A 102,040-nucleotide genomic window follows, 5' to 3' on the forward strand; every position below is an offset into this window, starting at 1 on the left:
AGAAACCGGGTTTCTTTCTATATTTCTCGTCACCCAACCGAAAAACTCGTAGAAACCCGGTTTCTTGCCATGAGCCTAAATCTGAGAAACCGGGTTTCTCTCTATATTTCTCGTCACACAACCGAAAAACTCGTAGAAACCCGGTTTCTTGCCCCTTGCAAGAGGACAAATACCGTTTCAATCCCCTTGCGGGGGAGTGGTTTGGGAAAGCCAGACATTGACAAGCAAGATCCACACCTTAGTGTTTCAATCCCCTTGCGGGGAAGTCGTTTGGGAAAGTGCACATACTGCTGATCAAGCTGACATTTTCTTCTTGTTTCAATCCCCTTGCGGGGAAGTCGTTTGGGAAAGATAAATTTTTCTTCGGAAGAAACAATCGAGAAAAAGTTGTGTTTCAATCCCCTTGCGGGGAAGTCGTTTGGGAAAGAATAGTAAAAGATACATACGATACATCTTATATCTTGATAGAGTTTCAATCCCCTTGCGGGGAAGTCGTTTGGGAAAGCATTGAATTTTTGGAAGGTTTTGTATGGGATTAGATGTTTTGTTTCAATCCCCTTGCGGGGGAGTGGTTTGGGAAAGTTTCGCTGTATCCTTTATACCCTTTAGGATTCTTAAAACTTTCGTTTCAATCCCCTTGCGGGGGAGTGGTTTGGGAAAGAATCCGTTTATGTCAATCCTCTCTGTAATATCTTTAAGTTTCAATCCCCTTGCGGGGGAGTGGTTTGGGAAAGTACAGTAGCTACAAATCCTGCTCCTGCTGACGAAGCAGTGGTTTCAATCCCCTTGCGGGGGAGTGGTTTGGGAAAGTTTTTCTTGATCAAGCTGCCAAGTTGGATCGTTTAAGTTTCAATCCCCTTGCGGGGGAGTGGTTTGGGAAAGCCAAAAGTAGCCGTTGCTACCTCTTTTCCGGTGGTTTCAATCCCCTTGCGGGGGAGTGGTTTGGGAAAGCTGATGTTAATGATGGATGTAAGATTTTCCTCAAAAAGTTTCAATCCCCTTGCGGGGGAGTGGTTTGGGAAAGTGGATGTAGTTATTGCACCAAAAACCGAGCAGATATGTTTCAATCCCCTTGCGGGGGAGTGGTTTGGGAAAGCCTTTCGCTGCTGCTCAAAAAAACCCCAAGTTGGCTGAAGTTTCAATCCCCTTGCGGGGGAGTGGTTTGGGAAAGTATACCTGAACCTAAATCGGCAAATACACGTTGGGAAAAAGTTTCAATCCCCTTGCGGGGGAGTGGTTTGGGAAAGCAAATTGCCCTTGATGAAGGGCTAACAGCCAATGGGAAGTTTCAATCCCCTTGCGGGGAAGTCGTTTGGGAAAGTGTTATCGAAGCCGTGCATCGAGATGATCTGCCGGTAGATGTTTCAATCCCCTTGCGGGGAAGTCGTTTGGGAAAGGTACTTGTAACAAGACAGTTACGATTTTTACTGAGGAACGGTTTCAATCCCCTTGCGGGGAAGTCGTTTGGGAAAGGCTATACGAAATTCGGAGTACTTTGTACCTCTAAATGTTTCAATCCCCTTGCGGGGAAGTCGTTTGGGAAAGGTTAAAAGACGCATCCCGGTACAATTTCCCAATTGTGTTTCAATCCCCTTGCGGGGAAGTCGTTTGGGAAAGAAGAAAAAGGGGGTAATAGAAGAAAATCAACAAGACGTTTCAATCCCCTTGCGGGGAAGTCGTTTGGGAAAGAAAAGGAGAAAGGCAGATGGGCGTTCAATTAAAGCGTTTCAATCCCCTTGCGGGGAAGTCGTTTGGGAAAGAGTTCGGCTACAAACCCTTACCCAGAGAGCGTTCCAGACGCCAAATCGACGCACCGTTTTTTCACTCTCAATAGATGGGGGGTCATCTTCAACAAGCATAGGATTGAAAACGCTCAACCCCAGACTACAAAGACAATCGACGCACCTCAACGAAAGAATCAGGGTTTCACCGATCGCCCTAGGTGCGTCGAAATCACTTGCGGCAATGAAACCCACCGCAGCCGATCGCCCACCTAGATCAAAATCGCTTGCAGTAATGAAACCAACCGCAGGCGATCGCAAAATCTATTCAATTTTCAAAGTTCCGCGTGAAAAACCCTTGCTTTCCACTACTACAAACAATAGAGACTCAAGAACAGATTGTCAAGTTTTTCCCAGCACTTCGTTTGGAATTAAGCCTCTTGTTGAACAACAGAGTTCAACTGAGCTTTCGACTGAACTTTCGGAAGTGGAATCTGCGGCTTCAATTGTCTGACAACTTCATCAAACGGCAAAATCCGCACTTGATTGTTAAACACATTTACCTGATAAACTCTGCGATAACTCAAGTCAAATCCAGTCAGCCAGCCACTTTTTGGATGATAAGCACCCGTGTCAATATCCAACCACCCTTGGCCCCTGACTAATTCCCCAGGCCTCACACCCTCAAAGGTAAACGTGATCGTGTGACCGGTAATAATTAATTTATCGGGAAAATACGGTTTCGGCATCGCATGAAATTCCTTGCGAATCCAGCACAATTGTTCGATCGACTGTTTGTCAATTGGCATAGTTGGATGGACGCCCGCGTGCACCAGCCAGATATCCCCTAAGTCTAAATGCGTTGGGAGCGATCGCAACCACTCTAAGTGTTTGTACGGCATCATCCCTGTATCCTTGTAACTAGCGACAGTCGCATCCCCACCGCTGTACAGCCAAGACTGCCACGCCCGCATATCCACTGACGGCCCCGACAAAGCATCTAACATCAGTTGTTCGTGGTTTCCCAGCAGCGTTTGATACGGGCTTTGCTGCACAAAATCTAATACCTGAGCGCTTTTCGGCCCGCGATCGATTAAATCTCCTAAAAAATATACGCGATCGTCCGAACTCGGGGCAAGTGCCTCTAGCAAAAGCATTAACCCGTCGTAATGCCCGTGTACGTCCCCAATAACAATGCGCCGCTGGTTCACTGTATTTATCCGCTTTCCTGAATCGAAACCTTAATTACTCGCTTATAGCATCTGATTTAGCTGCTATTTCCTCCGATCTTTCGCTGAGGAGGGGTGTCACCCATTATACTACTTTTATAAACTTTTGGTAAAGTTCACAATTTTATTTGCGTAGTTACAGATCGCAACACTGAGAAGTTATCCCAGCTTTCGGTATAAGTGAAGTACAAAGATACCCTAGAAACACGGGAGTGCCCTCTCCTGCAAGTCTTTCAGAGAATTGATAACCGCTGTTAATTCTGCTGTGGCAATTACTACTATCGAGTCAGTCGATTTTAGATTGACTCAACAATGATTTCACCGAATAGCATGGGTTTGAAGCCCCAGCATGAAGGCAGATTGTGATAATAGCGGAGTTTAAATCTCCGTTCTTATCACTTCGCTGTCAACTGTCAACTGTCAACTGTCAACTGTTTAAGGTGCAGGATGCGCCAGCAATGAGTCGATCGAGCAAATCGAAAATAACTCTAGCTAACGCACTCTACAATACTACTGAGTCAAAGCCTTGAGGAAAGTCTGCATTTCTGCTAACAAACCTTTCTTTTTTAGCGGTTTTGCCGGTGCAGTCGAATCGGGATCGGCGACTCCCATAGCTTTCGCTAAAATTCGTTCTAAATCGTCTCCCACAGGTTTTTGGGCAGTTTCCGAAATTAATTTGTATTCGTCGTTTATTTCCAGCCAGACTTGCCACGGTTGCGGATAGCAGCGGAATAAAGCTGCCGTATCTAGCGGCCTGATGTAATAGCAAGATTCGATTTTGCTCAGGAATCGATCGCGCAACTGACGGCCTGCGTACCCTATACCTATAGTAGCAACATCTTCCAGCCGCGGGTTGAGCAAGATCACAGGGCGGCCCGCCGCAGCTATGTAAAGTTTTTCAACTTGCGACACCTCTACCGCCGCCGGATTCACCAGCAAAAACAGTTCATCTTCCGGTGCTATATTATCTTCAACAGGAGTACGGCTGCTGCCCAAATCACTTATTTTAAAAGGTACTTCTCCCCAATCGCGGCGGGCGAGGGCGGCTGCACCAGCATCGGGAAAAAACACTTTCATCCCGGAGTGGCTTTCCTCAAATTCTGGTAAGAATTGTTGCGTGATCGACTGTGCTTGCAGGGCGATTTCGGGAAAGACTAATTCGACTTGCAGGAGATTCATGCCATCCGAGAGGGCGGCGGCGGTGGCTATGCGCGATTGGGCGATCGCATCATTGAGATCGTTAGGCAGTTCTGTCATTAATCTTATTATTCGTACTCGACTTCTCTCAATCCAATTTTACCGCATTAAGCTAATCAAAATTTAAATTAGACTTAATAAATAATCAAAATCTTGTGGGGTGGGCTTCCAGCCCGCCCGAAATATGCAATTCAAATATGCCACAGCTTAAGCTACAAAAGCTAACACGGACACGGGCGAGCCGGAACCTCCCAAAAGGCGCAATATTCCGATCGCCAAAGTGAAGTCTGCCGCAGGTAAAAAGTGGAGATTTGCCAGATTTTCCAGCACAATTCGCTGCTGTTGCAATACCATTTTATTCACAGCAAAACTTTCATCTTGTCCCGGATCGACTCCGTGAGTGTCAATACCAATTCCCGCAATCGATCGCTCTTCTAGCAAAAATTGAGTCGCAGCTCGACCAAATCCCGGAAAGTGGCAAACTCCGCCTTCGTCAGGATTGAAAAATGCTCGCTCATCATGCCATTTGGCTTGCCATCCAGTATATAATAGAACTAGATTTTCCGGTTCAATAAATTTGTGCTGGCGTTCCCAATTCAATATATCATCTATCGTTAAAGTGTAATCGGGATTGGCAAGACATTGCTCCCGAAGGTCGATCGCAATTCCGGGCAAAACTAGAGACTGGGGCGCATAACTATCAACACTCGCGCCTGCTGGATAGAAGGTATTCGGTGCGTTGATGTGAGTGCCGCTGTGTTCTCCCATGGAGAATTTTCTCAGGAAATAGCCGTTTTTGTCTATTTCAGATACTATTTCAAATTCCGGCGCTGGATCACCCGGCCAGATGGGAATCTGTGGATGAATTGCATGGGTTAAGTCTATAATGTCGCGGTAGGCGATCGTTTTTAAATTATTTGAGTTACTGTTTGAGTTAAAGTTGTTTGTCATCGACACAAAAACTCAGGTTAGCTGATATACCTACAATATTAGGACGGGCAAGATGCCCATCCCACATTTTTTTTTCTTCTTGTGGAATGGGCATCTTGCCCCTTCCAGATGCCCATCCCACATTTTTTTCTTCTTGTGGAATGGGCATCTTGCCCGTTCCAGATTCAAATCAAAATCAACCTAGCTGAATCACTCTAGAATGCGATCGAGCGTCGCTGCCATCACATCCTTTGTTTGCCCGGAAACAGTATACACCAAAGCCTCTCGATAAACTCTTCCAGCCGGGTGCAGCCTACCGTTAGCCGCACCGCTGGAAACCACCACCGCAGCGTGCCCGCACCGCACCGCCAAATCAATAGCTTCCGCTCGGAGCGCTAATTGTTCGGCTTTTGAGCTATGTTGAGATTGTAGGAAATGCTGTTTTAGCCGATCGAGCTTCTGCTCCAATTTTGTGCAAGCCGCCACAATCACAGGCGAATCTTTAACTATCGCCGCCGCTACAATTACATCCAATCCCGCGCGAATACAGCCAAAAGTAACCGGCACAAAATTCAGGATATTTTTGCTGTCATTTTCCGCAATCCAACCGACAGCTTTAACCGAAATTATTTCCGATTCATGCAACAACCAATTATCGAGAGTTGCTGTCACAGTATTAGTCGAATTCATCGCGATTAACGGCATGATTTCGCTGACAGCTATTTTACCAGATTCCCGTTCAATATTAGCAAAAGGCAGCAAACCAAAAACCGCGCGATTGTCTGGAAGTACCGCAGCCACAATAAACTTTTCAAACAAGCCAAAACCAGTAATCCAAGGAACATTCCCCGACAGTAGATAGCCATCTTCTACCGGAGTTGCGGTGACAGTCGGATTGCCCGTTAGCGAAGCCCTCGAAGAGGATCGCCTCAAATGCGAAAACCCAACACCCAAGCGTAACTCTTTTTGGGCGATCGCGCGCAAGTATCTGCCTTTGAGCATTTCATTGTCACTGCTAGCAATCATCGCAGTTGCGCTGTGGTGCTGAGTTTGCAGGAAAGACAAAGCCCCAGAATATCGCGCAGTCAATTCCTGATATTGGTAAAAAAGCTCCGGTGGAATGTCCGCGCCGCCCCATTTTTGGGGAACGCGCAACGCTAAGAGCGATCGATTTTCCAATCCTAAAAGTGCTGTTTTCAGCGCTTCCGAGTCACTGTCGATAATTTCCGCGCGGGGTGCAACGCACTCTTTTAGGTAACTTTCCGCGCTGTTTAGAATATATTGAAAATCCATTTTTTATGATGATTTTATAGAAGACTGGGCGGTTGAAACCGCGTCTATAGAAACAAAACCCACCTCCGTGGGTTGAATCTTCAGACTCGGCGGTTGAAACCGCGTCTACACAAACAAAACCCACCTCCGTGGGTTGAATCTTCAGAAACGGCGGTTGAAACCGCGTCTATAGAAACAAAACCCACCTCCGTGGGTTGAATCTTCAGACTCGGCGGTTGAAACCGCGTCTATAGAAACAAAACCGGCGTTGCTTAATCAGGGTATGAAAAAAATAAGTTAAAAATCCCCAAGCTTTGTCGATACTGGTTTCTATGACTGGCATATTTAGCCTTTCATACCGTAAGTCTGCGGAGGCAGACTTCCTTTGTGTAGACGCGGTTTAAACCGCCGTTTCTTCAGTCTGCGGAGGCAGACTTCCTTTGTGTAGACGCGGTTTAAACCGCCGTTTTCCTGGTTTAAACCGCCGTTTTCCTGGTTTAAACCGCCATCTTAATTAATCATTATTCCCAAACTTTCCAAGGAGCCTTACCTTCATCCCAAAGCTCGTTTAAATACTTATATTCCCGATAAGTATCCATCGCATAAAAGAAGCCTTCATGGCGGTAAGCCATCAACTGTCCATCTGCTGCCAAACGCTGCATTGGCTCCTGTTCTAAAACACAATCATCCTCACCCAAATACTCAAATATCCGGCGGTTAAATATAATATATCCAACACTAATCCAGCCGTCTATTTGAGGTTTTTCAGCAAATTCTCGTACTTGACCTTCACTGTCAACATCCAAAATCCCAAAACGTGAAATCGGGCGAAATGTAGTTACAGTTGCCAGCTTACCGTGAGACTTGTGAAACTCCATCAATTTATCGATATTGACATCAGCAACTCCATCACCATAAGTCACCATAAAATTCTCGCCATCGATATATTTTTCGATCCGTTTTACCCGCCCTCCCGTCATGCTTTCTGCACCAGTATCAGCCAGCGTTACATGAAAATTTTGTTCGCGATGTTCCTGCTGATAAGTGATGGTATTTTTCCGTCCCAGACATATCGTAAAGTCATTGTTCATGGCTTCATAATTCAGGAAATATTCTTTAATCATGTTGCCGCGATAGCCCAAGCAGACAATGAAGTTTTGGAAGCCGTAGTGGGCGTAGATTTTCATGATGTGCCAAATAATCGGGCGCCCGCCGACATCAACTAAAGGCTTGGGGCGAAATTCTGTTTCTTCTCTCAGACGAGTACCAAGACCGCCCGCTAGGATGACTACTTGCATTTTTTCACCTTTTGAAAACTTATCAATTAATCTATCATCAATTATCTGGGATTTTTTCAAAGAATTATTAATAATTTCTCAGATTGAGTGAAGCTTTGTAAACCCTAACAAAATTATATTCTAAATACAATGTAGGGTGCGGACTGTGCATCGCGCACTTAAATGCTGCGTGCAATTCCTAACTCACTCAGTCCCGGACGCATCAACCTCAAAAAAACCTGGTTTTTAACCTAATTTGTGGGTGAGAGCGGGGTGCATCTCAATTTTGAAGAGGGCGAAGCATGACCGCATATAAGTTATTAGTTATAATCCTATATTGACTACGGTCATGCTTCGCCCCTACAAACATATTTTCCTTGCGTGAGATGCACCCTGAGAGCGCATAATTTTCGTAAAAAATTTGGTTTCTAGGCACCTGTGCGTCCAGGACTATCACTAATGCTAAACTAGGAAACAGACAAAAACATTAGACAACTATACTGAACATCAAAAACAACAATGAAAAGTCAACTCGATCGCCTAAAAAGATTTTTAGGTATAATCTGCGCGATCGCCTCAATCACAATCTTATTGCACTCGGCAATATCCGCTGTTGGTGGCGCTGTTTTTGCAGGGGAAATCTCAAATATACCACAAACCACCATAGCCTTTGTCCCTAAGATACCGGGCGGCGGATTGGATGTTCACGAAGCCGCAGGAGGACACACTTTAGAGAGACACGTTGGTAAAACAGAAGGAGAATTAGCACAGCGACTCGGACGAGAAATGGAAATTGCTGCTGCATCTTCCTTTGCTAACCGTTCCGTCGCTGAAGCGGCGATTGCGGAAGCAATGTCCAAAAATCAAAGTGCGATCGCCTCCTGGGTAAAAAAAGGAGGCAATCGTTATACGATCGACTACAACGCCAACAGAACAATTGGCATTACTCTGCGCCGCCGCTCATCCAAAGCAACTCCAGTCTCTCGCCTGAAAATCGTCCTCCAGCGCAGCAATAAATTACCTCCCGGATACTTTATTCTCACAGCTTATCCCCAATGATCGATCAATTTCCTAATTTAACCCAATTTTTCAGTTCCTACTTTCACCAAGAGTGGGCGCTAGAAGCTGACACTCCCAGTGATGTAGTCAATAACTACCTGAACAGCGAACCCCCCGCAAGTATTGAAGCTGCATCGCAAGAACTTAGTCAACTGCTAGAAATGTCGATTTCCGAACCAGATTTAGAAACCTTCGTCCTGGATGAATTAGGCTGTTACTATGACCCACAATCGAAAAATCAAACTGTCAGAGAATGGCTGGAATCCGTGCAGCAATCGTTGATAAATCTCCGATGATTCGGCGGTTGGAAACCGCTACTACACAAGCCAAGTCTGCCTCCGCAGACTAAGAGATAGAGGAGTATTTAAGCCTGATTTTTTTGTAGATACTGCCTACTATTTAGTCTCGCGTTGCGCGGACTTCGTTTGTGTAGTCGCGGTTTCCAACCCCCGGGTTTCTAACCACCTCGGATTTAAAATTAGATCGCACATTTCTCTCAAATCCCATCCATATTTCTTCGTCCGCGGAGGCGGACATCGTTTGTGTAGTCGCGGTTTCCAACCGCCGACTCTTGAGTGATTTTACTTGGTAATAGTCAACAAATAACCTTCATGAACTTTGACATTAGGAACAACATAAGTCAAATTATTTCCACCAACCGAAATACTTTCTTCTTTAACCGTAACCAGCTTTTGCACAGCGCCTTCGAGATTGTTAGGAATCTTCTCTAATTTGAGACTAACTTTTTGACCGTTTTTAATCCCAAGCTGCTGCAAATTTACAAGATTCAAGGTAACGGTTGTGGCTGACGAATAATTGCGATCGAAATAACCTAAAAGTACCTGTGCTTTACCTTCTGGATTTGACTTGCTAGCTAAGGCCACAAGACGATCGCTATCCGATCGACTCAGCACCCGCGAATTCACTCCATCAGCATAAGCTTTGTAAGTCCACCAAGCAGCCCTCGGCTCAAAAGTATTCGGCGTAACCATCCCAGTCAGCGTATTGTTGAAGCAATTACTAACTTTTTTACCTACTGTTGTATCCCAACAAGCTCTGCAAGCACCATCAGCTCTTGCATACTCCAAGTTAGACAAATAACCTAAAATTTCCCCCGGCTGATACTGCGCTAATTCTCCGACAATTTCGTTGACATAAATCTTTTGCAATTTTAGTTCCTTGTAAAAGGGACTTTGTTGAAAATTGCGCTTAGCATCAAATACGTGATCGTCAACAAATAAAATTATGGTATCATTGAGTTCGTGCCAAGCTAGAAAATTTACTTCCAGTTTATTCGCTTTGCAGTAATCCAAAAAAGCGGCGAGATATTCTTTGTTGTAAGTGCTGATGCTCGGCCCGCCAATCATCGCTGACGGCCCCAATTCTTGCCGCAAGATTTTGTAAGCCCTTTTGTAAGTTTCAAAGAATTGTTCTCTGCTTCCCTTCCAAAACGGATTTACTAAATCTGGTTCGTTCCAGATATCCCAAATAATTTTTTTGCCCTTATTCTGTTGGGCTAACTGTCGGATGAAGGCTTCCCACGCGGGGTAATTTTGATAGGGCCAGCCTTTGGGGTTGCTGCCGTAGCCCCAGAGGTCGCTAACTAATAGTTGAAATTCGGCTTTGCTGGCGATTACTCGATCGTAAATATCGAGTCTTCCGGCGCGCCACAGCTTGGGCTGCAAGGGCTTAATGGAGCTATCGGGGGGCTTGCTGGGGTCGATTCCGTGCAAGAAGCCGCTCATGGAGGTGATACCGGTGGCTGGCTGTCCAAAATCGACTGTGACGTTCGATCGCATTTGGGCAATTGTTGGCTGCTGCCCAAAATACGCGATTAACAGGATTGTTACCAAAGCTAAGCAAATTGGCAGCAGCTTATTAATAGGTTTGAACTTGAAGGTGAATTGCATATTGTATGTGGTTGCAAACAGAAAAAGACTTCAATTCAATCAAGGTATGTAGTTGCGCTTCAGCGCTCTTTGTTTATATATTGAAAGAGCGCTTTCATCGCAACAACGTACCTTAAAATGAGTTCTTTCCAAGGTATGTAGTTGCGCTTCAGCGCTCTTTGTTTATATATGAAAGAGCGCTTTCATCGCAACAACGTACCTTAAAATTTAACGAGACAAGGCGAGTTCAAAACCCTGTACTAATTCCATCAATTCTTGCCAAGCTTCGGAATTAATCAGCGCACAAGTATCGAATTGCTCCCCTTTCTCTGAAGATAAGGCAACAAAATTTACAATCCAACTCAAGATAGTTTCGCTTGTCAACAATGGCGTGCATTTCCAAGCTGACTGCAACTTCTCCACCATCCCGGACATATCCCCGCGCTCCCAAGCTTGCCAAGCCTGCCATACTAGATAATAGTAATGGAGCATACTGTCAACTTTTTCGATCTGCTTTTGGACTTTGGGCGCGATCCTCTTCGAGGGCTTCGCTAACGCAAATTCGTCTCGATTGCCGCTAGCAGATAAGACTTGGGCGACAACTTCTGAGTATTCCAACAGCATCCGTTCTTCCTTAAAAAGCTCTTGGGCTCGCAGTTTGCAAGCTTGTCCTGCCAGCCTCCGCAATTCGGGATTTTGGGCCCATAGTTCTACCGTTGCGGCTAACTCTTGTGCTGTCTGTTGCGCGTCAATTGTCGGATCGGCAATTAACTTTCCGGTATCTCCCAACTCTTCGGGAATTCCGCTGACTGCTGTAGCAATTACGGGCAATCCCTTCGCCATTGCTTCCATCACTGCTAGCGGCATTCCCTCTGCTTTGGATGATAAAATAAAGATGTCGCTGGCATCCAACCAATCGGCAATATCCCACCGCTGGCCGATAAATTTAACTTGTTCGGTGACTCCTAATTCGTTGACAGTTGCTCTCAATTCCGGTTCCATGTTGTCGTGAGTCGTGGAACCGGGGCCGGCCCAAACGAAGTAAATTTGCGGCCAAACAGGCAGATTTTTCAGTTTGGCGATCGCCTGCAATTGATACTGATATCCTTTAATTGGAGTCAGTCTCGCCGCCGTGAAACAAACCACAGCCTCTTCGGGAATGCCTTGTTCTTGGCGCAGGCGTTGGCGGGTTGAGAGATTGGGCGGTTCAAAGTAATTGTTCGGCCTGCCGTAATAAATTACTTTACCCCATTCCCGAGGCATTTTGAACAAACTCTTAAACAAGTTTAAATTCTCGTGGGAAACAGCTATCACCGCTTTAGCTAAATTGTACTGATAGGCCACTGCATCGAAATAGGGAACCTGATCTCCACGGTTAAAAGTCTTATAAGTGCGATCGATATAACCCAGAGTAATTACATAAGGTATGTTCTGTTTGAGTGCAACTTGTTTCGCAGCAAAATTTGCCATCGGCCAGCCATCGCTAAATATAATTAAATCCGGTTTAGCTTCCGCGTAAATTCTTTCAGCATCGCTACAATTGTAGGCAATTCGCAAAAACTCCCTCATCGTATCGAACTCCAGCCAAATATGCTCGATACCTAGTTGTTGCTGTTCGGTAATTAAAGGATTAGAAGCTTTAGTTTGCACGCTAGTAACTCGGTAGCCGTCGGCTGCTAATTTGGAAAGTAGCGAGTGGTTGAACTGCGCCAAACCGCCGATTCCGTGGTCTTCTGCATAGACGAGTACGTGCGGTGCAAGCTGGCGGCCAATTGAACTAGGCTCTGATTTAAATTGATAGGTATTGTTGACTGCCTCCGCCACCATGTCTTGCCATTCTTTTAAATTGGTTAAGGCATAAGCATCAAAGTTGTTCGTGTATTTTTCCGAAGAAACTCTAAAAGTTTCCAACCATTTAAAAACTGTTTCTGTGCCATTATAAGGAGTATAGTACAGGGATTTTCTCAAACACTCGACCATCTCTGGCAAATATCCGTCGCGGTACATCCGCCACGCTATCCACACTAAAGACTTGTAACGTTCTGCCTTTTGTAATTGGCGTATGCGATCGGGCAAATTGGGTTGGGCGAAGAATTGCTCCATTACAATTTCCATGCTTTTCATCACTTTTTCCCCACCGGACATGAGATTGCTATCGTGCTGGCGGTAGCAGGTTAATATCTCTTTTAACCACGCACATTTGCAGCCTTTTAAACCCAAACGCAAAGCAAAATCTAAATCTTCTGTTGGCGGAAAGCGATGGTCAAAACCGCCCAGACGTTCCCACCACTCGCGCCGCACCATCATTGCACTGGGACGCACGCTTTTGTGCAGGACAAAGCTTTCTAAATCTAAGTTGGGCGTGTCTTCCCAAGGCATGACTGGGTAGATGTCTTTTCCGGTTTCATCAACCATCAACCAGCCGTTTTGTACCATCCCTAAAGTGGGGTCAGCTTCAAAACAAGCAATTTGTTTGGCGAGTTTTTCTGGCAGGAAAAAGTCGTCGGCATCCAGAAATGCTAAAAATTCGCCTTTGGCCATTTCGCAAGCGCGGTTTCGAGCTTTTGCTGCTCCTTGATTTTCTTGATATACGTACTGAATCACATCGCGGTACGGCTCTAAAGTTTGCCTCGTATTGTCTGTAGAACCATCATCTACGACGATAATTTCCCAGTTTTGGTAAGTTTGATTTACAGCGCTCTCCACAGCTCTAGTAATGTAGTGTTCGCAGTTGTATGCCGGGATAATTACGCTGACTCGCGGTGTTTTTGAGGTAGGTATGCTAGCCATTATTTTTTTCCATTCTGGTAAGTTTCTTAACGATTGAAAATCGATTGTAACTCCGTAAGTTTGAGCGATCGCACTCAGACGCTTCTGCCAATCGGTGACTGTTGGCCTTAGAGGATAAGGACTGTACTGGATAGATTTTTGGAAAAATTCAACCGCCTCTACTGGATAGTTACTATAGTACAATTGCCAAGCCATCCAAGTCAATGCTTCGTAAAAAGCCGGATTTTCTAACTCGCGGATGTGCTGCGGTAAATCTGGTTTGGCGAAAAATTGCTGTTTTAAGGTAATAAAAAGATTGGCTTGTTTGAGAGCTTTTTTTATTGATACATTTTGATCGTGCTGGCGGTAGGATACTGTCACTTGAGGCAGCCATGCTGCTTCGCAACCCAAGAGGGCTAAACGCAGAACTAAATCTGAATCGTCTACTGAATCAAATTCTGAATTAAATCCGCCTGCAAGTTCCAGCCACTGACGTGAAAACATCATGGCGCTGGGAAGTACGGGCATTTGTACTATCCAAGTTTCTAAGTTCAATTTTGGGAAATATTCCCAAGCTTTGATATCGGAAATTTTGTCGCCTTGCTGGTTGACAATGCGCCAGCCGCTGTTAACAATTCCTAAGGAGAGTTGCTGGCGAAATAGGGATATTTGTGCTGCTAATTTATCTGGCAAAAAGAAGTCATCTTGATCTAAAAAAGCGATGAATTCGCCTTTGGATTCCTGAATTCCTCGGTTGCGGGCTGCTGCTACTCCGGCATTTTCTTGATATACGTAGCGAATTCTGTCGAAATAAGGCTGCAATACCTGATGTGTCTCATCTGTCGAACCGTCGTCTACAACGATTATTTCTAAATCTGTAAAAGTTTGGCACAACACGCTTTCTACCGCTTGTACGATGTAGCGAGATCCGTTGTATGCTGCTATAATTACGCTGACTTGCGGTGTGCGTGTGGCTGCTGACATTGTTTACCTGGTTGTTCAGTAGAAGGAAGAGGGAAGAGGGAAGAGGGAAGAGGGAAAAAGATATACACAACAAGCTTAAGCGCGAGCCGTATTTTGAGTTTTATTAGGTGGGTTTACTTAACTGGTTGCTATCTTAGTTTAATCGAAATATGTGTTTGCTCGACTTGCGTACAAATTAACTTAAACAGTCCTCGACGCACTCCGACAAAGAAACCGGGTTTTTTCCCAAATTTGCGAATCACAGCGCGTCTTCTCAGCAAAAACCCGGTTTCTGGCAACCTGTGCGTAAGTCCTATTAAAGTTCGTTAGCGTAGCCCTCGATGACGATCGCATAAATGCCATCCAGGTACTCGGTATTTACAGTCAGGCTGATGTCGGTGCACGATCTGGAGGATATTAGAGAGGTTTTGCTCTACAATTACACAGGGAATTATTACTAAACAGGAACGTTAAAAGTGAATTCAGAAACAGCCGCGGTTGATTTGCAACAACAGGCAGAAATATATTTAGCTTTAGGGAAGTTGGATCGGACGATCGCACTTTGCCACCAAATTCTCGAATCCCACCCCGATTCCGCCGAGACTTGCAAAACCTTAGGAAAGGCGCTGCAAGCTCAGGGTAAGCTAGAAGACGCTCGGTATTGGTATAAAGTTGCGATCGCCCACAAACCGGATTTTGCCGAAGCTTTTGCTAACCTCGGCACCCTCTGCGCTAGTTTGCAACAATGGCAAGAAGCGATCGACTGTTACCAAAAAGCGATCGCCCTACAACCAGACTTTGCAGGATTTTACCGCAATTTGAGCCGGATATTTACCGAAGTCGGTCAACCTGAGCCAGCAGCCGACTGTTGGTATCAATCACTCAGCGTGGAACCGATCGACATACCGGAAGAATATCTAGATTTGGGCAATACTTTGTTGGCGCAAAACAAGCCACAAAAAGCTCTAGTTTGTTACCACCGCGCTATTTATTTAAACCCTAGTTGTTGTGAAGCTTACACCAAATTAGCCGAAGCTGCTAGCGCCCTAAAACAGTGGGACGAAGCTATTGTTAACTACCGCAAAGCTATCAAGCTGCAACCGGATATTTCGGAGTTTCATTACAAATTAGGCAATGTTTTGCAAGCCAATAAACTCTGGCGCCAAGCCGAAGCTGCCTACCGCGAAAGTATTGAGCTGAATCTGAATTCTTTTTGGTCTTACTACAATTTAGGCAGCGTTCTGCTCGAATTAGAACAATGGCAAGAAGCTATTATTGTCTACCGCACGGCTGTGGCAATTGACCCAAATTTTTCTTGGTCTTACTACAGCCTCGGTGAAGCTTACGGTAAATTAGAAAAATGGTCGGAGTCCGCCGCAGCATACCAGCAAGCTGTTGACTTAGATCCGAATTTTTCTGGTTCTTGTCACAAGTTGGGAGATGCGCTTTTTCAATTAGAAAACTGGTCGGAAGCTGCGACAGCTTACCAGCGGGCGATCGCTCTTAATTCAGATTTTTTTTGGTCTCATTATAATTTAGCATTAACTTTAGTTAAACTCCAGGATTGGTTGGCAGCAATCTTGGCATACCAGCGGGCGATCGAACTCAATCGAGACTTTTCTTGGGCTTACCACAATTTAGGAGAACCGCTGTTAAAAACCCAGCAGTGGAAAGCAGCAGCTACTGCTTATCAGCGCGCTATTGAACTCAACCCGAATTTTTCTTGGTCTTATTATAATTTAGGCGATGCTTTGACTGAGATCCACAACTGGAACGAAGCTGTTTCTGCTTACCTTTGTGCGCTGCAAATCGAACCGGATCTCCCCAACATTTACGCCAAGTTAGGCGATGCTCTCATCAAAAGAGTGCCGTCAGGTTTAGATCCGGCAACGAGTTACTATCACCACGAATTGCAGCCGCTGCACGCTCCTGAATTTTACTGCGAAACAGCCCAAAAGTTTGCCGAGAGCGATCGCCCCGACGCAGCTACAGTCTTGTACTTGATGGCGTTAGAAATTCGGCCGCAAGATGCCGCAATATCCGGGAAATTGGCGGAAATTTTGCAGAAAAAGGACTCTACGGGCGATCGCAGTATATTATCAGAGTTGGAGAATGACGATATTCGCGATCGCTACATTGCCCGAGTCGTCAAAAATCAGACTTTTGCAGAAGTCGGGGGATTGTGGGGTACCGTCAACGAAAAAGTATCTGTAGCAAGCAAATACGGTGCAGTTTCTCTGACAATGATTGATGTCACGCCCGAATCCGCACACATTTGGCAAGATTTTCGCGATCGCATGGCAAGTTTAAATATTGCTAATTATAATTGTATCAGTCAAGATATAACTCACATTCAGCTTGCAGAAATTGGCGAGCCTTACGATGTAGTCCACTGTGCAGGAGTTTTGTACCATCACCCCCACCCTTTGCAAATTTTAATGAGCTTGCGTCAAATAACAGGGCACTATTTAATCTTAACTTCAGCAATTACCCAAGAACTTATAGAAAACGAGCGGGGACGCTACGAAATTCCAGCTTCTGGGGTAATCTTCATTCCAGCTTTGGGCGAAGCCGAACGAGCTATCTTAACAGCTTACTGGCAGCAGTACACCTACGGCACACCAATTCTCGGAGTAATTGATAAAGCAGTTTTTGACATCAACGACTTTGGCCCTTGGTGGTGGCTGCCTACAGCTTCTGCTTTAGAATCTATGTGTAAAGTAGCTGGCTTTAAGGTTTTAGATAAAGGATTGACTTGGTACAACAACGCTCTGACTCTATTGCTGGGGGTTTAAAGATTGTTCATTCAGTTGATAGTTGACAGTTGACAGTTGACAGTTGACAGTTGACAGTTGACAGTTGACAGTTGACAGCTTGAGGGCGACCTCTACCTAGAAGGAAGAGGATTGGAGTAATGAATCGTCTAATTTTAATTTCTTCCAAAAGGGAGAGGATTTAAACCAATTCTTTCTGGTAAACGAACAATTCCAAAAAATCCGCACAAACAAATGATAGAAAATTCTATGTCTGAGATGATTCCTAGTTCTATTTCCCCAATATTCCTACTAGAACCCAGTCTGTTTTTAATTACGAAATAAAATATACGAACCGCACCCGAGGGTTAGGATTTTATTAATTACCGAAATCCTTGCTTTATTGCTTCTGACTTCTCTTCTACATATAGCGGTTCTCAAAAAAGTGAGGTATGCGCTATGCCCTATGCGCTATGCCCTATGCCCTATGCCCTATGCCCTATGCCCTATGCCCTATGCCCAGTCGTACCTCATCTTTCTCAGAAAAGCTATAACTAAGCCTTATTCCATCCGTTACATCTTGTGTTACATAATCCATTGCCGAACTTCCTTCTTCCTTTATATTGGGAAAACACTCAATGAACAATCAGCAACCAGAGACGCCATTAGGAAACATTTTAGTAGTAGACGATACGCCAGAAAATCTGCGCCTGTTGTCTACAATGTTGACTCATCGGGGGTACGCGCCCCGCTGCGTGATTAATGGGCAAATGGCTCTGAGAGCCTGCAATTCTAATCCGCCCGATTTGATTTTACTCGACATAATGATGCCGGAAATGAACGGCTACGAAGTGTGTCAGCATCTGAAATCTGAACCTAAAACTCGCGAAATTCCGGTAATTTTTATCAGCGCTAAAGATGAAGTTTTCGACAAAGTAAACGCATTTGCAGTAGGAGCAGTTGACTACATCAGCAAGCCATTTCAGTTTGAAGAAGTGCTCGCCCGCATCGAAAGTCACCTTACCCTGCGGAACTTACAAAAACAGCTAAAAGAACAAAATGTGCTGCTTCTAGAAGAAATCACCAGCCGTTTAGCCGTTGAAAAAACTCTTTACGAAAAAAACCAGATTTTGCAAGAAGAAATCAGGAACCGCCTCGCCGTTGAAAAAGCCTTGCAAGAGCAAAATTTGCTCCTCCAACAAGAGATATCGAACCGCAAGCGCGCTGAATCTGCCCTCTTAAAATCTAACCAAGAATTGGCGCGGTCGAATGCCGAACTAGAACAATTTGCTTATGTAGCTTCTCACGACTTGCAAGCGCCTTTAGCAACTATTGCCAGCTACGCTCAACTTTTAGAAAAACGCTACAAAGACCAACTCGACAGCCAAGCTATTAAGTTTATCACCAATATCGTTCAGGGCTGCACGAGAATGCAAACTTTAATTGACGATTTGCTCGAATATTCGCGAGTTGGTCGCAGTCAGAAACCCTTTGAATTGGCAGATTGCAATCATGTAGTCCAGCAAGCAATTGCCAACCTACAAGGGGCTATCCGCAACGCTCAAGCAGTTGTTACCTACAGTGAATTGCCAGAGGTAATGGGGGATATTTCTCAACTGGTACAGCTTTTTCAGAATTTACTCGGCAATGCAATTAAATATCGCCACGATGCACCGCCTACGGTTTATATTACCGCTTCCCAACATGAGGAAAACTGGTTGTTTTCTGTGTCGGATAATGGGATTGGGATTGCTCCACAGCATCAAGAACGCATCTTTCAAATTTTCCAGCGCTTGCACACTCAAAGAGAATATTCTGGGACAGGTATTGGTTTAGCAATTTGTCAAAAGATTGTGGAACGTCACGGTGGATCTATGTGGGTGGAGTCGGAACCGGGTCAAGGTTCAACTTTTCACTTTACTCTCCCTTAATCGAGACATCAAGCACGCACTTATAGCGGTTATCGGAAAGATGAGGTATTGACCAATTCATTAACAATTCCCCAATTCCGCAATCCCCGAATCCTCGAATCCTCGAATCTCCTAATCTCAAATCTCAAATCTCAAATCAAATTTGTACCTCATCTTTCGCTCGAAAGGCTATATAGCGGTTCTCAAAAAAGTGAAGTATTCCCGATGCCCTCTTTGCCCCATGCCCGATGCCCTATGCCCTATTCCCGATGCCCTATGCCCTATGCCCATGAGTACCTCATATTTTTGAGAAAGGCTATATCCAGAAGCTAGATGGCAGGAGAAGCTGAATTAAATCCTATATTTTCAGGGCGAAGCTTGAAGGTAGCAGTTAAATTGCAAGTTAGAATAAAACATATTTCGCGTTGACAGCCGAGTGAATTTGTGATATAATTATAACTCTTAAACACAAGTTTTGTAGCGTTCAGTCACACCGCAATCCGATCGCCGATGTATGTGTAGGTGCAATTCGATAACTCCCCCGGAAATAAAAGATAAAATCCAAGTTAGCTTGAGACAACTTTTAATTAATAAATATTATGAAAGCAGTTTTTAACTTAGCTGTACCTCCTACGTGCTTCAAGGTTCTGTTAGTAGAAGACCACCCTCAGGAAGCTGAGCTTATTGAAGATTTGCTGTCAGGAATTAGCGGTCGGCAGTATATATTGCTGACGAAAGTAGAGTGCCTCAGCGAAGCGCAGCAGCGATTGAATCAAGAAAGTTTTGACATAATTTTATTAGACCTTTCACTACCAGACAGTCAGGGCATCGAGACGGTGGCTCGGATACAAGAGTATGGGGTAAATGTGCCGATCGTAGTTTTGACTGCCCAAAACGACGAAGAGCTTGCCCTGCGGTTGATCTCGGTGGGCGTACAGGATTATTTAGTCAAAAGAAAAATCGACGGCGAACTGTTAATGCGATCGCTCCGTTACGCCATAGAACGCCAGAACAGTCAAGATGCTTTGCGAAAAAGCGAAGAAAAATATCGCTCGGTGGTGGAAAATTCCCTGATCGGAATTGCCATCGTCGCTCCAATTATTGACCCCGCAATTGCTGAAAATTGCAATTGGATTGAAGTTAACGACGCTCTGTGCGATTTGCTCTTATACGATCGCGACGAACTCGTGCACAAGCATTGCCTGGAGCTTACTCATCCAGAGGATTTTGAGGCCAATTTTGAAAAATTTTCTCAGATGTTAGCAGGTAAAACCGACGGTTACATCTCAGATAAAAGGTGGTTTAGAAAAGATGGCGAAATAGTTTACACGCGAGTTTCGCTGCGCTGCATCCGCGGCCTAGATGGATCTATTGACCGGATAATTGAAGTGGTGTTGGACGTGAGCGATCGCTACCGCTACGAAGCACAACTGAAAGCATCTGAAGAATTTTTAAACCACACTCTAAATGCGACCCCAGATCCAATTTTTGTCAAAGATGACCAGAACCGGTGGATGATATTAAATGATGCTTTTTGTCAGTTGATAGGGAAATCTCGACAAGAACTGATCGGCAAATCAGAATATGACTTTCTTCCAAAATCAGAAGCGGATGTTTTTTGCAGAAAAGATGAAGAATTATTGGCAAAAGATATCTGTTTGGAAACAGAAGATAAATTCACCGACACTGCGGGAAAAGAATGGATAATTTCTACCAAGAAAAGCGTTTTTAAAAGAGCTGATAACAGTAAAGTAATAGTTGGCACAATCAGAAATTTTACCGAATACAGACGGCAGCAAATAGCTCTGGAACAAAGCGAAGCTCGATTTCAAAAACTCGTAGCCAACCTGCCCGGAGTAATTTATCAATTCCGACTCTCAGCTAGCGGAGAAAAATATTTTCCTTACGTTTCTTCAGGCAGTCGGGAACTTTACGAATTAGAGCCAGAAGCAATAGAGCAAAATGCAGAATTGATTTTCAGCCGAATTCATGCAGACGATCGCTTAGATTTAGAAGCATCGATCGCAATTTCAGCCGCTATGCTGGAACCTTGGCGGCAGCAGTGGCGGCAGATTATGCCATCCGGAAAAGTTAAGTGGCTGCAAGGAGCATCCAGACCGGAAAGGCTCACCAATCAGAGCAAATCTGGGAGCAAAGGCGATATTCTCTGGGACGGTTTAGTGATGGATATCACTGAGTTAAAGCAGGCACAGACAGAGCGCGATCGCTTTTTTACTATATCCTTAGACTTGCTTTGTATTGCTGGTTTCGACGGCTATTTTAAACGATTAAACCCTGCTTGGTCAAATGCTCTGGGCTACAGCAGCGCCGAACTGCTCGCCAAACCATTAATCGAATTTATTCATCCAGACGATCGAGTAGCCACTCTAATCGAAGCGGAAAAGCTAATAAGTGGCACGCCCAGTATTTACTTTGAAAACCGCTATATTTGCCAAGACGGTTCTTACAAATGGTTGCTGTGGACGGCATCGCCTTTTAGCGAAGAAGGTTTGATTTATGCAGTGGCTCGCGATATTACTTCTCGCAAAAAAGCTGAGTCGGAACTTCAGCGACAAGCAGTCGCTATGGGCGCTGCTCATGACGGCATTGCTATTTTTAACGAGCGTAAAGAATGTATTTATTCAAACGACGCTTATCTTAAAATGTACGGCTTGGCTAGCGCTAGCGAACTGTATGGGAAGAAATGGAAAATGCTCTACAGCCGTGCTGAAATTCAATATCTTGAACGTGAAATAATCCCGGTGCTCCAGGAAAAAGGGTACTGCAATATAGAAGCGATCGGTCAGCGGCGCGACGGTACTAAGTTCCCTCAAGAATTGTCGCTGACAATGCTTGCAGGGGGCGAGATAATTTCGATCTTCCGCGATATCACCAAAAGAAAACAAGCAGAATCAGAACTGCAATCTAGCCAGCGCCGCTATCAAACTTTGGCAGAAGCATCGCCGGTTTGCATATTTCACAGTGATGCGTTTGGTAATTGTCTTTATGTGAATCAGCGGTGGAGCGAAATCACGGGATTAAATGCAGAATTAGCAGCCGAAACTGGCTGGATGAATGCCCTACATCCCGATGATGCGGATCGGGTGAAGAATGAATGGTATGGAGCAATTATTCACAAAATTCCTTTTAAATCAGAATACCGCTTTCTGCGTCCAGACGGTCGGGTAATTTGGGCGATCGGTCAGGCGATCGCCGAAATCGGAGACAAGCACGAAGTTAAAGGCTATATCGGCAGCATTACTGATATTAGCGATCGCAAACAAGCCGAATTAGACCTACTGCGGGTGACTCAAGCCGTAGAAAGCACCAGTGATGCGATCGGCATTGCTGACTTGACAGGGCGATCGATCTACCACAATCAAGCCTTTATTCAGCGGTACGGCTACACAGCAGAAGAACTGAACGCAGCGGGTGGAGCAACGGCAATTTATCCGCAAAATTCAGTGCTGCAAGAAATGTTTAAAACGATTCGTAAAGGCAAATCTTGGCAAGGCGAACTCAAAATCAAAACTAAAAGCAAGGAACTGGTAACAACCTTATTTCGCGCTGACTGTATTAAAGATGAAACTGATAATTTAATCGGGTTTGTGGGAGTAATTACCGACATCACAGACCGCAAACAAGCTGAGATGGCGCTGCTAAAGCAATTAAGGCGAGAACGCCTGGTAGTTGCCATGCTCGATCGCATTCGCTCTTCCCTCAATTTAGAAGAAGTTCTCACCGCTGCTGTCGATCAAGTGCGGCAATTATTGCAAACAGACCGCACAGTTATTTACCGCTTTAATCCCGACTGGAGCGGCACTGTAGTTGTCGAATCCGTGGCAAATAATCGAATTTCTCTCCGAGGTTTTAACAATCTTGACCCCTGTTTTAAAGATAAATTTGTTGCTATTTACCAGCAAGGCTGTATTCGAGCTATCGAAGATATTTATGGTGAAAATCTGAGCGAATGCTACATTAAAATTCTTGAAAATTTTGAAGTTAGAGCTAACTTAATAGTGCCAATTTTACAAGCACGAGAAAGCATTTACCCTGCCCAACCCACCGCAGAAAATCAACTTTGGGGACTGCTGATCGCCCACGATTGCAGCGGCCCCCGTGTCTGGGATTCCTCAGAAATAGAATCCCTGCGGCAATTGTGCGTGCAATTGGCGATCGCGATCCAGCAATCGACACTATTTGAACAAGCACAAACCGAAATAGCCGATCGCAAACAAGCAGAAGCAGCCCTAAAATTAGCTAAAGAAGCCGCCGAAACCGCCAACCGCGCCAAAAGCGAATTTCTCGCCAACATGAGCCACGAACTCCGCACGCCTTTAAACGGGGTTTTAGGTTACGCTCAAATCCTCAAAACCGACAGAGACTTAAGCTGCGATCAACAAGAAAGTCTCAGCAATATTCAACAGTGCGGTCAACACCTGCTGATGTTAATCAACGATGTTTTAGACCTTTCTAAAATCGAAGCTAGAAAAATGGAACTCTACCCGGAAGAGTTAAATTTTCTAAATTTTACGAAAAACATTGCGGATCTGTTTCAGATGCGGGCAGATCAAAAAGGAATTTGTTTCAATTACGAACAAGTATCGCCCCTGCCCACCTGCGTCCAAGTCGATCAAAAAAGATTGCGCCAAGTTCTGATAAATTTACTCAGCAATGCCGTTAAATTTACTAACAGCGGCGGAGTAACTTTCAAAGTCGGCTATGTCGGCACAGAGGCCTGGAGTCGCAGCCAAGGAGAAACATACGAATTCTCGCTTTTGAGTTCTGAACTCAAAGAAACTTATCTGCGCTTTTCCCACAATGCGATCGCAGCTAAACACGCTTTAAAAATCCGATTTCAAGTCGAGGATACCGGGACAGGAATAGACAAAAGCAAGTTAGAAGAAATATTTTTGCCGTTCCACCAAGTAGGAGGCAATACCTTTGTTGAAGGTACGGGTCTCGGACTCTCGATCAGCCAGAAATTAGCTAAACTGATGGGCAGCAAAATTCGCGTCAACAGCACTTTCGGAAAAGGCAGCACTTTCTGGCTAGATTTAGAATTGCCCGCAGCCAAACGCTACTTAGAGGTGTCTCCTTTGCGGGAAAAACGCTGGCTGGTCGGTTTTGTGGGCAATAAGCGGAAAGTGCTAATCGTGGACGACAATCAACTAAATCGCGATTTGTTGTGCAGGATGCTGGGGCGTTTGGGATTTGAAGTTGCAGAGGCACAAAATGGTCAAGAATGCCTCTACAAAGCAGTCAAATTTCAACCTGATGTGATTTTAATGGACTTGCAAATGCCTGTAATGGATGGCTTAGAAACTACAAGGAGACTGCGGCAGTTGCCGGAATTAAAAGATGTCGTGTTAATCGCTTTGTCAGCTAGCGTTTTCGAGTCGGCGCAGCAAGAGAGCATCCTTGCAGGGTGCGATGATTTTCTTCCCAAGCCGATCGAAGCAAATCACTTTTTGGAACAGTTGCGCGTGCATTTGGGACTAGAATGGATTTACGAGGAATCTCCGGAAAACCAAAATTGTAAAACTCCCAGTTTGTCACCAGCATCTGATTTTCCTGCTTATGCTGCTCTGTTACCTGCGGCTTCTGAGTCGGTAGCAAAAATTGTGAAACTTGCGGCTATGGGCGACATTGAAGAAATTTTTGAGGAGAGTGCTAAGCTGGAAAGTTTGGAACCAAAATTAGTGCCGTTTGCCACGAAGCTCCGCCAACTTGCTAAGGGATTTCAGCTCAAACAAATTCGGAATATTTTACAGCAGTATATCGATGGTTAGTAGTTATTAGTTATTGGTTATTAGTTATTGGTTATTAGTTATTGGTTGTCAGATCCAATCCCTCCGCTACGCTGGGCCCAATCCCTCCGCTTCGCTTCGCCCAATGCGTAACTCATGTTAGTGAGAAAGGCTATATAATATTCTGTTGTTTCACTGTAACAGCCAACCAAATAAATCTCCTACTGTCAGTTGCAATTCCCTGGCAAAAGATGGCACGGGCAATAACTGTTCCGGTTCGTCAAACACCTCGGTTGATTGAGCCGGCCGATATACAAAAACCGATCGCTCTTCTGGATCGATTAACCAACCCATTTGAGTTCCGTGTTTGAGAGAATGTAAAATATTTTTAGTAACTTTAGTTTGGCTTTGGTCAGGGGAGAGGATTTCAATTGTCCAATCCGGGGCGATCGCAAACACATTTGCCACACCGCCATTTTCGTTACGGGGAATGCGCTCCCAAGTGAATACAGTCACGTCGGGAACGATCGCGCGACCGCCAAAAACACACCGCAGTTCGGGAAATGCTCGCGCCACCTTTTGAGGTTTGAGAGCAGCATTAGCAGCACTTGTCAACTCGCCTTGAATTACACTATGTTCTCCTTGAGGCATGGGTTTTTGAATGATTTTACCGTCAATGTACTCGCTGGCTGGTTTGGTTTCTGACAACTTCAGAAACTCTTCGAGTGTCAAAGATTTTGGCAGGGTTTGTAGCATCCGATTTTACCTCTAAAATAGGAGTTTCATCCGCTATTTTACCAAAAAGTGCCCGACTCGCGCGGGTCTACTTACTTCATTTTTTCTGCTATATAGTAGTTCTCAAAAAAGTGACGTATGCCCAATGCCCTGTTTGGCCGATGCCCTGTTTGCCCGATGATAATATGAGAGACAGTTTTTTGAGAGATTTGGGATTGAAAATACTTTGCCTCAGTAACGGCCACGGAGAAGATGCGATCGCCCTTCGCATCTTGCGAGAACTGCAACAGCACCCGCATCCCCCAGAAATAGCCGTGTTTCCGCTAGTGGGCGAAGGGCAAGCTTTCGCTCAACTAGAAAACGCCTGCATCATCGGCCCGGTGCAGCGGATGCCTTCGGGTGGCTTTATCTACATGGACGGAAGGGAATTTTTGCGCGATGTCAAAGGCGGGTTGCTTCAGTTGACCCTAGCTCAGTTTAAAGCTATCCGCGCTTGGGTGCGATCGCCACAACAGTCTGGAAATCACAAGCCAGCAATCTTAGCTTGCGGAGATATTGTACCGCTGCTGTTTGCTTGGCTGGGCGCCGCGCCCTATGCCTTTGTCGGCACGGCCAAGTCGGAGTATCACGTGCGGGACGAGCAGGGGCCTCTGGCTGGCAAATCCCGCCCGTGGGCTTGGAAGATTTGGTCGCGATCGGTTTATTTCCCTTGGGAGCGCTGGTTGATGACTAGAAAGCTCTGTAAAGCCGTTTTTGTCCGGGACGCCCTCACCGCCGAGACTTTAGAAAAGCTGGGAATTCCCGCCTACAATCTCGGCAATCCCATGATGGACGGACTCGAACCGGAAAACCCCGCCCGTTTTTACGGCCCTGATGCAGAGTTTCGGGAAATGGAGCGATCGCTCGTCATCACCTTACTGCCCGGTTCCCGAGCGCCGGAAGCCTATGCTAATTGGCTGCTAATAGTAGAGGCTGTAGCCGGAATTTTGTCTCTGTTTGGCGATCGCAAATTGTTATTTTTCGGAGCTATTTCTCCCGAGTTAAACTTAGAAGCTTTGCGACCTAGTTTAGAATTTTTCGGCTGGCGTCAAGACGGCGAAACTAAAACCCAGCGGCGAGAAGGCAGTATTTTGCGACCTCCTGTTTCTAGCGCTCAAGAAATTAGGAAAGAATCTCCTAATTTGCTATTGCCCTTGACTTTTGTGCAAAGAAAAGCCACGATGATTTTAACTCAGCAAAGTTTTAACGATTGTTTGTACCAAGCCGATTTAGCGATCGCAATGGCCGGAACCGCTACAGAACAATTTGTCGGTTTAGGAAAACCGGCGATCGCCATTCCCGGAAGCGGCCCGCAATTTACTCCCGCTTTTGCCGAAGCTCAAAGTCGCCTCTTAGGCCCCTCATTAATTTTAGTCAAACATCCCGCCGAAGTTGCCGGCACCATCCAGTCTTTGCTTCGCGATCCCGACAGGTTGCAGCTAATCGCTGAAAATGGCTGGCGCCGCATGGGAGAAGGCGGTGCATCAGCCAGAATTGCCGAGTGTTTAATTCAACGGTTCGGCGAATCCAACAATTCTTAATTGTCTGGAATACACTAGGAATACAACAATATTGTCTCCCTACTCAATATCTTTAATTGCACTTTATTGAAAAAATATTGTTCGCTAATTACTAACTTCCGTCGTTCGTAGTGAGGACTTCAGTCCTCCGATTGGATGCGGACTCGCAGGGAGCATCTCATTTTGGTAAAAAGCATTTTTTCTTTGAGTGCGAGCTTAAGAGCTCGCGAGTATAATACCCGCGAGCTCTTAAGCTCGCACTACAAATGCAAAACTGAGATGCTCCGGGAGCATCGGGAGCATCTCAGTTTTGTAAAAAGCATTTTTTTTATTGTAGTGCGAGCTTAAGAGCTCGCGTATTGTACAATACGCGAGCTCTTAAGCTCGCACTGTTGTAAATGCAAAACTGAGATGCTCCCAGCGTACCTACCAATACTGCACTCGCAGACAATTTCAATTCGCCGTTTCTTCCGAAGATAAAACCCAGAAATCAGCCTAAGAAATTTTAAAATCCGACTTCACCAACACACCCGGTTCTCGCTGCATAGGAAGCACATCTAAAGTATCTAATTGCGCGCAATATTTTAAATCTTCAATCACACCCAAACCCAGGAGGCGCTGGCCGTGACTGGCTTTTTCCAACAATTCATGCAGCCGATCTTGCCAGTGCAGATAAAGAGCGATCGCCCCAAACACTTCATCGTTACCAGCAAAATCGATCGCAGGAATACCGCTTTCTGCTAAAAGACTTTGGGCGATCGCACCAGCACACACCGTATCCTCCAACGAATAACTCCCTTCCCAACCAGAACCCACAATCCAAATACTTTCCGGCTTTTTGCTTAACAGAAACTGCACCACAGATTTGCGGTTGTTCAAAGCCGCCGTCAACACCGTAGCAGCATCTTGCACTCGTTGCAGAGCCCGAGTACCGTTAGTTGTGCTGATAAAAATTCGCTTTCCAGTCACCTTTTCTGGCGGGCAGTCCAGCGGCGAATTCCCCATGTCAAAACCGTCAACTTTCGCGCCACCGCGCTCTCCGGCGCGAATCCGCTTGTCTCCAGGCCATTTTTCGCTCTCGGCCATCAGCTTATCTAAGTCGCTGAAAACTTGCACAGCTTCCGCCCCATTATTCAAGGCCGTCGCCATCGTCGTAGTCGCCCGCAGTACATCAACTGCGATCGCGCAAGCCGGCATCTTGTCTGCTGGCGTAAGTTCCGGGGTATGGTAAATAAAAAGCTTCACTTTTGGGGCTACCTGCAATAAATCCTCATACGTAATAATAATAGAATTTGTACCCTGAGCGTAGTCGAAGGGCTTTCTTCCTTCTTCCTTCTTCCTTCACCGAATAGCCGGGTTTGAAGCCCTTACTCATGAAGGCAGATTGTGATAAAAACGGAGTTTAAATCTCCGTTCTTATCAATTCGCTGTCAACTGTCAACTGTCAACTGTCAACTGTTTAACCATATGTCAAAACAGCTCAATTCAAATCCCGCCCCCGCAGCCATTACCGCTCCCCTTGGACTTTTGGTAGGTTTCACCTATCCTTTTCGAGCTTTCACGCTGATTTTGCAAACTCCCAAGCTGTGGACTTATGTATTAATTCCCGTCGTCCTAAATTTTTTAATTGGTATCGGTCTTTATTTAAGCTTGCTATTTCCTAGTTTGGCAGGCATAGACGTTTTAGTTGCCGATTTGTCAGTCAAATTTAATGATTTAATTGCGAGTTTGCCAGCTTGGCTGAGCTTTCTTGGCGTCTTAACAATCGGTTTCGGCTGGCTGCTGCGCGTACTTTTGGTTTCAGGACTTTTGTTAATAATCGGGTTTTTATTAGTCCAGTTTGGCGTGATTTTAGGTTCGCCCTGGTACGGCAAATTATCCGAACAATTGGAACTTCTGCGGAACGGTCAATTGCCTGCAGAAGCACCAATGAACTTGGCGAGTATTTTTCGGGATCTACAAATGGCGATCGGCTTTGAAATCCGAAAACTACAACTTTTGTTCAGCATCGGGATACCGCTCCTGCTGCTGAATTTTCTCCCCGGCCCCGGCTCTATTCTTAGCAGTTTAGGAGGCGTAGCTTTGGGCGCGACTATTGTCTGTTTGGACTTTTTAAATGCACCTTTGGAGCGTCGGAAGCTACCTTTTCAGGATAAATTTGAGATAATTCGGGCGAGTTTGCCGGCTAGCGGGAGTTTTGGTTTGGTTTGTTTGGGTTTGGTGAGCATTCCCCTGTTGAATCTGTTGGCGATTCCGCTGTGCGTGACGGCGGGGACTTTGTTTTTTTGCGATCGCATTTGGCCCGCCCGCTTCGCCACAGAAGAAACCAACAGCCCGACCGAATCTAACATAACAACTTAGGATCGCAAATTAAATAATTTACACTCTTGAAAGTGGGATGGGCGTCCCGCCCGTCCTTTCTGGACGGGCGGGACGCCCATCCCACAAGAACAATAAAGATTGTAAGTTATTTAATTCTCATTCCTTAAAAACTAGCGAGATGCTTCTACTTTCTGCCGAATGCCTTCTACCTTCCGCTGACTCTGGGAGTTAGAACTCAGAAACGGGCTTAAAAAAATCCAACTAACGAAAAAGAAGGAAGCTGTAAATAGCTGGACAATATCGATCGCGGACAGATATCCGTCAGACAATAGTGCAATACTTCTATCTGTCAGCCCGAATATCCAAGACAGAATCCCAAACAGCCAAATGCCTTTTTGGAGCATTGGCAAAAATGCTGAAACTTCGGAGTTTTGCTGCTTGTTCATTGATTTAGCCCTTGTTTGCGAAGAATCTGGTTAACCGAGCACCCCAAGGGCTTAAGGATTTTTGGTCTCCTCGGATTCCCTTTGTTATCTATATGTTAAGAAATGTTTCCCAATATTGCAATTTGCCCCTGGAGGTATTTGCACATCTATCTCAGGAGGTAGTCGCAGCGTGAAAAATAGGTAAACTTTGCTACACTTTTGCAGGAAGCGCGATCGACCTCTCACCACGAGTCCGCTCTTGGCATTAGTGCCACTCCTTGATATAGTGAGTGATAACTTTTTCGATTTTCGATTTTCGCTTTTTGCATAGAAAATCAAAAAGTTGGAAATGACTTACTATGTATGGGTTTAAAGCTTGCCAACAGTTGCATTATTTTAGGAAAATGGTGTCACAACTTAGGTAAAAAACTCTGAGACGCAGAAACTGGGTTTTTTCACAAAAATCCCACCAGACAACGCGAGGGATATCGGTTGAAAAACCGATGAAAAACCAAAGTAATCAACCCGCTGTCCGTTAGACTTATCAAAGACCGAAATCAAAAGAATATGTTATTTAACAGTATTGAATTTCTAGTATTTTTTGCAATTGTTTTCACCATATATTATTTCCCTCCCTTACAAAAACTGCAAGTTCCCATCCTCATAATTGCCAGCTTCATATTTTACAGTTGGAACGCTCCCGCACTGCTGTCAATCCTGCTCCTCTCAATTGCGATCAACGCTACAGCCAGCTTTCAAATTGCCAGAATTTCAGACAAGAAACAGCGTTTTTTTTGGGCCTTATTAGGAGTAGTTCTGAATGTATTAATTTTGAGCTTGTTTAAATACGCCGGTTTGCTCACTAACTTTGTTGCAGATGTTTTTAATATTGCTCGAACCGAAGGCAGTATTGCTTATTTATTCTTAAAATTACCTCTGCCAATCGGTATTTCTTTCTACACCTTTGAAGGCATAAGTTTAGTGGTAGATGTACTGAGTCAAAAAGATAAAAGCGAAAGCGAAACAGAATCCCACGCTTACGTATCACCCAAATTTAGCCAACACCTGCTCAATACTTCATTTTTTATTAGCTTTTTTCCCAATTTACTCTCAGGCCCTATTTTAAAATCCAAGACATTCTATCCCCAGATTGAGCCTAAATATTTAAAAGACATTTCTTTCAATTTCATTTTTAGATCGCTCACAGTCGGCTACTTCCTAAAAATGGTCGTCGCCGACAACTTAAAAGACTATACCTTCTGGATCAGCTTTCCCTACTACCAAGGATTTGGAACTATTACCAACCTGACGCTGCTGTTCGGCTACTCAATCCAAATCTTTGCCGATTTTGCCGGTTACTCCTTAATTGCGATCGGTTTAGCAGCGGCTTTGGGCTACGCAATTCCCGACAACTTCAACTTTCCCTACATCTCCCGTTCCCTCTCCGAATTCTGGAGAAGGTGGCACATTTCCCTATCAACTTGGCTCAGAGATTATCTATACTTTCCCCTAGGAGGAAACCGTAAAGGAAAAATCAGAACTTATCTTAACTTAATGACAGTAATGACTTTAGGCGGATTGTGGCACGGTGCTGCTTGGAGTTATGCAGTTTGGGGCATTTATCACGGATTTGGTTTAGCAGTAGAACGCTTTTTTGGGTTCGACAAATCCAAAAATAAATCCCCAGAACCCAATTCAGCAGAAACCAAACCAATCTGGCAGCAATTATTATTTGACAGCGTTAGCGTTGTAGGAATTTTCTCTTTTGTTTCCTTCGGATGGCTGCTTTTCAAACTCCCACGATTTGAAGAAGCAGTTGACTTCGTAGTTACTTTAGTTCGCAACTATAAAGTCAAGCCTGGTTGGACTCACATTATTCCGACGCTAACTTTTTCCCTACCAGTAGTAATTTATCACATTCCTCATTTTCCCACTTGGCAAAATCTGATGAAACATGATTCACTTAAAAAAAATCAAAAATTCTGGAGTATTTATCAAGATGTAGCTTTAGGAATTATGCTAGCAATGATATTCCTCAACAGTGGCAGCTCGAAACAATTTATTTATTTCCAATTCTAGAAGGTGTTCAATGTTTATAAAATACAAGTTGCGATCTATTCTGCGCCCGGTACTAATTTTCCTGTTTGTAATAAGTTTTTATCAAGTTCTCGTCAGTGGCGGAGTGTTGCCAGCTTCTGACGGAGTTAGCCTGATTCAAAATAATATTGTCAAAGCTCAAAGGTATGTATATGATGATTCCGATCTGAAAATTGTCATGGTGGGTAGTTCTCTATCTGCCAACCTTCATGTTACAGACATTGGAAAGGGCGTAAAGAGCATAGCTTTGGGGGGAGGATCGAGCCAGACGGGTTTAGAAATAGTTAAAAAAAGTAATAGCAACCCTCCGATTATTTTGGTAGAAATTAACGATACTATTAGTCGCACAATAGATAGGGATTTAGTTGAATCTTTGTACAATCCTGTTTTTTATTGGATGCGCCAGTATTTGCCAATACTGAGAGAAGAATATCGTCCAGTTAGTATTTTTATACATTCGTTAAAAAAACGCTCTAAACAAAATCAAAAAGCAACAAAAGAGGCACTAGATAGCGGAGAGGCTCGCAATCTTACTCCGGAATTATCGCAAAAAGCTATCCAAACAACAGTTGACATTCAAAGCCAACCTTTGTCTAAAAAAGATGCAGAAGATATCAAAAAAGAAGCTGCTGTAATTAGAGCTCAAATCGCTGAAATCAATAAAAATAGCGGGGCAAAAATAATTTTATTTGACATTCCTCAAGAGTCGCGAGTTGACGCTGCAATCAGGAGAAAACAAGTCCGAGAATTGACTAAAAAGCTGTTTCCGTCCGATCGCTTTGAGTGGTTGCCCCCCCCGCCCCCGCGAGAATGGCGCACCAATGACGGCATTCACTTGATCCGCAGCGATGCTAGGGATTTTGCCAAGTTTTTGAGTCATAAATTGTTGGGCTAGTCAGGGCGGGGACTCTTGGCATGGCCCCTCCAAAGGAAAGGTTGTCATTCTATTTGAAGTATGTCATACTACAAATGTCTGTGATGTCAGCTTAAAAATCGTAAGGTTTGCAGCCAGGACTTCAGTCCTCAAAGCCCTAAAAGCCACACGAGAAAGAGTTTGACGATCGCCCTGCAACCATACTCGACGTGACTTCAGCATCAATAATTTAGAACTATGGCACGATTAAATCAGATTATCGCGATCGAGAAAGGCATCAAAAGCTGATCGATCCAAGAACTAGCAGAAGCCCAAAAAGCCCTCCAGAAGCCCGCCGTGCTTTCGGGAATCTCCCGCACGTACCGCCCCAAAGACGAAGAAGGCGAACAACTGCCGCCCGAGTCCAAAAAAGTCGAAGTCAAAGCCGAAGAGATTATCCGCAAAACAACAGAAGTTTTGACCAAACTCTTCGACGTAACCGCAACCAAAGACTGGACAAATTGCAGAGCCCGTGCCGACGTAACTGTAGACGGAAACGTGCTTTTGAGCCAAGTGCCAGTCAGCTATTTACTATTCATTGAAAAGCAACTGTCAGAGTTGCAAGCATTTATCAAAAAACTTCCTGTTTTAGATGCTTCCGAGACTTGGAACTTCGATGCTTCGGCGGACTGTTGGGCAACAGAACCGGTGCAAACTCTCAAGACTTTTAAAACTCCCCGCAATCACGTTAAAGCTGAAGCTACGGAACACCATCCGGCTCAAGTGGATGTCTATTACGAAGATATTACGATCGGCTACTGGCGCACTGTCAAGTTTTCTGGAGCTTTACCAGCGCAGCGGATCAATGAGTTGCTGCAAAGGGTGGAAATATTGCAGAAAGCTGTGATGTTTTCCCGCGAAGAAGCTAACAATTCTGAAGTTGAAGAACAGAGAGTAGGAGAGCGAATTTTTCAATTTATTTTCCGCTAATAGCTTGCTTTTTTGATAGTTATGGTTTAAGATATAAACAGAGTACAAGTTCAATCTCAAACTTCAACTTAAACCGTACAACTGTGACAGTACAGGTTCGACTCCTGTCCCTTCAACCTAATAATGAGGGGTAGCCCAAATTGGCAGAGGCAGCGTTGCGTACAAATTCAATAGCAAGTTATTACTCTAAACTCAGCATTCACCGCCGATCGCCAAAACGAATGTCAGGAACAATCAGGTCATCGAGGTTGCTGGTTCAATTCCAGCCTCCCCAACCAAACACTGGGGAGTAGCTCAATCGGTAGAGCGCGATGATATTAATCTTAAATCCTTGACTTAAATGTGGTAGCGTGTAAAATGGCCGGTAATAGAAACCCAGTAGTAAGGTCAGAACTACTGGGTTTCGCGCTAATAATTGAATCAATCCGTTAAATCCGTCAGTCCAGGACGCATCAAGACAGATGAGTTACTGTATCAATCCTCAATGCGAACAACGGGAAAATACTGCTGCTACTCAAAATTGTCAGGCTTGTGGCACGGCTTTACTAATTGCCGATCGCTATCGTATCATCAAGCCAGTGCGATCGCCCAATCCCGCACGCCCCACAGACATCTTTGAAGTCCAAGATTGGGGAACCGGGGACAATGAATGGGGAACACTCAAGGTGTTAAAAGTCTTGAAACATACACACAATCCCGATTTACTTCGTTTGTTTCAACAAGAAGCGCGGGCATTAATTTGGCTAGCGGGAAAGGGAAGAGTTCCCCAAGTCGAACCAGACGGTTATTTCCAGCTTAAATTCCCCCATAACTCGCAGCAATTGTCTTGTTTGGTGATGGAAAAAATTATTGGCGAAAACTTGGCAGAATTTCTAACTAAACATCAGTACATTTCTCAAACATTAGCTGTTGATTGGCTGCAACAAATGCTCTATATTTTGGAGGCAATTCACAAATATCATTTAGTGCATCGGGATATTAAGCCATCCAACCTGATGCTTGCAGCCGATGGGAAATTGAGATTAATTGACTTTGGGGCTGCAACAGAAGCAGGGATTGATACAACGCCTGTAGGTTCTGCTGGATACTCTGCGCCCGAACAAATTGCAGGTAAAGCTGAAGTGCGATCCTCTTCGAGGGCTTCGCTAACGGACTTTTTCGCTTTGGGCCGTACTTTTGTACATTTATTAACGGGTTTGCAGCCGATCGACTTTCCCGTCAATGTAAAAACTGGTAAAATAAATTGGAGAAATCAAGCTGTAGGCGTTGACGAGTTGTTCGTAAGCTTGATCGACCAATTGATGGAACCGCTACCCGAAAACCGACCTGAAAATACCCAAGTTATTTTAGAAAAACTCAAAAATATTAACCTTTTGATTACCGACGCAGAACCGAAGTAACAATCACCGTGATCGTGGCACTAGCAATCAGAGTAAAAGCAAGCTGCACAACCCATTGAGTCGCTTGCTGGTAGTTGGAAAATCGATCGTTGAACTTCTCGACATCAGTCGCTAGGTTGTCAACACGAGTTGATAGGTGGTCAACACGGGTTGATAGGCTGTCTAATTTTTCGATTACATCTGTCAGTGTTGGTTCGGTGGATGGTGTGTCAATCATCTCTGGTTTCTCAACTCAATAATTCTATGATACCAGATCGGAATTGCCGAGCGTAAAAAATAGTAAGGTGCGCCCCATCTACAATCTGCAAATTTCATCGAACATTTCATAGTGACGCACCCTACAAGTTGATACAACACAGTATAGTCTTTCGATTACCTGCACAGAACCAATGCCCAATTCCCAATGCCCAATTCCCAATGCCCAATTCCCAATTCCCAATTCCCAATTCCCAATTCCCAATTCCCAATTCTCAATGCCCAATGCCCAATTCCCAATTCCCAATTCCCAATTCCCAATTCCCAATTCCCAATTCCCAATTCCCAATTCCCAATTCCCAATTCCCAATTCCCAATTCCCAGTTTTCACCGCCTTTTTCAAATAAATTCTCGCCTTATCCACCTGCTTTTCCCCGATCAAATGCCGTCCCCAGCGCTGATAGGCGATCGCCTGCCACTGTCGCACCTCCCGATCTTCGGGCATCCGCTGGGCCAAACCCTCAATTAGGGCGATCGCCCGCGGGAACCTCTGATATTTCAGCAACTGTTGCAGTTCAAAATAAGCATCTTTTTTTAACTTGTCTTCCGCCGCCGACAGATCCTGCTTATCTTCAGTGGGTTGCTGTTTCCGAGTCACCTTAACTGCTTGCGGTTGAGCTTTCACCGCCTCCGCTGGCGCTGTCGGAGTCGGCGGTACAGTTGAATTGGCAACTTTCGATTCCGCAACATCGGCGGGTGCAATATTCACCAGGAACTTATAAGCCTCAGTAATAGCAATAAACTTATTCTTAGCCTGTTCGTTTCCCGGATTCACATCCGGGTGATACTGTCTGGCTAACTTTCGATAAGAGGCCTTAACTTGCGATAAACTCGCACCAGATCTTAGCCCTAACTGTCGGTAATAATCTGCAATATCCATTTAGCATGAATCAAGTTTTCTAATACCATTAAATATGGCAGAATCCTTAAATGTAAAGATTCTGCCAAAATTTACCGCGAACTATGGTAGTGCGAGGGTTGCCCGCACTACTACACTATCAAAACCACTTACCAGAAAGAATTGGTTTAAAGCCTCTCCCTTAAGCGGGAGAAATTAAAACAAGACTATTCATTACTCAAATCCTCGGACTTGCAGGTCAACTGTCAACTGTCAACTGTCAACTGTCAAGGACGATCTTCTACCACTTTGTCGATCAAGCCGTATTCCTTGGCTTCCTCGGCGGACATGAAATAGTCGCGATCCATGTCTTTCTCGATTTTCTCGATCGGCTTTCCGGTATTTTTAGCATAGATACCGTTGAGTTGGTGGCGCAAGCGCAGAATCTCCTTCGCCTCAATCTGAATATCCGTTGCTTGTCCCCGCGCGCCCCCAGAAGGCTGGTGAATCATGATCCGCGAGTGAGGCAAAGCCAACCGTTTCCCCTTCGTACCAGCAGCCAGCAGGAAAGAACCCATCGAAGCAGCCAAGCCCACACAAATCGTCACCACGTCGGATTTAATGTGCTGCATGGTATCAAAAATAGCCATGCCTGCCGACACCATCCCCCCGGGGGAATTGATGTACAAAATAATATCTTTGCCCGAATCTTCCGAATCGAGATACAGCATCACCGCGATGATTTGATTGGCAATTTCATCGTCAATGTCCTTGCCCAAGAAAATAATCCGTTCCCGGTAAAGGCGATCGTAGATATTAATCCACTGAGTATCATAACCACCCGGCATTTTGTAGGGAACTTTTGGCACACCTATAGGCATAATTCGGAACTCCGTTTAGTTGGTAATTGGTAATTGGGAATTGGGAATTGGGAATTGGGAATCGGTAATTGGGAATCGGTAATTGGGAATTGTTAGTCATAAAAAAACTATTGAATAACTAATTCAGGGTAGAAACTACTAGCCATTAACCCTTAATTTTTACTCATGCCACATTCCCCATTCCCCATTCCCCATTCCCCATTCCCCATTCCCAGTTATACGACGGCCGCAGAAAGGGCTTTCGGCAATTCTTCCGAACTTTCAAGAACGCGATCGATCAAACCGTATTCTTTCGCTTCATAGGGCGTCAGGTACAGCAACCGATCCATATCTTTAGTAATTTTGTCGATCGGTTGGCCAGTACAGCTTGCAAAAATATCGAGCATCGTCGCCTTATTTGCCAGCACTTCCTTCGCCCGAATTTGAATGTCGCTGGCTTGACCTCGCGTGTAAGCCTTGGGTTGGTGCAATACAATCGAAGCGTGGGGCAAACTCGCCCGAAAGCCCTTTGTACCAGCCGCTAACAGCATCGCAGCCATGCCCATTGCCGAACCGAGACAAATAGTCTGCACGGGCGGCTTAATGTACCTGATCGTGTCGCAGATAGCGAAGGCTTCGGTTTCAAAGCCGACGGGTTCGCCACTGTAACCAGAAGTGCCGGTCGAGTTGATATAGATTTTGATCGGCTTATCCGGGTCTTCGTACTGCAAGAACAGCAGTTCAGCGATAATCAGTTCTGTTACCGCAGGCACCAGAGGCATACCCAGATAAACGATCCGCTCCTTCAGCAACAGGGAAGGTAAATCGGGAGGGGGAGTTCGAGAGTTGCCCTCTCCGTAGTATTGCGATTGCACGGCTTTAATGGGTGTGTTCATGTTTGTTTTTGCCTGGGGACACCCACCATACTTCGGCTACGGCTCGCTTGAGCTAAGTCGAAGGGCTCAGCACAAGTATCTGTACTCAGCTTGGTGGGACGAAGAAAGGAGGGCAGAGTGTGTGCCTTTCCTCAAAAGAATGGGGTTGTTGACAACCGAAATGTTGCCTGAACTCATGGAGTTATTCTTAAAGAAATAGTAACGCAATCTTTAGGTATCCCGCATGAAAGTTAGTTTGCTCCCGGTCTTGAACGACCCCAACCTTGATGCTGCTGCGCCATCAACCCAGCGCCAGCTAGCCGTTTCAGTGTCGGCGACGGCAAGCGCGATCGACTCCAGCGTACCTTTAAACCTGTGCCTGATTCTCGATCACAGCGGCTCGATGGGCGGACGCCCCTTGGAAACCGTCAAACAAGCCGCCGGACGGTTGCTGGACAGGTTAAAACCTGGGGATCGCTTTTGTGCGGTGGCTTTCGATCACAAAGCCAAAGTTCTCGTCCCCAATCAAGTTGTGGGAGATCCCGCCAGCATTAAACGGCAAATCGAGCAATTGCGCCCCGCTGGCGGCACAGCAATTGATGAAGGGATTAAGTTAGGTATTGAAGAGTTGGGGAAAGGCAAAAAAGAAGCAATATCTCAGGCGTTTCTGCTGACTGACGGCGAAAACGAACACGGCGACAATAACCGCTGTTTGAAGTTGGCGAAACTGGCCGCTGAGTACAACATGACTTTAAATTCTCTGGGATTTGGGGATAACTGGAACCAGGATATTTTGGAAAAGATTGCTGATGCTGGCGGCGGTGCTCTGGCTCATATTCAGCGGCCGGAAGATGCGGTTGATGAGTTTGGCAAGTTGTTTACTCGCATCCAAGGTGTAGGTTTGACTAATGCTTATTTGCTATTTTCGCTGATGCCAAAAGTGCGGTTAGCCGAACTAAAACCGATCGCGCAAGTTGCCCCGGATACAATCGAATTACCGGTGCAGCAGGATGGCGATCGCTTTATGGTGCGTTTGGGAGATTTAATGAAGGATGTAGAGCGAGTAGTTTTGGCTAATATTTATATTGGACAGTTGCCGGAAGGTACGCAGGCGATCGGGCAATTGCAAATTCGCTACGACGATCCGAGTGTCGGCGAAGGTTTGCTCTCCGATCCAGTTGCAATTTCTACTAATGTTCTGAAAGTTTATCAGCCAGCACTTAACCCGATGGTGCAGCAGCACATTTTAGCTTTGGCTAAGTACCGCCAAACTCAACTCGCAGAAACTAGGTTACAACAGGGCGATCGCGCTGGTGCGGCCACGATGCTACAAACGGCTGCTAAAACTGCTCTGCAAATGGGCGATAAAAGTGCCGCAACTGTGCTGCAAACCTCTGCTACTCGTTTGCAGTCTGGTGCAGAATTGACGGAAGCCGATCGCAAGAAAACCCGTATTGCTTCTAAAACTGTATTGAAGTAATATTATTTTCGCTTAATTGCGATCGGCAGCATTGTTCGTAGTAAGGAATGCAAGTCCTAATTTACTAAAAGCCTTAGAGAGGACTAAAGTCCTTACTACGAACCGGTTTATAATGTTTGTACCACCTATCGAGAGTGCTTGTATGAGCCAGACAATATCTGATAAAGTACGCTGGACTACCGCCGATTTAGAACTCTTACCCGATAACGGCGATCGTTATGAACTTATTGATGGAGAGTTATTTGTGACTAGAGCACCGCATTGGGGTCATCAACAGACTTGTGGCAGATTTTTCTCTGTGCTTGATACTTGGTCGATGTCTGCTGGTTTAGGACGAGCAGCAATCAATCCAGGGCTGATTTTCACAGAGGCCGATAACGTCATTCCTGATGTAGTTTGGGCGAGCAATGAACGCTTGGCCCTCTTGCTAGACGAAGCCGGACATTTAACTGGTGCTCCTGAGTTAGTTGTTGAAGTATTATCTGCTGGTACAGATAATGAAAGAAGGGATAGAGATTTGAAACTCCGACTTTATTCAGTGCGGGGAGTACAAGAATACTGGATTGCTAATTGGCGGTTGCAGCAAATAGAGGTTTATCGCAGGGAACAAGCAAGTTTAAGATTAGTTGCTACGCTGTTGAGAAACGATCAACTTACTTCACCTTTGTTACCTGGTTTTAGTTGCTCTGTAGCTCAGGTTTTTGCTTAGACTTATGAAATATTTGTACAGAGCGATCGCACTTTGCGGATTTGTTACCGTTTTGGGTGGCATATCCCCTGCCATTTCTATTCAACCCTCACCAATACTCATCGTTCAAAATTCGGCTGAAGACTTATTTAACAGCGGTTTAGCCAAGTCAGAGGCTGGAGATATCCCAGGGGCGATCGCCGATTACACCGCAGCCATCCGCCTCAACCCCAACTACGCCAAAGCTTACAACAAACGCGGCATCATTCACGGCCGCTATCTCAAGGACTATCCAGCAGCCAAAGCCGACTTCGATCGCGCCATTGAAATTAACCCGAAGTATGCCGATGCTTACTACAACCGTGCGAAAGTCCGCTATTTATTAAAAGACAAACCGGGCGCGATCGCTGACTATCAAAAAGCCGCCGATTTTTATCAAAAAGACGGCAAGACAGAAGATTATCAAGATGCAATAAAACACCTGCACAGGCTGCTATTATAAATGTTTTGGGAAACAGGGTATAATATAACCACAGCTTTAAAATTTTCAAATTATGACCTTAAGCAAAAGTTACAACTACGCCTCCCATGAAGACTATTTAGAAGGGGAAAAATTTAGCCCGATCAAACACGAATACAGACAAGGAGAAATCTACGCAATGGCGGGAGCAAGCGATGCCCATGAAACAATTTGCATCAACCTCGTCAACTTGCTCACAAGTCACGTTAGAGGTAGAGGTTGCCGCATCTACGCAGGAAACATGAAAGCCAGAATAGAAGAGGCAGATGTATTTTACTATCCCGACATCATGGTTACTTGCGATGAAAGAGATAGAAGCCTTCAATACTTCAAACGCTACCCGCGCTTAATCGTAGAAGTTTTATCTCCCACAACAGCAGCATTCGATCGCGGAAATAAATTTGCCGACTACCGCACCGTAGAAACTTTGCAAGAATACGTAGTGATTAATCAAGAAAGAATCGGTGTAGAATGTTATCGGCGCAATGCAGAAGGGCGCTGGGAACTTTACCCTTACGGTGTTGGCGAAGAAGTTCGCTTGGCTAGCGTAGACTTTCAATGCCCGATCGCACAAATTTATGAAGATGTTTTAGAAATCGGTTAAAATAGTCGATCGCACAAACACCAAACATTCATCTGCGTCCATCTGCGGTTGAACACTCCAAATTCACCCCGTCAAAAAATGTCTGCAACTTCCACCGTCACCGTCAGCGTACCCGCCACAACTGCCAACCTCGGCCCAGGTTTTGACTGCATCGGCGCCGCTTTAAGCCTCTACAACTCCTTCCAATTCTCTCTCCTCGAACCCCCAGCAACCGAGAAATTGCAAATTACAGTTACGGGTGCGGAAGCAGCCAAAGTCAAGACAGACGACAGCAATCTCGCTTACCAAGCCTTTGTCAAGTTATACGAATACCTCCGTCAATCCCCCCCACCAGTGGCGATACATATAGATATGCAAGTACCGCTGGCGAGGGGTTTGGGGAGCTCCGCTACCGCTATTGTCGGCGGGTTAGTTGGTGCAAATGAATTAGCTGGAAAGCCTTTGAGTCAGGTTGATGTGATGCAATTGGCGATCGAACTTGAAGGACATCCCGACAACGTTGTCCCCGCTTTACTGGGAGGATGTCGCCTCGCTGCTAGCAATACACCCCCCCAACCCCCCCTTAGTAAGGGGGGGCTAAGAGAACAACTCCCCCTTAGCGAAGCGGGGCTAAGAGAATCACCCCCCCTTAGCAAGGGGGGGCAGGGGGGGGGTTCCTGGCAAATTTGCGACATTCCGTGGCATCCCGATCTCGTGCCCGTGGTAGCCATTCCCGATTTTGAACTTTCCACAGCCGAAGCGCGACGAGTTTTGCCCGCAGATTACAGCAGGGCTGATGCGATTTTTAATGCCGCGCACCTGGGTTTGTTGGTGCGGGCTTTGGCTACGGGCGATCGCAATTGGCTGCGTTGCGCCCTCCAAGACAAGATTCACCAGCCTTACCGGCGATCGCTGATTCAGGGATATGAAGCTGTGCAAAAAGCTGCGTTGAATGCAGGGGCTTATGGAATGGTGATTAGCGGTGCGGGGCCGACGCTTTTGGCTTTAACGGATGTTACTAATGTTGATGCGGTTGTGAGGGAAATGGCGGCTGCTTGGATGGAATTTGGGGTGAAGGCTGATGTGCGGGCGATCGCGATCGATAGCCAAGGATCGCAAATCTCGACTTCAATAAGTTAGTTTGACAAAAATCTATTGTGCGATATCGAAAGAATTTTATTACTTCCTTTGGTTCAAAGAGCGATTTTTTGCGGGTATAGATCCGCTTCACGCAGTTTTTTTCAAGCCTACATTCCAAACTCTTTACTGTCACGAGCTGTTGTTTCGTATTTCGATCGCCAACCGTATCATAAACTTTTTAGCGATCGGGCGATCGAACTACCAACTGAAAATCAGTAGTTTCAGGATGCAAAGTAGAAACTATATGGACGGCAGCCAGACTAGTAACATATTTAGAAAAAGTCACAGGAATTAAATTGAGTGGTTCCCAAATATCTAGGATGCTACATAAAAAAAATACGTTTACATTTGGGCTAAATATAGTTTAGAGGACAAACAAAATCCCCTTGAAAGAGAAATATTTAAACAGAAGCTATCAGAGTATTTAAGAATAACTAAACAAACGCCAGAGCTTTTACAGGTATGGTTTTGGGATGAGAGTGGATTTAGTTGGCGAGTGATAAGAAGAAAAAATCGGGGCAAAAAAAGTAGTCAAAAAAAATTACAGATCAAAGGAGAAGAGGCAGAGTAAATATTATGGGTGGGTTGAGATATCATGACAAAAAAAGGTTAAATTTTGTGATAAAAAGCGAAAGAATATATAGCACATCGACTGTTTAAGTCAGTAGAAGAATTGTCGGAATTGCTACATAGATTATTAAATGAAGGAGAAATGGTTATTAAATGGGATCGAAAAATCAAAAATAAAGGCAATGCTATTTTATCCGGTTTAGCTGCGTAGCAGCTTATCACTAATTATTTTTCACTTCCTCCCAGCCTTTGATTGCTCCAGTAATAAATGCCCCTGCTGGATTATCGATAGCTTTTTCAAGCGCTGCTAGACTACCTTCTTTAACAGCATTGATAATTTTTTGTTTCATTGGTGGGTTACTCTCAATGTGTTTAACCACTTCCGTTGCCACTACCATATCTCTTGCTGGTATATCGCTAGGATAACTTGTTTCTAGCTGTTTGAGTAATGCTTGAATTTCCATTGCTGCTTGTACTAAGCTTTGGGGCTTTCCTGCGGCGTAGTAATTTCCCTGAATGTAACTACCTTGAATATTTCGGTTGAAATTACCGCCACCTGTGTTAACAGTCCAATTTTCATTGTTACTCATCTTATCTCCTTCGTTGTGATAAATTTCTACATTCAATCTAGGAAATTGACTCTGAGAAAATGAATGATCGGGATTGTCTTTTGTAGTTTTTTTGGGTTCTAGCCTCTCTTTATAAATTTTATCCAAAAAGGTAATTGCAGTCAAACGAACGTCTGGACTAGCATCTATCACAGCGACTATACCGAGGATCAGAATTATAAAATTGTTTTCTGATTGATACATAGACCCTCTTAGAAGAGTTACAGGGAGCGGATTTTGACTGCCACATCTATCCCTTTTTTGTCAAACTGAAGTGAAACATCGATCTTGCGTTGGATGTATCCTTGCAAAATCGTTGATTTTTCCTATAATGACAAAAGAGGAATATGTAACAATCCGTTCGATGGCCCATTGTTCTAGCAAAACTCTTGACTTCCGGAAAATTTTTCAGTTCATAATCTGAAACCCTTGATTTTCCGTTTTACATTGGGATCAATACGCGGCTTGAGGGTAGTACGCACCTAAAAAGTATGAGATTTAAAGCGTTTGAGGGACTTCTTCACCATCTTGAGAGGGCTGGGGATGGAGACTTGCAAAGATCACCTTAGTTATCGTAGTAAAGTTCTCCTAATCCAATTACAGCTTTGATACGAACGGCAGGGTCTTCATTCTCCAAGTCTTGCAATAACTCGATTAACTCTGGTTCTTTGGGAGGTTGATCTTGCCAGAGCTGGTTGATAAATTCTTTAATCCTTTTATTCTCGCTATTAAGGAAAATGTTCAAATGTTTGTTAGCTTCGTCTTCTTGGAAATTAAGAATCACTCCCGACTCTTTCATAAGTGTGGCAATGCTGAGGTTAATTTGACTTAATGGAACTGTTACATTGGATTGTTGAGCTATCTGTGCTTCACGAATACGGTTGAAGATTGTAGCAATTTTCGGTTCCATAACAGTATTAATTCTCCATAGTTTGACTAATAGTATTTACTTAAAAAACTATCTGTATCCGGTCTTTTCTCAAAGCAATTTTCTGTCGCATATCTGTAAATGAGCTCTAATTCCAACTTTAATTAGAGCCACAGCGCCACATCTTTCAGATGCGATCGCTCTCATAAGCTTGACAAAAAATACATTTTATGGTATAAACCCTCGATCGCCCTGGCCAAAAATTTTTTGTGTTTTTTTTGTAAAAGGCCTTAACAATTCTTAATTCAGCTAAATATAATGTGATTATGTGCCGCATAGGTATAAATCTCCACGATCGAACAAACAAGCAATACATTTCCCTGGTTGAGCGCCATCATTCTGCTCCCCATGCTGGCCTCCCTAGCAATTCCCCTCCTACCCCAGGGCTGTTTCATTCTTTGTAGGGGCAGCCCCCCCGTGGCTGCCCCGATAGCTGAAACACCCATTCGATCGTTGGTGGTGGGGTAGGCACGGGGCACTACCTACAAAATCCACATTTTTGCTGAGACAGAATCGTGTCTATCTGCGTAAATTTTTTGACTTTGCTTCAACAATTAATACACTTGTTTGCTACCTAATGGTATGTTGAATTCATTTATAATGTCTTCCTATCGGCGGTCGATCGGGTAAAATAGAATTAATTATCTCGCAATCCTGTTTCTTGTAAAAGTTCCTTTGCCCAAACCCGATTTTCTTCTAACAGGGACGGTACGGGATCTCGATCGTAATCGATCCGATAATCATAGCCGGCGCGATCGTAAATACCTGCGAACAATTCCGGTAAGTTAACAATAGGTTCTACATCCTCTTCGCGCAAGGGAAGCGGCAATACAGGTAGAGAATCGCGAAGATTAAAAGCATAAAGTTCGGCAAAAGGACGGCTATCGCTACGACTGACTAAAACTCGATAATCGCTTTGAATGGCACTGTCAAGTATCGGCATAGGTTCCCATTTTCGTAGCAAGTCGATTTCCACTAAATGGGTTAAGCTACCTAAAATACTCTGGCGTTTTTTTAGATAAGTAATTCGACCATCTCCACTGCGTTTGTTGACAGGAGAAAGGATTTCAATTGCCGTGACAACTTGTTTAGTTGCCATTTCTCGCACTTCCAGGTAAGTTTGTTTGATTTTTTCAGGAATAGGCACTTTGACCGTAGTAGGAAGCGCGATCGATACAGTAGCAACTGAACGGGTAGGAACATCGGGGGTATTAGATTGACGTTTAATCGCTACATTGGGGATACCAACTAAAAGCGAGTCGCCGTTACTGTCATTTGGATCGGTAATTTCATAGATGCGTTTGTCGATCGCGACTTCATATTTAGGGCTAATTTGAGGCATGATATAGCCTTTCTCAGAAATATGAGGTATGCCGAGGTATGCTGTAACCCTTACCGTGTCAAGCTTTTCATGGCAAAATTGGTCCGCGAACCTTTTAGAGAAAGGCTATAGTATCAGCGATCGCGACAATTAATCGATTGTGAGTTTCCTGCCAGAAATCAGGGTGTTCTAAGTAGGGGTCCATTCCTGGAAAGGGTGAGGGCATAGGACAGCATTCCAATGTATTGATTTTAAAATCATTTTAGCAGTGGGTTCGATTGACTGACCTCCATTAAATCCTTTATAGAATCCGTTGCCGAACTTCCTTCTGCTATACACCAAACCTAAATCGAGAAACCAACACTTTCTCGCTCTGCGCCAAGAGCGTCCTCTGCGCTAAATCAAAAATTTAGTGATTTTGAATACAATTCCCGACTCAACAGTCGATCGCACCCCTCAATTTTCCGTGGGGATCTAAAGTTCCCCTAAAGTTCCATGCCCGATCGCAAAACCCTCCCTAAAATAGAAGTTGCAGGACTATCGGTCTCATCGCCGATTCAGGAACACCTGAAAAATCCCAAACTAGCGAGCCACAAGACAGGGAGAACATCAAAATCATGGTAAACGCGCCGACAGGGGAAGCCCGCCTAGGCCAAACCGAGCAGGTACAAGCCTTAGACCGCGATTGCACGACTCTATCCCGTCACGTACTCCAGCAACTCCACAGCTTTAGTGCAGATGCTCAGGATCTGAGTGCGCTAATGAGTCGCATCGGGCTCGCGGCCAAGCTGATCGCAAGGCGACTCAGCAGAGCCGGGTTAATGGAAGATGCTTTAGGGTTTACAGGGGCTGTAAACGTGCAGGGAGAATCTGTCAAAAAGATGGATATCTATGCTAATGAAGTGTTTATCTCCGTATTCCAGCAAAGTGGACTTGTCTGCCGCTTGGCTTCCGAGGAAATGGAAAAACCCTATTACATTCCTGAAAATTGTCCGATCGGGCGTTACAGTCTGCTCTACGATCCCATAGACGGTTCTTCCAATCTTGACATCAATCTCAATGTCGGCTCCATATTCAGCATCCGCAAGCAAGAAGGGGATGATGCAGACGGTTCTGCTGCCGATTTGCTCCAACACGGGCACAAACAAATCGCAGCGGGCTACGTGCTCTACGGCCCTAGTACCATGCTGGTTTATTCGATCGGGCAAGGCGTTCATTCATTTACCCTCGACCCCAGTTTAGGCGAGTTTATTCTATCAACCGAAAACATCAAGATTCCAGATAACGGCCCGATCTACAGTGTCAATGAAGGTAGCTTTTGGCAGTGGGAAGAATCTTATCGGGATTACATTCGCTACGTACATCGAAATCAAGGCTACACTGCTCGGTACGGCGGGGCTTTGGTGGGAGATTTTCACCGGATTTTATTTCAGGGAGGCGTGTTTTTGTATCCCGGAACCGTGAAAAACCCCGATGGCAAATTGCGTTTACTCTACGAGTCTGCTCCTTTGGCGTTTTTGATGGAGCAAGCCGGAGGGCGCGCTAGTACGGGTATTCAAGACATCTTGGACGTGGTGCCGACTAAAATTCACGAGCGCACGCCTTTGATTATTGGCAGTAAAGAAAATGTAGCGTTGGTTGAGTCTTTTATTAAAGAGCGATCGCGCAATCCCATAACACTTGAGGAGTGAAGTTAGTTGACAGTTGACAGTTGACAGTTGACAGTTGACAGTTGACAGTTGTCAATTGATAGTTGTTAGTTGTTAGTTATTAGACCGAAGTTGGAAGATAGTAAGAGGAAAAAAGGAAGAAGGAAGAAAGTTTTCACTGCCCATTACCAATTACCCATTACCCATTACCAATTATCCAAGTTTAGGAGTTAAATCAATGACGGACCAGACAAAGAATCACCTGTTAGAAATCAAAGAAATTGGCCAGAGCATCTGGATGGACAATTTGACTCGCAATCTGATCGAGTCCGGCGAACTCAAGCAGATGATTGAAAGTCGGGGACTGCGGGGGATCACATCTAATCCGGCGATTTTCGAGAAGGCGATCGCGGGTAATGTGATTTACGATGCTGATATTGAAGCGGGCATCCGGGCTGGTAAATCTGTACTCGAAATTTACGAATCTCTGGTATTTGCAGATATCCGCAATGCTTGTGACATCTTCGCCCCAGTTTACGCAGAGTCCAAGGGTTTGGACGGTTACATCAGTATCGAAGTGCCACCGACGATCGCGAATGACACAGAAAGTACAATTAGCGAAGCCTTGCGCTATTATCAGGCGATCGGCAAACCAAATGTGATGATCAAGATTCCGGGAACTGCTCAAGGATTGCCGGCAGTGGAACGAGTCATCAGCGAGGGGATTAACGTTAACGTGACTTTGCTGTTCTCTGTTGACAGCTACGTCGAAACTTTCTGGGCGTACATTCGCGGTTTGGAAGCGCGGGCAGCTAAGGGTTTGGATGTGAGCAACATCGCTTCTGTTGCCAGTTTCTTCTTGAGCCGGATCGACATCAATATTGACGGCAAGATTGACGAGAAACTCAAAAACGTCACAGATATTTCCACCAAAGCCAAACTGGAAGCAGTGAAGGGGAAAATTGCGATCGCCAATGCCAAGGTAGCTTACCAGAAGTATAAAGAGATCGTCGCGAGCGATCGTTGGCAAGCATTAGCAGCAAAGGGAGCCGAAGTGCAGCGTTTGCTGTGGGCTTCCACCAGCACCAAAAACCCCAACTACAGCGATGTGATGTATGTGGATGAGCTAATCGGCCCCGACACGGTTAACACTTTGCCGCCGAACACCGTGGAAGCTTGTTTCGATCACTGCGATGTCGCGCCCCGGATTGAGAATAACGTTGCAGAAGCTTACAGCCTGATCGAAAGTCTCAAAGATCCCGACATCGACATCAACTTGGACAAAGTGATGGAAGACTTGCTCCTGGACGGGATCGAGAAATTCGTCAGCCCCTTCCAATCCCTGATGGATTCCTTGGAAGAGAAAGTTAAGAGGCTCGCACCCGTATAGTTCGCCGATTTGGTATCGGTAAGGGCAGAAACTCTCAGGAGTCTGAACACATAATCGTTTTGGCTCCTGAATCCTGATTAAATGCTCGTCCCCAATTATTGACGCGACTGAGATTATGGAAAATTTGTGTACGAACGTACACAATTCCCTTGTCAAAGAATATTTTGTGTACGAACGTACACAATTCCCTTGTCAAAGAATATCAAGTCCGCAAATTCCTGATTTTTCATACCTGACTGCTAAAGAAGTGTTATGTTAACTCCCCATACCATTCAACAAAGCGAGGAAGTCAACGCCCAACTGGATATCGCTGAACGGGCGAGGCTTCAACAACTCGAATCGATCGTAGAACAAGGACTTCATACTTTTTACGAAGTTGGCAAAGCCCTTGAGGAAATTCGGGAACAAAAACTGTACCGGGAAACCCACAAGAATTTTGAGGCTTATTGCCACGAAAAGTGGGGAATCACGAAACGAAGAGCTTATCAGTTCATTGACGCGGCTGAGATTATGGAAAATTTGTGTACGAACGTACACAATTCCCTTGTTAAAGAATATCAAATCCGCCCATTAAAGGGATTGCCCCCCGAGGTACAGCTAGAAATTTGGCAAGAAGCAGTAGAGTCATCGCCCAACGGGATTCCTACTGGTGCAGCAGTTCAGCGTTTGGTTGAACAGCGATTTCCATCGCTAGGAAGCGGGCGAACTCCCAAGGATACTGCTTCAGAATTGGAAAAATTGCGATCGGACAATCAACGCCTCAGACAGCAAATCCGAGAGCAAAACAGAGAGAGGGATCGGCGTGCTGCTGCTGTGGCGTTGGAAATGGAGCAACTTCGAGCCGAAAACAGGCAGCTAAAAGCTGAACTGCGACAACGAGATAAAGATTGGGAAGTTCGACTAGCTGCTGAAAGGGTTAAAATCCGGGCGGAAGTTATAGCGGAACTCAGAGAGGAAATCCGGGCGGAAGTCAAAGCCGAATATGAAGGGCAGATCAACTCTCTGACCCAGCAATTAGCAGAAATGACGGCAAATTATCATGCTGTACTGGCAAGATTAACAGCACTAGAACAAGGAAAATAAATGGTAACGATACTTGAAAATCCACTGCGGGTTGGTTTGCGAAAAGAACGGATGCCGGAACCGCAAATTCTGGTGATATTTGGAGCTTCCGGCGATCTCACCCAGCGCAAACTGGTACCAGCAATTTATCAGATGAAGCTCGATCGGCGTTTACCACCAGAAACTACCGTGGTGGGAGTCGCCCGTCGCCCTTGGAGTCACGATTACTTCCGAGAACAAATGCGGGAAGGCATCGAAGAATTTGGCGGCGGTATTAGCAATGAGGAATTGTGGCAAGATTTCGCCAAAGGTTTGTACTACTGTCCCGGCGACATTGATAACCCCGAAAGCTATCAAAAACTCAAAGCTTTCTTAGCCGAACTCGATGAAGAAAGGAGAACCCGCGGCAATCACATCTTTTATCTGTCCGTTTCTCCGAACTTTTTCCCAGAAGCAATTCGGCAACTGGGCGCAGCTCAAATGCTTGCCGATCCAATAAAACATCGCTTGGTAATTGAAAAACCCTTCGGCCGCGACTTGAGTTCGGCAAAAGCTCTCAACCGTGTGGTGCAGCAGGTTTGCCAAGAACAGCAAGTTTACCGGATCGACCACTATTTGGGTAAAGAAACGGTTCAAAATTTGATGGTGTTCCGGTTTGCGAACGCGATTTTTGAACCGCTGTGGAACAGGCAATTTGTGGATCACGTACAAATTACGGTTGCAGAAACTGTGGGCGTAGAAGACCGGGCCGGTTACTACGAATCCTCTGGGGCGTTGCGGGATATGCTGCAAAACCACTTGATGCAGATTTTCTGTCTGACGGCGATGGAACCGCCAAACTCCCTCGATGCTGACAGCATCCGCACCGAAAAGATGAAAGTTCTGCAAGCAACTCGCTTGGCGGATTTGAATAACTTAGAGTTTTCCGCGATTCGCGGTCAATATTCCGCAGGGTGGATGAAAGGCAAACCCGTGCCGGGTTATCACGAAGAACCGGGGGTTGCTCCCAACTCGACAACGCCGACTTTTGTGGCGATGAAGTTTATGATTGACAACTGGCGATGGCAGGGAGTGCCTTTCTACCTGCGGACTGGTAAGCGGTTGCCGAAAAAAGTTAGCGAAATTGCAATTCAGTTTCGGGAAGTGCCGCTGTTAATTTTTCAGTCGGCGGCCCAACAAACTACTCCTAACGTTTTGACGATGCGGGTGCATCCCAATGAGGGGATTTCGCTGAGGTTTGAGGCGAAAATGCCGGGGCCAGATTTGCGGACGCGGACGGTGGATATGGATTTTAGTTATGGTGCTTCGTTTGGGGTGACATCTTCGGATGCTTACGATCGCCTGTTGATTGATTGTATGCTGGGCGACCAAACTTTGTTTACCCGTTCTGATGAAGTGGAAGAAGCTTGGCGGGTGGTAACTCCGGCGCTGATGGCTTGGGAATCTTCCAACGACCAAAGTTTGGTTCCTAAATATGAAGCTGGTACTTGGGAACCGGCAGAAGCAGAATTAATGATTAACAGAGACGGCCGCAAGTGGCGACGACTTTAAAAGTCAATTGTCAGTTGTCAGTTGTCAGTTGTCAGTTGTCAGTTGTTAGTTGTTAGTTGTTAGTTGTTAGTTGTCATTAGGTAAGAGTTGCTAACTTAAGAATCATCAAGGACTAATTTAGTAATCCTAATGTTCGGGAACTCTTGCGTGATAGCAGTTGTGACCAATGACCAATGACCAATGACCAATGACCAATGACCAATGACCAATGTCCGATGCCCGATGCCCGATGCCCGATGCCCAATGACCAATAACCAATAACCAATAACCAATAACCAATAAGAAAGGAGAAAAAACCGATGACGATGACACCGATGAAAGCTCCGCCTCTGGTTTCGCTGCAAAACCCTAAAGATGTGTCGATCGACCAGATAGAGGCAGAACTGAGTAAAATCTGGGAAAGTTACAGAGAATCAGGATCGAAGGGCGATTTTCCGATCGCGACTAGGGCAGCAACTTTTACTTTTGTCGTGTACGAACCGGAAGAAACCCAGCAATTATTGGCGGATCTGGGATTTTATGACGGGCCTGTCGATGGTATTAGCGGGCCGATGACGGCATCTAGCATCAGGGCTGCTCAAAAAGCTTACGGAATGCCGAGAAGTGGCAAACCTAGCGCTGAATTGCTGGCGATGTTGCGCGAAGAAGTGGCTCGCAAAAATGCCAAGGGAGAGCTTTTGGGTTCGAGTGGCTTGGGTTCCGGGGGTTCGGGGGTGGCTGATGCGATCGTAGCTGCGAATCCCTGCCGGATTATTGCTCTGTGCCCGACGGCGGGAGAAGATACGGGCGTGCAGGCTCAAGTGGCTGCTTACTGTCCGGTGCACAAGCGCGGCAGCGGCAATCTGATCTGCTGCGAGTATATTACGCTGCGGGGTACGGAAGCTGCTCTGGAACGGGTGAGCGCGATCGTGACAGCGCTGACGATCGCGGATTTGCCGACTTTGTTATGGTGGAAAGCGAATCCCGATGCCGATCGAGGTTTGTTCCAGCGGCTGGCGGCAACTAGCAGTTCTGTGATTATCGACTCTAGCAGTTTTGCCGAGTCTGAAGCGGAATTGCTGTTGATGCAAAGTCTGATCGAGGAAGGAATTCCGATCGCGGATTTGAATTGGCGCAGGCTGGCGGCGTGGCAGGAGTTGGCTGCCGAGGCCTTCGATCCGCCGGAACGTAGGGCGGCAATTCGGGAGATCGATCGAGTGACGATCGATTACGAACAAGGCAATTCTACTCAAGCGCTGATGTATTTGGGCTGGCTGGCGAGCCGGCTTCAGTGGCGTCCGGTTGCTTTCAAGCAAGAAGAGGGCGATTACCAAATTAAGCGCATTAAATTCGCAGGTGCGGACGAACGGGTTGTAGAAGCCGAGTTAGCTGCGATTCCGATTGCCGATACGGGCGATGTCCCCGGCGATTTAATTGCTCTGCGTTTAAATTCTACGAACGAGAAAGCGGCCTGCGGTACGGTTCTGTGTTCGGAAACGGGGGGCTGTATGCGGATGGAAATGAAGGGAGGCGCTCAAACCGATCGATTTAACCAGGTGACTCCTCTGTTCGATCAGGTGACGGAACAGTTGCTGGGCCAGCACTTGCAGAGTTGGGGCCGGGATATGCTGTACGAGGAAAGTTTGGCGGTGACGGCTCAAATGCTGAAGTTGGCTAAGAGGTAAAGAGAAGTTCGGCAACGGATGCAAGTAACGGATGTAACGGATGTAACGGATAGAATAAGGAAGAAGGAATTGAGTTAATATAAAGTAGAGCAGGCAATGTCTGCTCTACTTTATATTCTTCTTTCTTTCTTCGCGTTCTTCGTGTCTTCGCGGTTCGTTAAAGCATTATTTAATAGATGAGAGAGCTACACTCATAACTTTATCAACTATCTGTTTTCAGTATTTATTGTAACTAACTAGAACTATGGCTTTAGTAATTGCTGGCGAACGAAGCGGGGCAGGAAAGACTACTGTAACGATCGCCCTTTTAGCTTATTTAATCCGCCGCGGCTTGAACGTGCAATCTTTTAAGGTCGGCCCTGACTACATTGACCCGATGTTTCATGCTTTTGTGACTGGCCGCCCCTGTCGGAATTTAGACCCGGTTTTAACGTCTGAATCTTATGTAAAAAAGTGTTTTTCCCGCCACATTCAAGATGTCGATTGTGCTTTGGTTGAAGGGGTAATGGGTTTATTTGATGGGGTTTCTCCAAAGAAGGAAGAAGGAAGAAGGAAGAGGGAAGAGGGAAGAGAGAAGAGGGAAGAAGAACAAAATTATCCTATTTCCTTTGCTTCTACGGCTCATGTTGCTTATTTGTTGAATTTGCCGATATTGTTTGTGATAGATTGCAGCCGGCTTTCTGGTTCTGTGGCTGCGATCGCCCACGGTTTTCGTTCTTTTAACCCAAATCTTAAGTTCGCGGGTTTGGTGCTCAATCGGGTGGCGAGCGATCGACATTTGGATCTGCTGACAGATGCTCTGGAACCGCTCAATTTACCGATTTTAGGAGTTTTGCGTAGGGATGAGGCTGTGACGATTCCCGATCGGCATTTGGGTTTGATTCCGGCCGAGGAGTTGCCGCATCTTCACGGTGCGATCGATAAATTGGCTGATTTGGCTGCTGTTAGTTTTGACTGGGAGCAACTTTTACCTTTATTGGCTGCAACTCCTCATGGGGGGGGTGAGGGGTCTGAGCAACTTTTGGGTAGATACAGTCTCCCTTACTCAATTGTAACTAAAAAAGATGATGTTGTCAACTGTTTGGAAAAAAAGTTTTCGGTGAGGATTGCAGTTGCGCGCGATCGGGCTTTTAATTTTTACTATCAGGACAATCTTGATTTGCTGGAAGAGTTGGGCGCCGAGTTGGTATTTTGGAGTCCGTTGGATGACTCGGTTTTTCCTGAGAATGTGCAGGGGTTGTATTTTGGCGGTGGTTTTCCCGAAGTGTTTGCTGGGGAATTAAGCGGTAATGTTTTAATTCGGGATGCTGTCAGAAGTGCGATTTTTTCGGGAATGCCGACTTATGCGGAGTGCGGCGGTTTGATGTACTTGTGCGATTCGATTGTAGACTTCGACGGGAATTCTTGGCAAGGAGTGGGAGTTTTGCCGGCTGTGGCTGCGATGGGAAAGCGTTTGACTCTGGGATATCGAGAAGCTGTGGCGGTGGGAGATAGTTTGGTGTTAACTGCGGGGGATGTGGTTTGGGGACATGAGTTTCATCGATCGCATTTAACAGTGGAACCAACTAATCCAATTTATCACAGTTGGAGGTACGGCAAACGGGGAGAAGTTGAGGCGGTTGCTGAAGGTTGGGGGGTTTATGGGGTGCACGCTGCTTATTTGCATTTGCACTGGGGTGCGAACCCTGATATTGCGGTTCGTTTTTTGCAGCAGTGTTCTAATTTTGATTGTAAGGGTGTTTTGGGCGATCGAGTGAATTAGATTTTTTTAACCGCAGAGGGCGCAGAGGGCGCAGAGAAGAGAGATAGAGGAGTATTTGTATTATGTTTTTGATGAAATGAGGAGGAGGTGTTGGGATTTATGAGTACATCAGTTTCAACTAAGCAGTTGTTGGCGAAATGGGTGACGCCGGAGAATTTTCGGAGTTACGGTCAAGTTATTTCTGCGAGTTTTGATGGCAAGTCTTTTGATGATGAGGATGCTAAGTTAAATTTGCAAAATGGCATTCCTAGATTTTACATTATGCGGTTGCACGAGAAGGGTCGCAAGTTTGGTAAAATTACGCGGCACGTTGAATGTACTCAGTGTTTGGGTTCTCTGGATGGGAAGGATTGGTTGATGGCGGTTGCACCTCCTGGGGATAGCAATCGACCTAGTTTACACGATATTGCTGCTTTTCGGATTCCGGGTGATTGTTTTATTAAGTTAGAAGTCGGGACTTGGCACGCGGGGCCTTATTTTGATGCGGATTTTGTGGATTTTTATAATCTGGAGTTGAGGGATACTAATGTGGTTGACCATTTTAGCTTTGATTTGGTGAAGCATCACAATCTGGAGTTTGAGATTGTCTGATTTTGGTGATTTGTCGTTGCGCTTTCTTCCTGGTGATTATTTTTCGTTATGGGTTGTTTTTTTGAGTAAGATTTTTTGACCGCAGAGGGCGCAGAGGGCACAGAGGAAGAGATGGAAGAGAAAGAAATAAATAGGATGTGTGAACAAAAGTATAGCATGGTTCTGCGCCGATGTCGTTTGTTGGGTGCGGGCGATCGCGAAACGGTGGATATTGCGATCGATGATGATACAATAGTTGCGGTATCGCCGCGCATATCAGGAATGGGCGAACAGGAAATCGACATTCAAGGCAATTTAGTTAGTCCTCCGTTTGTGGAGTCGCACATTCATCTCGATTCTGCTTTGACTGCGGGGAACCGCGATGGAATCAAAGCGGCACTTTGTTTGAGGGAATTCAAATTTGGGGTGAACGCAAGCAAGGTTTAACTCTGGATGATGTCAAAAAACGGGCGATTGAAACTTTAAGGCTGCAAGCGTCTCAAGGGATTTTGTTTGTCAGGAGTCACGCTGATGTTAGCGAACCGACGCTGACTGCTTTGCAAGGACTTTTGGAAGTTCGAGAAGAAGTCAAAGATTGGATGACTTTGCAAGTTGTGGCTTTTCCCCAAGACGGGATTTATGGGAGTCCTGGAAACGACAAACTTTTAGATAAATCTCTGGATATGGGTGCGGATGCTGTGGGCGGGATTCCGCATTACGAGTTGACACGGGAAGATGGAGTAAAATCGGTTCACCGCATATTTGAACTTGCAGAAAAATACAATAAATTAATTGATATCCACTGCGATGAAATCGATGACGAACAGTCGAGATTTTTGGAAGTTGTAGCAGCTTGTGCGATTAGAACAGGTGCGGGTTCGCGGGTGACTGCTAGCCACACGACGGCTTTCGGTTCTTACAATAATGCCTATGCGTTTAAGCTGATGGGAATTTTGCAAAAATCGCACATCAATTTTATTGCCAATCCTTTGATTAATATCACATTGCAAGGCCGCGCGGATACTTATCCGAAACGTCGCGGAGTGACGCGGGTTAAGGAGTTATGGCAGCATGGTTTGAATGTCAGTTTTGGACACGACTGCGTGCAAGATCCGTGGTACAGTTTGGGTACTGGGAATATGTTGGATGTGGCTCACATGGCGGTTCATGTTTGTCAGATGACGGGAATGTCTGAGATAAAAGCTTGTTTTGATATGGTGACTGGAAGCGGTGCTAAAACTTTAAATGTGGGAGATGAAAGTTATGGCATAGATGTGGGGAAACCTGCCAACTTAATTGTGTTAGATTCTGATAGCTGTTACGATGCTATTAGGAGACGTGCGACGGTTCTGTATGTGATTTCGCGGGGAAAGTTGCTGGCTGAAACTCTACCACCTAAAATTTGTTTTCATGGTATTTGACAAATAATATCTAAAAATGTTAAATTATGAGTCAAGGTGCTATTCCCGACGAGAGTCCGAGAAACTTGCAAGAGCAACTGATCCTCGAAGATGCTAAGGCTGGTAATTGTAGATCTATTCAGGGCGGGCCTGACGATATACTAGGAGATGTCTCTAGACTTGTTGCCATATACGGAGGCAATCCCGAAGACTGGTACAAAATAACTAGCATTCAGGCTTTTGCAATTAATGGAGCTTCCGTACAAGTACACTGGTTTGAAAATAAGCAAATTTTACAACAAGTTGAATTAAAATTCAAACGACAATATCCTAAAACAGCATCTAAGAATTTATAGGTAGACAAGTTATGAGAGTTCGCTGTATTGCTAATACTGGAAAACACTTACCGGAAAATTATATCGATCCGGCAAGAGGCTATACTCAAAAAATTGAATTGCCGTTGACTGTTGGCAAGGAATATGTGGTTTATGCTATTCGATTATGGCAGGGAATAGTTTGGTATTATATTTGTGATGATAATTACAGCTATTATCCCATACAGACTCCTGCACCGCTGTTTGAAGTAGTTGATAACCGAGTTTCTAAGTATTGGAGGTTTATGCTTAACCCGAATGGGGTGTTGAGGTTCGTGTTTGAACAGTGGTTAAACGATTCTTGTTTTTATGATAAGCTAACGGATCAGGAAGAGGCGGAGGTTGAGATTTTTGATAAGGTTAAGGAATTGATGGATGCTGAGGATTTTGATTTACCTCCGCTGGATTTGGCTGTTGAGAAGTTGCGGGAAACTGTCACTGTTTGAGTTGAGAAAGAGTGAAAGTCAATTTAGTCTTTTCCCTTTGACTCACATACTTTTTTGAGCGATGACATCTGAAACTGTTACACTATGAATCAAGGTGCTATTCCCGATGAGGAACCGAGAAATTTACCGGAGCAATTGCTGCTGCAAGATGCTAAGGTTGGTAATTGCATAGTAATTCATTGCGGTACAGATAAACTGCTGGGGGATGCACCGAGACTTGTTGCTCTTTATGGCGGTAATTCTGAAGATTGGGATAAGATGACAAGTATTGAGGCTTTTGAAGTTAATGGATATTCTGTACAAGTTCATTGGTTTCGGAACAGTCAGACTTTTCAAGAGGTGGAGTTCAAGTTCAAGCGACAGTATCCTAAAACAGCACCTAAAAATATGTAGGTAATCAAGTTATGAAAATTCGTTGTATTGCTAAGACTGGTGTATCTCTCCCTGAAAATTATATAGATCCCCCACGCGGTTACATCAGAACAGTTGAGTTATCACTAACTATAGGCAAGGAATATGTTGTTTACGCTATCCGAGAATGGAAAGGAACTATTTGGTACTATATCTGCGACGATAATTACAGCTATTATCCCATCCATAATCCGGCACCGATGTTTGAAGTGGTTGACAAAAGGGTTTCTAAGTATTGGCAGTTTGAACTTTCGCCTAATGGGTTGTTAATGATAGCTTTTGAACAGTGGTTTACTGACCCTTATTTTTATGATAAGCTAACGGATCAGGAAGAGGCGGAGGTTGAGATTTTTGATAAGGTTAAGGAATTGATGGATGCTGAGGATTTTGATTTGCCTCCGCTGGATGTGGCTGTTGAGAAGTTGCGGGAAACTGTCACTGTTTGAGTTGGAAAAGTGCGATAGTCAATTGATTTTGTTGACCAGCTTGACTTAGATAGCTTGAAATGGTATCAAATGTAAAGCAGCAGAAAATTGTGAAATAAAATGGACGAAATACTTAAATTCTATAGAAGCATCTATAGAAGGTATGAGGCACTAGACGGCGATGATGTTTTGTTATTGGGTAAAGCTACTTTTACGGTTCGCCGATTTAAAGAGCTAGCCTCCAGTAAGTTTAACAAGATAATGAATCAGGATTATGTAGCAGAAACTAACCAACGTGAGAAGGGGATAATTCAGTTGATGCAATATCTATTGATTGATGAAGAAACAAAAATTATGGGGATTATAAACTGGAAATCGCCTCAAGAAGGAATCGATTGTCAAGTTCTAAAAAATGGTTCCAAGAGTTGGCAAAAAGGAAAAATTCAAATAGAAATTAATAAAAGTTCGCAGTCTTGTAAAAAACAGGTATGTATAATTTTTTTTCCCGATCGCCCAACTGAACCTATATCGCCTTTAGATGATATCAGACAATCTGAGGAATACAAAAAACTGCTCGAAAATAACTGACAGCCCGATCGCCCTTACAATACAATAATCGATCGCACTCCAACGCTAGCCAGAAAAAAAATGACTAATATAGAAGAATACGTCGATCGCACCGCCGAACTGATAAACTTACCCTTAGACCCAGAACATCGTCCCGGCGTTGTGGTAAACTTCGAGAGGATAGCAGCGATCGCCCGACTCGTTACAGAATTCCCCTTACCCCCAGAAATCGAAGCTGCACCAGTGTTTGAACCTTAGATTTTTTACCGCCGATGAACGCAGATGAAGCCAAATTTTTAGCAGGAGCGGATGCAGTCGCTACAGCATCCGCTGTTAAAAGTGGTAAAATTGCAGCGACAGCGGTTGTAAATGCTGCTTTAGAACGAATTGCCGATCGAGATAAAACACTCAATTGCTTTACTGCCATCACCGCAGAAAGTGCGATCGCAGCAGCCGAAAAGATAGATAATGCGATCGCGCGCAACGAAAACCCAGGCCCTTTAGCAGGCGTTCCCTTCGCGGTCAAAAACTTGTTCGATGTCAGCGGAATTACCACTCTAGCAGGGTCAAAAATCAACGCTGACAACCCTCCGGCGAGCCAAGACGCGGCGGGGGTCGCCCGACTCAGACAAGCCGGGGCTGTGCTTGTAGGCACGCTCAACATGGATGAGTACGCCTACGGTTTCGTCACGGAAAACAGCCACTACGGGCCAACTCGCAATCCCCGCGATACTGCGCGCATCGCCGGCGGTTCTAGCGGCGGTTCCGCAGCAGCAGTCGCCGCCGGTTTAGTTCCCTTCACCCTCGGTTCCGATACTAACGGTTCCATCCGCGTACCCGCTGCTTTGTGCGGTGTGTTTGGCTTTAAGCCTACTTACGGCCGTTTGTCAAGGGCCGGTGCTTTTTTGTTTTCGAGTAGTTTGGATTGCGTGGGGCCGTTCGGGCGATCGCTCCGAGACATCGCGCTACTGTATGATATCCTGCAAGGCCCAGATTCTCGCGATCCAGTTTGCACTCAACGCCCGCCAGAACTTACCTCGCCACAGTTAAATACAGGAATTGAAGGATTGCGAATTGCTGTTGCTGACGGCTATTTCGCTACTGGGGCCGAACCGGAAGCTATGGATGCTGTAGAAATAGTTGCCCGAGCCTTGACAAATGTCTTGAATTGTGGTATTGAGACGGAAACAACAACAACAAACCCCCGAAAAATCGGGGGGCTTGCAACTGTCGGCATACCGGAATCCGATCGCGCGAGGGCGGCAGCGTTTATAATAACTGCTTGCGAGGGTGGAAACTTGCATTTGGAGAATTTGCGATCGCGCCCTCAAGACTTCGATCCGGCAACGCGCGATCGTTTTTTGGCTGGAACCCTGATTCCTGCGACATGGTACGTGCAAGCGCAGAGATTCAGACAGTGGTATCGCGATCGCATTCGCGAAATATTCCAACATACAGATATCATTCTCGCACCCGCCACGCCGATCGCAGCTCCTGAAATTGGCGTCGAGAAAATGGTCATCGCCGGACAAGAAACAAGAGTGCGTCCTAATCTGGGACTGTTCACCCAACCCCTATCATTTATAGGCTTGCCGGTGCTTTGCGTGCCCGTACAGCGGCCCGGCGCTTTGCCCTTGGGGGTACAAATTATTGGTGCTCCCTACAGCGAAGCGGTGATTCTCCGAGTCGCTGCGGTACTAGAATCGCAAGGCATTATATGTGCCGAATCAATTTAGTCCTAGTTCTAGGGTTTGTTGTTGCGGTGGAAGCGTCTCTTAGTCCTTCTAGCAATAGCTTTGCGCTTCTGCTTTTCGAGGGGGGTTTCAAAGTGGCGGTGCTTTCTCATGTCGGGAAAAATTCCCGCTTTGGAAACTTGTCGCTTAAACCGTCGTAGGGCTGACTCAATCCCTTCATTTTCGCCGATTACAACTTGGGTCATTCTTTCTCCTTTGGTTCGTTAGATCAAGTTTTATCATATCAAGATTTCTGGCGGCGCGACCTGTTGGATGTCGGGCGATCGACCAAAACCCCAAAATTATACCAGAAAATAGGTTCTTCATTCAGTTGATAGTTGACAATTGACAGTTGACAGTTAATTGACAGTTGACTACTGACCAACTGACCAACTGACCAACGTATCCGCTCAATAAATCGGGGTAAATCGCTCAATGATGAGCGTTAAATATCGCAAAATCGTTCCAAACGCAGTACTCTACCCCGAGCTATTGAGCGGATACTGACCAACTGTCAACTGTCAACTGTCAACTGTCAACTGACCAACTGATTTTCCTGGCGCAGGTAAGCTTGAATAAACGGCTCTAATTCGCCGTTCATCACATCTAAGACGGCAGTTGTTTCCACTCCAGTCCGCAAATCCTTGACCATTTGATAGGGGTGAAACACGTAGTTGCGAATTTGGTTGCCCCAAGCCGCCTCTACCATATCGCCGCGAATCTCGGCAATTTCGGCGGCGCGCTGTTCCCTAGCAACCACCAACAGCCTAGCTTTGAGTAAGGCGAGAGCTTTTTCTTTATTTTGCAACTGACTGCGTTCTTCGGTACAGCGGACGGCTAAACCAGTCGGAAGGTGAACGATGCGGACAGCCGTTTCTACCTTGTTAACATTTTGTCCGCCCTTGCCGCCTGCGCGAGAAGTCGTGACTTCCAAATCTTTTTCTGGAATATCCAGTTTAACGGATCGATCGAGCACCGGCATCACTTCAACGCCCGCAAAACTTGTTTGACGCTTGTCATTAGCGTTAAACGGCGAAATTCTCACCAAACGGTGAGTACCTTTTTCCGACCTCATGTAGCCGTAGGCGTAGCGGCCGACAATTTCCAAAGACGCAGATTTCACGCCTGCTTCCTCTCCCTCAGAAATCTCGGTTAAATGTACCTTGTAACCCTGACTTTCACCCCAGCGGGTGTACATCCGCAGCAGCATTTCGGCCCAATCTTGAGCATCTGTACCGCCGGCCCCGGCGTTAATTGTCAAAACCGCGCCGCCTTCGTCGTAGGGCCCAGAGAGTAATTGTTGCAGTTCCCACTGGTCAAGTTCGCGGGTTAATTGGGAAAGACTCGATGAGGCTTCTTGGAACAGGGACTCGTCTGCGTCTAACTCCAGCAGTTCTAAAATAGCTCTAGCGTCTTCTAGGCTAGTCTGCCAGCCGTGGTATTGGTCTAAATGAGATTTGAAGTCATTCAGTTCTTGGAGGGTTCCTTGAGCTTGTTCTTGGTCGTCCCAGAATGCCGGTTGGGCGCAGATTTGCTCTAAATCTTGGATTTTGGCTGTGAGTGCGGGGATGTCAAAGATAGTCCTGGGTGGTACCCAGTCGATCGGACAATGTTTCAATATCGTGTTTGATGTCTAGAACTTCCACTGTGAGTTCTCCTAGTTTTGTGGTGTCTTGTCGATTTTAGCTGAAATTGGGTTCAATCTGTGCAAATCAATTTTTCAGCAGCAGACCAGCTTTGATGAATGGGTCAATCTTGCCGTCGAGTACCTCGGCGACGGCTGTTGTTTCGATTCCTGTACGGAAATCCAGAACTTTGTCCTGGTTTGCGCTGTCGCTGGCAAATTGATATTCTCGAATTGGTTGGTTGAGGAATGTTTTTAGCCGATCGCACTGAATGTCTGCAAGCTGCTGAACTCCTTGCCTTTGCATAATAGCAAACAGTTTGCTCTTGAGAACCGCCAAAGCCTTGTCTTTATTTTGCATTTGAGTGCGACATCCGTCACAAATGGCAGAAATACCAGTAGGAATATGCACAATTTTCACCCATGCTTTGGTTCCGTTAGTATTCTGATTGAGATTGGGTAATATGGCTCTTAAATCCTGCTGTGCAATCTCCAATTGCACGTACATTGGCAAAATTTCCACCGTCGCTGTAGAAGAGAGTCGCATTATGGTAATATTAAAAGGCGATTTCCGTTTAAGTCGGTGTATTCCGGTTTCTGACTTGAGATAGCCGCAAGCGTAACGTCCGTCTATTTCCAAGGTTGTAGAAATAATTCCTATTTCAGGCGCTGGGGAAGATTCAACGTCCGCAACTTGGTAGCCTCGGCTTAGTCCCCACATAATATACATTCTGAGCAACATTTCTGCCCAGTATTGAGCATCGATACCGTTTGTTCCGGCCTTAATTATGAGGTAGGCTCCATTTTTGTCGCAAGGCCCGCTCAAGGATTGCTCTATTTCATACTCTTGGAGAGAGTGGTTTAGTTGAGCTAAATTAGTTTGAAGTTCTTGCTCTAGTTCGTCGTCTGCTTGAAATTCGAGTAACTCCAGTGCTGCTGTAGCATCTGCCAAAATTGTTTGGCACTGGTTGAGTTTTGCCTGATAGGATTGGAGTGCGTCTAGTTCTTGGAGTGGTCGTTCAACTCTGTTGATGCTGTTGCCAGATTCCGGCTGTGCTGCTAGCTGTTGTAACTTTTGGCTTTCGGCGGTTAAGGCTGAGTCAAAGACAGTCTTGTAGGTTGGTTAGTCGATCGCACAAAATTTCGATATTGTGTTTGGTCTCTAGAATTTCCACTGTGATTTCTCCAGCGTTGTGGGTGATTATATTAATCTTAGCTTGTGGCTCACTTGTTGTGCCACAAATACTAAAAAATATTTTTTGACCGCAGGTGAACGCGGATGAACGCGGATGCAAGCGGGAATTGTCAAGGTAATAAAAAACCGCAGCCGGATGTCGATCGCGCTGCGGTTGTTTTTAAGCTAAACTTTCAATGATTAATCGCGACCGTTGAGAGCAATCATCAGGCGCAGAATGAAGATGAACAAGTTGATGTAAGTCAAGTACATCGACAGGGCGGCGGGCAAATACTGGTCGTCGTGGTAGGTGCGAGGTAAGATGTAAAAATCGACGATCGCAGCACCAGCAAATATAAACACGCCGATGCCAGAAATGCCAATTTCCAACCAAGTTGGGGTGTAAACGCCAAACAGCGACAGCAGAAATTGACCGCCAACGACTACTAACAAAGCAATGACACCTAAACTGATAGTCTTGGTGAGGGCCATGCCGTCTGCTTCCGACAAGTTGGAGCCTATTTGGCGGGCGGCGATGAAAGTAATGCCGCAGCCGAGGGCTGCAAAACCGATGCCGCCGATACCGACGCCTTGGGTTCTGAGGGCTGTAAATACCAATCCGCTGAGGGTGTAGCCGGAAAGCAGGCTGTAGGTAGCCAGCAGGGGCAAGGCGGTGTTTTTGTTGTTTTGTTCGGCGGCGGCGCTGGCGACGAAGAACAGAATTAATTCTAGGACGATCGCAGCAATAAACGTGGGAAAGAAGATACCGGGATAGTTGCGGATGACTCCGAGGCCGCCGTAGGTGCCGACAGCAGTTAAGACAAGTCCGCCGCCCACGAAGGGGAGAGCGTTAGCGATGACGTTGGGGCCAACCAGCGCGTGGTTTTTGGCCTCGCGCACGGCTTCGCGGAAGTTGCTGGTGTTACTCACGAGGATGTTACCTAATTTTGGCTGAGATTTGCTATCTATATTTTGACAGCTTTACAGTTTGTTGACAAAACATGAAGTAGTTTAAAGATTTGATAAAGAACGGGGGTGAGATCACTTCCTACCTGGAAGTGATTGTTTATAATCAACGCCGTACCAGTAAATCTCCACCCTGCGGTCGTTGTCGGGGAACGATGTCTGAGACCGTTGTCAGTCGTCGTAGAGCTATAATTGAGGTTAAAGTACCGGTGCTATTGCCGGCGATGGGCAACCTAAAAGTCGATCGCATTGCAAATATATAGCTGAAGTTAATCAATTTGGAATTTGGGATTTACGATTTGGGATTGAGCAGTTTATGATTGAGTCAGGGACTCCCATTGATTTTAGGTTTTTGATTGGTGACTTAGTTGAAACTACAGCCCGGAAATCTGAATCATCTCAACTATAAAATAAATCTTAAATTTTTAAGCGGTTGGGTGGGTTGCGAAAGTGGTCGAGACAGGGTATGTAAAGCAAATTAATCGTGAAAGTATTTAGTTCGATCGACAAAATGCCAAACAGGTAATATCTAATGCCCACCTTTTTTGCTCGCACATTATTCCCACCTGCCGCCGGAATTCTATTGGCGGCAACTACCCTTATTTCCGGCGGTCAAGCTGCCCTTGCAGCTAATGTCAGTGCCGTTTCTACTGCCACTTCATCGCAGGGTTCAGAACATTTGCTGCTGGCTCTGACTGGTCAATCCGCCCAAGGTACAATTTTACCGAGCCCGAACTCGGGAACGGTAAACCGGGCGGCTGGGCCGGTGAAAATTCCTGAGCCTTCAATGCTGGCGGGGTTGGTTTTAGTCGCCGGTTCGCTGGTGATGACTCGCCGGAGAGGGAGAGTTAAACAGGAGAGTTTTGGCAAAAATCAAAGTTTTTAGATTGTTAAGAGTAGATGCAACACAGGGAAGATGCCTGTGCCACAATTCAGGACACAGGGAAGATGCCTGTGCCACGATCCAGGCTAGTGAATCTCGATGTGAACTACCCGACTCTCACCCTATCGGGTAGAGAGCGGGCTTCCAGCTTCAAGGGGAACCGCGTTCGACAAGACCGAAATCTTGCCACCACGACTTACATTCCCTCCACTGGCAGCAGCACTCGTTCCTAATGCCAAAAACCGCAAGGCTTCATCTCTGATATTTTTTGCCGCATTTACGTCGCGATCGTTTCGAGATTTACATTTAGGACAATCCCAATGACGAACATCCAATGGCATCTCAAATACTTTGTGCAGACAATTATTGCAAGTTTTGGAGCTAGGGAAAAATCGCTCAACCTCAATATAGGTTTTCCCATCTTTCTCAGCTTTGTACTTGAGCATTGTTCCGAACATCCCCCAGCCAGCATCGCTAATTGCTTTGGCTAGACAGTGGTTGCGTACCATGCCTTTGACATTTAGATCTTCTACTGCAATGACTTGGTTTTCGTCTACTATCTTGCGGGACAGTTTGTGCAGAAAATCCTCGCGAACACGTTTGATTTTAGAGTGGACTTTAGCCACTAATCTTCTAGCTTTGTTTCTAGTGCTACTTCCTTTCTGTTTACGACTGAGTTTTTGCTGTTTGCGCTTGAGGTTTTTGCTATGTTTCTTGAGGTGACGAGGGTTTTTATACTTACTGCCATCGCTAGTTACACAGAAGTCAATCAAACCTACATCTAAACCAATTGCCTTGCCTTTCGCAGTAGTTTCTACGCTCTTGATGCCATCATCAACCAAGATAGAAGCAAAATACTTTCCATCTGGGTTTTTAGATACGGTAACAGTCTTAACTGTGCCATCAAAAGTGCGATGAACTTTGCAATTCACTTCACCAATGATAGGTAGCTTGATCGACTTTTCGCCAACCTTGACATTCTGAGGATAGCTGACAGATTGCCGACCGTGCTTTGATTTGAAGCTAGGGAATCCAGCTTTTTTCTCAAAGAAGTTTTGGTAGGCAACAGACAGATTTAGCGCAACAACCTGTAGAGATTGCGAGTAAGCCCCTTTCTTCAGCCAAGGATATTCTATTTTTAGCTGAGGTAATAAACCTTGGATCGCACCTCGACTTAGCCCCTTACCCGTAGCCTTGTATGTTTCCTGACTCATATTTAGGCTGTAATTCCACAACCAACGCGAACAGCCGAAAGCACCAGCAAAATACTGCTGCTGTTCGGCTGTCGGATATAGTCGGAACTTGTAAGCCTGATACATTATCATTAACCAAGGTTGCTGATAATATTATAGCTGATATACAAAGAAAATGCAAGGAGTTTGCTCATCTCGTCGCCGAGGAGCCCATCTCTCTATGGCTTACGCCTAGTAGCTTGTGGGCAAATGGGACTCCTCACCTCGCTCGGCTTTCATCCCGACGCTCACGCCCTGCGTTAGAGCGCGGGACTTCCCGCGTGTCCGTTAAGGATTTTAGCCGATCGCGTCGCGCAGAGCATTTTTAGTCATAGCTGCGATCGACTGTTCGGTAGCTTTCGGCAAATGATAGTATTTCCCGCCAGAAGTCTTGGCCAACTCCTTCGCAAAGCCGGTCGAAATAAACTTGCTCTCGGTATCAATCACCAGCAACTGCATTCCCAAACCGCGAATTTTGGCAGCAATTTCTAGCAACTCCTTCTTAATATCCGGCTTTTCGCCATCTAAAATCGGTTCGCCCAAAGAACGAGCCAAAGGAATATTACCGCGTCCGTCAGTAATCGCGACAATCGCCACTTGACCGATATCTCCAGACTGCCGCGCATTAACTCCCACGCGCACCGCCTGAGTCAAACCGTGGGCCAGGGGGGAACCGCCGCCGCAGGGCAATCGTTCCAAACGCTTGCGGGCCAAGGCTATCGATCGAGTCGGCGGTAACAATACTTCTGCTTGTTCTCCGCGAAAGGGAATCAGCGCAACTTGGTCGCGACTTTGATAAGCTTCGGTGAGTAGCTGCATGACAGCACCTTTGGCCGACTGCATCCGGTTGAGCGCCATGGAACCCGAAGCATCCACGACAAATACGACTAAAGCTCCAGCTTTTCGGGCTAAGCGCTTCGCCCGAATGTCTCCCTGTTCCACAAATACCCGCTTATCTCGATTTGGGCTGGAACTCGCCGCGGGTTCCTGGTCTGAATTCCTTTGGCGGCGGGCTTTTTGGTAAGGTGCGGCGGCCCTAAGAGTCGCGTCAACGGCGATGCGACGGACTGGGCCTTTGGGCAATATTGGCTTGACGTAACGGCCTCTATCTTCGGAGAAAATGGTGGTTCTGCTGCCGGATTTGCCTTGTTTGTTGGCGGATTGTTGGGCGAATAAAAGCACGCTGGGGTCGAGAATTACGCCTTCGGGGTCAAACAGAAATTCTTCGGGAATGGTATCTTGCTCTGGTTCTTCTTGAGGTTCGGGGTTGTCTTCATCCTCTTGATTTTCTTCGTCTTCTTGCTCGTTTTCTGGTTCGTCTTGTTCTTGTTCTGACTGCTTTTGGGGTGGTGGCGGCGGGGGAGGAGGAGAGTTTTCGTCTGGGGGAGATTGGATGACGGTGGCGCGGGGTACGATGACTAATTCTACGGCGCGGCGCAAGTCTTCGGCGTTAACTTCTGTACGTCCTTCGATGGCGGCGCAGGCGCGGGCGACGCGCACTGCGAATATTTCGGCGCGGTGTCCTTGAACTGCGCCGCGGATGGCTTCTTCTACTAAGTAGGCAACTTGTTCGCGTTTAATGGTGACATCTTTGAGCCATTCTCTGGCGAGGATGATTTGGGTTTTGAGGTTGTCGGTGTCTTCGGCGTATTGGTTGAGAAATTCTTGGGGCGAGCTGGAGTAGGATAAAGCTTGTTCTACTGCGTAGACTCTTTCTTGTAGTTCGAGGGCTGCGTCGGCGGAAAGGACGATCGCGATGCGATCGAGCAAATGTTCTCTGAGGGGGCCTTCTTCGGGGTTGTAGGTGGCAATGAACAGAGGTTTGCAGGGATGTTGGAAGCTAATTCCTTCGCGCTCTATTTGGTTGCGGCCTTCGGTTAATACTGTGAGCAATTGGTTGGAAATATTGTCATCGAGGAGGTTAATTTCGTCTACATAAAGTACGCCTCGATTTGCTTGGGCTAAGAGTCCGGGTTGAAATACAGTTTGACCGAATTTTACTGATTGTTCGACATCGACTGAACCTAAGAGTCTGTCTTCGGTGACACCCAAGGGAATTTGAATGAATGGTGTGGGAATTATTTCGGTGGCTGGATTTGTATTTGTGGAACGGGCATCTTGCCCGTTTTCTTCTGACAGGTCAGAGGCATTTTCTGCAATAATTTCATCAGGTTCAGCGTTGCAAAAAGAGTCTTTGACAATTTCAATTGGTGGCAGTAGGGAATGCAAGGCGCGGGCCATTACTGATTTTGCTGTACCGCGGCGTCCGGCGATCGCAACTCCTCCCAATCCGGGATCTACTGCTGCCAACAGCAGGGCTAATTTGATTGCTTCTTGCCCAACTACGGCGGTGAGGGGAAAGGATGCTGTGGAAGGGCTAAGGCTGGCTGCGGGCATAGGATTTTCTGATTTTCGGATCTAAAAATTTGAACTTAATGTTTAGGTTACTGCTTGAAGTATTTTAACTTCTAAGGGGAGAATCACGGTAAAAGTTGAGCCGACTCCGATTTCTGATGCGAGCTCGATTTTGCCTTGCATCAGGGTAACGAGCCGCGATACTATAGCTAATCCCAAACCGGTGCTGTCGGGGGGAAAGTGCTGTTGGCCGGCTTCTGAGGCTTGAAAGAATGGCTCAAAGATGCGGTTGGTATGTGCGGGAGCGATGCCGATGCCGGTATCTGTAATGGCGATCGACCAATTTGCATTTCCAGCACGGCAGCAACTTAATTCAATGCTACCAGATTCTGTATAGCGAATGGCATTGCTCAGCAGGTTGGTGAGAATTTGTTGCAGCCGCTGTCCGTCGGCGATTACTTGTGTGGGGGCGCAGTCGCTGGTAACAGCGAGCTTTAATCCCTTAGCATCAGCCATTGGCTGCATCATTTCTACTACGGTATTAATTAGAGATTGTACATTAGTTTGCCGCAGGTTAAGTTTAATTTTGCCGGCATCGGCGCGAGAAAGTTCTAGGGTATCGTTAATCAGGCGCAGCAACTGTCTGCCGTTGCGCAATACTCGCTCGATGTGTTCGATGCCGGGGAGGGTATCTTTGATTTCGGATTGCCATTTTTCTTGACGCAAAAACAGTTCGGAATAACCGATAATTGAGTTGAGGGGAGTTTTGAGTTCGTGAGCTAAATGGTAGAGGTTTTCTTGGTTGACGCTGACCAGGCGAGAGAGTTCTTGATTGTTGAGTTTTAACTGAGTTTGGATTTGTTGAAGTTCCTGGAGCCTCTGAGCGACGTAGCTATCGAAACACTGGGCAATTGCTTCGTCTACTACGGCATCTATGAGCCGAAAAGCTCTGAATACGTCGGCGGTGGTTCCTGCTAGCAATGGTGCTTCTAAGTGGGAGAATATTACTTGACGCAATAAATGGTATTCCCGAGCTACTTCTGCGGCATCGTAGCCTTGTTCTGCTCGCAGAAACCCGTGGTCTAAACTGGCTTCAATTATTGCTTTTATGTCGCTGTTTTGAGATTGTGAAAGCACTGTGACCATCGCCCCCAACAGGTGAGGTATGTGATTTTCGATCGCAGAGTGTGGCAAGGTGTCAGCGCTTTCTATTTTCCGATCCAAGCGTACTGCTTCAATCCAGTTTTTGAGGATGGTATCGGTTTTGTCGGCGAGCAGTTGGCTGTAGTCCATAATGTCTGCGTGGGGGCGAAGTTTGGCAGATATTCCCCATGTTTCATTGTAGTTGAGCGATCGCCCGATCGCCATACCAAACTTCACCCCCACGCGAGCCTGCCAAAAGAAGTAGTTTCGCTCTAATTTTTCCCTGTGCTGCAACTCTCACTATGAATACATTCCAGCTTGGTGCTGCCAAAAGGAGCACTTAAACTTATTGACCTAATAGCCATAAAGTAGTATAATCCCTCAATCCGAGAGGTTTGAATTTTTAATTTTTAATTTTGTCAGGGGACTAAATGGAAAACGTGCAAGCTGCGATCGCTGCGGCCACATTTATCGGTGTAGTTTTCTTAATAATTACAGAATGGATACACCTCACAATTGCGGCATTTCTGGGAGCGCTGATTCTGGTTTTCACCCACGTAATGACGTTAAAGGATGCGATCGAATATATTAGTCGCAGTCACGGAACGCTGGGCTTGTTTTTTGGAGTCATGGTCATGGTGAGAGCCTTTGAGCCTACCAAGATATTCGACTACTTGGCAACTCAAATGGTGCTTTTGGCGAAAGGCAAAGGCAAAAATCTCTTGCTTGGTATTGTCGGAATTACTACCCCAATTTGTGCAGTTTTACCCAACGCCACGACTGTCATGCTGCTAGCACCGTTAATACCGCCAATGGCAGAAGAAGTCGGTGTAGATTTTGTGCCGCTGCTGATTTTAATGGTATTTGTGGCTAACAGTTCGGGACTGCTGACAATCGTGGGAGATCCGGCGACATTCATAGTCGGCGATGCGATTAACATGAGCTTTACAGATTACCTGTTAAAGTTAAGTTTAGGTGGGGCGATCGCCGTAGCAGTCATCTTAGTTATTCTGCCGTGGATGTTCCCCGAAATCTGGCACAAAGAATTGGATGATTTGGAACATTTGCCACACCCAAAAATCAATCATCCGCGAGTGTTAGCGGTGGGCGGTTTAATTATAGCTTTCGTGCTGACATTTTTTGTAGTGGGAGAGTCGCTGCCCGTGCCAATTTCACCAGCAGCCGTGGCTTTGTTGGGGGCGGCTTTGGCAATGCTCTTGGCTCACCATTCCAAAATAGATTCTTTGAACAATATTTTACGGGATTTAGATTGGAGTACGCTGCTATTTTTCATGTCGATATTTGTGCTAATTGGCGGTTTGGAAAAAACCGGAGTCATCGCTGGGATGTCGGGAATTTTAGCAGCTATTTTAGGTAAAAATATTTTTCTTGGTTCTTTAACGCTGTTATTTTTCGTGGGTTTGATGTCGAGCGTGGTGCCAAATATTCCGCTTGTTGTGGCGATGGTGCCACTGTTAAAACAGTATGTTGTGAATGTCGGACTCGCACCGACGGAGGTGCTGGCACCCGATTTTGCAGGGCAGTTTCCACCTGCTGTGCTGCCACTGTTTTATGCGATGATGTACGGGGCAACTTTAGGAGGAAATGGCACTTTGGTAGGAGCTTCTTCTAATATTGTGGCTGCGGGAATTTCTGAGCTGCACGGGCGCCGGATTTCTTTTCAAACTTTTCTGCGTTACGGGCTTCCTGTGATGGCTTTGCAATTGGTGGCTGCGGCTGTTTATGTAACTATCCGGTTTCTGATTTGAAGAAGTCATTAGTCATTAGTCATTGGTCATTAGTCATTGGTCATTGGTCATTAGTCATTAGTCATTGGTCAGCATTTATTATACCCCTTCAAAAAAAGCAACTGTAGGCCAGCGATCCAAACCCTTAAGTCATCAGTCATTGCCTAATCTCAAATCGAAAAATGGAAAATCTCAAATTGTATTAGTTCTGTTTCTCAACTTTTGGGCTTCGCCGATCATCGCCCCTACCTACTCCTAAAGACGTATTGACAGGATGAGAAGGTCGTGCTAGGTTAATTTAAATTGGCTTAAAAGTCAAGCCTAATCCAGCACTGCGCCCTTAAACAAAGCCTGTGGCTGGAGCGGAGGAACCAATTTTCGGGGCGAATCCCTACAGAATTAAAAACCAAAGTTAAAAATTGCCAAATTTGAGTGTAATTTTGAGTTTGAAATCTTTAGAGAAGGGCATCTCTCAGTCCTAGCCCGTCAGCTAACTTCGCAGGCATTGAGAAGAGACTGAAGAGTCAACTTGTCTTCAATAGATAGTTTGGCTTCGTCAGTGTCTCCGGTTGGTATTGTTCAAGATTTCTTGTACCGCCCCTGACTCTGAGGAGATTTAAATGTCAATTCAACTTAATTTATCTGCGATCGCAATTGCCGGACAAGCTGCCTGGAAACGAACAAAACCCGTCATCATCCGAGATAATGTATTGTTGCCGGCGGTTGGTTTTTTGGGAATTCTTGGCCTGTGGTGGATTGTTGCCAGCTTCAAAAGCGATTTAATTCCCACTCCGTATCAAGCGTTAATCGCTAATTTAGATTACATATTGCATCCATTTTACCAGCGCGGGCCGGGAGATTTAGGCATTGGCTGGCTGCTGCTGGCGAGTTTGCGGCGGGTGTTGCTAGGATTTTTGCTGGGTGCCGTTGTGGCGATTCCCGTGGGATTTCTGATCGGGATGTCGAAACCGGCGATGATGGCGCTCAATCCGCTGATTCAAATCTTCAAACCGGTGTCGCCGCTGGCTTGGCTGCCGATCGCTCTATCAATCTTTAATTTAGCAGATCCGTCGGCAATTTTTGTGATATTTATTACGTCTTTGTGGCCGACAATGATCAATACAGCTTTGGGAGTCTCTAGCGTTTCCAAGGATTATCTGGATGTGGCGCGAGTGTTGGAGATGCCGCGCTGGAGGCGGATTACTAAGATAATTTTGCCGGCGAGTTTGCCTTACATTTTTACTGGTTTGCGGATTAGTTTGGGGATTGCTTGGCTGGTGATTGTGGCGGTGGAAATGCTGACTGGTGGTGTAGGAATTGGCTTTTTTGTGTGGGATGAGTGGAGCCGTTTGAATCTAAGTTCGGTATTTTTAGCGGTGTTTGTAATTGGCATAACTGGTTTGCTGCTCGATTGGGCTGTTGGCAAAGTTCAAGAAATGGTAACGCATCGATCGATCGAGAGTCATTAGTTATTAGTCATTAGTCAGTAGTCATTAGTCAGCAGTCATTAGTCATTAGCTAAAAACTCAGGTTTGAGATGGCGGATAGTTAGCGATTAACGATGGAGAATTATATCATAGTGAACTCCAAATAAAATGCAATTGATTTGCTAGAGCCAAACCCTTAACTCATCAGTAATTGCCAATTCTTCAATTCTTCAATTCTTCAATTCTTCAATTCTTCAATTCTAAAATCTAAAATCTAAAATCTAAAATCTAAAATGGTATGAGTGATAACTTTTCCAATGAATGGAATCGGCGGGAGTTTTTGCAAGGAATGGGTGCGGCGGCGGGAATGGCTTTATCTGGTTGTGGGATTAACGCCGATCGATCGGCAAAAGGACTCACAGAAGAAGCCGAAGCGGTAAAGCCGATCGTCAATTCCCAAACCTTAGAGAAACCCAATCTAACCATAGGGTACGTACCCGTTAACGATTGTGCACCATTTGCGATCGCCTGGAAGAAAGGATTTTTCCGCAAATACGGCTTAAACGTCAAACTCAACCGCGAAGCAAGCTGGGCAACCTCCCGCGACGGCCTGATTTTCGGGCGCCTCGACGCCTCCCCAGTCGTATCCGGCGCCATCACAAACGCCCGCATTGGTGCCGAAGGAGCGCGTCACGCACCCATGTGCGCGGCAATGACAATTCACCGCCACGGCAACGCGATGACGATGAGCAAAGCAATGTGGGATTTTGGTTTGCGCCCGTGGCACGAATACAACGGCAATTTAGAAGAATTTGGCAAGCAATTTCGAGGTTTTTTTGAGAGTCAACCAGTAGAAAATAAAGTCTGGGCAGTTGTACTAAGTTCTGCTATTTACGAATACTTTGTGCGTTATATATCTGCCGCTGCCGGTATCGATCCGTTCAAAGAATTTAGGATAATTATTGTGCCGCCGCCTCAAATGGTAACGAATATGAGAATCGGGGCGATGCAGGCTTACATGGTGGCAGAACCTTGGAATACGCGGGCAATTAAAGGTAATTTGGGCGTGGGGTTTACCTTCGCGCAAGGTAAGGAAGTTTGGCAGGGACATCCCGATCGCGTTTTGGGAGTAATGCAATCATTCATTGACGAAAACCCGAAGACTTATTACTCGCTGGTGAAGGCAATGGTGGAAGCTTGTCAGTTTTGCAGCAAACCGGAAAATCGCAGTCAAATAGCAGCATTGTTGACCGATCGATCTTTTACGGGGGCTAAACCTAAAAACGGGGCGATCGACAAATTTACGCGACCGGGAATAGTTGGGGAATACAATTATGGTGGGTTTGATGAAAAAGACCGCACTATAATATCTGAAGATACCACAATTTTCTATGACATTCCTAAGAACTTGCCCCAAATACCGGGAAATCATTCAACATTTTTGTGGCAGTCTCACAGTATTTGGTTGATGACTCAAGCGGCCCGCTGGGGACACATTAAGGAGGTGCCGAAAAATGCTGATGAATTAGCTAAACAAGCTTGGAGAACCGACCTTTACCGCAAGATTGTTGCCGAAATGGCGATCGATTGTCCCCAGGAGGATTACAAAGTCGAACCTGCGGAAGTTTTCATTGACAAAAAATCATTTGACCCCAGCGATCAGGTGGGTTATTTGAATAGTTTTGAAATTCGAGCCAATCGCCCTCAATCTTTTTTTCAGTCTTAATATTTGACTGCTTTCGCTGTTCCTATGACATCTTGCACCATTTTCAACAACCTGTATGGGCGGGGAAAGCCAACAGCCTAAAAGGTAGCAGACAAGTTAAATAAACCCGCCCCACCCCACGAAAAAGCCCCAATTGACATTGATGCAAGATCTCAGTTGAAATCGACTGCTAAATTTGAGAGTTTAGGCAGTCGCAGTTAAATTAAATTACTTTACTACTTGTTAGGAGAATACCGTGACTCAATTTACTTCTACATCTACCCCCACCAACGACAAAGTTAACAGCAAATCTGCTAATTTTCTGGAAATAAACAATTTGTTCAAGTCGTATAAAAATGCTGATGGCAGCGAATTTAGCGTTTTGGAAAATATCAACTTAAGTATTGGATCTGACGAATTTATTTCAGTAATCGGTCACTCGGGTTGTGGCAAATCGACGCTGCTGAAAATAGTAGCAGGTTTGGAACAACAAAGTGGCGGAATCGTGACACTAGAAGGCAAGGAAATTCGCAAACCTGGAGCCGATCGCATGATGGTATTCCAGCACTACGGATTGCTGCCTTGGTTGACGGTGCGGGAAAACATTCGCCTAGCAGTTGATGAAGTTTTGCAAAATCTCAACCGCGCTGAGAAGATTAGCCTTGTCAATGAACACCTAGCAATGGTAAACTTAACAGCAGCAGCAGATAAATATCCCGATCAAATTTCAGGGGGCATGAAGCAACGGGTTGGGATTGCGCGAGCTTTGGCACTTCGGCCGAAGATGTTATTAATGGACGAACCATTTGGAGCGCTGGATGCTCTGACTCGTGGCAAGTTGCAAAAACAGGTGCTCGATATCTGGGAAAATCACAGACAAGCTGCAATGATGATTACCCACGACGTGGACGAGGCTATCTATATGTCCGATCGCATTGTGTTGATGACAAACGGCCCGGCGGCGACAATCGGCGAGATTTTGGCAGTGCCGTTTTCGCATCCGCGCGATCGCCAGGAGTTGCGGGAATCTCAGGAATATTACGAACTGCGAAACTACGCTTTGAATTTTCTCGATCGCTACTTTACTCAAGACGAATAACCCAAGGGCGACTAGAAGAACCGACAAAAAAATTCACTTAAGAGAGGTCTAGCCTGTGAATCTCAAAACAATTTTAGCGCGTTTTGAAAGTGCATTAGGATGCCAAAACTTAGCGGAAGAAATGGTGTTGCTGCCGGAGTCAAAAGTCCCTGTTTCTAAGAAAAAGTCAAAACCGACAAAACCGACAAAATCTATCAATTTTATTGTGGGTTACAACAGTTCTCCTCAAAGTCAAACAGCTCTCGATATTACCCTTTGGATTGCTCATCAAACTCGTTTAGTAACAACTCAAGAAGTCACGGTGCAAGTCGTCTACGTACTCGACGAAACTCCCAACATTTACGATGAAAATACTTGTAGTTTGGGTGTGGAAAATGCCTGGGCTACGAAGCCCCAACTGTCGGATTTAGAGGAAAAATCGGCTCTTTACTGTGCAGCGCCTGCGATCGCATTACCTACAGCCGAAATCCAATCGGTATCCCAGCGAGCGACCTGGATCGATCCGCCTTATTTTCGGGCAATTTTCTGTCAAAATAATGAGTACGAGGTAGCAGATAAGTTGCTGTGGCAAGCCCGCTGTTTGGCTGAGGAATGGCGCGGTTTATTCAAAGCTCATTTACGCATCGGTAAAGTTGCGACAGAATTGAGAAATGTGGTAGAATTAGAATCGGCAAATTTACTATTTTTAGGCTGCAATTCTCGCAACCACCCGCTGGTTAGGCAACTCGGCAAGAATTTTCCCTGCTGCGTGTTGGGGATTCCTGCCGCACTCAGCTATCCGATGGATTTGGGGCCCGAAGAAAGTTTGAGCAACTTGCAGTTGGCTACAGCTATGCCTGCACGTTAAACTTGTGGGAAATGGAAGCCTCTGAGGTGAGATTTTATAGCGCGAGCGAGTTAAGATCCCTGCGCGGTTGGTGCTTCTCTTGCTTCAAAAACGCTAGATTGATGAGTGTTATTAAGGGTTGTTGAATGCTTATCGGATCGCAGAAAGTTCATCAACTAATTTTATCCTGCCCCGGCAGACAGAGCGCAGGAGGCGATCGATAGAGCGTTTGTCATCCTCAGTCAAAGTCTCGTCAAAAATAGCCGCCAGCAAACCGTAGCGATCGGCTACAGTAATGTAGCCTCTATGATTCACTTCGGCAAACAACTCGCCCAAAGCAGATGGAATTAGGTTGACAGGGGTTTGCATAGAGATTGACTCTCAACTCGACATCGCGCGATCGATCTTTTCTGCGGTAACAGAGATCGATCGGACTATTTTATTCTCTCGGTATATTGCCTGAAAAGATGTGATAATAAACAGCAAAAATTGTGATAATAAACGGCACAATTTGTGAACAATATCACATCCAATATTGCCAAGTTACGATATAATTTTGTAGTTGCGTTCGATCGCAAACAGAGCAACTGCAACGTTAATTTTTGTTAAAGATTGTAAATCGGCACTGGTTCCACCGGTTCAGCTAACTCAAACCCAAACACGCGGGAATAGAAATAGAATTCCCCATCAAGAGTTCTTTTAATATTTTCAGCGCGACGAAAACCGTGCTGTTCCCCTTCATAAGCAACGTAAGCAACCGGTAAACCTTTAGCTTTCAATATCTCTACCATCATTTCGGCTTGATTGGGCGGCACGACTTTATCTTCCAATCCTTGAAAGAAGATAACGGGACAAGATAAACCTTCGGCTGCATGAATGGGCGATCGAGCTACATACAAATCTTTTCGTGCAGGATAAGGCCCGATCAATCCATCCAGATACCGCGCTTCAAACTTGTGAGTATCATTTGTCAAAGCCTCCAAATCGCTAACTCCATAATAGCTCGCACCGGCCTTAAACACATCGCGGAAAGTCAGAGCGCACAGAGTTGTGTAGCCCCCTGCACTGCCTCCGGCGATCGCCATTCTTTCGCCGTCTACCAAACCCTGTTCGGCTAAATATTTAGCACCATTAGCGCAGTCATCAACATCAACAATACCCCAACTATCTTGCAGCCTTCTTCTGTATTCCCGGCCGTAACCAGTGCTACCACCGTAGTTGACATCAAGCACCGCAAAACCGCGACTCGTCCAATATTGAATTTTCAAATTCATGCTGCTAGAAGTAGCAGCAGTCGGGCCGCCGTGGCTTTTGACAACTAACGGCGGTTTTTCAGATTCAGGTGCAGCGAAGTCTTGGTTTTTCGGAGGATAGAAGAAGCCAAAAGCAGTCAAACCATTTTCGGTTGGAAATTCCAGCGGTTCCGGTACAGAAAGATAACCAGAATCGATGTTTAAATCGCTCGACTTTCGCAAAATTTTCCGTTGACTTGTGGCTAAATTTAGCTGTACAATAGCAGTAGATGCGATCGGCGAACCTGCCAGAAAAACTACAGTTTCTCCCCGCGCTTTCACCGACGAAATATCAGTGTAACCTGTCTCAATATTTGTCAACTGCTTTGTCGCTAAATCGAGACTTCCTAGATGCCACTTACCTTGCTGAGTGTAGGTGCAAATAATTTTGCTTTCCGAGACAAAGGCATAGGTAGACATTCCAAAAACCCATTGGGGAAGGCCGAATTCAGCAGCCATTTCGCACAAAGGCTCTATTTCAGCCTCCCCCCTTGCTAAATGGGGATTTTCTATTCCAGCCTCCCTGCTTGCTAAAGGGGCTTCTGTGCCTACTCTTGCCTCCCCCCTTAGCAAGGGGGGATTGAGGGGGGTTCGATTGGGTTCTGTGCCCACTCTTGCTTCCCCCCTTGCTAAGGGGGGATTGAGGGGGGTTCTGTAAAAATTCCACCAGTTCGACTTATCAGAAACAAAATACAAAACTCCATCGGGCGACCATTCCGGCTGAAAAATTGACTCATCAACCCCGCCCGCAACTAAATATTTTTCGCCTAAAGAACCATCAGCATTAATTTCTGCCACCCACAATTCTGTGCCATCCCACGGCATATTTGGGTGGTTCCAACAAATCCAGGAAAGTTGAACACCGTCAGGACTCAAACGAGGGGAAGCATAAAAATCGTTGCCCTGAGTTAAAATTTGAATATCTTCGCCGTTATCTAGATTAATACTAACAATTGTATTCACAGATTCGCCTTTTCCTGCATTGTCTTCGCGCACACAAATCAGGCGATTTCTTGGTTTGTCAACGATCGCATCTGCGTAGCAACATTTAGCAGCAGGTGTCAAGGGTTCTGGTGGAGAATTTAATGTTTGACAATAAATTCTTTGGTCGGCAAAATGAGAGAAATAAACCACGCTATCAGAAACTGCAAAAGCAGCGCCGCCGTATTCGTGGACGCGAGTGCGAACGTTGAACGGAGGCGGTGTTACGTCAGTTATTTTACCGTCGGGAGTCCGCCGCACGAGGACGCTTCTTCCTGCTTCCGATGGTCTTCCTTCTACCCAGTAAATATCATCGCCGTCAATGGCAATTTGTCCGAGTCCGACAGTTCCTGAAACAATTAAATCTGAGGTAATGGGAGATTTCCAAGAGCCGTAAGGTGATATGGTATTCATAATAAATTATTTAGTGAGTGAGGGACAGATTGGGAATTGGGAATTGGGAATTGGGAATTGGGAATTGGGAATTGGGAATTGGGAATTGGGAATTGGGAATTGGGAATTGGCGAGTACCTCACTTGAGAACGGCTATAGTTGAATCAGTTGTGTTTTTAGAACAAATAAATTTATATTTGTACTTTACACTAATTCAATGATGGGGAAGCAGAATGTCGAAAAAGCTGGTACTAATGGATCACGACGGTGCAGTTGACGACTATCTCTCAGTCGTGTTGCTGATGACAATGGAGGAAGTGCAAACTCTGGGAGTAATTGTCACTCCGGCGGATTGCTACATTCAGCCAGCCGTGAGTGCAACCCGCAAAATCCTCGATTTGATGGGGTGTTCAGAGGTGCCAGTGGCGGCGAGTACGGTGCGGGGATTGAATCCATTTCCGGTGTTGTTTAGGCGAGATTCCTTTGCGTGCGATCGACTTCCCATTCTAAATGAAAAAGCAACCATTGACACACCGTTAATATCAGAACCCGGACAAAACTTTATGGTGGGAGTTTTGCGGGATGCAAAGGAACCGGTCACATTAATGGTAACGGGGCCGCTAACAACAGTGGCACAAGCCTTAGATATTGCACCAGAAATTGAAAGCAAAATCAAAGAAATTGTGTGGATGGGAGGGGCGCTCAACGCTATAGGCAATGTTAGCAAAGATATGAAACCGGGACAAGATATGTCGGCGGAATGGAATGCTTACTGGGATCCGATAGCCATTGAGAGAATTTGGCAAACACAAATTCCCGTTGTGATGTGTCCTTTAGATATCACCAATAATGTACCGCTGACTGTGGATTTTTCTAATCGCTTAGCCAGACAGCGCAAATATTCAATCTCCGATTTAGCAGGACAGTGTTATGCTTTAGCAATATCTCAAGATTACTATTTTTGGGATATTTTGGCAACGGCTTATTTGGTACATCCAGAATTTTACGAACTGCGAGAATGGGAAACCGAAATAGTTACCGAAGGTGTCAGTCAAGGGCGTACAAAAGTTGAAACAGGAGGGCGAAAAATTCAAGCAATGGATCGAGTAGATACGGAAAAGTTTTACAATTACATATTGCAACAGTGGGCGCGTTAAGCATAACAATATCTGGTAGAGGCGGGTTGTTAGCCAAAAATATCCCTACAAAACCCGCCCTAACTCAAATATTTACGCTATCTTCTCTTTCCTCTCTTTCTCTGCGCCCTCTGCGCCCTCTGCGGTTAATCAAAAAAAATCTCATTCACAAATCCAACAAAATTGCGGTAAGCGGCGTGGACTCGGTTCGTCAATTGTCGATAGTGGAAAAAATCCGATGAAATTATCCTCAAAAAAATTCTGGATTGTTGCGTGTGTTTTGTACTTGTTAATTATTCTCAGTATCATGCTGGTAGCAGATATGGGAAAGTTAACTAACTTTCCTCTGGCTCATCCGCCTTATGACAAACTCGGACATTTTATTTTGTACGGAATAGCATCTTTTTTGTGCCATAGAGCAACGGGCAAAAAAATGATGATGGTGTTGAATTATCCAATTCCTTTCGGGCCAGCACTGTTTACTATTTTCACTGCTGGGGAAGAAATGCTGCAAGCGATTTTACCGAATCGTACTGCTAGTATTGAAGATTTTTTAGCGAGTTTTGCGGGTATTGTAGTTTTTTATTGGATTGGAGAAGCTTGGGATAGAAAATAAGGGAAGTTCGGCAACGGATTGTGTAACGGATGTAACGGATGTAACGGATGCAAGGAAGAAATAAGAATAAGGAAGAAGGAAGGAAAGAAGGAAGAAAGAAAGAAGAAGGAAGAAGGAAGAAGGAAGAAGGAAGAAGTTGAGTTTGTAGGGTGATATTCGGCGCATCGGTTGATGGGGGCGATCGACTAATGTTGTGTTTATGTATTATCCAACCATTGCGATCGGGTGCGTAGCTATTAAATTAGCTAGGGATTGTTGGTGGATCCACACCCTAGGACTTTTTTGGTATAAGGATATTTTGGCAGCATAAAATGGAGCAAATGTCAATAAAATGTGTTTGCGAAAGTTCAATTAGTCTCTTCCAAAAAGGTTTGTACTCGACCGTTTGGTCTCAATACAACTCGAATTTTCGGGTTTTTTCCATGAGTAACCGCAGAAACAAACGGCTCGCCGACTAAGGGCATACTAGCCCGATCGATATAATCGGCGGCTGCTTTGCCCATCGGGACAATAGTTTGAATTGAGCCGTTTTCATCGATTTGCAGGCTGTATTCTAAGGTTTGTTCCATTCCTTCTGGTGGCTTCCAGCGTTCCTCAAAGTAGGTTCTAGCTTCTGAAACTTGAGGAATTGTATCAAATAAAGTGCGGTTTTTTTTGCTGGCGGTAGCCCGGTTGTTGTCCTCTGACTCGGCTTGCGGTTTAGTGTCCTCAAGGGGTGGGAGTTCGGTGCTGGGGGGGGAAATAGGCTGGGGGAGGGGGGGGAATGATTGCGGTGGGGGAACTGGGAATCGCGATGCAGATAGGGATGGTGGCAGGGGGGGCGGTACGGCGGGAGCTAGTCTCGGCGGTATGGGGGGCAGCAGGTAGGGTGCTTGGGGGGCGGCAATTGGGGGCCCTGCGGGATCGGGAATTGTGATGATTTGCCCTTGGGGGAGGGCTGGGGCGCTCTGTGATGCTGCGGGTGCGCTGCTGTTGGGGGGGAATAGCAGGGGTGGCTGCTGGATGGGGCTGGGTTTGTTGGTGCTTGGGCTTGGGGCTAGGGCGATTGGGGGCAAGCTGGGGCTGGGGGTGGCGGCGGCGGTGTTGATGGGCGGGGGCGGTAGGGGGGGTAAGCCTGGTGTGGCTGCGGCTGTTGGTGTTGCTGTTGGGGATGTGGTGGGGGATGTGGTGGGGGCGGGAACTGGGCTGGGGTTGGCGCCGGCAAGTATTTGGGGCTGCGGGAGTGCGGGGGTAAATTGTGGGTTGGTGGGGGCTGTGACGGGGGCTGTGGCGGTTGTTGGGGAGGTGTTGGAGGACGATCGATCGAGCATTTTAACAATTCCCGTGGTCATTCCGACGCTGGCGACTAGGATTGCTGCGATATTCAGCCATGGTAATGCTTTGGCTTCTGGGCGATCGCGGTTGAGGTTAGGGACTGCCATGACTTCGGCGGCGCAGTCATCTAGTGCGGTGGCTAAGTCAAAGAGTTGGAGGGTACTCAAGTGTACTTCCGGCCCGGATTCGGCGGCGCTCAATGAGCCTAAGAACAAGTTGTGGGCGAGCAAGCCGCGGGGTTCTAGGCGGGGGGGAACTGGCAGGTAGGTAGTGTTTGGGGCTGCGGTTGCTAGTTCGGATGTGCTGAGGGGTCGATCGAATGTAACGACATTGCGCGCGACTTCTGGCGAGTCTGGGGCTGTGGTAAAACCTGTTTGGGAGTTGAGGTTGTTGTCCCAATCGCGGGCTTCGCCGAGGAAGTTTTGGACGTAGTTGGTGACTGCTTCGTGGAGGGTTTCGAGTTGATTGCGATCGCCCCTGAGAGTGACGTGTTCGGTATCTGGTAGCCTGGGGTCATCTAGTCGCAACTCAAAATTTAAAGATTTAAACACGGGTTTGCCCGCCCAACGAGATAGAGGCGAACTTTTGGCTGTAATTTCCAGCGTGCAAGTGGGGGGCGTGTAGCGTTTGAGAGCCATAGCAAGAAGACTGTATGTTATTTGTTATTTGTTATTTGTTATTTGTTATTTGTTTGTTCTAATAACCAATAACCAATAACTAATGACTGGTGACTAATTCTTAGCACGATCTAGGAGGGCGAGCCAGAGGCGCCGGTGGCCGCCGGGACTGCTGTAAAACAGCAAATCGATCAGGAGTTTCAGGGCCAAATTAGTTAGTTCTTTTGCCGATAAAGTTTCTGCATCTTCCATGCGATCGGCATAAGTGTTGCTGAACCTATCAATATAGTCTCCCAACAAAGCGACTGTGTGAGGTTCGCGGTTTTGCTCAGCCATTTGTTCGAGCAAGGCCACGGCGCGGCGGATTAAAGCTTGATGCTGTTTTGCCAAATTACAGCTTATCAAAACGAGCGATCGAGCTTCCTCCACATCCAGTTTTTTCCGTCCTCCCTGGCCTTTTCGCAGCGGGTTCGATTGGCGCAGCCGCCACAAAGCTACGCGATCGGCTACCATTGGCTCTAAATTCAGTTCGGCTGCTACCTTGAGCATCGCCTCTGAGCCAATTTCTGCCAGGGCTTCTAGGGCTAACAGCACTAAATCCAGTTGGGCTTTAATGTTGTCCAACTGGGTAGGTTCTGGTGCTTTTTGGGTCAATTCTTCCCAGTTGGGAGATGGGCCCGTTTCGTTTGTGGGAGCGGAGGGCTTTACAGTCGAGCGCATGGCTTGGGCACGGGAAATAAGACAGGTTGATGCAGGATATCGACAGTATGCAGTAATGCAAGCTTTGTGGCCGGACAAAAGCTGATCTGTTAATTTTTCTCCATAACTCGTGGCTTTGATTCCGGCAATCCTAGTTGCTGGACGGATTTGCGAGTTGAAAGTTGCGGTTGCAAGTTCGATCGCCCAACCGCAGCAAAACCCAAAAATTTTCACCCCCAACCATCCTACGCCGCCCGTTGCCCGAAATCAATTCTGCGCGTTCCAACTAAGCTGTTGCGGTACAAAAGATTTAAGTTTTCGGGCGGGCAGGATGCCCAGCCCACAGGAGTTTCAAGCAACATGATGCTGAAAATTAGATGCACGCGAGCTTATTTGAGATAAACCAACGTCACACCTCCACCTCCTTCTTTTTGACTGGCGAGCTCGTAGCGGGAAACCTGCGGGTGAGAATCGAGGAACTCGTGAACCCCGCGCCGCAACTGTCCCGTACCTTTGCCGTGAATTATCCACAGCGCACCGTATTCGACTGCTTTGGAAAGAGCTCTGTCGATTTCGATTTCGGCATCGGAGACTCTGGCGCCCCGAAGGTCGATCGAATTATTAGCAGTGCGGATGGCAATTTCGGGATTGGGTTTTGCTGGTTCCGACGCTGCTTGTTTAGCTTTGGCGGTAGCGGCTGCTTGAGCTGCAACCTTGGCTAATTGAGCCTTAGTTTCCGGTTTTTGACCGTCGAGGGATTCAATTTCTGTTAGTTTGACGGTCATTTTCATAATCCCAAACCGCACGCTCAACTCTTCGTTAGCATCTGGCCCGCTGAGAACTTCGGCGGTTTGGCCCAGGCTGGGAATGCGGATACGATCGCCCGTTTTTGGCATAAAACCCGGTTTCGGTTTCGCCGGTTGTTTCCGAGAGGGCAGGTGTTTTTGGGAAATTTGATTTAAGGTTTCTGTCGCTATTTGGGCATTTTGAGCCGTTTGGTCGCCCGCCTGCAAGCGACGAATAATTTGAGCAATTTCTGATTTTGCCGATCCTATTGCCTCATTTACTGCCACTTCCTGAGCTATTTTTAGTTCTCGCTCCCGCTCTTGCAAAGCCGCTGCTTTTTGAGAAACTTCCTTGTGCAGTTTTTCGGTTTGGTGCAGCAGTTGAGTTGCTTCTCTGGCCTTGGTTTCCTGTCTCCGGCGCTGGGCTTCGAGTCCTGCAATCACTTGATTGACATCTTGAGATGCTCCGCCGACATAGGTTTGAGCTTCATCGACTATCGATGCTAGCAAACCGAGTCTTTTAGCAATAGTTAGGGCGTTGGAACGTCCGGGAATTCCCCACAGCAAGCGGTAGGTTGGCTGCATCGAACTGTCGTCAAATTCTACTGAGGCATTTTCAAAGCGGGCGTCTTGATATTTGAGGGCTTTGAGTTCGCCAAAGTGGGTAGTTGCGACTGTTAGCAGCGAATGTTGGGCGAGATATTGCAATAGGGCGATCGCCAATGCACTACCTTCAGATGGGTCTGTCCCCGCTCCTACTTCGTCTAACAAAACTAAAGATTTGGGAATTGGGAATTGGGAATTGGGAATTGGGAATTGGGAATTGGGAATTGGGAATTGGGAATTGGGAATTGGGAATTGGGAATTGGGAATTGGGATGCGACGGATGTGACCGCTGAAAGTAGACAAACTTTGCTGCAAAGATTGTTCGTCACCAATATCGGCAAGAATATTGTCGAACCAAGGCAATTCTACGGGTTCGCGAGCGGCGACAAACATTCCGGTTTTTGCCATTACAGCAGCCAATCCCAAGGTTTTGAGGGTGACAGTTTTGCCGCCGGTGTTCGGGCCGGTGATGGCGACTACGCGGATCTGGGGGCTGATTGTTAAATCGACGGGAACGACTGCAAAGCCTTGTTCGTGCTGTTGCTGCCAAACTAATAAAGGATGGCGCAATTGACGGAGGGTAATTGGCGATCGCAGATTGCGAATTAATACTTGGCTTTTTTCTGGTTGTTCCTCATCTAAATTTTCATCACTCGAATTTTCATCATCTAATTTTTCTGTATTTTTTGGTGCTAATTCTGGCTCTCCCAAGTCGATAAATTTCGGCGGGTTTGCTTGGAGCCAATAACCGTAGCGCGCTTTAGCCGCAGCTAAATCTATAGTTGTTACTACCACCACCAATCTATCTAAATCTGGTTTGACTGCTGCGACTTGCTCGGTGAGGGCGCGGCGGACTGCTTCTTCTTCGGCTTGTTCTTGCCGGAGCAACTGCCGCATTTGGTTGTTAAGATTGACTGTGTTGTGGGGTTCTACGTACAGTGTCGCGCCGCTGGCGGAGGAGTCGTGAACGATGCCCGGTATAGCATCTTTTTGGGGAGCTTTTACCGGAATCACAAAGCGCGAACTTCTTTGGGTAATTACCTGTTCTTGGACGGCGTTGGATTGGCGCTGTAAAATTCCTTGCAATATTTGATAAATGCGATCGCGCAACTGTCGCATTTGCACTCGAATTCCTGCTAATTTAGGAGTGGCGCGATCGGCTACTTGAGCGCGATCGTCTATACAGCGATGGATTTCTTGCTCGATTTCGGGATAAGTCCGCAGTTGCGATGCCAGTTCTTTGAGCGTCGGGACATCGGGCGCCGAGTCAATTATCCGGCGCAATTGCCTTGCTCCTGCGAGTGTAGTAGCAATCGCGAGCAATTCTTCGCCACCGAGCAAACCTTGAAGTTCGGCTCGTTGCAGGGTAGAGCCGATGTCTTGGATGCCCTCAAAACTCAAAGCACCCCCAGCGCGGCTTTCTAACTGATAAGCTTCCTGAGTTTGGGCTAGGAGTTCGGCTGTTTGAGCTTGAGTTGCTGGGATTTGGAGGTCGAGGGCGGCCGCGACGCCGAGTTTAGTAGCAGCGAAGGTAGCCAAGTGCTGACACAGGCGCGGCCATTCTAATAGTTCTAGTGTTTCGGATTGAATCAAAGTTGAGGTGGTGTTGGTGATTGGCATTCCCAGGCGCTGACCGAGAAGGTTCATTTGACGATACTATTAATTAATTTTAAAGTTTTTTATGGTTTCCGGGCGCAACTTGAGAAAGTATCTGGGATAACCGTCAGTCTATTTTCCATGTTTGGATTTGAGATTTGAGATTTATTGCACAGGTGAATCTGCGAACTTTAACGGGGTCTAAATTTGTGGGATCTCCACGACTCCTGTCGGGGGCTGGTATCTGTTTGCGGGCGGGTGACAAATTAGCAAGGCGAGAATTTGTATTTTTGGGTTCGCCGTCTCAAATTATACATTCTACTGATACCTGTTTGGCAAAACGATGCAACTGTAGGCCCGCAATCCAAATCATTATCCAGTAACTCCTGCCCAATCTAAAATCTCCAATCTAAAATCTCAAATGGTATGAGCATTTTTGCTGTTGAGGGAGCTAGCATCTACTGTTTTTTGCTGGGATTAAACTATTTTGTTTTAAATATGTCCGGGTAATTGTGGCGGTTGTATCCTAAAGAGAAAGTTGTGGAGCTGGTGTTATGGCAAAGATTCTGACGATCGCAGATAGTGTGACTTGGGAAGTCGTCCAAGAGTTACTGGAAAAGGAGGGACATCAGGTAAAAGTCGCTTCCGACGGCAAAGATGGTTTTGACATGGCGAGGGAATTATCTCCGGATGTGATAATTTGCGATGGGACTTTGCCTCAAATTCACTGGTTGGAGGTGTGCCGGCTGGTGAAAGCCGATAGAGAATTGAGTACAGGGTATTTTCTGCTGCTGACAACACCCGAGCAATTTGCCGAAGTTCAAGAATTGGACGGGCTGGTGGACGATTTTCTGTTGAAACCGATAGTGAAGCAAGAATTGTTGGGGAGGCTGCGGGCGGGATTGCGCGAGCGCGAGTTGAGGCTGGAGTTGGCACGAACTCAGCAAGAATTGCAACTGTCGCGCGATCGATCGCTGGAAAGTGAAAAAATGTCCAACTTGGGGGAATTAGTGTCTGGTATTGCCCACGAAATTAACAACCCAATTACTTTTATTTACAGCAATCTCACCCACGTCCAAAGTTACGCTACCGATTTAATTGAACTACTGCGATTGTATCAAAAACAGCTCGTCAATCCTGACGCGGAAATTATGCAAAAACAGCAAGATATGGATGTGGAATTCCTGCTCGACGACTTGTTGAAAATTGTGAGTTCCATGCGTACCGGGAGCGATCGCATCCGCCAAATAATCTTGTCGGTACAGGATTTTTCCCGCAGCGATCGCTCTGGCTGGCAGTTATTCGATATTTCCGACGGTTTAGAAAACACTTTGTTGTTGTTGCAGCACCGCTTGCCGGCCCGCGATGGCAGGCGGGATATCAAGGTGATGAAGGAATACGGAAATTTGCCGCAAGTTGAGTGTTACGCGGGTCAGCTCAATCAAGCTTTTCTGAATATTATTAATCAGGCGATCGATGCTTTGGAAAAGTCGAGTCAAGAGTTGGAAGAGTCGGAATCAGTTAAATTCAAGCCTGTGATTTTGATTAGCACTCAGGTAATCGATGCTCAGCGGATTGCTATTGAGATTGCTGATAACGGCATGGCAATCAGCGAAGAGATTGCAGCGGAAAATTCGGACAATTTTTTGATGGGGAAACCTGCGGAATACAGCAGCACCTTGGGGATTGCTGTCAGCTATCGGATAATTGTAGAGCAGCATAAAGGAGAGTTAAAGTATTTTTCGGAACCGGGTAAAGGTACTAAGTTTCGGATAGAAATCCCGCTCAGGCACAGTTAATTAATGGGAGGTTAATCTTTAGGTACGTAGTTGCGCTTCAGCGCTCTTTGTTTATATAGATAAGAGCGCTAAAGCGCAACAACGTACCTTATTTTTCGTGAGATATTGTGGCGAATCCGCCCCAAGCGATGGGTGCATCTCACCGTTGAAGAGGGCGAAGCATGACTGCATATAAGTTATTAGTTATAATCCCATATTGACTGCGGTCATGCTTCGCCCCTACAAACATATTTGCCAAAACCAGATGCACCCTTTATATTTATAAAATAGTAGATTTAAATGATTTGTAAGATGCTGTTTCTCTGGATCAAGAGCCTGCTCTGCGGTTAGTTGTAAAAACTCTGATCAACCGCCAGACCCGGAAATTGAGAAACTACTTCGATATCAAATATTGGAAAATGTAAAATTTTGTATAGAAATTACCCAAATTTCCGAAATATAGACGATAGTTGATATTCAAGAGACTTCAATCGTCAACAAAAACAAGTTTAAATCAGGTAATAAAATGGTAGTAGCAGCACCTGTTCAATCCGGCAGTAAGTCGATTTTTCAAGCTCGTTACGACAACTTTATTGGCGGTAAGTGGGTAGCACCGGTGAAGGGGAAATACTCGGAAAACCTTTCTCCAATTACCGGAAAATCAATTTGTCAAATTCCCCGATCGAGCGCGGAGGATGTAGAATTGGCACTAGATGCTGCCCACGCCGCGAAAGACAAGTGGGGTAAGACTTCCCCCGCAGACAGGGCACGGGTGTTGCACAAAATTGCCGATCGCATCGAAGAAAACCTCGATCGCCTCGCCATCGCCGAAACCTGGGACAACGGTAAACCAATTCGCGAAACCAGACTAGCAGACATCCCGCTGGCGATCGACCATTTCCGCTACTTCGCAAGCTGCATCCGAGCCCAAGAAGGGTCGATCGGCGAACTCGACGAAACCACAGTCGCCTACCACTTCCACGAACCCCTAGGCGTCATCGGACAAATCATCCCCTGGAACTTCCCAATCCTCATGGCTGCGTGGAAACTCGCCCCAGCCCTCGCCGCCGGAAACTGCGTTGTCCTCAAACCAGCAGGGCCAACCCCCGCATCCATCCTAGTATTGATGGAAATCATCGCCGACTTAGTACCGGATGGCGTCATCAACGTCGTCAACGGGCCCGGCGCCGAAATCGGCAAAACCCTCGCCACCAGCCCCCGGATTGCGAAAGTAGCCTTCACCGGTGAAACAACCACGGGCCGGCTGATCATGCAGTACGCCTCCCAAAACGTCATCCCCGTCACCCTAGAATTAGGCGGAAAATCGCCCAACATTTTCTTTGAGGATGTCTGCGCCCAAGATGACGATTTTCTGGACAAAGCAGTGGAAGGCTTTGTGATGTTTGCTTTCAACCAAGGCGAAGTTTGCACTTGTCCCTCGCGGGCGTTAATTCAAGAGTCAATTTACGATCGATTCATGGAAAAGGCGATCGATCGCATCCGCCAAATCAAACAAGACAACCCCCTAGATCCAACAACCGCCCTCGGCGCGCAAGTCTCCGTCAACCAGATGGAAAAAATCGCCGAATACGTCAAAATCGGGCGTGAAGAAGGCGCAGAATGCCTGATTGGCGGCGAAAGAAAAATCTTATCCGGCGACTTACAAGACGGCTATTATTTCCAGCCGACAGTCTTCAAAGGAAACAACAAAATGCGAATTTTCCAAGAAGAAATCTTCGGCCCAGTATTAGCAGTCACCACCTTCAAAGACGAAACCGAAGCCTTAGAAATTGCCAACGATACCCTCTACGGTTTAGGCGCCGGAGTTTGGACGCGCGACATCAACACCGCCTACCGCATGGGCCGCGCCATTCAAGCAGGCCGCGTGTGGACAAACTGCTATCATTTGTATCCAGCCCACGCAGCCTTCGGTGGCTACAAATCATCGGGTATCGGCCGCGAAAACCACAAAATGATGCTCGATCACTACCAACAAACCAAGAACTTATTAGTCAGCTACAGCCCCAAAGCATTAGGCTTCTTCTAAAAAGGTACGTAGTTGCGCTTGGGCGCTCTTAGATTATCTAAAAAAAGAGCGCCAAATCGCAACAACCAAGAACTTCTTCTAAAAGGTACGTAGTTGCGCTTCAGCGCTCTTATCCATATACAAACAAGAGCGCTAAAGCGCAACAACGTACTTAATTACCATACAATAACTTCTCCCATGGAAACAATCCCCAAAGTCACAGCCACAGAAGCCGCCTTAAAACTAATAGAATACCTCAAAACCCAGCACGGAGAATTGATGTTTCACCAATCCGGCGGCTGCTGCGACGGTAGTTCTCCCATGTGCTATCCCAACGGGGAATTAATCGTCGGCGATGGCGATGTATTGCTGGGAAAACTAGACGGTTGTCCCTTTTATATTGCAGCACAGCAATACGAACATTGGCAGCACACGCAGTTAATCCTAGACGTAGTACAGGGGCCCGGAGGCAGCGATTTTTCCCTGGAAGGGCCGGAGGGAGAGCGTTTTATTACTCGTTCTCGCTTGTTTATCAATGTTGATTAATTGTATTTTGCCTCTTGTTTGGACTAAAGAAATTTTATTTGTATTGAACCGCAGAAGGCGCAGAAAACGCAGAGATAGGACTTACGAGAGCAGTCAGAAACCGGGTTTTTTACGAATATCCTTCGCCGCAGCTACAAAATTTAGGAAAAAACCCGGTTTCTTGGGCCTTGATGCGTAAGTCCTAAGAGAAAGAGAACAGAGATATATCTTATAGATGTTGACAATCTAGGCGTTTTTTGCTAGATGTACTTTGTCTAAGGCAAGCGCGTTTCTTTAATAAATGAGATGCCATCAAAAATACTGTTTTTAAAGGCTTGAGTGCTGCGAACTCGGTGATTTTCGCTGAGTAATGTCATTGTTTCCATAAAGGTAATAAGGACGTTATCTTCAGTTTTATTTGCCCGAAAGCATACTGTTTCCTGGCCTGCATCCCAGGCGATCGCCGAAAAATCAGAATAACTGCTAGAATACAGTTTCAGAATCCGTTCTTCAAACTCTCCTTGAAAATTAAGCTGAACGCGAGAACCGTCTGAAAATTCATAATTGTTAACTTGTTGGTAGTGACTTCCTTGAATCCAGATGGTAAAATTACCGAAAAAGCTGCGAGAAAAATGTCCGCGAGTATCAGTTTTGATGTATTCTCCTTGCCAAGTACCAATATGACGAGTAAAAATTTCAGGTACTTTCTCCAAATCTGGAGAACTTACAGGGGTGACTGTATTTTCACGAATTACAGGATTGTTACTCATTATTTCCTCTCCAGTTTTTCTCGACACCTGATTTGCTTAAGACTGACGGAAAAATCAAGTTAATTTCATCATTAAACCACCCAGAGTTTGTTGATCTGTACTGCATTTAATTAAATTGTAAATTTCAATTTCATCTCCCCCTCTCCCCCTCTCCCCCTCTCTCTTTCTTAACGACGGCCAACTTTCTGACTAATTTCTCGGCTGCTGCGTTGATATTCGTGGACAATTGGGAGTCTTTCAGTTTGGAAGTTTTCCAGGGCTTCGGGAATATTTGCACTATTTGCGAGATGTTTTGCTAAATACAAACCATCTTCCCAACCGGAAGTCATTCCTCTGGCGCGTGTGGAACTTTTGGCGTGGGCTGCATCTCCAATTAAGATAACACGACCATCGTAGATTTTCGGTAGGGGGTCAATGTCATAGGAAAAACGACAGACAATATTTTCTAAAGGCGTTGATTCTATAAGTTTTCGGGCATCTTCTGGGAGTTTTGCTAGTTCTTCGGGAGGAATGGTAATATTGGTAGGTTGCAGTTTCCCGATTTCAGATTCAGTGCGCTCTTTTTCAATAAAGAAGCCCCAATGAGTGCGACCTCCACCGATGTGAAAGAAGTTGGCATAAATTCCCCGACCCCGTACATAAACAAAAAAGTTTCCTTCGGGACAGAAGCTGTTATCTTCGACTATTCCCCGCCAGACGACATCGCCTAAATAAAATAGTTCTACGTTAGGAACTATAAATTGACGGACTTTTGAGACAATGCCATCGGCACCAATTAATAGATCGCCTTCCCATTTTGTGCCATCTTTAAAGTGGGCGATCGCACTGTGGTCGGTTTGGGCGATCGATGCCAATTCTGCATTAAAATGAATACACTCGGGGGGTAACTCGTCAAGGATTGCTTCTAATATAGCTTTGCGGTGTACCAGCATTGCTGGGACTTCGTTTTCTTCGTAGGTGACTGGCTCGGAATTGATGACACCGCCGCGCAGGTTGCGAAACTCGAATAATTTAACTCGATCGCCCGAGTTGATGATTTTTTCGGTAATTTGAGCGTTGCCTTGATGCAGTGCTTCCATACCTGCTTGCACGATCAGAATACCACAGCCATCGGTACGCGGATAGGGTGCTTTTTCAAACAAGTCAACTTTAAACCCTTGTTGAATCAGCAGAATTGCCAGATAAGCTCCTGATGTTCCTGCGCCGATAATACCTATCCTGGTCTGGGACGGAACCATTTGTGCTGCTCCTGATTTTAAGATTGCGATCGCTCCTCAACCAATATTATTATTACATAAAATAAGATTTGGGCTAGGTCTGGATGGGCGATCCTCTTTGAGGGCTTTGCTAACGAGCTTTTGGTGATAGCGAGAGGTTTCAAGCTGCCGCTAAAATCAGTATTGGAAGTGATGCAGGATTAATAATTAATATTATGTCAGCTCTAACGACCATATTGGTTTGTAGTGAGGACTTTAGTCCGCATCAAAGAGAGGACTGAAGTCCTCACTACGAACCGTTACTGATTGTGGTCAATCGACCGGACATAATATAATGGGTGAGTTGAAAATTATCGCACTCACAACTTAAGGCTGGTTTAAGCTTTAGGACTGGTAATTAAAGCCAATTCAATTTTGTCATCAGGCTTTTGAGTGACTTTTGCGTCCAAACCTGGGCCAAAAAATTTAGCTATTTTTTCTTGCTTTTCTTCCCAAAGTGCGATCGGCAGCAGCGGCGAATAAAACTCTAGAATTAAAGCATAAGCACCGTCAATATCAACTTCCCGCAAGCTTTGGAGGAGGGGGCGTTCCTCGTCTGTCGGGGCCATTCCCAAGCGTTCCAGAGCATCATCTAAGTGGGCGGGTTGGCCGTAACGAAATCGGGTGATATCTTTGCGGACTTGGTTTTGAGTATCCGTGGCCTGACTTTCTCTCAACAGGAGAACTTCAGGAGAAGTCGGTTCGGTGAACTCCACTGGTTCGAGTTCGGCTGCTTTCAGGGCCAAACCTCCCAGCAACAGGGGAATTCCATAAAAAAAACCGGCTAGGTTGAGGGTAGCTTGGTCGGTGAAATAGGCATAGAACCCGACTACTGCTAAAATACCGCCCACCACTAAGGCTAGGCTTGCTAAAGAAATTTTACGTAACATATTAGTGAGGTAAGTAGCTGGAATCAACAATATACTTTAATTATTATCGGGCAAGAAGTCTGGAATAAATTTAGTTTTTTTGCCAAAATACCGGTCAAAACTGCTAGCATCTATGAGAGCGGGTTCTCTGTGCATCCACAATCTTGTCTCTAGCTTCAAAAAAATATCCCGCTTTCCCTCGCCGCGGCGCCACCGATAAATATCCGGTTAATTGGACGCCGTTGGTTCCAGAAGGTAATCGAGATCGGCAGTATCATCAAAGTATAGAGAGCGGCGATCGCGATCGACGCTCTTGCCCTTTCAACCAATTTTAGGACGTCAGGAACTCAGGGAATCAACGCCACTGAGCTTGTAAGAAATTACAAGCTGTTCTGACCAGACCCCTCGGAAGAGGAGACGTTATTTAGGTCACGACACCGGAGAATGCGACGCCAGTTTTCCGCTCTGTCATCTGCAATTAAACAGTTTTAAAGTCACTGAAACAGTGTTGCAGGTCTAACAAGCACAACTGTATCGACCTTGGAGGGGCAACCATACCCCTCTAACCCCGAAAGGGGATTCAAGGCGGTTGAAACCGCGCCCGTCGTTTTCCTCTCAGGTCTAAAGACTTGCTCGTTTCCCACTTACCGAATATTTTTTATGATTAAAGACGAAGACAAACAGACTGCGGTCGCCAACAAGTCTGTTCTAGACCAGATTAACTCGCTCAAACGCGAAGATGAAAGGCTTTATAATATTTTAGCGATCGATGTCTGGGCCCTAGCCAAGACAATGGATGAATATCAACCTGGATTTTGGGCTGCTTTCATGAAAAACCGCGAGAAGGCCTTGAAGCGATTTTTAGCTGAAATGATGAAAAATAAACCCGCAGATAGCAAACGTCCGCCTTTCCTGCGCTAAAGTTTTGATGTACAATCAAACTATAACACAGACTCAAAAAAACCAGATCGCGCTCATCACTTCTATATAAAAATAGTAAAGGATTGGCGCCGAAAGGCACGTCGGTGAATTAAGAATTCTCGTCTGTTCGCAGGGGGGAAAGTCAAATATTTTTGTTAATACTAGCCAAGGCAAAAAACAATGGATGTACAGACAATCAAAGAGCGCGTAGCAGAAATCGAAGTCAAGCGGGAATCCCTCGTGCGGCTGTTAGATCGATCGGACTTGGGAGCTCTGAGAATTGATGTCAGTCAGGCGATCGAGGAAATTGATGATTTGTTAGAAGAATTTAAGCGCACTTTTGACAGTTAAGCAGTCATTAGTCAGCACTCATCTGCTAAATGATATCGTTTCCACTGCGATCGGAATAATAATTTTCCCGGTGCAGTGCGAGCGTCCCCGCTCGCGAATCGATCGCGAGCGGGGACGCTCGCACTGCGGTATCATGAGGACGATCGCCATTTAAGCCGATCGCCATTTAAGCCGATCGCTCTTTAACCAGATCGCTCTTTAACCAGATCGCTCTTTAACCAGATCGCTCTTTAACCAGATCGCGAGCGGGGACGCTCGCACTGCGGTATCATTGGGGTTTAACTGGACGATCGCCCTAATTCATCGCCATATCCATCAAAATCTGCTGAGAGTTAACCTCCGGGTTATTAGCAGGTGGCCGCCGCTGGGAATAGTGTCCCCCAGGCTGCAAATCCCAAGCTTGACGGTTGTCCGCCAGCATCACACCGAGAATTTCTTGCAATTCCATTACTATAGTCGGATCTTCGACTTGGACGATCGCCTCAACCCGCCTGCTAAGATTGCGCTGCATCCAGTCAGCAGAACCAATATACACCTCTTCGCTGCCACGGTTGAAAAAATAAAACATCCGCGAATGCTCTAAAAAGCGGCCGATAATACTGATAACTCTGATATTGTCGCTAACACCCTCAACGCCCGGACGCAAACAGCAAATCCCGCGAATAATCAAATCAATTTTAACTCCCGCTTGCGAAGCTTCGTACAAAGCAACAATAATTTGAGGGTCAACTAAAGCATTCATTTTAGCGACAATCCGGCCGCAGCTACGAGTGCCGCTTTCCGCATTCAAGCGACATTCGTCGGCCTCGCGGCGGATTAATGCTAAAAAACGATCGCGCATATTGACAGGCGCCACCAACAATTTACGATAAGATAGCTGTCGCGAATAACCGGTTAAATAATTAAACAAATCTGTCAAATCTGCACCCAAATCCTCGCGACAACTCAACAAACCGACATCCGTATACAGTCCGGCTGTTTTGGGATTGTAATTTCCCGTGCCGATGTGGACGTAGCGGCGAATACATTTGTCCTCGCGGCGCACTACCATCACAACCTTAGTGTGGGTTTTGAGTCCCACCAAACCGTAAACGACGTGGACTCCTGCTTGTTCTAACTTGCGCGCCCAATTAATGTTATTTTCTTCATCAAACCGGGCTTTGAGCTCTACTAAAACAGCTACTTGCTTGCCGTTTTCCGCTGCTTGAATTAAGGCGCTGACGATCGGCGAATCACCAGAAGTGCGGTATAAAGTCATCTTAATCGCTAACACCGAGCGATCGTTCGCCGCCTCAGTAATAAACCGCTGGACAGTCGCTGCAAACGAGTGATAGGGATGGTGTAGCATGATATCCCCTCGACGGATGACCGTAAAAATATCCTCACCATCCTCAACATCCAACATCGATTTGCCTAAAATCATTGGCGATTCCGAATTCCGCAAGCGCGGCGGCACCACCGGAGTCCAAGGCGGGTCTTTGAGTTCCGGCACAGGCAGCCCCACAAAAGACATCAAATCCTTGAGGCCTAACAGCCCCTCCACCGCGTAAACATCCTGCTCGCCGAGTTCCAACTCATCCATCAGCATATCTCGCAGCGCAAGCGGCATAATCGCTGGAATTTCCATCCGTACCGCAGAACCTGTAAACCGGCGCTTGCGGAGTTCCTGTTCAATCGCCAGCAGTAAATCATCTGCCTCATCTTCCTCGACAGTCAAATCGGAATTGCGAGTAATCCGAAATGGGTGATATTCCTGAATATCCATCCCCGGAAACAAAGCCTCTAAATTGTGGGCGATTACCTGTTCTAAAGGTACGCCCGTCCACACAGGAGTTTTGCCCCTTTGCTGCCACTGCAAATGGGCCGGTAAGGGCAAAAATCTCGGCAAAACCTGCGGTACTTTAACCCGCGCAAACAATTCCTCGCGGGTGTCGGGATCTCTGACAACTACTGCTAAATTGAGGCTGAGATTGGAGAGGAATGGGAATGGGTGGCTGGGGTCAACTGCTAGGGGAGTGAGTACGGGAAATACTTGTTCTTTGAAGTAACGGTGCAAGTAATTTCGTTGTTCTTGATTGAGGTCAATGTAGTCGAGAATGTGGATGCCGCTTGCTGCTAATTTGGGCCGCAGAGTTTGGTCAAAATAGGCGTGTTGCTGAGTTACCATCGGCAAAAGCCGCTTGTTGATGGCATCTAGCTGTTGTTGGGGCGTGCTACCATCGGAGGTTAATTTGGTGACTTTTGCTTCTACTTGCTGTCTGAGGGCCGCCACTCGCACCATGAAGTATTCGTCTAGGTTTGAGCTAAAAATAGCGAGAAATTTGAGTCTTTCGAGGAGGGGCGTGCGGGGGTCTAGGGCTTCGTGGAGCACGCGGTTGTTGAATTCTAGCCAGCTTTGTTCTCTGTTGAAGTAGTATTGAGGGTCGCTGAGGTTGATTTCGGTGTAGGTTTTGACTGGGGTCTTTTTTGGCTTGGACATGGTTTGCGGGGGTCTTGCGGGGAGGCTCGATCGTATCTTTACCATTAGTATTGCAGTAGTATCGCGGTAGTGGGGCGGTTGCGGGCGATTGAAATCGCGTCTAGACAGACAAAACCCGAGCTCAGAGGGTTCGAGAAATTAAAACTCTTGTGGGGCGATGCTCCTAGCCCGCCCCGGAGTAGCGGGCGATTGAAATCGCACGCCAGACAGACAAAACCCGGATGGTGTGCGGGTTGAAGAGAATATGTCATTGCGCGCGAAGCAAAGCAATCGCAGAGCCCAGGGAACAGCATGACTTTCCCAACATCACGCACCAATCCCCCCAATCCAATCCTGCACCGCCTCCAACACATCCTCTCCATCGGCGGCAAAACCTGTTAACGGCAATTCCAGCGGTGTATCGGTAATCCAGGCGATATGAATACCCATTTGAGAGTCGGCGAGTTTGCGGGTGAAAGACGAAAGCGCATTTTCGCAGGGGCACGAGTGCAAAATTAAGGCGATGTGCGGTTTTTGGAGGCGGTTTTTGAGTTGGGGAATTAATCGCTTGAATTCGGGGGCGTTGCGAATGGCGGGGATGTCTGTATCTGTGGGGAAGATTGCTTGATATAGTTGGGTACAGAGTTCTTGGGCGATCGCGCTTGTATCGGTTTCGCCTTCTAAGCCGCGTATGTTGAGGGGAACGGGGCAGGTTTTATCGGTGGGTTGGAGTTGTTTGAGGAGTGTGGGGATATCTGTATTTTGTCGGTGGTTGTCCGGTATTGGGGAATTTGTGGGTTGAGTGTGCCATGCTTGATAAAATTCTGGGTAAGTCCTATTTTGGGCATCGATCCAGATGATTCTGTAGCACATTTCATAGCGATTATAATCGTTTTTATAACTACGGATTAAATCGATTAAAGGAGTGAGTGTAACTGGGTTGTCTTTGCTTATTGTTTCTAATAAAAATGCCGAATACCTCCGGGTAGTCTCATCCTGAGAAGTATGGATTAACTCGATTAAAACTTGGATGGCAACCGGATTATATTCTCTTATTTTCGTGCTTGTTCTAGCTAAAAAATCTGCCACTTCAGTCTTGGTAGTCTCATCCTGAGAAGTATGGATTAACTCGATTAAAGCTTGGATTGCCACTGGGTTATCTTTCCCTAATTCTACTAAGCTATATATTGCGTCGTGTCTGGTAACTTTTTGTTGAGAAGTACCGATTAACTCCACTAAAGTTTGGAAAACAAGTGGGTTATTTTTATCTATTTTCCCTAAGCTATATGCTGCTAACCTTCGGGTACTTTCAGTGCCTGAATTGCGAGTTGAATCTACTAAAGCGGAGATAGCCACTGAATTATTTTTGTCTATTCTTCCTAAACTATATGCCGCGTTAGTCCGAGTATGTTCATCCTGACAAGTACAAATTAACTCGACTAAAGCTTCGATCGCCCTTTCCCTATCCGTCTCTTTCAGTATCTCCCTTGAAGCCTCTGCAATTGGATCTATAAATGTTTGCCACTCCTGTTTTTCCTCATTAAAATAACCAAATCCGCACTTAATAATCTGCGACACAATCTCATCAGCAAGACTACAATCCTTAAACTCAGCAATCCCCGCAGCCGCTAGAAAACACGCACGATATCCATAAAAATCACCACACCCATCCTCAAACTCAACCAACCTATTAATAAACCCTTCCTTCTTCTCCTTCCCTACCTCCTCACGCCCCAACCACAACAAAATAACCTCCTTCCACTGCTTCTCAAAAATCCGGTACACCCCAGTAGAGGCGGTGTCCCCGTGCCCGCCCTCTGGGGGAATATGATTCAAGAAAAAGTGCCAATCCTCAACCGCCAACGCCGCAAAATATTCCTGAAACGTCGGATGGTAAAAAGCATAAATCCCCTCCAGCGTCTCCCCATCCCTCGCCACTAAATTCAGCCAACCCAAACGACAAGCCAACTCAAACTGCGATTCACCCATCACCCGATATCCCACACTTTCTCGCAACTGAAACCGCGACGTTTCATTTAACATCCCAGAAAGTGCCAATTTCCCCAAAGCCGCATTCAATTCCTGCTGCTGAATCCAATTCAAGTGCGGTTTTTTCCACTGATATAAAGTAGTCACAAACCGCTGATAAAGCTTAGCCTTAGTATCCGGCAAATCCCCATCCAACGACTGCCAAGTGCCGCACAATAGCGAACATCTCAGGGGATTTTTCACTAAATCTCGAATTCGCTCTTTTCCCGGTGCTGCTAATGCTTCCCGTAGCTGTTGAGAAAGCACCCCCCCAGCCCCCCTTGGTAAGGGGGGAGTAAGAGTTTCTTCTGTATTTAGGGCTGGGAAAGAAAGGGGAAGATCCCCCCCAGCCCCCCTTAAGAAGGGGGGAGTTAGAGTGTCGCCTTCTCCTGTCGCCTGCGTTGAGAAACCGGGAGTAAGAGAGTCCCCTTCTTCTCTTGTCCCCCCCCTTACCAAGGGGGGGTTAGGGGGGGTTCCAAACTGCGGGTTAGCGAGGGTTGAAAACCATTTATCGATAAACATTTCTACCTGTTCGGGATAGGAAAACTCCAGAGTGCGATAAGTATCAAAAGTATCCAACGCAGAGCCGATCGCATCCCAGACATTCTGCCGACAACTTAGCACAATCCGCGCCCTTTGAATACAGCCGCCCGTTCTAATTTGTCGCTCAATTTCCGCCAAAGGATTCCCATCTCCCACCGCCATCTCATCCGCCCCATCCAACACCAACCAAACGCGATCGGCATTAAACTGTGCTAAAAAATCATCCTTAATATCCGCCGTCGCCTCAGCCTTCCCAATTCTCTTAATTGCCGCCACCAACCAATTATCAAATAAATAGGTTTCTAATTCCTTCCCCTGCAAATCTGCCAAGGATACCCAAATTACCATAGCCTCGGAAATGCCCGCCGCTACCCAATTCGCAATCTGCCGCAACAGCGTTGTTTTCCCCGCCCCCGGTTCCCCAATAATTCCTAACCGCTTCCCATTGCTTTTCGGGCTAATTCCTTGCTGGATTACTTGTTCGAGAAACTCGCTATGTTCAAATGTCTGAGTTACTTCTTTTTCTCGATACAAATCCGAACCTTCTTCAGCCCCAAGATTCTCGCGCTTCTCAGTCACTTTGTGCCGTTCCACCAATCCCAGCGGTACATAAACATCATCAATTTGATGGTTGCCAAAAGTTAGTTGATTGCTACTGAGTCGCTGCTGTTCTTTCTCGTCTAATATCTGCTGGCAAATATCCTGCCAATCAATCGGTTGATAAACAATGCGGCTCTTTTCAACTATCTCCTCTAGCCAATCATACATCTCTTGGGTTCTGCTATCAATCCGCGTTAAGGTTTGCCCGGTAAAAATCTGAAAAACTTTCTCATTTTCCTTGATTTCCTGAGCAAAGTATGCAGATACCAAGGCAAATAATTCTTGCTCTAATTTTGTCTTGTAGGGTGCGACATCGCAATTTTCCAGGGCGACTTCTAGCAGTTTTTGCTTGAGTTTTTCAACCTGATTCTGCTTTGACTCATCTGCGGCAGTCAGCAGCAATTCTATCTCATCTAAACCTGCAATGGGAATCCCAGACGGGACTGTTTCTTTATCGACTTTTTCCAATTCAGATTTTAACTGCTTAATCTTCTTATCGAGCCATTCTAAATCTGGACGGTGTTGAGGTAAGTAAATAACGATTCCTTTAGAAGCCCTGCGAGATGGCTCAACCAATTCTTTATGACATTCTGAGGCGATTTGTTGTTGAGCTTTCAAGAAAGAACGTTTCAGCGCTTTTTCTAAATCGTGATTGACTATTTTCCCGTTTCGTGATACTTTTTTGATTCCGGTCAAACAAAGGTGCTTTGCTGCATCATTAACTTGAGTCCCCAATATGGCTTGCCACACGACTGTGAAAAGTCCTCCCAATAACGCAGCATCTAGCATTTGACAGTTTCTCCTAATTTCAGGCTCTAGGGGGTTAGTTTGATTGTAGGCGATCGACTTTATTTGCGATCGCACGAGTGGACAGGTGCGTCGCCCGCTCGATTTTTGATGTTTGGCTAAGGATTTTTTGTGGCGACAC

Annotated in this window: 82 protein-coding genes, 3 pseudogenes, 1 CRISPR repeat array and 1 riboswitch; of the genes and pseudogenes, 47 read left to right on the forward strand and 38 right to left on the reverse strand. The window is 46.0% G+C overall.

Annotated features, from left to right (window positions below; all coding sequences use genetic code 11):
- Nucleotides 1-174 precede the first annotated feature (174 nt).
- Nucleotides 175-1,760: a CRISPR direct-repeat array (repeat unit 36 nt; unit sequence GTTTCAATCCCCTTGCGGGGAAGTCGTTTGGGAAAG).
- A 392-nt stretch (nucleotides 1,761-2,152) separates the two neighbouring features.
- The 6 genes from JGK11_RS10170 to rfbF form a co-directional block, all read right to left on the reverse strand.
- Nucleotides 2,153-2,932 carry a metallophosphoesterase family protein gene (locus JGK11_RS10170; RefSeq protein ID WP_293174707.1) on the reverse strand — a complete coding sequence of 260 codons (780 nt, stop codon included), beginning with the start codon at nucleotides 2,930-2,932 and terminating at the stop codon, nucleotides 2,153-2,155.
- 528 nt (nucleotides 2,933-3,460) lie between these two features.
- Complete coding sequence (locus tag JGK11_RS10175; RefSeq protein WP_293195711.1) at nucleotides 3,461-4,207, reverse strand: DUF1995 family protein; 747 nt, start codon at nucleotides 4,205-4,207, stop codon at nucleotides 3,461-3,463.
- A 147-nt stretch (nucleotides 4,208-4,354) separates the two neighbouring features.
- On the reverse strand, nucleotides 4,355-5,098 hold the full coding sequence (locus JGK11_RS10180; RefSeq protein WP_293195709.1) for a cyclase family protein: 744 nt from the start codon (nucleotides 5,096-5,098) through the stop codon (nucleotides 4,355-4,357).
- Entirely contained in the window at nucleotides 5,082-5,246 is a 165-nt protein-coding gene (locus JGK11_RS10185) for a hypothetical protein (protein ID WP_293174698.1), read from the reverse strand. The genes JGK11_RS10180 and JGK11_RS10185 overlap by 17 nt, the downstream gene beginning before the upstream one ends.
- Nucleotides 5,247-5,287: 41 nt before the next feature.
- Complete coding sequence (locus JGK11_RS10190; protein WP_293211470.1) at nucleotides 5,288-6,370, reverse strand: acyl-CoA dehydrogenase family protein; 1,083 nt, start codon at nucleotides 6,368-6,370, stop codon at nucleotides 5,288-5,290.
- Between the two features lie 500 nt (nucleotides 6,371-6,870).
- Entirely contained in the window at nucleotides 6,871-7,647 is a 777-nt protein-coding gene (rfbF, locus tag JGK11_RS10195; RefSeq protein WP_293174692.1) for a glucose-1-phosphate cytidylyltransferase, read from the reverse strand.
- A 498-nt stretch (nucleotides 7,648-8,145) separates the two neighbouring features.
- Between rfbF and JGK11_RS10200 the strand changes: the two genes are divergently transcribed.
- A complete protein-coding gene (locus tag JGK11_RS10200; protein WP_293174689.1) occupies nucleotides 8,146-8,685 on the forward strand; it encodes an RNase A-like domain-containing protein in 540 nt (179 codons plus the stop codon).
- Complete coding sequence (locus JGK11_RS10205; protein WP_293174686.1) at nucleotides 8,682-8,981, forward strand: contact-dependent growth inhibition system immunity protein; 300 nt, start codon at nucleotides 8,682-8,684, stop codon at nucleotides 8,979-8,981. Before JGK11_RS10200 ends, JGK11_RS10205 begins: the two co-directional genes overlap by 4 nt.
- Nucleotides 8,982-9,266: 285 nt before the next feature.
- Here JGK11_RS10205 and JGK11_RS10210 read toward each other — a convergent pair whose 3' ends face one another.
- Both JGK11_RS10210 and JGK11_RS10215 read right to left on the reverse strand, forming a co-directional pair.
- The gene (locus JGK11_RS10210; RefSeq protein WP_293211472.1) at nucleotides 9,267-10,595 is read right to left on the reverse strand and encodes a beta-xylosidase; all 1,329 of its coding nucleotides are present in this window, start codon (nucleotides 10,593-10,595) and stop codon (nucleotides 9,267-9,269) included.
- 207 nt (nucleotides 10,596-10,802) lie between these two features.
- Nucleotides 10,803-14,327, reverse strand: a complete 3,525-nt coding sequence (locus JGK11_RS10215) for a glycosyltransferase (protein WP_293195704.1) — start codon at nucleotides 14,325-14,327, stop codon at nucleotides 10,803-10,805.
- A 455-nt stretch (nucleotides 14,328-14,782) separates the two neighbouring features.
- Between JGK11_RS10215 and JGK11_RS10220 the strand changes: the two genes are divergently transcribed.
- From JGK11_RS10220 to JGK11_RS10230, 3 genes are all read left to right on the forward strand, one after another.
- On the forward strand, nucleotides 14,783-17,101 hold the full coding sequence (locus tag JGK11_RS10220) for a tetratricopeptide repeat protein (RefSeq protein WP_293211475.1): 2,319 nt from the start codon (nucleotides 14,783-14,785) through the stop codon (nucleotides 17,099-17,101).
- 596 nt (nucleotides 17,102-17,697) lie between these two features.
- On the forward strand, nucleotides 17,698-18,990 hold the full coding sequence (locus JGK11_RS10225) for an ATP-binding protein (protein WP_293211478.1): 1,293 nt from the start codon (nucleotides 17,698-17,700) through the stop codon (nucleotides 18,988-18,990).
- A 578-nt stretch (nucleotides 18,991-19,568) separates the two neighbouring features.
- Nucleotides 19,569-24,761, forward strand: coding sequence for a PAS domain S-box protein (locus tag JGK11_RS10230; RefSeq protein WP_293211481.1), 5,193 nt, complete (start codon nucleotides 19,569-19,571; stop codon nucleotides 24,759-24,761).
- A 150-nt stretch (nucleotides 24,762-24,911) separates the two neighbouring features.
- On the opposite strand, the gene JGK11_RS10235 is transcribed toward JGK11_RS10230, so the two are convergent.
- Nucleotides 24,912-25,475 carry a Uma2 family endonuclease gene (locus tag JGK11_RS10235; RefSeq protein WP_293174668.1) on the reverse strand — a complete coding sequence of 188 codons (564 nt, stop codon included), beginning with the start codon at nucleotides 25,473-25,475 and terminating at the stop codon, nucleotides 24,912-24,914.
- Between the two features lie 164 nt (nucleotides 25,476-25,639).
- Here JGK11_RS10235 and JGK11_RS10240 point away from each other — a divergent pair, with 164 nt between their 5' ends.
- Nucleotides 25,640-27,034, forward strand: a complete 1,395-nt coding sequence (locus JGK11_RS10240) for a lipid-A-disaccharide synthase-related protein (RefSeq protein WP_293174665.1) — start codon at nucleotides 25,640-25,642, stop codon at nucleotides 27,032-27,034.
- A gap of 474 nt (nucleotides 27,035-27,508) precedes the next feature.
- Here JGK11_RS10240 and JGK11_RS10245 read toward each other — a convergent pair whose 3' ends face one another.
- Nucleotides 27,509-28,258: a 2-phosphosulfolactate phosphatase family protein gene (locus JGK11_RS10245; protein WP_293174662.1), complete on the reverse strand. Its 750-nt coding sequence runs from the start codon at nucleotides 28,256-28,258 to the stop codon at nucleotides 27,509-27,511.
- 222 nt (nucleotides 28,259-28,480) lie between these two features.
- Between JGK11_RS10245 and JGK11_RS10250 the strand changes: the two genes are divergently transcribed.
- On the forward strand, nucleotides 28,481-29,374 hold the full coding sequence (locus JGK11_RS10250) for an EI24 domain-containing protein (RefSeq protein WP_293211483.1): 894 nt from the start codon (nucleotides 28,481-28,483) through the stop codon (nucleotides 29,372-29,374).
- 131 nt (nucleotides 29,375-29,505) lie between these two features.
- Here JGK11_RS10250 and JGK11_RS10255 read toward each other — a convergent pair whose 3' ends face one another.
- Complete coding sequence (locus tag JGK11_RS10255) at nucleotides 29,506-29,781, reverse strand: hypothetical protein (RefSeq protein ID WP_293174656.1); 276 nt, start codon at nucleotides 29,779-29,781, stop codon at nucleotides 29,506-29,508.
- A gap of 546 nt (nucleotides 29,782-30,327) precedes the next feature.
- Here JGK11_RS10255 and JGK11_RS10260 point away from each other — a divergent pair.
- From JGK11_RS10260 to JGK11_RS10275, 4 genes are all read left to right on the forward strand, one after another.
- The gene (locus JGK11_RS10260; RefSeq protein ID WP_293195697.1) at nucleotides 30,328-31,839 is read left to right on the forward strand and encodes an MBOAT family O-acyltransferase; all 1,512 of its coding nucleotides are present in this window, start codon (nucleotides 30,328-30,330) and stop codon (nucleotides 31,837-31,839) included.
- Nucleotides 31,840-31,849: 10 nt separating this feature from the next.
- The gene (locus JGK11_RS10265) at nucleotides 31,850-32,752 is read left to right on the forward strand and encodes a hypothetical protein (RefSeq protein ID WP_293195695.1); all 903 of its coding nucleotides are present in this window, start codon (nucleotides 31,850-31,852) and stop codon (nucleotides 32,750-32,752) included.
- A gap of 315 nt (nucleotides 32,753-33,067) precedes the next feature.
- Nucleotides 33,068-33,700, forward strand: coding sequence for a hypothetical protein (locus JGK11_RS10270; protein ID WP_293211485.1), 633 nt, complete (start codon nucleotides 33,068-33,070; stop codon nucleotides 33,698-33,700).
- A 461-nt stretch (nucleotides 33,701-34,161) separates the two neighbouring features.
- Nucleotides 34,162-35,100: a serine/threonine-protein kinase gene (locus tag JGK11_RS10275; RefSeq protein ID WP_293204630.1), complete on the forward strand. Its 939-nt coding sequence runs from the start codon at nucleotides 34,162-34,164 to the stop codon at nucleotides 35,098-35,100.
- On the opposite strand, the gene JGK11_RS10280 is transcribed toward JGK11_RS10275, so the two are convergent.
- The 4 genes from JGK11_RS10280 to JGK11_RS10295 all read right to left on the reverse strand — a co-directional run bounded on the left by JGK11_RS10280 (nucleotide 35,078) and on the right by JGK11_RS10295 (nucleotide 37,949).
- Nucleotides 35,078-35,317 carry a hypothetical protein gene (locus tag JGK11_RS10280; RefSeq protein ID WP_293174641.1) on the reverse strand — a complete coding sequence of 80 codons (240 nt, stop codon included), beginning with the start codon at nucleotides 35,315-35,317 and terminating at the stop codon, nucleotides 35,078-35,080. The two genes, JGK11_RS10275 and JGK11_RS10280, sit on opposite strands and share 23 nt — an antisense overlap.
- 78 nt (nucleotides 35,318-35,395) lie before the next feature.
- Nucleotides 35,396-36,235, reverse strand: coding sequence for a J domain-containing protein (locus JGK11_RS10285; protein WP_293211487.1), 840 nt, complete (start codon nucleotides 36,233-36,235; stop codon nucleotides 35,396-35,398).
- A 245-nt stretch (nucleotides 36,236-36,480) separates the two neighbouring features.
- Complete coding sequence (locus tag JGK11_RS10290; protein WP_293211490.1) at nucleotides 36,481-37,074, reverse strand: ATP-dependent Clp protease proteolytic subunit; 594 nt, start codon at nucleotides 37,072-37,074, stop codon at nucleotides 36,481-36,483.
- A 215-nt stretch (nucleotides 37,075-37,289) separates the two neighbouring features.
- Complete coding sequence (locus tag JGK11_RS10295; protein ID WP_293174629.1) at nucleotides 37,290-37,949, reverse strand: ATP-dependent Clp protease proteolytic subunit; 660 nt, start codon at nucleotides 37,947-37,949, stop codon at nucleotides 37,290-37,292.
- Between the two features lie 223 nt (nucleotides 37,950-38,172).
- Here JGK11_RS10295 and JGK11_RS10300 point away from each other — a divergent pair, with 223 nt between their 5' ends.
- The 6 genes and pseudogenes from JGK11_RS10300 to JGK11_RS10325 all read left to right on the forward strand — a co-directional run.
- On the forward strand, nucleotides 38,173-39,408 hold the full coding sequence (locus tag JGK11_RS10300; protein WP_293174626.1) for a VWA domain-containing protein: 1,236 nt from the start codon (nucleotides 38,173-38,175) through the stop codon (nucleotides 39,406-39,408).
- Nucleotides 39,409-39,550: 142 nt separating this feature from the next.
- On the forward strand, nucleotides 39,551-40,117 hold the full coding sequence (locus JGK11_RS10305; RefSeq protein WP_293211492.1) for a Uma2 family endonuclease: 567 nt from the start codon (nucleotides 39,551-39,553) through the stop codon (nucleotides 40,115-40,117).
- Between the two features lie 4 nt (nucleotides 40,118-40,121).
- A complete protein-coding gene (locus JGK11_RS10310) occupies nucleotides 40,122-40,598 on the forward strand; it encodes a tetratricopeptide repeat protein (protein ID WP_293211494.1) in 477 nt (158 codons plus the stop codon).
- Between the two features lie 52 nt (nucleotides 40,599-40,650).
- The gene (locus tag JGK11_RS10315; RefSeq protein WP_293211496.1) at nucleotides 40,651-41,220 is read left to right on the forward strand and encodes a Uma2 family endonuclease; all 570 of its coding nucleotides are present in this window, start codon (nucleotides 40,651-40,653) and stop codon (nucleotides 41,218-41,220) included.
- Between the two features lie 78 nt (nucleotides 41,221-41,298).
- Nucleotides 41,299-42,339: a homoserine kinase gene (gene thrB / locus JGK11_RS10320; protein WP_293211498.1), complete on the forward strand. Its 1,041-nt coding sequence runs from the start codon at nucleotides 41,299-41,301 to the stop codon at nucleotides 42,337-42,339.
- Between the two features lie 202 nt (nucleotides 42,340-42,541).
- Nucleotides 42,542-43,120, forward strand: a pseudogene (locus tag JGK11_RS10325) (winged helix-turn-helix domain-containing protein); the annotation flags it as partial.
- Between the two features lie 10 nt (nucleotides 43,121-43,130).
- Here the strand turns inward: JGK11_RS10325 and JGK11_RS10330 are convergent.
- The 4 genes and pseudogenes from JGK11_RS10330 to JGK11_RS10345 all read right to left on the reverse strand — a co-directional run.
- Nucleotides 43,131-43,721 (reverse strand): hypothetical protein, encoded by a 591-nt coding sequence (locus tag JGK11_RS10330; RefSeq protein ID WP_293211500.1) that lies wholly within the window; start codon nucleotides 43,719-43,721, stop codon nucleotides 43,131-43,133.
- Between the two features lie 361 nt (nucleotides 43,722-44,082).
- Nucleotides 44,083-44,427 carry a 30S ribosomal protein S8 gene (gene rpsH / locus JGK11_RS10335; protein WP_293211502.1) on the reverse strand — a complete coding sequence of 115 codons (345 nt, stop codon included), beginning with the start codon at nucleotides 44,425-44,427 and terminating at the stop codon, nucleotides 44,083-44,085.
- A gap of 655 nt (nucleotides 44,428-45,082) precedes the next feature.
- Complete coding sequence (locus tag JGK11_RS10340; RefSeq protein ID WP_293211505.1) at nucleotides 45,083-45,787, reverse strand: DUF4058 family protein; 705 nt, start codon at nucleotides 45,785-45,787, stop codon at nucleotides 45,083-45,085.
- Nucleotides 45,788-45,893: 106 nt separating this feature from the next.
- Nucleotides 45,894-45,992, reverse strand: a pseudogene (locus JGK11_RS10345) (DUF4058 family protein); the annotation flags it as partial.
- A gap of 391 nt (nucleotides 45,993-46,383) precedes the next feature.
- On the opposite strand from JGK11_RS10345, the gene fbp reads away from it, so the two are divergent.
- From fbp to JGK11_RS10420, 16 genes are all read left to right on the forward strand, one after another.
- Nucleotides 46,384-47,457 (forward strand): class 1 fructose-bisphosphatase, encoded by a 1,074-nt coding sequence (fbp, locus tag JGK11_RS10350; protein WP_293204605.1) that lies wholly within the window; start codon nucleotides 46,384-46,386, stop codon nucleotides 47,455-47,457.
- A gap of 196 nt (nucleotides 47,458-47,653) precedes the next feature.
- On the forward strand, nucleotides 47,654-48,805 hold the full coding sequence (gene tal / locus JGK11_RS10355) for a transaldolase (protein ID WP_293174590.1): 1,152 nt from the start codon (nucleotides 47,654-47,656) through the stop codon (nucleotides 48,803-48,805).
- Nucleotides 48,806-49,057: 252 nt separating this feature from the next.
- Nucleotides 49,058-49,888, forward strand: coding sequence for a hypothetical protein (locus JGK11_RS10360; RefSeq protein ID WP_293195681.1), 831 nt, complete (start codon nucleotides 49,058-49,060; stop codon nucleotides 49,886-49,888).
- Nucleotides 49,889-51,418: a glucose-6-phosphate dehydrogenase gene (gene zwf, locus JGK11_RS10365; protein WP_293189723.1), complete on the forward strand. Its 1,530-nt coding sequence runs from the start codon at nucleotides 49,889-49,891 to the stop codon at nucleotides 51,416-51,418.
- 299 nt (nucleotides 51,419-51,717) lie between these two features.
- Nucleotides 51,718-53,082 carry a glucose-6-phosphate dehydrogenase assembly protein OpcA gene (gene opcA, locus JGK11_RS10370; RefSeq protein ID WP_293174581.1) on the forward strand — a complete coding sequence of 455 codons (1,365 nt, stop codon included), beginning with the start codon at nucleotides 51,718-51,720 and terminating at the stop codon, nucleotides 53,080-53,082.
- A gap of 244 nt (nucleotides 53,083-53,326) precedes the next feature.
- Nucleotides 53,327-54,844 carry a cobyrinate a,c-diamide synthase gene (locus JGK11_RS10375; RefSeq protein ID WP_293189725.1) on the forward strand — a complete coding sequence of 506 codons (1,518 nt, stop codon included), beginning with the start codon at nucleotides 53,327-53,329 and terminating at the stop codon, nucleotides 54,842-54,844.
- Between the two features lie 99 nt (nucleotides 54,845-54,943).
- On the forward strand, nucleotides 54,944-55,435 hold the full coding sequence (locus JGK11_RS10380) for an ureidoglycolate lyase (protein ID WP_293211508.1): 492 nt from the start codon (nucleotides 54,944-54,946) through the stop codon (nucleotides 55,433-55,435).
- A 135-nt stretch (nucleotides 55,436-55,570) separates the two neighbouring features.
- Nucleotides 55,571-55,861: a hypothetical protein gene (locus JGK11_RS32855; protein WP_325314872.1), complete on the forward strand. Its 291-nt coding sequence runs from the start codon at nucleotides 55,571-55,573 to the stop codon at nucleotides 55,859-55,861.
- Nucleotides 55,816-56,835, forward strand: a complete 1,020-nt coding sequence (gene codA / locus JGK11_RS10385) for a cytosine deaminase (RefSeq protein WP_363319634.1) — start codon at nucleotides 55,816-55,818, stop codon at nucleotides 56,833-56,835. Before JGK11_RS32855 ends, codA begins: the two co-directional genes overlap by 46 nt.
- A 26-nt stretch (nucleotides 56,836-56,861) precedes the next feature.
- Nucleotides 56,862-57,170, forward strand: a complete 309-nt coding sequence (locus JGK11_RS10390) for a hypothetical protein (protein WP_293204603.1) — start codon at nucleotides 56,862-56,864, stop codon at nucleotides 57,168-57,170.
- Nucleotides 57,171-57,181: 11 nt separating this feature from the next.
- Nucleotides 57,182-57,634 carry a hypothetical protein gene (locus JGK11_RS10395; RefSeq protein ID WP_293211510.1) on the forward strand — a complete coding sequence of 151 codons (453 nt, stop codon included), beginning with the start codon at nucleotides 57,182-57,184 and terminating at the stop codon, nucleotides 57,632-57,634.
- Between the two features lie 84 nt (nucleotides 57,635-57,718).
- Nucleotides 57,719-58,027 (forward strand): hypothetical protein, encoded by a 309-nt coding sequence (locus JGK11_RS10400; protein WP_293204599.1) that lies wholly within the window; start codon nucleotides 57,719-57,721, stop codon nucleotides 58,025-58,027.
- Between the two features lie 11 nt (nucleotides 58,028-58,038).
- Nucleotides 58,039-58,491 (forward strand): hypothetical protein, encoded by a 453-nt coding sequence (locus tag JGK11_RS10405; RefSeq protein WP_293211512.1) that lies wholly within the window; start codon nucleotides 58,039-58,041, stop codon nucleotides 58,489-58,491.
- Between the two features lie 99 nt (nucleotides 58,492-58,590).
- Entirely contained in the window at nucleotides 58,591-59,058 is a 468-nt protein-coding gene (locus JGK11_RS10410) for a KGK domain-containing protein (RefSeq protein ID WP_293211515.1), read from the forward strand.
- Between the two features lie 60 nt (nucleotides 59,059-59,118).
- Nucleotides 59,119-59,295, forward strand: a complete 177-nt coding sequence (locus tag JGK11_RS10415) for a DUF4089 domain-containing protein (RefSeq protein ID WP_293211517.1) — start codon at nucleotides 59,119-59,121, stop codon at nucleotides 59,293-59,295.
- 14 nt (nucleotides 59,296-59,309) lie between these two features.
- Complete coding sequence (locus tag JGK11_RS10420) at nucleotides 59,310-60,773, forward strand: AtzE family amidohydrolase (protein ID WP_293211520.1); 1,464 nt, start codon at nucleotides 59,310-59,312, stop codon at nucleotides 60,771-60,773.
- Nucleotides 60,774-60,781: 8 nt separating this feature from the next.
- On the opposite strand, the gene rpsU is transcribed toward JGK11_RS10420, so the two are convergent.
- The 5 genes and pseudogenes from rpsU to JGK11_RS10445 all read right to left on the reverse strand — a co-directional run bounded on the left by rpsU (nucleotide 60,782) and on the right by JGK11_RS10445 (nucleotide 64,498).
- Nucleotides 60,782-60,976 (reverse strand): 30S ribosomal protein S21, encoded by a 195-nt coding sequence (gene rpsU, locus JGK11_RS10425; protein ID WP_006632476.1) that lies wholly within the window; start codon nucleotides 60,974-60,976, stop codon nucleotides 60,782-60,784.
- A 329-nt stretch (nucleotides 60,977-61,305) separates the two neighbouring features.
- A protein-coding gene (prfB, locus tag JGK11_RS10430; protein ID WP_293174547.1) for a peptide chain release factor 2 occupies nucleotides 61,306-62,416 on the reverse strand; the annotation gives its coding sequence in 2 pieces (ribosomal slippage) (nucleotides 61,306-62,343 and nucleotides 62,345-62,416; 1,110 coding nt in all).
- Between the two features lie 66 nt (nucleotides 62,417-62,482).
- Complete coding sequence (locus JGK11_RS10435) at nucleotides 62,483-62,941, reverse strand: peptide chain release factor-like protein (protein WP_366025133.1); 459 nt, start codon at nucleotides 62,939-62,941, stop codon at nucleotides 62,483-62,485.
- A pseudogene (locus JGK11_RS10440) lies at nucleotides 62,927-63,472 on the reverse strand (PCRF domain-containing protein); the annotation flags it as partial. The pseudogene JGK11_RS10440 and the gene JGK11_RS10435, both read right to left, overlap by 15 nt.
- Nucleotides 63,473-63,769: 297 nt before the next feature.
- Nucleotides 63,770-64,498: a Bax inhibitor-1 family protein gene (locus JGK11_RS10445; RefSeq protein ID WP_293174544.1), complete on the reverse strand. Its 729-nt coding sequence runs from the start codon at nucleotides 64,496-64,498 to the stop codon at nucleotides 63,770-63,772.
- 568 nt (nucleotides 64,499-65,066) lie between these two features.
- Here JGK11_RS10445 and JGK11_RS10450 point away from each other — a divergent pair.
- On the forward strand, nucleotides 65,067-65,420 hold the full coding sequence (locus JGK11_RS10450; protein WP_293189731.1) for a PEP-CTERM sorting domain-containing protein: 354 nt from the start codon (nucleotides 65,067-65,069) through the stop codon (nucleotides 65,418-65,420).
- Between the two features lie 119 nt (nucleotides 65,421-65,539).
- Here JGK11_RS10450 and JGK11_RS10455 read toward each other — a convergent pair whose 3' ends face one another.
- The 3 genes from JGK11_RS10455 to JGK11_RS10465 all read right to left on the reverse strand — a co-directional run bounded on the left by JGK11_RS10455 (nucleotide 65,540) and on the right by JGK11_RS10465 (nucleotide 70,441).
- Entirely contained in the window at nucleotides 65,540-66,736 is a 1,197-nt protein-coding gene (locus tag JGK11_RS10455; protein WP_293174981.1) for an RNA-guided endonuclease TnpB family protein, read from the reverse strand.
- 210 nt (nucleotides 66,737-66,946) lie between these two features.
- Nucleotides 66,947-69,046, reverse strand: coding sequence for a magnesium chelatase ATPase subunit D (bchD, locus tag JGK11_RS10460; protein WP_293174534.1), 2,100 nt, complete (start codon nucleotides 69,044-69,046; stop codon nucleotides 66,947-66,949).
- Between the two features lie 42 nt (nucleotides 69,047-69,088).
- Nucleotides 69,089-70,441 carry a HAMP domain-containing sensor histidine kinase gene (locus JGK11_RS10465; protein ID WP_366053595.1) on the reverse strand — a complete coding sequence of 451 codons (1,353 nt, stop codon included), beginning with the start codon at nucleotides 70,439-70,441 and terminating at the stop codon, nucleotides 69,089-69,091.
- 137 nt (nucleotides 70,442-70,578) lie between these two features.
- Between JGK11_RS10465 and JGK11_RS10470 the strand changes: the two genes are divergently transcribed.
- From JGK11_RS10470 to JGK11_RS10490, 5 genes are all read left to right on the forward strand, one after another.
- Nucleotides 70,579-71,916, forward strand: a complete 1,338-nt coding sequence (locus tag JGK11_RS10470) for an SLC13 family permease (protein ID WP_293174531.1) — start codon at nucleotides 70,579-70,581, stop codon at nucleotides 71,914-71,916.
- Nucleotides 71,917-72,203: 287 nt separating this feature from the next.
- Nucleotides 72,204-72,415: riboswitch (cyclic di-AMP (ydaO/yuaA leader) on the forward strand.
- A gap of 100 nt (nucleotides 72,416-72,515) precedes the next feature.
- A complete protein-coding gene (ntrB, locus tag JGK11_RS10475) occupies nucleotides 72,516-73,364 on the forward strand; it encodes a nitrate ABC transporter permease (protein WP_293211522.1) in 849 nt (282 codons plus the stop codon).
- 256 nt (nucleotides 73,365-73,620) lie between these two features.
- Nucleotides 73,621-75,048, forward strand: a complete 1,428-nt coding sequence (locus JGK11_RS10480; RefSeq protein ID WP_293211524.1) for an ABC transporter substrate-binding protein — start codon at nucleotides 73,621-73,623, stop codon at nucleotides 75,046-75,048.
- A gap of 235 nt (nucleotides 75,049-75,283) precedes the next feature.
- Nucleotides 75,284-76,126: a nitrate ABC transporter ATP-binding protein gene (locus tag JGK11_RS10485; RefSeq protein ID WP_293189735.1), complete on the forward strand. Its 843-nt coding sequence runs from the start codon at nucleotides 75,284-75,286 to the stop codon at nucleotides 76,124-76,126.
- A 55-nt stretch (nucleotides 76,127-76,181) separates the two neighbouring features.
- Nucleotides 76,182-76,973 (forward strand): universal stress protein, encoded by a 792-nt coding sequence (locus JGK11_RS10490; RefSeq protein ID WP_293174520.1) that lies wholly within the window; start codon nucleotides 76,182-76,184, stop codon nucleotides 76,971-76,973.
- 129 nt (nucleotides 76,974-77,102) lie between these two features.
- Here JGK11_RS10490 and JGK11_RS10495 read toward each other — a convergent pair whose 3' ends face one another.
- A complete protein-coding gene (locus JGK11_RS10495; protein ID WP_293156610.1) occupies nucleotides 77,103-77,321 on the reverse strand; it encodes a hypothetical protein in 219 nt (72 codons plus the stop codon).
- A 236-nt stretch (nucleotides 77,322-77,557) separates the two neighbouring features.
- Nucleotides 77,558-79,639: a S9 family peptidase gene (locus tag JGK11_RS10500; protein WP_293174514.1), complete on the reverse strand. Its 2,082-nt coding sequence runs from the start codon at nucleotides 79,637-79,639 to the stop codon at nucleotides 77,558-77,560.
- Between JGK11_RS10500 and JGK11_RS10505 the strand changes: the two genes are divergently transcribed.
- The 3 genes from JGK11_RS10505 to JGK11_RS10515 all read left to right on the forward strand — a co-directional run bounded on the left by JGK11_RS10505 (nucleotide 79,629) and on the right by JGK11_RS10515 (nucleotide 81,370).
- Nucleotides 79,629-79,781 carry a hypothetical protein gene (locus JGK11_RS10505; protein WP_293174511.1) on the forward strand — a complete coding sequence of 51 codons (153 nt, stop codon included), beginning with the start codon at nucleotides 79,629-79,631 and terminating at the stop codon, nucleotides 79,779-79,781. The genes JGK11_RS10500 and JGK11_RS10505 overlap by 11 nt on opposite strands.
- 70 nt (nucleotides 79,782-79,851) lie before the next feature.
- Entirely contained in the window at nucleotides 79,852-80,775 is a 924-nt protein-coding gene (locus tag JGK11_RS10510) for a nucleoside hydrolase (RefSeq protein ID WP_293211526.1), read from the forward strand.
- A gap of 217 nt (nucleotides 80,776-80,992) precedes the next feature.
- On the forward strand, nucleotides 80,993-81,370 hold the full coding sequence (locus tag JGK11_RS10515; RefSeq protein WP_293195667.1) for a VanZ family protein: 378 nt from the start codon (nucleotides 80,993-80,995) through the stop codon (nucleotides 81,368-81,370).
- Nucleotides 81,371-81,717: 347 nt separating this feature from the next.
- Here JGK11_RS10515 and JGK11_RS10520 read toward each other — a convergent pair whose 3' ends face one another.
- From JGK11_RS10520 to JGK11_RS10530, 3 genes are all read right to left on the reverse strand, one after another.
- Nucleotides 81,718-83,322, reverse strand: a complete 1,605-nt coding sequence (locus tag JGK11_RS10520) for a DUF4335 domain-containing protein (protein ID WP_293211528.1) — start codon at nucleotides 83,320-83,322, stop codon at nucleotides 81,718-81,720.
- A gap of 93 nt (nucleotides 83,323-83,415) precedes the next feature.
- A complete protein-coding gene (locus JGK11_RS10525; protein WP_293122723.1) occupies nucleotides 83,416-84,021 on the reverse strand; it encodes a DUF3038 domain-containing protein in 606 nt (201 codons plus the stop codon).
- A gap of 368 nt (nucleotides 84,022-84,389) precedes the next feature.
- Nucleotides 84,390-86,984, reverse strand: coding sequence for an endonuclease MutS2 (locus JGK11_RS10530; RefSeq protein ID WP_366053602.1), 2,595 nt, complete (start codon nucleotides 86,982-86,984; stop codon nucleotides 84,390-84,392).
- 557 nt (nucleotides 86,985-87,541) lie between these two features.
- On the opposite strand from JGK11_RS10530, the gene JGK11_RS10535 reads away from it, so the two are divergent.
- From JGK11_RS10535 to JGK11_RS10545, 3 genes are all read left to right on the forward strand, one after another.
- The gene (locus JGK11_RS10535; RefSeq protein ID WP_293211530.1) at nucleotides 87,542-88,786 is read left to right on the forward strand and encodes a response regulator; all 1,245 of its coding nucleotides are present in this window, start codon (nucleotides 87,542-87,544) and stop codon (nucleotides 88,784-88,786) included.
- 505 nt (nucleotides 88,787-89,291) lie between these two features.
- On the forward strand, nucleotides 89,292-90,812 hold the full coding sequence (locus tag JGK11_RS10540) for an aldehyde dehydrogenase family protein (RefSeq protein WP_293211532.1): 1,521 nt from the start codon (nucleotides 89,292-89,294) through the stop codon (nucleotides 90,810-90,812).
- Nucleotides 90,813-90,989: 177 nt separating this feature from the next.
- Nucleotides 90,990-91,337: a DUF779 domain-containing protein gene (locus tag JGK11_RS10545; protein WP_293211534.1), complete on the forward strand. Its 348-nt coding sequence runs from the start codon at nucleotides 90,990-90,992 to the stop codon at nucleotides 91,335-91,337.
- Nucleotides 91,338-91,591: 254 nt separating this feature from the next.
- On the opposite strand, the gene JGK11_RS10550 is transcribed toward JGK11_RS10545, so the two are convergent.
- From JGK11_RS10550 to JGK11_RS10560, 3 genes are all read right to left on the reverse strand, one after another.
- Nucleotides 91,592-92,086, reverse strand: a complete 495-nt coding sequence (locus JGK11_RS10550; protein WP_293174490.1) for a hypothetical protein — start codon at nucleotides 92,084-92,086, stop codon at nucleotides 91,592-91,594.
- A gap of 167 nt (nucleotides 92,087-92,253) precedes the next feature.
- Nucleotides 92,254-93,324, reverse strand: a complete 1,071-nt coding sequence (locus JGK11_RS10555) for an FAD-dependent monooxygenase (protein WP_293174487.1) — start codon at nucleotides 93,322-93,324, stop codon at nucleotides 92,254-92,256.
- Between the two features lie 356 nt (nucleotides 93,325-93,680).
- Nucleotides 93,681-94,232: a DUF2854 domain-containing protein gene (locus JGK11_RS10560; RefSeq protein WP_293211537.1), complete on the reverse strand. Its 552-nt coding sequence runs from the start codon at nucleotides 94,230-94,232 to the stop codon at nucleotides 93,681-93,683.
- 639 nt (nucleotides 94,233-94,871) lie between these two features.
- On the opposite strand from JGK11_RS10560, the gene JGK11_RS10565 reads away from it, so the two are divergent.
- Entirely contained in the window at nucleotides 94,872-95,132 is a 261-nt protein-coding gene (locus JGK11_RS10565; RefSeq protein WP_293174481.1) for a hypothetical protein, read from the forward strand.
- 180 nt (nucleotides 95,133-95,312) lie between these two features.
- Nucleotides 95,313-95,483 (forward strand): hypothetical protein, encoded by a 171-nt coding sequence (locus JGK11_RS10570; protein ID WP_293149374.1) that lies wholly within the window; start codon nucleotides 95,313-95,315, stop codon nucleotides 95,481-95,483.
- 25 nt (nucleotides 95,484-95,508) lie between these two features.
- Here the strand turns inward: JGK11_RS10570 and JGK11_RS10575 are convergent, their stop codons facing one another.
- From JGK11_RS10575 to JGK11_RS10585, 3 genes are all read right to left on the reverse strand, one after another.
- Nucleotides 95,509-95,649, reverse strand: coding sequence for a hypothetical protein (locus tag JGK11_RS10575; RefSeq protein WP_293211540.1), 141 nt, complete (start codon nucleotides 95,647-95,649; stop codon nucleotides 95,509-95,511).
- A gap of 129 nt (nucleotides 95,650-95,778) precedes the next feature.
- Nucleotides 95,779-97,962: a polyphosphate kinase 1 gene (gene ppk1 / locus JGK11_RS10580; RefSeq protein WP_293195657.1), complete on the reverse strand. Its 2,184-nt coding sequence runs from the start codon at nucleotides 97,960-97,962 to the stop codon at nucleotides 95,779-95,781.
- Nucleotides 97,963-98,268: 306 nt separating this feature from the next.
- Nucleotides 98,269-101,976, reverse strand: a complete 3,708-nt coding sequence (locus JGK11_RS10585) for a HEAT repeat domain-containing protein (protein ID WP_293211542.1) — start codon at nucleotides 101,974-101,976, stop codon at nucleotides 98,269-98,271.
- Nucleotides 101,977-102,040 lie beyond the last annotated feature (64 nt).

The organism is Microcoleus sp. PH2017_34_RAT_O_A (genome assembly GCF_020737885.1).
Classification (GTDB): Bacteria; Cyanobacteriota; Cyanobacteriia; order Cyanobacteriales; family Microcoleaceae; genus Microcoleus.

Excerpts from the sequence above, each read along its gene's own strand:
- JGK11_RS10175 (WP_293195711.1), bottom strand. The coding sequence starts at position 4,207 with ATGACAGAACTGCCTAACGATCTCAATGATGCGATCGCCCAATCGCGC.
- JGK11_RS10180 (WP_293195709.1), bottom strand. The coding sequence starts at position 5,098 with ATGACAAACAACTTTAACTCAAACAGTAACTCAAATAATTTAAAAACG.
- JGK11_RS10185 (WP_293174698.1), bottom strand. The coding sequence starts at position 5,246 with ATGCCCATTCCACAAGAAGAAAAAAATGTGGGATGGGCATCTGGAAGG.
- JGK11_RS10190 (WP_293211470.1), bottom strand. The coding sequence starts at position 6,370 with ATGGATTTTCAATATATTCTAAACAGCGCGGAAAGTTACCTAAAAGAG.
- rfbF (WP_293174692.1), bottom strand. The coding sequence starts at position 7,647 with ATGCAAGTAGTCATCCTAGCGGGCGGTCTTGGTACTCGTCTGAGAGAA.
- JGK11_RS10200 (WP_293174689.1), top strand. The coding sequence starts at position 8,146 with ATGAAAAGTCAACTCGATCGCCTAAAAAGATTTTTAGGTATAATCTGC.
- JGK11_RS10205 (WP_293174686.1), top strand. The coding sequence starts at position 8,682 with ATGATCGATCAATTTCCTAATTTAACCCAATTTTTCAGTTCCTACTTT.
- JGK11_RS10210 (WP_293211472.1), bottom strand. The coding sequence starts at position 10,595 with ATGCAATTCACCTTCAAGTTCAAACCTATTAATAAGCTGCTGCCAATT.
- JGK11_RS10215 (WP_293195704.1), bottom strand. The coding sequence starts at position 14,327 with ATGTCAGCAGCCACACGCACACCGCAAGTCAGCGTAATTATAGCAGCA.
- JGK11_RS10225 (WP_293211478.1), top strand. The coding sequence starts at position 17,698 with ATGAACAATCAGCAACCAGAGACGCCATTAGGAAACATTTTAGTAGTA.
- JGK11_RS10230 (WP_293211481.1), top strand. The coding sequence starts at position 19,569 with ATGAAAGCAGTTTTTAACTTAGCTGTACCTCCTACGTGCTTCAAGGTT.
- JGK11_RS10235 (WP_293174668.1), bottom strand. The coding sequence starts at position 25,475 with ATGCTACAAACCCTGCCAAAATCTTTGACACTCGAAGAGTTTCTGAAG.
- JGK11_RS10240 (WP_293174665.1), top strand. The coding sequence starts at position 25,640 with ATGAGAGACAGTTTTTTGAGAGATTTGGGATTGAAAATACTTTGCCTC.
- JGK11_RS10250 (WP_293211483.1), top strand. The coding sequence starts at position 28,481 with ATGTCAAAACAGCTCAATTCAAATCCCGCCCCCGCAGCCATTACCGCT.
- JGK11_RS10255 (WP_293174656.1), bottom strand. The coding sequence starts at position 29,781 with ATGAACAAGCAGCAAAACTCCGAAGTTTCAGCATTTTTGCCAATGCTC.
- JGK11_RS10260 (WP_293195697.1), top strand. The coding sequence starts at position 30,328 with ATGTTATTTAACAGTATTGAATTTCTAGTATTTTTTGCAATTGTTTTC.
- JGK11_RS10265 (WP_293195695.1), top strand. The coding sequence starts at position 31,850 with ATGTTTATAAAATACAAGTTGCGATCTATTCTGCGCCCGGTACTAATT.
- JGK11_RS10275 (WP_293204630.1), top strand. The coding sequence starts at position 34,162 with ATGAGTTACTGTATCAATCCTCAATGCGAACAACGGGAAAATACTGCT.
- JGK11_RS10280 (WP_293174641.1), bottom strand. The coding sequence starts at position 35,317 with ATGATTGACACACCATCCACCGAACCAACACTGACAGATGTAATCGAA.
- JGK11_RS10285 (WP_293211487.1), bottom strand. The coding sequence starts at position 36,235 with ATGGATATTGCAGATTATTACCGACAGTTAGGGCTAAGATCTGGTGCG.
- JGK11_RS10290 (WP_293211490.1), bottom strand. The coding sequence starts at position 37,074 with ATGCCTATAGGTGTGCCAAAAGTTCCCTACAAAATGCCGGGTGGTTAT.
- JGK11_RS10295 (WP_293174629.1), bottom strand. The coding sequence starts at position 37,949 with ATGAACACACCCATTAAAGCCGTGCAATCGCAATACTACGGAGAGGGC.
- JGK11_RS10300 (WP_293174626.1), top strand. The coding sequence starts at position 38,173 with ATGAAAGTTAGTTTGCTCCCGGTCTTGAACGACCCCAACCTTGATGCT.
- JGK11_RS10305 (WP_293211492.1), top strand. The coding sequence starts at position 39,551 with ATGAGCCAGACAATATCTGATAAAGTACGCTGGACTACCGCCGATTTA.
- JGK11_RS10310 (WP_293211494.1), top strand. The coding sequence starts at position 40,122 with ATGAAATATTTGTACAGAGCGATCGCACTTTGCGGATTTGTTACCGTT.
- JGK11_RS10315 (WP_293211496.1), top strand. The coding sequence starts at position 40,651 with ATGACCTTAAGCAAAAGTTACAACTACGCCTCCCATGAAGACTATTTA.
- thrB (WP_293211498.1), top strand. The coding sequence starts at position 41,299 with ATGTCTGCAACTTCCACCGTCACCGTCAGCGTACCCGCCACAACTGCC.
- JGK11_RS10330 (WP_293211500.1), bottom strand. The coding sequence starts at position 43,721 with ATGTATCAATCAGAAAACAATTTTATAATTCTGATCCTCGGTATAGTC.
- rpsH (WP_293211502.1), bottom strand. The coding sequence starts at position 44,427 with ATGGAACCGAAAATTGCTACAATCTTCAACCGTATTCGTGAAGCACAG.
- JGK11_RS10340 (WP_293211505.1), bottom strand. The coding sequence starts at position 45,787 with ATGCCTCAAATTAGCCCTAAATATGAAGTCGCGATCGACAAACGCATC.
- fbp (WP_293204605.1), top strand. The coding sequence starts at position 46,384 with ATGGTAAACGCGCCGACAGGGGAAGCCCGCCTAGGCCAAACCGAGCAG.
- tal (WP_293174590.1), top strand. The coding sequence starts at position 47,654 with ATGACGGACCAGACAAAGAATCACCTGTTAGAAATCAAAGAAATTGGC.
- JGK11_RS10360 (WP_293195681.1), top strand. The coding sequence starts at position 49,058 with ATGTTAACTCCCCATACCATTCAACAAAGCGAGGAAGTCAACGCCCAA.
- zwf (WP_293189723.1), top strand. The coding sequence starts at position 49,889 with ATGGTAACGATACTTGAAAATCCACTGCGGGTTGGTTTGCGAAAAGAA.
- opcA (WP_293174581.1), top strand. The coding sequence starts at position 51,718 with ATGACGATGACACCGATGAAAGCTCCGCCTCTGGTTTCGCTGCAAAAC.
- JGK11_RS10375 (WP_293189725.1), top strand. The coding sequence starts at position 53,327 with ATGGCTTTAGTAATTGCTGGCGAACGAAGCGGGGCAGGAAAGACTACT.
- JGK11_RS10380 (WP_293211508.1), top strand. The coding sequence starts at position 54,944 with ATGAGTACATCAGTTTCAACTAAGCAGTTGTTGGCGAAATGGGTGACG.
- JGK11_RS32855 (WP_325314872.1), top strand. The coding sequence starts at position 55,571 with ATGTGTGAACAAAAGTATAGCATGGTTCTGCGCCGATGTCGTTTGTTG.
- JGK11_RS10390 (WP_293204603.1), top strand. The coding sequence starts at position 56,862 with ATGAGTCAAGGTGCTATTCCCGACGAGAGTCCGAGAAACTTGCAAGAG.
- JGK11_RS10395 (WP_293211510.1), top strand. The coding sequence starts at position 57,182 with ATGAGAGTTCGCTGTATTGCTAATACTGGAAAACACTTACCGGAAAAT.
- JGK11_RS10400 (WP_293204599.1), top strand. The coding sequence starts at position 57,719 with ATGAATCAAGGTGCTATTCCCGATGAGGAACCGAGAAATTTACCGGAG.
- JGK11_RS10405 (WP_293211512.1), top strand. The coding sequence starts at position 58,039 with ATGAAAATTCGTTGTATTGCTAAGACTGGTGTATCTCTCCCTGAAAAT.
- JGK11_RS10410 (WP_293211515.1), top strand. The coding sequence starts at position 58,591 with ATGGACGAAATACTTAAATTCTATAGAAGCATCTATAGAAGGTATGAG.
- JGK11_RS10415 (WP_293211517.1), top strand. The coding sequence starts at position 59,119 with ATGACTAATATAGAAGAATACGTCGATCGCACCGCCGAACTGATAAAC.
- JGK11_RS10420 (WP_293211520.1), top strand. The coding sequence starts at position 59,310 with ATGAACGCAGATGAAGCCAAATTTTTAGCAGGAGCGGATGCAGTCGCT.
- rpsU (WP_006632476.1), bottom strand. The coding sequence starts at position 60,976 with ATGACCCAAGTTGTAATCGGCGAAAATGAAGGGATTGAGTCAGCCCTA.
- JGK11_RS10435 (WP_366025133.1), bottom strand. The coding sequence starts at position 62,941 with ATGCGACTCTCTTCTACAGCGACGGTGGAAATTTTGCCAATGTACGTG.
- JGK11_RS10450 (WP_293189731.1), top strand. The coding sequence starts at position 65,067 with ATGCCCACCTTTTTTGCTCGCACATTATTCCCACCTGCCGCCGGAATT.
- JGK11_RS10455 (WP_293174981.1), bottom strand. The coding sequence starts at position 66,736 with ATGTATCAGGCTTACAAGTTCCGACTATATCCGACAGCCGAACAGCAG.
- bchD (WP_293174534.1), bottom strand. The coding sequence starts at position 69,046 with ATGCCCGCAGCCAGCCTTAGCCCTTCCACAGCATCCTTTCCCCTCACC.
- JGK11_RS10470 (WP_293174531.1), top strand. The coding sequence starts at position 70,579 with ATGGAAAACGTGCAAGCTGCGATCGCTGCGGCCACATTTATCGGTGTA.
- ntrB (WP_293211522.1), top strand. The coding sequence starts at position 72,516 with ATGTCAATTCAACTTAATTTATCTGCGATCGCAATTGCCGGACAAGCT.
- JGK11_RS10480 (WP_293211524.1), top strand. The coding sequence starts at position 73,621 with ATGAGTGATAACTTTTCCAATGAATGGAATCGGCGGGAGTTTTTGCAA.
- JGK11_RS10495 (WP_293156610.1), bottom strand. The coding sequence starts at position 77,321 with ATGCAAACCCCTGTCAACCTAATTCCATCTGCTTTGGGCGAGTTGTTT.
- JGK11_RS10505 (WP_293174511.1), top strand. The coding sequence starts at position 79,629 with ATGGTATTCATAATAAATTATTTAGTGAGTGAGGGACAGATTGGGAAT.
- JGK11_RS10500 (WP_293174514.1), bottom strand. The coding sequence starts at position 79,639 with ATGAATACCATATCACCTTACGGCTCTTGGAAATCTCCCATTACCTCA.
- JGK11_RS10510 (WP_293211526.1), top strand. The coding sequence starts at position 79,852 with ATGTCGAAAAAGCTGGTACTAATGGATCACGACGGTGCAGTTGACGAC.
- JGK11_RS10515 (WP_293195667.1), top strand. The coding sequence starts at position 80,993 with ATGAAATTATCCTCAAAAAAATTCTGGATTGTTGCGTGTGTTTTGTAC.
- JGK11_RS10520 (WP_293211528.1), bottom strand. The coding sequence starts at position 83,322 with ATGGCTCTCAAACGCTACACGCCCCCCACTTGCACGCTGGAAATTACA.
- JGK11_RS10525 (WP_293122723.1), bottom strand. The coding sequence starts at position 84,021 with ATGCGCTCGACTGTAAAGCCCTCCGCTCCCACAAACGAAACGGGCCCA.
- JGK11_RS10535 (WP_293211530.1), top strand. The coding sequence starts at position 87,542 with ATGGCAAAGATTCTGACGATCGCAGATAGTGTGACTTGGGAAGTCGTC.
- JGK11_RS10540 (WP_293211532.1), top strand. The coding sequence starts at position 89,292 with ATGGTAGTAGCAGCACCTGTTCAATCCGGCAGTAAGTCGATTTTTCAA.
- JGK11_RS10545 (WP_293211534.1), top strand. The coding sequence starts at position 90,990 with ATGGAAACAATCCCCAAAGTCACAGCCACAGAAGCCGCCTTAAAACTA.
- JGK11_RS10550 (WP_293174490.1), bottom strand. The coding sequence starts at position 92,086 with ATGAGTAACAATCCTGTAATTCGTGAAAATACAGTCACCCCTGTAAGT.
- JGK11_RS10555 (WP_293174487.1), bottom strand. The coding sequence starts at position 93,324 with ATGGTTCCGTCCCAGACCAGGATAGGTATTATCGGCGCAGGAACATCA.
- JGK11_RS10560 (WP_293211537.1), bottom strand. The coding sequence starts at position 94,232 with ATGTTACGTAAAATTTCTTTAGCAAGCCTAGCCTTAGTGGTGGGCGGT.
- JGK11_RS10565 (WP_293174481.1), top strand. The coding sequence starts at position 94,872 with ATGATTAAAGACGAAGACAAACAGACTGCGGTCGCCAACAAGTCTGTT.
- JGK11_RS10570 (WP_293149374.1), top strand. The coding sequence starts at position 95,313 with ATGGATGTACAGACAATCAAAGAGCGCGTAGCAGAAATCGAAGTCAAG.
- JGK11_RS10575 (WP_293211540.1), bottom strand. The coding sequence starts at position 95,649 with ATGGCGATCGGCTTAAATGGCGATCGTCCTCATGATACCGCAGTGCGA.
- ppk1 (WP_293195657.1), bottom strand. The coding sequence starts at position 97,962 with ATGTCCAAGCCAAAAAAGACCCCAGTCAAAACCTACACCGAAATCAAC.